Origin of the sequence: Sphingobium sp. AP49 (genome assembly GCF_000281715.2) — a bacterium.
Classification (GTDB): Bacteria; Pseudomonadota; Alphaproteobacteria; order Sphingomonadales; family Sphingomonadaceae; genus Sphingobium.
In genome coordinates, this window is sequence record NZ_CP124576.1 from 3363313 (window position 1) to 3475034 (window position 111722).

Below are 111722 nucleotides of genomic sequence, written 5' to 3' on the forward strand. Positions count from 1 at the left end.
CCCCCTCTGTCACGGAACCTGAGAGCTTTGACCAGCGGCTTGGGGCCGGCTGGCTTACCCCTTCGGTGGGACGGCACGGGGCCATCCGCTTTCCAGAGTATCTACGCGCGATGCGGTCCTTTGGCCTGAGAGATTCCGGGGCGGTTGCTCCTTCGGCGACGGGCTCAAGCCTGAAAGGCGCCCATGCTCTCCCGCATCGTGCCCGCTGCCGAATCCTCGGCACCGGAGACGCCCCACGCATTTGCGCAAAGCGCGGGCGGCGTCAATCGGGCAAATGTCGCAGGGACGCAGGTTATGGCCGGATCAACCTTCCTCGCGCGCACGCCGCTGCGCCATCGCCAACGTCGCCGCCCGGCATTCCGATAGCGCCGCATCGGCCGCTTCGTCCGATAGGGTCAGCTCGGCAAAGCCCGCCTCTCCCTCGACCATCTCCAGGAAGCGGGTGACGCCGGCATAGTTGGAGTCCGCGACGGCGCGCTGGATGAGGTCGATCCGATCCGCCCAGGGCCGCGCGCCCTGTGCCCGCAACAGGCGGGAAAGATCATCAAGCTGGGCGGCAAAGGCCGCGATCTGGGGATGCAGTGTCATGGGCAGAGAGATAAAGCCCGCGCGACGACCGGACCAGCCGGCCGAATGCCAACGCAGCGTTTCCGTCGGGGTGGTTTCAGATGGATTGGTCCCCTTCTTATTCCGTCATGCCAGCGAAGGCTGGCATCCCACTATTTCTTGCCCCCTAACTCTCAAAGAAAAAGAGATCCCAGCCTACGCTGGGATGACGGATATGGGTGGGAAGCGGGCTGTCAGCTTTTAAAACGCTGATGCGTAAAGCTGCCATTGCCATGAACATCAGATTGTGGATGTTTGCTCCATGACTGCTGAATTCTGGATCGATGGAAGCACGGGCGAGATTCGCATCGGTGATCTTGCGTTATTGCAACCCAATCAGATGAAAGGTTCGATAGAGCCACTGGTAGCCGATTTGCTCGAAGGCTCGCGAGATTATGGCAATGGTTTTGAGTGGCTTTATCTTCGCGACCTGACGTTCGGCGGGCTGCCTGCGGGGCTTTCAATATGTTTCCATGACGGTCGCCTTGAGGAAGCATCATGGAGTGTCCGGCTACCAGATGCGCCAATGGAAGGTGGCTGGCCGACGCGGGAAGCCATCGATTGCGAGTTGTCGTTCGTTCACGAGACATTGGTTCGGGACATGAATATCCATGCGGGGCAGATGCCTTGGGGCGAGGTGTGGAGCAGCTTTGACGCCAAGGGCTTTATGGCAGCTAATGGGCTTCGCTACCGCGACGCGTAGCGTCCGTGAATGGTCGTCAGCGGCCAGAGCCCTGATCGCCCGTGCCCTTTCCTACTCCGGCTGTCTCTGATCTATCCTGCGCGATGGACCAGGCCCCTGCCCCTTTCTCCTTATCGCCCGCAAAGCTCCATCGGCGTCGCTTCGCTGTCGCCTGGCTGTCGCCTCATTGTCGCGTCGGTGTCGCGCGGGAGAGGCGTCATCCTCGCGTCGACATGACCCAGGTGGCGCGTCGCAGGCGCGTGGGCCGCGCAAACACGCCAGAATGCGCGTGCAACGACACTGTGAACTTTCAACTGTCGCGTCGAAGACGGCCGCTCGCGCCTAGACCAGTGCCCCGCAAATCTCGGCGTGGCGCTTTTCGGCATAGCGGTCGGTCATGCCGGCGATGAAGTCGGCGATGTGGCGGCTGCGGGTCGGTTCCTCCAGCGCGCATTCGTCGCGCCATTCGGGCGGCATCAGGGCGGGATCGGCCAGATAGGCGCGGAACAGGTCCATCACGATCACCCGTGCCCGGTCGGCCGCGGCGAGTTGCGAGGGGTGATGGTAGAGGGTCGCATACATGAAGCGCTTCAAGTCCCGCTCCTGCGCCGCCAGCTCCGGCGAGAAGGCGACCAGAGTCTGGCCAAGCGCGCGGACATCGGCGACCGTCTCCACCCCGGCGGCCGCGATATTGGCGCGGGTGGTGGTGAGCAGGTCATTGGCCATCACGCCAATCTGTTCGCGCACCAGTTCGCGCAGCAGCCGGTCGTGCGGCACATCGGGGTATCGCGCCGTCACCCGATCCCAGCAATGGCGCACCAGCGGCACGGTCAGCAGTTGCTCCAGGCTCAGCAGCCCGGCGCGCAGGCCATCGTCGATATCATGATTGTCATAGGCGATATCGTCGGACAGCGCCGCCAGCTGCGCCTCCAGCGAGGCGTGGCTGGCAAGGTCGAGCGGGAACATCGCGTCCAGCTCGCGCATCGCCCATCCGGGCTTCGTCACGGGGCCATTATGCTTGGCCAGCCCCTCCAGCATTTCCCAGCTGAGGTTCAGGCCACGAAAGCGCGGATAAGGCGAATCCAGCAGCATCAGCGTGCGCAGCGTGTGCGCATTATGATCGAAGCCGCCATGATCCTCCAGCGCCGCTTCCAGCGCATCCTCGCCGGCATGGCCGAAGGGCGGATGGCCGATATCATGGGCCAGGCACAGCGCCTCGGTCAGATCCTCGTTGAGGGCGAGCGTACGGGCAATGGCGCGGCCGATCTGCGCCACCTCCAGGCTGTGGGTCATGCGCACACGATAATGATCGCCGTCGGGCGACACGAACACCTGCGTCTTGTGCCGCAACCGGCGGAAGGAGATGGAGTGGATGATCCGGTCGCGATCGCGCTGAAATACGTCGCGCGGGCCACGCATCTCGCCGCCCGGCTCGGCATGGAGCCGGCCCCGGCTCTGGTCGGGTTGCGCGGCATAGGAAGCAGGCATCGTCATGCGAACCCTTTACTTGCTGCCCAGCCGCTCGACCACCTCGCCCGCGTCGCTCTGCCAGGCAAAGGCATCGGCGCCGGCCTTCTTGAGATCCGCCTCCACTGCCTTGGCACGGGTGAAGCTGGCAAACGGGCCGATCAGCAGGCGGGACGTCTGGCCCCAGCTGGCGCTCCAGCCATCCTGTGGCGCGACCGCGTCATATTTGCCCTGCAAGCGCTTGAAGGTGAAACCCAGCGCGCTCTTCTGGCCGGTGCCGATCTGCACCCAGTTGCGCGCGGGATTGGCGGCAAGCCGCTTCTTTTCTTCCGCTTCGGCCTTGGCCTTGGCATCGGCTTCCGCCTTGGCCTTGGCGACCGCCGCCTTCTTCGCCTTGTCAGCCTCCGCCTGGCGTGCGGCGCGGCGCGCCGCCTGCAACTTCTCGACCTCGGCCAGATCGACCGCGACGACGCTCGACTGGCGCTCGCTGTCGGGCACATCGATGGCGTGGATGATGTCGGCCAGGCTGCGGGTCGCCTCGGCGTTAGGCTGCGGCGCGCTGTCGGCGGCCTGCGGGGTAAATGCCGTCGCGACCGGGGGCTGCTGCGGCGACGTGGCCGCGGGCGAAGCAACCGGGGCAGCGGGCGGCGTCACGCCCGAAGCCTGGGCCAGTGCGCTGGCATTGAGCTGCGATGCTGTGCCGGGCTGGCCGGTGGTCGGGGCGGGTGCCGTCGAACGGGGTGCTGGCGCGCCGTCATCCAATGCGTCGAGGCCAGGCGCTGGCGGCCCCTGAACATCGCCCGCCGATGCACTGCGCACCGGAACCGCGGGCGGGCGAGCGTCGACCGACCCTTGCGGCAGCCGCTGCACCGTCTCGGTCGACCTTGCCGGCACCGGAGCAGGAGCCGGCGTCGATTGGGCGGTCCGCGCCTCGGCCGGGGCCGGAAGCGGCTGCTCCATGGTCGCGCGTGGCTGCGCCGTGCCGGTGCTCGGCTGCGGCGCACCATTTTGCGCGGCAGCAGCCTGCCGCTCGGCCGGAGACGCGATCGGTGCGCGGGCCAATGTCGCCCGGCTGGGCCGGGTATCGGACCGGCGTGCCCGGCGATCCGGCTTGCTCGGTGCGGCCGCGACCACGGCCGGCGCGGCCTCCCGCGACGCCAACTGGATGCCCGGGGCCGGTGGCGTCGGCACGATCGGCGTGATGCTGCTCGCAACCACCGTCGGGAAATGCCCGAAATGCACCGCCGCCGCCTTCTGCGCCGGGGTCAGATAAGGCATTTTCTGCATATAGGGCGTGATCGCGCTGGCCAACTGGGTCGGCATCGTCTGGTCAACGACCTTCTTCGCCTCGGCCTGGCGATTGTTCATCGCCAGGATGAAGGCATTATAGCGCCACGCCGCGCGGTCGCTCTTGTAGAGCAGCGGCTGCAATATCTTGTCGGCGGCCTCCACCTGTCCGGAAATACCGAGCGAAGCAGCATAGCGACGAGTCAATTCGGCATCGTCGGGCGCCGCCTTGAGCGCGGCCTGATAGTCGCGCTGCGCCCCGGCCTGGTCACCTGTCATGTCACGCGCCAGGCCGCGATCGTCAAGGATGCTCGCCTCCGGAAAGCCGAACCGCGTTGCCTGGTCAAACAGTCGGACCGCCTCGGCCGGATTCTGCATCTTCAGCATGACCCGGCCCAGACCCGCCTTGACCCGGCCATTATTGGGCTGGACCGCATCCGCACGGGCGAAGAAACCGGCCGCTGCGCGCGCGTCATCCAGCGACAGCGCCGCTTCGCCGGCGCCGATCAAAGCATTGATATCGCGCGGATTGGAGGCCAATCGGGACAAGTTGCTGTTGAGGTCCGCGGCGCCCGTGGGGCGGGCCAGTTGGCCCTGGTCAGATTGCGCCTGTGCGGTCGTCGCGAACAGCAGACCGCCGAGAATCCATAGATGAGAGCGTTTCACATCCGTCCCTTAGCGGATCGCGGCAGGAATGGGAAATTGCTGAAACGAAAAAGCGCGCCGGGTCGCCCGAAGCGACCGACAGCGCGCCTTTCTGCAGACGGCATCGGCAATTTGCCTGGGCCAAGGCCCAGGCACAAGCGCCGTTACTGGTTACTCTGGCGGTTGAGGAAGCGCGGGATATCGACCCCGGGCGTACCTTCGTCGGTGCCCGGTGCCTTTTCGCTGCCGCGGGTCAGACCGGCCATGCGCTCGAACAAGGTTCCCCCCGTGGCGACGCGCGGCGCGGGCTGGGCCGGGGCGGGTTCAGCCACCGTCGGTTCAGCAGCTTCGGCCCCCAGCAGCAGTTCGTCCTGCGACGGATCCTCGTCGGAGAAGACAGCAGCCGGCCGCGCCGGAGCGAAGGGCGCTGCGACAGAGGCAGGCGCAGCCGCAGGCGCCGCAAGCGGCGCCGGTGCAGGCGCTTCAGGCACGTCCAGTTCCAGCGCCTCGGGTTCAGAGGCCGGCGCCGGTGCCGGCGGCGCGACAGGTGCCGGTGCGGCCACGGGCGCAGAACGCTGCGCGGCCTGCGGCACCGAAACCGCCGGACGACTGGCAAAGCTGAACGGCTGGGTCAGCGGCGCGGCCTGGCTGCCGACATCATTGTCGATGCCGGTCGCGACCACGGACACGCGGATCTTGCCGTTGAGCTGGTCGTTGAAGGCCGAACCCCAGATGATGTTCGCGTCCGGATCGACCAGTTCGCGGATATGGTTGGCCGCCTCGTCGACTTCCATCAGGCGCATGTCCTCGCCACCGACGATCGACACGATCACGCCCTTGGCGCCGCGCATCGACACGCCGTCGAGCAGCGGGTTGGCGATCGCCTTTTCGGCGGCCTGGAGCGCACGGCCGTCGCCTTCGGCTTCGCCCGTGCCCATCATCGCCTTGCCCATCTCGCCCATCACCGAACGGACGTCGGCGAAGTCGAGGTTGATGAGGCCAGGCATGATCATCAGATCGGTGATCGAGCGCACGCCCTGCTGCAGCACCTCGTCCGCCATCTGGAACGCTTCCTTGAAGGTCGTGTTCGGGTTGGCGATCAGGAACAGATTCTGGTTCGGGATGACGATCAGCGTGTCGACATGCTTCTGCAGCTCGTCGATGCCGCTTTCCGCCGACTTCATGCGGCGATTGCCCTCGAAGGTGAAAGGCTTGGTCACGACGCCGACGGTCAGGATGCCCTTTTCGCGGGCCGCCTTGGCGATCACCGGCGCAGCGCCGGTGCCGGTACCGCCGCCCATGCCGGCGGTGATGAAGCACATATGGGCGCCTTCCAGCGCCTGCTCGACGGTGATGATCGTTTCTTCGGCAGCCGCGCGACCGATTTCGGGGCGCGAACCGGCGCCCAGCCCCTCGGTGATCTGCGGGCCAAGCTGGATGCGGCGTTCGGCCGGCGAGGCATTGAGCGCCTGCGCATCGGTGTTGGCGACGATGAAGTCGACGCCCTCGACGCTGGCCGCGATCATGTTCGCAATGGCGTTGCCGCCCGCACCGCCCACGCCGATTACCGCAATGCGTGGCTTCAATTCATCCACATGCGGCGGGCTGATCTCGATGCTCATATACTTTGCTCCCTCAGCTTCCTCGTCAGGAAGTGACAACCGTCATCAAATGTTAACACCAGAAAATAGAGTATTTCACCAGCTATTTTCGTTATCGTTCAAATTCACTCAGTAATTGGTCCGCATCGCTCGCATCATGCGCTGCCACCATTGCGGTGCCCCCAGACGATGCACGGTTTGCGGTGCGGGCGCCATCGCCCTTAGATCAACCGGGTTTGAAGCGCCGTAAAGCGCCAATCCCGCCAGCGTCGCGAAGGCCGGCCCACTATGCGCTTCGGGCATCGCTGACAAGCCGCGCGGCCGGCCGATGCGCACGGCACGCCCCAGCGCGCCCTGGGCATAGTCGGCAATCCCCTTCATTTCCGCCCCGCCACCGGTCAGCACCACCTGCCGCCCGGTGGGTGAATTAAAGCCCATGCCGGCCAGCGCCGCATTCACTTCGGTCATGATCTGGTTGAGCCGCTCGCAGATGACGCCGACCAGCGCCGCGCGCGTGATCTTGCCCCCTTCCGCGTTAGGGCCTGCGCTCTGTCCGGGAATGGCGACGTCGCCATGCGGCGTCGCAATCTCGATCATCTCGCGAAAGTCGCGGCGGTTCTGCATCGCCGAACCATAGAAGCATTTGATCCGTTCGGCCTGGCTACGACGAATGCCAAAGGCCGACGCGATGTCGTCGGTAATGTCCGACGCGCCGATCGGGATCGAATGCAGCCCTACCAACATGCCGCCGGCATAGAGCGAGACATTGGTCACGCCAGCGCCCAGCTCAACCAGCGCGACGCCCAGGTCACGTTCCTCTTCAGACAGGCAGGCGAGACCGGTTGCAATCGGCGAGGCGACGATCGAATTGACGTTGAGATAGGCACCGCGCACGCAAAGATCGAGATTGGCGAGCGGCGCCCCATCCGCCAGCACGACATGGATGTCGACGCCCAGCAGATCGGCATGCATGCCCAGCGGCTTCTTCACCGGTACCTTGCCGTTGATGGTGAAACAGGTCGGCTGGGCATGGAGCACGATGCGGCCGTCCGGATCAATTCCCTGCTGACCGGTGGTAAGGAGATCGTCGATATCGGCCTGCTCGACACGATAGCCGCCCATGTCGCGCTCGACGGTGACGACGTCGCTGACCAGGCTACCGCCCGAGAAGCTGACCCAGACATCCTCGATATTGGTGCCGGCAACGCGCTCGGCCTGTTCCACCGTCTCGCGCACGGCCAGTTCGGTGCGCTCCATGTCGGCGATGAAGCCGCGGCGCACGCCCCGGCTCTCGCGCTGGCCGGTACCCAGGATCGCCAGCTCACCCGTATCGGTGCGTCCCGCGATCAACGCGGACACTTTCCACGACCCGATATCGATCGCGGTGATGAGCTTTTCGACCTTGGGCTGTGCCATGACTTAGCCTTCCTCACCTTCGGCGGGTGCACTCGCGGTCTTTGCGGCCGTGGCGTCCGCGCCGGCCGGCTTGTCGCTGGCCTGCCCTTGTGGCAGGCGCAGTACGAAACGATCAGGATCGCGCATGTCGAACTTGACGATGCCACGGCCGAGCAGACGATTGACGCCGTCCATCCGCGCGAAGTTCACCAGCGCCGCCGCCGAGCTTTGCTCGCCTTCGGGCAGCGACAGCGTCTCCCCCGACTGAAAGCGCAAATCCCAGCGCCGGTTCCCGACCCAGGTCGCGCCGGCCAACATGGGCTTGAGCGCCGGCGCATTTTCCATCAACTTGTTGAGGCCCGCCGTCTGCAGATTGGCGCTGGGGCCAACGACGAGCGGCAAATCGGGCATGGCGCCGGCGGACACCGCCTGCAGCACGACCCCCTGCACATCGATCAGGTGCAACTGCCCCTCATGCTGCCAAACGGCGACGGGATCGCGCTCGACGATATCGACCACCAGCGTGTCGGGCAAACGACGCGAGATACGCGCATCCTTGACCCACCCCAGCTTCAGCATTTCCTGGCGGACCTTGGGCAGATCAAGCGAGAGCATCGAACGGTCGACCTGGCCGAGCGCGATATTATAGACCGGCATCTCGTCCATGCGCTCGACGCCGCGCACCTCGACCTTCTCGACCTCGAAGCCGGCCCGCGCGGCCAGGTTCGCCGCCTGCTGGCGGGCCATTTGCGGCAGGCCCAGAAAGATGGCGATCGCGATCAATATGCCGCCGAAGATCGCGAAGATCGCCCATGTCGCCATCTTCTGCAGCGTCGCATCGCTGACCGGCAGCATTTCAAGCAGTCGATCGAACCAGGATTGGCGCTTGAGCTGACGCCCCCGGCCCGCCCCGTTTTTGGCGCGCACCTTGCCCCGCGCGGTACTCAACCGCGCCGTGCCGCCGCGTCGGATCCGTGCCTCAGCCATCATTTGCCCCCTTCAACGCATCCTCGACGATGCGCTCCACCAATTCGGCATAATCGATGCCCAGCTTTTTCGCCTGTTCCGGCACCAGGCTCAAGGGGGTCATGCCCGGCTGGGTATTGACCTCCAGCAGGAACAGACCCTCGATACCCTGGCTGTCGTCCCAGCGGAAGTCGGAGCGCGACGCGCCCTTGCAGCCGAGCAGCTGGTGCGCCTGGAGCGCGATCGCCTTGCATGCCTGCGTGATCTCGTCCGGTATCTCCGCCGGGCAGACATGTTCGGTCATGCCGTCGGTATATTTGGCGTCGAAATCATAGAAGCCGCTCTTGGGGCGCAGCTCGGTGACGAGCAGCGCCTCATCGCCCAGCACGGCGGTGGTCAGCTCGCGCCCGCGAATATAGGGTTCGGCCAGAAGCTCGGGAAATTCCTGCCATGGGCCGACGCTGTCGCGCGCGATGGGATTGCCATAATTGCCCTCGGCCGTGACGATCGCCACGCCGACCGAGCTGCCCTCATTGACGGGCTTCAGAACATAGGGGCGCGGCAGCGGATCGCCGGCATACAGGCTCTCGCTCGTCACGATATGGCCGCCGGGCATGGGGATGCCGTGCGGCACCAGCGCCTGCTTGGTCAGCTGCTTGTCGATCGCGATGACCGATGTGGCAAGGCCGCTATGGGTGTAGGTGAGCCCCATCAGGTCCATCATGCCCTGCACCGTGCCATCCTCGCCCGGCACGCCATGCAGCGCGTTGAACACCACATCCGCCTTGGTCTCGGCCAGGCGCGCGGCGACGTCGCGATCCATGTCGATCCGCGTGACCCGATGCCCGCGCGATTCCAGTGCCTTGGCCACGCCCTCGCCGCTCGACAGCGACACCGGCCGCTCCGCCGACCAGCCGCCCATCAGAACGGCGACATGCCAGGGACCACGGCTCATGCGTAACACTCCAGATACATCGTCATGCCAGCGAAGGCTGGCATCTCACTGCCTTTGAACGCAGCGAAGGAAGAAAAGAGGGATCCCAGCCTTCGCTGGGATGACGGATTGGAAGCACAAATCACTTCGCCAACCCCACGCGCTGGATTTCCCATTCCAGCTCGACGCCGCTCTTTGCCTTGACGCGGCGGCGGACTTCCTCGCCCAGCGCTTCGATGTCGGCGCTGGTGGCGTCGCCGGTGTTGAGCAGGAAGTTGGTGTGCTTCTCGCTCACCTGCGCGCCGCCCAGCGCGAGGCCGCGACAGCCCGCTTCATCGACCAGCGCCCAGGCCTTGTGCCCGTCCGGGTTCTTGAAGGTCGATCCGCCGGTCTTGCTGCGCAGCGGCTGGCTTTCCTCGCGCGCGGTGGCGATGCGGTCCATTTCCGCCTGGATCGCGGCGGGTTCGCCGGGATGGCCCCGGAAAGTTGCGCTGACCACGACCGCGCCATCGGGCAGGGTCGAATGACGATAGGTATAGCCCAAATCGGCGTTGGACAGGGTGATCCGCTCGCCGGAGCGCAGCACGACATCGCACTCGACCAATATGTCGCACGTTTCGCGGCCATAGGCGCCGCCGTTCATCCGCACGAATCCACCGACAGTCCCGGGGATGGAGCGGAGAAATTCGAGACCGGCAATGCCGGCATCCCGCGCGGTCGAGGAGACGAGGATGCCCGACGCACCACCGCCGCAGACCAGGGTGGTGGCGTCCAGCGCCTCCACCTTGGCAAAGGGCTTGCCCAAGCGCACGACCACGCCCGGCACGCCACCATCGCGGACGATCAGGTTGGAGCCAAGGCCAAGCGCCATCACCGGCACTGCCGGATCTAGATCGCGCAGGAAATCGGACAGGTCGTCGGCGTCCTTGGGCTCGAACAGCCATTGCGCCGCCCCGCCCGCCTTGAACCAGACGAGCGGTGCCAGCGGCGCATCGGCCTTGAGCGCGCCGCGAACGGCCGGGAGAGAAACCATCACCGTCAACCGCGCACGCCCCAGAGATTCATCCAGCTCTTCATCGCCTTCATGCCCGCCTCGCCGGCCTGATGCGCAGCCATGCCGGTCTGCACCTGCTTCTGCGCCGCCTCGACCATGTCGCGCGCGACTTCCACGCCCTGCATCTGCATGTCGATCATGCGCTTCTGCATTTCCAGGCCGACATTGAAGAGCTCGAACATCAGGCGGTTTCCTTGACCTTGGCGGTGACCGCAGCGGACAGGCCCGCCGCCCATTTGGTGATGTCGCCGGCACCCAGGCAGATGATCATGTCGTCAGCCTGGACATCAGCAGCAATGACGCGGGCAAGATCGTCCGCATCGGCGACGGTGGCGGCATTGCGATGGCCGCGACGCTTGAGCCCGGCGACCAGCGCCGCGCTGTCGACATCCTCGATCGGCTGCTCGCCGGCGGTGTAGACCGGGGCGGCATAGACGATGTCGGCATCGTTGAAGGCCTGCTGGAAATCATCCATCAGGTCGCGCAGGCGGGTGAAGCGATGCGGCTGGACCACGGCGATCACCCGGCCCTTGGCGCCTTCACGCGCAGCGGCGAGCACCGCCTTGATCTCGACCGGATGGTGGCCATAATCGTCGATGACGGTGGCGACACCTGCGCCAGCCGGGATTTCGCCGACCTTGGTGAAGCGGCGCTTCACCCCGCCAAACTTGGCAAAGCCGGTCTGGATGGTTGCGTCATCGATGCCCATCTGCAACGCCACGCCGATCGCCGCCATGGCATTGAGCACATTGTGGCGGCCGGGCATCGGCAGTTCGATCCCCTCGATCCGGCGGGTCGCGCCGTCGCGCTCGCGGATCTGGACATCGAAACGATTGCCGCCGGGCACCGGCTGGACATTCTCGCCGCGAATATCGGCCTGGGCGGAAAAGCCATAGGTGACGATGCGGCGATCCTGCACGCGCGGCAAAATGGCCTGCACCTCGGGATGGTCGAGGCAGAGCATCGCCGCGCCATAGAAGGGCACATTCTCGACGAACTCGACGAAGGCGTCCTTCACCGCGTCGAAGCTGCCATAATGGTCGAGATGCTCGGGATCGATATTGGTCACGACCGCGATCGTGCCGTCAAGGCGCAGGAAGCTGCCGTCGCTCTCATCGGCTTCCACGACCATCCAGTCGCTGTTGCCCAGCCGCGCGTTGGAGCCATAGCTGTTGATGATGCCGCCGTTGATGACGGTCGGGTCGACCCCGCCCGCGTCCAGCAGCGCCGCGACCATCGAGGTGGTTGTGGTCTTGCCATGGGTGCCGGCGATGGCGACCGTGGACTTCAAGCGCATCAGTTCGGCCAGCATTTCGGCGCGGCGGATCACCGGCACGCGATTTTCCAGCGCCAGCTCGACTTCCGGATTGCCCCGCTTGATCGCGGTCGAGGTGACGACCACGGCGGCATCGCCCAGATTTTCGGCCTTGTGGCCGATCATCACCTTGATGCCCTTGGCGCGCAGCCCTTCGACGACATAGCCTTCGGCTACGTCGGACCCTTGAACCTTGTAACCCAGATTATGCATGACTTCGGCGATACCGGACATGCCGATGCCGCCAATGCCGATGAAATGGATCGTGCCGATGTCGGTGCCGACACCCTTCATGCGGGAACTCCCTGGAGATTGAGCGTGGTCGGCGTCGGGCCGACGCGAAGCGGGTCATTCATGATCGGCGCGGGGCCGATGCTTTCGAGCAGGTCTGCCATATCGCGCGCCGCATCCGGGCGGCCACAGGCACGGGCGCGCTTGGCGGCATTTTGCAGGGCGCCGGGTTCCAGCGCCATCTTCTGCATCTGCTTGGCCAGTTCCACGGCGGTGAAGCGCGACTGGGGAATGGTGCGGGCACCGCCAGCCTCGGTCATCTCGCGCGCATTGGCGGTCTGATGATCGTCCATGGCGCTGGGCAGCGGCACCAGTATGGCGGGGCGGCCAGCGCAGGTCAGCTCGGCCAGGGTCGATGCCCCTGCCCGCGCGATCATCAGGTGCGACCAGCCCAGCTTTTCGGGCACGTCGTTGAAATAGGTGGCGAGATCGGCCGGGATCTCCATCTCGGCATAGGTGGCGCGGACGCGCTCGATATCCTCGGCGCGGCACTGCTGCGTCACCTGCAGGCGGCGGCGCAGCGCGACCGGCAGCATCGACAGCCCCTCGGGCACGACGCTCGACAGGATGCTCGCCCCCTGGCTGCCGCCGATCACCAGCACGCGAAACACGCTCTCGTCGGTCAGCGGCGGGAATTCCTCGTCGCGCAGCGCCTTCACTTCCTCGCGCACCGGATTGCCGACCAGATGGACCTTGCCGGCATATTTGTCCTTGAGCCGCTCCACGATGGGATAGGCGGTGGCGATCGCGTCGACCCGGCCGGCCAGCAGGCGGTTGACCCGGCCCAGCACGGCGTTCTGCTCATGGATCGCGGTCGGGATGCCGTCAGCCAGTGCGCCCAGCAGCGCAGGCATGGCGGGATAGCCGCCAAAGCCCACGACCGCCGTCGGCTTGAACGTGGCATTCAGCCGCCGGGCCATCGCCCGCCCGGCCAGGATCGCCTTGATCGCGCCAGGCCAGGAGGCGGGATTCCTGGTCATCCGCCCGGCGGGCAGGACATGAACCTGCGCCTTGTCGAAAATGCCCGGTATCTTGGCACCGCGTTCATCGGTCACCAGGGCGACATGATGGCCGCGCGCCATCAGTTCCTCGGCGACGGCATGCGCCGGAATCATATGACCACCCGTCCCGCCGGCGGCGAGGACGAAGTGACGGGAAATGCTCATCGACCACTCCATTTGACGACCGTATGCCGACCCATGAAGGGATTGCGCCGCGTGAATGCGAGCAACAGGCCGACGCCGATACAAAGCGCCAGCATAGAGGAGCCACCGTAGCTGATAAAGGGCAGCGTCATGCCCTTCGACGGAAAAATCTGCGCATTGACGCCCATGTTGATAATCGCCTGCAACCCGAACTGGGTAGTGAGGCCGGCGGCGGCGAGGATCGTGAAATTATCCTCCTCGTCCAACAGCCGCAGCAGCACGCGCACGACGATGGCGAGATAGACACAGGCAATGGCGATGCAGGCAAGCAGGCCGAACTCCTCGCCGATCACCGAGAATATATAGTCGGTATGGGCTTCGGGCAGGCGGAACTTGTTCTGCCCCCCACCCGGCCCGACGCCGGTAAAGCCGCCATGGGTAATGGTGCGGAACGCCAGATCCGTCTGATCCGGGCCGGTGTCCACCTGGACGCCGATGCCGAGGAAGTCGTTGATGCGCTGGCGGCCATTTTCATAGAACATATAGACCGCGACCAGCCCGGCGAGACCAACCCCGCCCAGCATGGCGATCCAGCGCATCTCCAGCCCCGACAGCATCAGCAGGCAGCCCCAGCAGGCCAGGAAGATGACGGTCTGGCCAAAGTCCGGCTGCTTCATCAGGATCGCCGCGATCAGCAGCGTCATGGCCCCGGTCAACGGCATAACCGGCAAATTCTGGTCCTTGCTCCGCAGCGACAGCAGCCAGGCAAGGGTCACGACATAGACGGGCTTCAAAAATTCCGAGGGCTGGAACCGGAAGCCAGGCAGGTCGATCCAGCGTTTGGCACCATTGACCGTGCTGCCGAGCAAGGGGACGAACAACAGCATCAGAAAGAAGAAAACGGCCAGGAAAATGGCCAGCCGTCGAGCCTGCGGCCGGGGCAGCATGGAAATCATCAACATGATCGGCAAGCCGATGAAAACCCAGATCAGCTGACGATAGAAATAGATCAGCGGATTGACCGCAATAGTGGTGGTCGATCGGTCGATCGCGGCCACCGGCGACGCGGCGGCGACCGCGACCAGCCCGATCGCCATCAATGCGACGATCAGCGACAGCAATACGCGGTCGATTTCCCAGAACCAGATCGCCAGCGCGGTGCGCTCACGCGGCACGGTGCGGGTCTTGAACCCCTTCACCAGCTCGCCCGGCCTGAACATCCCTTTGGTCCCTTCCCTATCCATGCCGCTGCCCCCGATCCCGCTCTATTCCAGCGCGCTCACGGCGGCGGCGAACGCATCGCCGCGCGCCTCGAAATCGCGAAACTGGTCAAAACTGGCACAGGCCGGCGACAACAGCACGACATCGCCCGGCTGGGCGTTGCGCGCCGCACGCCGCACGGCGGCCGATAGCATCTCGCTATCATCCACAGCCATATGCGGGCGCAGCAGATCGGCGAACATGTGGCCCGCTTCGCCGATAGTATAGGCTTGGGCGACGTTGCCATAATAGGGCACGCATTCGTCCAGATTGTCGCTCTTAGCGACGCCGCCCAAAATCCAGTGGATGCGGGGCTTGCTATCCTTGGCCGGCCAGGCGCCCAGCGCCGGCGCGGTCGAGGCGGCATTGGTCGCCTTGCTGTCATTGACATAGAGGACGCCGTTCAGCGTCTTCACCGCCTGCATCCGGTGCGGGAGCGAGGCATAGCTGGCGAGCGCCGCCATGATCGTCGCATCGTCGATGTCCAGCGCCTGCGCCACGGCGATCGCAACAGCCGCATTCTGGGCATTGTGCGGCCCCTGCAGCGCCGGCCAGCCAAGCTGGGCGTCGGCATCTATGTCGGCGGCTTTCGCCGCGCTGAGTTGCGCGGGGACCGACGCGGCGATGCTGCGGCTCGGCTCATCCTCGGTCGCGATCACCGCCACATGGCCCGCCGACTGCATGGCGAACAGCCGCGCCTTGGATGCGACATAGCCTTCAAAGCCATTGTAGCGATCGAGATGGTCGGGCGTGATGTTGAGCAGCACGGCGACGTCGCAGTCGAGGCTGTGGGTCAGGTCGATCTGGTAGCTCGACAGTTCCAGCACATAAACGCCCATGCCATGCAGGTTCGGCTCCAGCGGCGGCTGGCTGAGGATAGGCAGGCCGATATTGCCGCCCATCACCGTGGGATAACCTGCCTGCTCGATGATATGGTGGATCAGCGCCGTGGTGGTCGACTTGCCGTTGGTGCCGGTGATGCCGACGACCTTGTGCGGCGGCAGCGTCGGCCGGGCCAGCGCGAACAGTTCGATATCGCCGATGATCGGCACGCCGGCGATCTTCGCGCGCATCGCGATCGGATGCTTGTTGAGCGGCACGCCCGGCGACACGACGATGCCGTCGAACCCGGCCAGGTCGATCTCCATCGGATCGCCGATTTCCAATTGGACATCGCCATCGATCTCGTTCGACAGCGCCTGCACAGCATCAGCCGCCGCTTCGCGCGCCTTTTCCTGACTGTCCCAGGCAATGACGCGCGCGCCGCTGGCAACCAGCGTCTCGACCGTCGCCAGGCCAGATCGCGCCAGTCCCAGTACGGCGTAGGTCTTCCCCGCAAAGGCCTGCGAAACGATCATGGCTTACCGCAGCTTCAGCGTGGCGAGGCCGGCCAGTGCCAGCACGAAGGCGATGATCCAGAAACGGATCACCACGGTCGGCTCGGCCCAGCCCAACTGCTCGAAATGATGGTGGATCGGCGCCATCTTGAACACCCGCTTGCCGGTCCGCTTGTAGAAGAAAACCTGGATGATGACGCTCATCGCCTCAACCACGAACAGGCCGCCGATGATACCCAGCACGATTTCGTGATGCGCCGTGACCGCGATCACGCCGATCGTACCGCCCAGCGCCAGGCTGCCGGTGTCGCCCATGAAGACGGCGGCCGGGGGCGCGTTGAACCACAGGAAGGCCAGCCCCGCCCCGATGATCGCGCCGCACAATATGGTGAGGTTGCCCGCGCCGGGCACATGGGGAATACCAAGATAGGTGGCAAAATCGGCGCGGCCGACCAGATAGACGATCGCCATGAAAGCCATGCAGGCGATGATGACGGGCATGGTGGCGAGGCCATCGAGCCCGTCGGTCAGGTTCACCGCATTGCCAAAGGCCACGATGACGAAGGCAGCGAACAGGAAGTAGAACGGCCCCAGCTCGATCGCCGGGCCATTGTAGAAGGGCACGTAGAGCGCGGTATTGCCGTGCTGGTTGACGATCATCCAGGCGGCAAAGCCGGCGATCAGGAACTCGAACAGCAGGCGCATCTTGGCCGAAAGCCCCTTGTGGCTGGCCTTGGTCACCTTGTCATAATCGTCGAGGAAGCCGATCGCGCCGAAACCCAGCGTCACGAACAGGCAGGCCCAGACATAGGTGGACGACAAGTCCATCCACAGCAGCACCGATGCGACCATGGAGGTCAGGATCATGAGCCCGCCCATGGTCGGCGTGCCGCGCTTGGCCAGATGGGTCTGTGGCCCGTCGCTGCGGATCGGTTGCCCCTTGCCCTGTCGGACGCGCAGCCAGCCGATGAACTTGGGGCCGATCACCAGGCCGATGATCAGCGCGGTCGCAATCGCTGCGCCGGCGCGGAAGGACAGATAGCGAATGAGGTTGAAAGCCCCCGCGAAATCCAGAGTCTGGGCAAGCCAGTAGAGCATCAGTCTTTATCTCCGTCGCGGGCGGCATCGCCAAGGGCGGCGACCAGGCGGGACAGCCCGATGCCATTGGATCCCTTGACCAGGATCGCGTCACCCGCGCGCATTTCCTTGTTGATCAGATCGGTGGCCGACGCGGCGTCCGGTACATGGTCAAAGGCGACGATGCCGGTCAGCGCATCGGCCAATGGCGCCATCTCCTCGCCGACCAAAATGGCATAGTCGACGCCATTTTCGCTCAGTGGGTGCGTCAGCGCGGCGTGCAGTTCCTGGCTGCGCTCGCCCAGTTCACGCATAGCGCCCAGAACCGCGATCCGGCGATCCGCTTGCTCGCGCCCCAACTGCTTGAGCGTGGCCGCCATACTCAGCGGATTGGCGTTGTAGCTCTCGTCGATCAACAATGCTTCGCCACCCGCAATTGGCAGGGTCCGTCGCGCGCCACGCCCCGGCAGCCCCGGCATTTCCGCCAGCGCAAGGCCCGCCGCCGCCAGATCACCGCCCAATGCCTCAACCGCTGCCAGTACCGCCAACGCATTGGACACCCAATGCTCGCCTGGCGCCGCGACGGTGAAGCAGAGTTCGGCCCCTGGCAGGCTGGCGGTGACCAGCGTGCCGCCGGCCGGCGCCGGCACGGTCTCGCGAACGCAAACATCGGCGTCAGGGCTGAAACCAAAGGTCAGGATGCGCGCGGCGTGCCGTTCCGCCTTGCCATAGAGGATCGCGACATGCGGGCTGTCATAGGGGATGATCGCAGTGCCCCCCGGTTCCAGCCCCTCGAAAATCTCGGCCTTGGCCTCCGCGATCTTCTCCTCGGTGCCAAAAAATTCGATATGCGCCGGCGCTATGGCGGTAACGATCGCGACATCTGGCCGCACCTGACGCGTCAGGGTCGCCAGTTCGCCTACATGGTTCATGCCCATCTCGAACACGCCATAGGCACTGTCACGGGGCATGCGCGCGAGGCTGAGCGGCACGCCGACATGGTTGTTGTAGCTCTTGACCGAGCGATGGACGCGATCGGGACAGGCACGATCGAGCGCCTGGAACAGAGCCTCCTTGGTTCCGGTCTTGCCGACCGAACCGGTGACGCCGATGATTTTGGCCGCGCTGCGCGCCCGCGACGCGCGTGCCAGCGCTTCCAGCGCTGCGGCACTGTCGTTCACCAGCACATGGGGATGATCGACCGGTTCGCTGACGATGGCACCGGCTGCCCCCTGGGCGAAGGCCTTGCCGACAAACTTGTGGCCATCGGTGGTTTCCCCCTTCATCGCCACGAACAGATCGCCGGCGCCTACCTCGCGACTGTCGAAGGCGACACCAGAAACGGCGAACGGCGCCGACGCGGCGCCGCCCGTGGCCTCAGCGATCTCGGCAGACGTCCATAGATCGCTCAACCCGCGCACTCCCGTGCCACGGTGACATCATCAAATGGCAGCACCCGGTCGCCGATTATCTGCCCCTGCTCATGCCCCTTGCCCGCCAGCAGGACGATATCGTCCGGCCCGGCCATGGCGATGGCAGCGGCAATTGCCGCTCGGCGCCCGCCAATTTCCTGCGCGCCGGGCGCGCCCGCCATCACGGCGGCACGGATCGCCGAGGGGTCTTCCGAACGGGGATTATCATCGGTGACGATCACATAATCGGACAGATCGGCGGCAACCTTGCCCATCTGCGGCCGCTTGCCCGCATCGCGATCCCCGCCCGCGCCGAACAGCGTGATCAGCTTGCCGCGCGTGTGCGGACGCAGCGCCTCGATCGCGGCGCGCAGGCCTTCGGGTGTATGGGCATAATCGACATAGACCGGGGCTCCGGCCCGGGCGATGACCGCCCGTTCCAGCCGGCCGCGCACGGGCTGCAACCGGCCCACCAGTTCCAATACCCTGGCGACATCACCGCCGGTGGCGATCACCAGCCCTGCGGCGGTCAGCACATTGGCCGCCTGATAGGCACCGATCAGCGGCAGGTTGATCTTGTAGAGCTTGCCACCCGCCTCGATCTCCAGCGTCTGGCCCAACTGGGTCGGGGTGCGGTTGGCAAGACGCAATGCCTGCCCCTGCACCCCGACGCTCAGCACACGAAGCCCCCGCTTCGTAGCCCGCTCGATCGCCTTGTCCGACCATTCATCATCCGCCCAGATGACGGCCGCGCCGCCATCGCCCACGACCTCGTCGAACAAGCGCATCTTGGCGTCGAAATAGTTGTCCATGTCGCCATGATAATCGAGATGATCGCGCGACAGGTTGGTGAAGGCGCCGGCCGCGACCGGCAGGCCTTCCGTGCGATACTGGTCCAGGCCATGGCTGGATGCCTCGAACGCGGCGTGGGTGATGCCCTCGCGCTTGAGGCCCGCCATGTTGGACAGGAAGGTGACGATATCCGGCGTGGTGAGCCCGGTCGATACCTGATCGACCGCAGTGGTCACCCCCAGCGTACCGATCGAAGCCGACTTGTGCCCCAGCATGCGCCAAAGCTGGCGCGCCAGCTCGACCGTGCTGGTCTTGCCGTTGGTGCCGGTCACAGCGACGGTCACATCGGGAAATGGTGCGAAGAAGCGGGCGGCCAGCTGCGCAAACAGGCGCCGGGGATTGGCATGGGCGATATGCACCGCGCCATCAACCTTCGCTTCCGGCCGCGCGACCACGGCAACCGCACCGGCCTTGATGGCATCGGCGATATAATCCTCGCCATTGACGCGCATCCCCTGGAAGGCGCCGAACACCGTACCCGGTGCGACCTTGCGATTGTCGATGGCAAAACCCGTCACGGACGAATCGAGGCCGGCATCGCTGCCGACCTCGACATCCAGCTCCTCGATTAGCGACCCGAGGCGCATCACTCATTCTCCTTGTCGCCGTGTAGCAGCGGCATCAAATCCGAAATATCCACGTCCCGCCGTTCGTCCGGCATCACGCCAAGCATCGGTCCGGTGCGCTCGATCACACGCTTGACCACCGGTGCCGCTGTCCAGGCCGCGGTGCGCAGGCCATATTGGCCCGTCGCCTCGTCCATGATCGCAACGACCACGTAGCGCGGATTGTCCATCGGGAAAGCGGAAGCGAAAGTCGTCACCAGCGAAGTCTTGTTGTAGCGCCCTTCCTGGGGCTTTTCAGCGGAACCCGTCTTGCCGCCCACCCGGAATCCCTTGGCGTCGGCGCTACGCCCTGTACCCGCCGACACGATCATCCGCAACAGCTGGCGCATCCGCGCGCTGGTCGCCGCCGTAAAGACGCGGCGGCCCTCGGGCACCTCATCGGGCTTCAACTTGCGAATGGTCGCGGGGCGCCACATGCCGCCATTGACCAGCGCGGCATAGGCCGTGGCCAGATGCAGCGGCGTGACCGCGATGCCATGGCCATAGGACGTGGTCATGCTGGTGATGCGCCCCCAGCTTGACGGCCAGATGCCCTTGGCGCGCTCGTTGAATTCGATCGGCGCCCGCTGGTCGAAATCCAGGTTCCGGAATAGCTTCTGCAGCGGTTCGGCGCCCATTTCATCCGCAATCCGCGCGGTACCGATGTTGGAACTGTGGACCAGAATTTCCGGCACGTTGATCCAGCGGCCAAGCGGATGATCGTCCTTGATGCGGAAGCCCGCAACGGCCAGCGGTGCGGTCGCATCATAGCGCTTGCTCATCGAGGTCACGACGCCGGCATCCATGGCCGCCGCGATCGACAGGGGCTTGAACGCCGATCCCAGTTCGTAACGGGCCTGCACCATATGATTGCACAAGGGCGACTCGCTACAGCGCTTTCCGGCGTAATTCTGCAGCTTATTGGGGTCGAACACCGGGATCGAGGCCATGGCGATCACCTCGCCGGTATTGGCGTCCAGGATGATGCCACCCGCCCCCTTGGCCCGGGTCTGCACCAACTGGGCATAGAGTTCGCTCTCCAGCGCGCCCTGGACGCGGCTGTCGATCGACATGGCAAAGGGACTGCCACGCCGCGCGGGATCGATCAGCCGGTCGTTGAACGCGGCCTCCACCCCCATGCCGCCGACCCCTTCCGCATTGGGGGCAAAGCCCAATATATGCGCGGCCAAGGTGCGCTGGGGATAGAGGCGCTCCTTCTCCCGCGGAAATTCGATACCGATTTCGCCCAGCGCGTTCACCGCCGCCACTTCTTCGGGCAATGCCCGGCGACGCAGATAGGCCCAGCCCCGGCCCGCCAGCTTCTTGCGAAAGACCGCTTCGGATTCGTCGGGAAAGATTTCGTGCAGCTTGCGCGCCAACTCGGACGGATCGCCGATCAGCTTGGACGGGCGTACCGCGATCGAATAGGCATCCATCGTGCGGGCCAGCGGCACGCCGTTGCGATCCACGATGTCCGCACGCGCCGGCAAAAAGGCGGACAAGGCGTCATCACCATGCGCCCCGTTGGCGAAAATGCCGACCCAGGTCAGGCGAAGAATCAGTACACCGGTGACCACGAGAAAGAGGATCAACAGCAACATCAGGCGATTATGCGCGATGGCCGTCAGATTGACCCGCTGCCGTCCTGCGCGCGCACCACCGGGCTGGACGATGATCGTGGCCATCAGCGTTCCTTCCTGCGTTCGCGCGCCGCCCGGGCACTCAAGTCACCCAGCGTATTGTCGTCCAGCAATTTCGCATCGAGCATCGCCATCCGCTCCGCCCGCCGGGCAACCGGGTTGGGCCGCGACACATCGGCATCCGCCTTGGCCCGCTGTTCGGTGGCGCCAGACGTCGGCTTGGCCAGCTTTTCGACATTATCAGCAGCATGCGCCTCGCGGATGACGGCAATATCGCTGCGAATCTGGCTCGCCGCCGGGCTTGCCGGCGCGGCCTGCGGTGCCGAAGGCAGGTCCGCCGGAGTCTCAACCATCGCGACCATCACCGGTGGCGCCACATAATCCGGCCCATTGGGCTGCACCCCATCGAGATGCGCCAGCGCCCGTTCGCCGGCCAGATACTGACCGGCGGTCGGCGTCGAATACATGAAATCATCCTGGTTCCACCGCTCCAGCTGACGCATGCTCGCACGCGCGCTGAATTCGGTCTCCAGATAACGGATATCGCCGCGCGCCCGCGCGATCTGCGCCCGCACCCGCATCACATCATTGCGTTCGGTCGCAACCTTGAGCGAAACCAGATAGGCCCCCAGTGCACCGAGAGCGACCAGCAACACCCAGATCAGGCTCTGCAACCTCTTGACCGCGATCATGGCCGGTCACTCCGATGGGTACTGCCGGAAGAAGGAGGCGCATCCGTACGAACTGCGCTGCGCAGGGTGGCAGAACGGGCGCGCGGGTTTCGCGCCAACTCATGCTCGCCCGCGCGAACCGCCTTTCCAGGCTTCTCGAACGTCGGCGCATCGGCGGATTTGCGTTCGGGCATATGACGCGACCCGCCGCCTTCGCCGCCACTGCGCTTGCGCAGGAATTGCTTGACGATGCGGTCCTCCAGGCTGTGGAAGGTGACGACCGCCAGCCGCCCGCCGGGCTCCAGCAGCGCTTCGGCCGCTTCCAGCCCACGCTCCAACTCTTCCAGCTCCCGATTCACATGAATGCGGATCGCCTGGAAGGTCCGGGTTGCCGGATCCTTCTTGTCATGCGGCTTATGCCCCAGCGCCCGCCGCACGACGGCGGCCAGCTGCCCCGTCCGCTCAAGCGGGCGGGCCTCGACGATCGCGCGCGCAACCCGGCGCGAACGCGGCTCCTCGCCATAACGATAGATGATGTTGGCAATTTCCTCTTCCGGGGCGGTGTTGAGGAAATCGGCCGCATTCATCCCGCCCTGGCTCATCGTCATGTCGAGCGGCCCGTCCGCCTGGAAGGAAAAGCCCCGTTCGGGCCGGTCGAGCTGCATCGATGACACCCCGATGTCGAGCGTGACGCCCGACACCACCGCGACGCCACGATCCGCCAGCAACGCTTCCATGGCAGAAAATTCACCGGGAATGAGAATGATGCCATTCGCCTCGGCCACCGCCTGTCCTTCGCGGATCGCGTCGGGATCACGATCAAAGGCGAAGACGCGTGCGCCTGCCCGCGCCATCGCGCTGGAATAGCCGCCTGCGCCAAAGGTGCCGTCGACATGAATTTCGCCCGGGGCAATGGCGAGGGCATCGAGCACTTCGGCGAGCAGGACAGGCAGATGGCGGTCGGATGCGAGCGCAGGGTCGGCAGCACGGGTCACTTGCCCCCCTCCGCTGCACGCTGGTCCAGCCAGCGCCGCACCTTGTTGCGGATCAATGCCGGACGATCAGGACTTTCAACCAATGCTTCAGGCTTCCAGATCTGGAAATAGCGGCCCACGCCGTAAAAAAATACGGCATCGGTGATGCCCGCCTCTTCCTTGATATCGGGGTGCAGGAAAAAGCGGCCACCTTCGTCGAAATTCACATCCTCGATCGTGCCGAGTCGGTTCTCGCGCTCCAGATCACCGTTGAAGGGCCGGTCAGCCACGCGCGCCAGCCGCTCCAGCTCCTCGACCTCCTCGAACAGGAACAGCTTGTGCGACAGGCCGAAGCCTGTAGCGCAGCCATTGTCCATATGCACCGAAAGGCACAGGCGATTTTCGCCACCGCTGGCCAGCTTGACCTGCCGGCGCATCTCCAGGGGCAGCACGAAACGGCCCTTGCCGTCCGCGACGCTGAACGCGTTGCCCGAATAGAGAATAACGTCCGACACGCTGGAAAATCGCCCCTTGTTTGCGGGGCGCAGGTCTCCCCCGCCGAAACCGCAAGAAGGCGATGCCAGCGCAGGACTCGAACCAAAGCCTGACTAACCCCAATGCTGATTACGTACCAAGCATGGGGCTTTCTGCAAAGGGAAATTTAGGGTCAGAATGGGAAATCCTGTTTGGAAATGGGATTAACCGTTTAACAGACCCTCCGCCAGCTTATTTTCACTTTTTGTTCCACCCACCTTCCGCCCGGATTTGCGCGAAAGGAGCATGAAACCCAGGATCGCCCAGCCCATCCCGACCAGCAGCGCGGATCGCAGCCCAAGACGGACATCGCCGACGTCACGCATCCAGCGCCGCCCCCCTGGCAGCTCTCCGCCCAACCATTCCACCAGCAGTGCGGGCGTGTCCGCGCTCCATGCCCGCGGTTCCAGTGGCCGGATCGGATCGGCCAGCCACAGCCGGTCGTCGATCAGGTCCGCATCCCCCAGAAAGATCGCTTCACCCCGGCCAATCCTCAGGCGCAGCGGCAAGGCCATCCCCCCGTCAGTCAACCGAGCACGATCCCGCATCGGCGCCATGCCCGACAAGGTGACAAGCCGACCATCAGGCAGAAAATGGCGGATTTCCGCCTCGACCACCGGCCGAGCTTCGACATTCCAATGGGCCAGCAACAGCCCCAGCGCTCCGCTGGACGGCGCACGACGCCGGTCGCCAAAGCCATAGCGGGACGGCCAGCGCAGTTGCGGATCGTCGAGCAGCACCAGCCGCCCCCCGCCCCGCACCCAGCGATCAAGCGCGACCAGCGCCTGCGGCGTCAATGCGCGCGGTTGCGCGACCAGAGCCAGCTGCGCGCCGGAAGCAACCAATGCACCGGGATCATCAAGCGGCTGCAACTCGAAGCGCGTCCGCAGCACCGTGACGATCGGCGCATCCCTTCGCTCGCGGAGACCGCCCTCCGCCCAGAAGAGCGGCAACGCGGAGATGACCGCAAGAGCGGGACGATGCGGCTGGGACAAAATGGGCTGAGCCGGGCCGCGCCACAGGATCAGCGCCGTGCCCCCCAGCAATGCCAGGCCAGCGCCCTTCATCTTCCAGCCCCGGGCACGAAGCAGCTTGCCGGCGACGGCAGCCATCAAGGCAATCAGCCCCAAGCCCGCTGCCGCAAGCGGGTCCGGTGCGCGTGCCGCAGCAATCCAGCAAAAGACCAGAACTGTCCCGGCCACCCCCAGCATCACCCAGAGGATTGCCAGCCACCCCCAGCGCGCCAGCGCGGCGCCGGCCGGTATCAGCATCAAGCCGGCAGCGATCGCCCAGTCCCACGGATCGACCTGTCCCGTATGCCAGGCGCGGACCAGCCCGACGGTCAACGCGATCAGCCCAGGCAACCACAGAGCCAGAAACAGTTGGACAGGCCGTCGCCAACGCATCACGACAACGCCTCAGAGATCGTTTGAGAAATCGCGAAAGAGCGATGCCTGATGCCGGGATGCACCGGATGGCGCATTCTCAAACAGACTCTCAGGGCGTCTGTGGCGCAGGTTCCCGATCCATCGGCTTCTTGAGATTGGGATCAGGCTGCAGATCGGGCACGATCGGCGCCTGTTCGGGCGCAGGCTGCACCCCCAGTTCTGCAAGCGGCTCCTTGGGCGCGGTGGCAGCGACAGCGGCATTGACATCGATCGTCGGCACGGCCGATGGCGCGGCGGCGATATCATCCACCCTCGCCTTGTCGATGACGATATTGGCCAACCCCACCAGCAGGATAACCCCCGCCAGTCCGGTCAGACCTATCTGGACGCGCTGCAACCCCTCCTGACGGCGGGAATGATCAGCCATGAACATGCTCTTTTTATCGTCGCCGCGACCCGTGTCGGCTGCAGTCAATTGTGCGCGAGCCAGGGGAACACCGTCAAGCCTTTCGATTCGAGCCACTGACGGTTATAGAGGGTGGACAGGTAACGGAAGCCGGTGTCGCACAGGATCGTGACGATCCGCTTGCCCGGTCCGAGCTGCTTTGCCAGCGCGACGGCACCCGCGACATTAATGCCTGACGAAAGGCCCAGGCACAGCCCTTCCTCGGCCAACAGGCGACGAACCCATTCCAGCCCCTCCTCGTCGGAAATGCGGAACTGGGCATCGATCGGCGCCCCTTCCAAATTTGCGGTGATGCGTCCCTGGCCGATACCCTCGGCCACCGAACTGCCTTCGGCCTTCAGTTCGCCATGGGCGTAATAATTGTAGAGCGCGGCGCCATGCGGGTCAGCCAGGCCGATCACGACCCCCTCGTCGTGCGCCTTGAGCCCCAGCCCTACGCCCGCGATCGTCCCACCAGTGCCGGCCGCACAGATAAATCCGTCGACCCGCCCCTCCATCTGAACCCAGATTTCCTCGGCGGTCCCGACGATGTGCGCCTTGCGGTTGGCGATATTGTCAAACTGATTGGCCCAGATCGCCCCGTCCGTCTCTTCCGCCAGCCGGCGCGACGTGTGGACGAAATGCCCCGGATTGGAATAGGGCGCGGCGGGCACCGTCACCAGTTCCGCACCCAGCGCGCGCAGCGTATCCATCTTCTCGCGGCTCTGGGTCTCGGGCATGACGATGATCGACTTATAACCCTTGGCATTGGCAACCAGCGCCAGACCGATACCGGTATTACCGGCCGTCCCCTCCACGATCGTGCCGCCGGGCTTGAGCAGCCCCCTTTCCTCGGCATCATTGACAATGAACAGCGCGGCCCGGTCCTTGACCGACGCGCCGGGATTGGCGAATTCGCATTTGGCGTAAATATCGCATCCGGTTGCGGCCGACGGTCCGGCAAGGCGCACCATCGGGGTGTTGCCGATCAGGGCGAGGCTATCATTCTGGAGCAGCATGCCCCCCGCATAGCGGAGCGCATGCGTCCTTGCCAAGCAAGGGAATGATGCCTGCGGAAAAGACCCCGTTTTTACCGCCTCCCCCATTAATCTCTGCCACGCGCGGCGTCCCGGCGTGGGACGGGGAGGAATCGATACAGGAAGTCGAAGGAAAAATCCGCTAAGGGGGGCCGCAAGCGCCCCTGCGGCGTGACGTGCGAGCGGGATGGACGATGCTGCGGCTGGAACAGAAGACGAAATGGATGCGACAGGCAGTCGTGGGCGCATTGGCGCTTGCGGCGCTGGTCGTGCCCCATTTCATCACCGCTGCCCCGCTGGACCTGCTGGATACCGATACCCACCGGCCCGACCCGGCCGAACTGCCCGGCGCGAACTTCCCCGGCTCCGCCTTCTTTTTCGCGCAGGGGGCTTTCGACCCGGTACCGGGCGCGCTCACGATCCAGAGCCCCCATGTCATGGGCTTGGCGGAAGTAACGGCAGCGCCCGCCGGCCTGTTTCGCGGCATCACCGCGCTCGATGGCTTTCGCGCGCTCAACTGCCTGACCTCGGCCATCTATTATGAGGCAGGCAATGAACCGGACGATGGGCAGCGCGCGGTGGCGCAGGTCGTCCTCAACCGGGTACGCAGCCCGCTATGGCCACAAAGCGTCTGTGGCGTCGTGTATCAGGGATCGGAGCGCACCGACTTCCATTGCCAGTTCACCTTCAGTTGCGACGGCGCCATGGCCCGCGTCCCCAATGCGACGGCATGGATGCGCGCACGGGGCGTGGCGCAACGGGCGCTGGCCGGCCAGGTCTACGCCCCCGTCGGCCTCGCCACCCATTACCATACGCTCGCGGTACGACCGACCTGGGCCGACAAGCTGCAACCGGTCGCCGTGATCGGCGCGCATATCTTCTATCGGAGCCTGGGCACCAACGGCACTTTGGCCGGCTTCACCATGCCTTATCCCGGCCGGGAAACGATTTCCGGCCCGGCACGACGCGCCTGGCCCGTCCAGCCGATCGCGCCGGTGGAAATGCTCGCCGCCGTGCCCGCCAGGCCCTATGCTGACCCGGCACGCCCGGCGCCCCCGACAGGCAATGCCCCGCTTGCCGTTCCAGACCCGCGCGAGGCCTTGCCGGAATCCACCATTCGCCCCGAATATCGCAACAGCGGTCGGCCGCTGACCTGAACCGCACCGTCTTTTTTCGCTCGTCACCGGCAATTATTTACGGTTAATTTTCCAGCAATCATCGAAGCCCTTGAAAATTCGGAAATTTAAAAATCTTCGAGGCTGCATGAATTCGGGAACCCATTGCCGCTCCTGTGGGTTCTGCTTTTCGGATAGCAAATCTTTTGCCCCCCGCTCTTGCTATCCAAAAAACATGGACCCGGAACGCTCCCCCCCCCCCCGACGCGTTCCGGGTCCAGACTTTTTGGGGCCATCTCCTCTCTGACATCGCAACATGCCAGGCGGAACGCTTTTTGCCGCAATGGGTTTTAGAACGGTCGCGGATATGGCGCCGCTCGCATGGTCGCCATCTTTCAAAAGGAGAGACCTGATGACGAAGAAGATTTTGACCGCTCTGCTGCTCACCGGATCGCTGATGGTCGCCGCCTGCAATACGGTCGAAGGCGCCGGCAAGGACGTCCAGAGCGCAGGCAAGGCCGTGGAAAACTCAGCCAACTAAGCGCCGCACCGAAATTTCAGGCTCGCCCCATTCGGGGCGGGCCTTCTTTTTTACGCGGAAACCTCTTCGGCCGCCGCTTCCGCAGCCGCCCGCTTCGCCTGGCTGCGATCGGTAAACCAGATGGCGACCAAGGTAATCTCGTAAAGCAGCAAAAGCGGGATCGCGAGCATCAACTGCGACACAACATCGGGCGGGGTCAGAACGGCCGCCAGGATGAAGGCGCCGACGATCATGTAGCGGCGCATCCCCTTCAATTGCTCGCGCGAGACGAAGCCCGCCCGATTGAGCAGCATCAGCAGCACCGGCAACAGGAAACAGATGCCGAACGCCAGGATGAACTGCATCACCAGGCCCAGATAGCTGTCCGCGCTCGGCAAGGCTTCGACCTGCAAGCCGCTGCCATTACCCTGATAGCCCAGGAAGAAATGGAAGGCGGTCGGCATCACCACGAAATAGGCAAGGCTCGCGCCCAGCGCGAACAGGAAGGGGGTTGCGATGATGAAGGGCAACAGCGCCTTCTTTTCCTTCGCATAAAGGCCCGGCGCGACGAACGCCCAGAGCTGGTTGGCGATGATCGGGAAGGACAGGCAGAATGCGCCGAACAGCGCGATCTTGATCTGCACGAAAAAGGCTTCGTACAGCTTGGTATAGACCAGCTTGCCGCCGCCATCCCCGAACGCTTCCTTGAGCGGATGCACCAGGATGGCGAAGAGCTGCTCTGAAAAATAGAAGCAGATCGCGCCGGTGACGAAAAGCGCATAGACGCATTTGAGCAAGCGGCTCCGCAACTCGATCAGATGGTCGAGCAAGGGTGCCTTGCTGTCGTCGATATCGCCGATCATGCCGTCGCATCCCCCTGCTTGGGCGCGACCGGCTCCTCGGCAACATAGGGCGGCTTGTCCGCCACCGGCGGCGGCGCGGCCTCCGCCACATAGGGCGGCGCATCGACAGCAGCCACAGGCGCCTCCGTCACATAAGGCGGCTTGTCTTCCTGGACGGCAGAGGGCGTATCGCTGGCCGGTGCATGCTCGATAACCGGGGTCTCGGGCGGATGCTCGGCCATGATGCGCTTATTCTGCTCGGCCCATTTCTTTTCCAGCTCCTCCAGCTCGACTTCGCGCACCATGGCGTCGATGCCGGTGCGGAAATGGCGCGCCATGCCCTGGGCCTTGCCGACAATCTGCCCCACTTTGTAGAGCGCGCGCGGAAGATCCTTGGGGCCGATCACGATCACCGCAATGATCACGATCACGAGGAATTCAGTCGAATCGATGCCAAACATGCGCGACTACCAGCCTGCGTTAGAGATCAGGCCTTGGTCTTTTCTTCGGTCGCACTCGGCGCGTCCTGTTCGGGCACGCGATGACCCTCGATCCGGGTCGCGGGCTTTGCCGGCGTCGCGTCGTCCTCGTCGTCGGCCATACCCTTCTTGAAGCTCTTGATGCCCTTGGCCACGTCACCCATCAGGCCGGAAATCCGACCGCCACCAAACAGCAGCATGACGACCAGGAGCACGATCACCCAGTGCATCAGCGAGAAAGAACCCATTTCACATACTCCCGAAAGGAGGCCTATCTAGGCCTCTTCCTCATCCTTTTCCACAACGGATTGGCCGCCCAGACCCTCCAGCGCCAAATCGATCGGATCGAGCAACCCTGCGGCGCGCAAATCGTCCAGACCCGGCAGGTCCCGGCGGCTGCTAAGGCCAAAATGTGACAGAAACTCTACGCTGGTCGCATAGATAAGCGGACGGCCGGGAACTTCACGCCGGCCAACCGGGCGGACCCAGCCAGCCTCCATCAGCACGTCCAGCGTGCCCTTGGCGACCTGTACGCCGCGAATCGCTTCAATCTCCGCGCGGCTGACCGGCTCATGATAGGCGATGATCGCCAGCGTCTCCATCGCCGCGCGCGACAATTTGCGCGTTTCGTCGCGTTCCCGGCGCAGGATATGGGCCAGATCGGCCGCCGTCTGGAAATGCCAGCGCCCACCCCGCTCGACCAGATTGACGCCGCGCCCGGCATAATCCTGCGCCAATTGGGCCAGAGTCGCAGGCAGGTCGCCACCGTCGCCGACATGGGGACGCAGCTCGGCAGGTGTCAGCGGCTCTTCCGCTGCGAACAACGCCGCCTCCACCGCGCGCGCGAAATCGTCCATCTCCCGGATCACAGCAACTGCTCCCATTGATCGCCCGACAGCGCTGCTCGCAGGTAGATCGGCTCGAATATCCCATCCTGCCTTATGTCCACCCGCCCCTGCTTGGCCAGTTCCAGCATCGCCACGAAGCTGCTGGCCAGCGCCGATTTGGCCATCGGTCCGTCACGATCATCGGGCAGGAAGGATTCCAGCGTGGTCCAGTCCAGCGCCGAGCCCACCAGCGCACTGACACGCTGGATCGCCTCGTCCAGGGTCATGACCGGCCGCACCGCGACCATATGCACGACCGGCTGGTTGCGCGCGCGAATCTGGCCATAGGCCTGGATCAGGTCATAGAGGCTGGCGCTCCATTTCGCCCGCCGCACCATATGCAGCCCTTCGGGGCGGGGGCGGACGAATACGTCGCGCCCGATTCGATCGCCGGCCATCAGCCGCGCCCCCGCCTCGCGCATGGCATGCAGCCGTTGCAGCCGCAATTGCAGGCGCAACGCCAGTTCCTCGGGGCTGGGTTCGGGCTGCGCTTCCTTGGGCAGCAGCATCGCCGACTTGAGATAGGCGAGCCACGCCGCCATCACCAGATAGTCGGCGGCCAGTTCCAGCTTCAGCTGCCGTGCCCCTTCGACATAGGCCAGATATTGCCCGACCAGCGCCAGGATGGAAATTTCGCGCAAATCCACCTTTTGGGTCCGCGCCAGCGCCAGCAGCAGGTCGAGCGGCCCTTCCCAGCCTTCAAAGCTGACCGTCAGCACCTCCGCGGGGGACGCGACCGGGGCGGTGAAGAGATCGTCCATCGCCCCCGCGCCGCGATCAGGCAGGAACCAGCGCCAGCAGCGCGTCCCGGGTCGCCATCAGATCCTCAAGCGACGGCAGGTCGGCCGCATGGGCGGATGCCATAGCCCGATCGAGCCGCGCGCGCGCCTCCGGGCTGATATCCGGCAACAGTTCGGCGATGCCTGTCATGTCGTCCATCCGGCCCCAGCAATTGAGCGCCAGGTCGCATCCGGCAGCGACCACCCCGGCCGCCAATTCGGGAATGGAGCCCTTGAGCGCCTTCATGTCGAGATCGTCCGACATCAGCAAACCGTCGAAGCCAATGCGTTGACGAATGACATCCTCGATCACCACGGGCGACAGGCTGGCCGGCCGTTCGGCATCCCAGGCGGTGTAGACGACATGGGCCGTCATCCCCATGGGCGCATCCTTGAGCGCGCGGAACGGCGCCAGATCGAGTTCCAGTTCCTCCGCACAAGCCTGCACGACGGGCAGTTCCAGATGGCTGTCGACCAGTGCGCGCCCATGACCCGGCATATGCTTGACGATGCCCACGACATTGCCGTCGGCCAGCCCCTCGATCACCGCGCGACCCAGCGCCGCGACCCGCATCGGCTCCGCGCCCAGGGTGCGATCGCCCATGATGTCGCTCGCTCCTTCCTGCCGCACGTCCAGCAATGGCAGCGCATCGACCGTGATGCCGACCTCCGCCAGCATCACCGCCAGCGCCCGCGCATTGGCCCGTGCCGCCGCAATCGCGCTCGACGGGGCGATGTCATAGAGCCGGTCGAACTGGGTGCCGGACGGAAAGCTCGGCCAGACCGGCGCCTGCATCCGCGCCACCCGTCCGCCTTCCTGATCGATCATGATCAGCAGATCGTCGCGTCCATGCAGCGCGCGCAGGTCATCGGTCAGCGCCCGCAATTGCCCGCGATCGGCAATATTGCGCTTGAAGAGGATATAGCCGGCCGGCTGCGCCTCGGCGAAGAAGGCGCGCTCGTCGGCGGTCAGGGTTTCGCCGGATAGGCCGAAGATGACGGGTTTCATAACGCCAATGCTAGTGCGTCAGGAACGGGCTGTCGACGCCCGTACCGGACGAAGATCAGTTGACGACCATGCAGCTTTCGCCGGCGACCTTCAGCTTGCCGCAGACGGTGCCGGCCTGGGCACCCGCGCTGGCGCGCAGACGATAGACGGTACCGCCGCCAACCTCGGCCGGCTCGACCGACATGGCAAGTGGCGCAAGATAGGCAAAGCGCTTCGACAGGCGGCTCCAGGCATCCTTCGCGCCACCCGCGCTGCCATAGGCACCCAGTTGGATCATGCCGCCGGCCGCTGCCTTTGGCGCTGCCGCTTGCGGCGCCGCCTTCGTCTCGTCCTCGACCTTGGCGGTTACGCTCTGGGCAGGCTTCACCGCCACTGCCGGTTTCGTGCCCGTGGGGGCTGGCGCGCTGGCAGTGATCGGCGCTTCCGGCACGCGGCTGGGATCGATCTGCCCGTCGCGCACGACGCCCTCGCTGGCGGCGAAACTGGCGTCGCCTTCACCCTCAAACTTCTTGGCGTCCGCCTCCTTGGCCGCAATCTTGTAGTCGCCGACCGGCGCGGCGATCAGCTTGCCCTCCCCCGCGCCGCCGCCATTACGGTTCTGCAGCCACCATACGCCGGCAACCACGGCGCCGATCAGCAGCAGCCCAACCAGGATCAGACCCAGCAGGCGCAGCGGCGATATCCGCTCCTCGTCATCCTCGTCGATCGCGGGTTCCAGCCAGGGCAGCCGATCCTCATCGTCGAGGGCCAGGCGCCCGCGTGCATAATCACCCATTGTCGAACTCCGTCCGGCTCACTGCATCTCGGTCAGCGCGGCCACGCCCATCAGGGCAAGGCCGTTACGGATGATCTGCCCGATTCCGCGGCTCAAGAAAAGCCGGGCCGATGTGATGGCAGGATCGTCCGCCAGGATGACGCGCGCGCGCGGATCGTCATTGCCCATATTCCACCAGCCATGGAATGCGGATGCCAAGTCATTGAGATAAAAGGCGACACGGTGCGGCTCTCGGGTCAGGGCGGCCCCTTCCACCACACGTGGGAACTGCGCAGCAAGCTTGACCAGGTTCAGTTCGGCCGTCCCAAGCAGGGACAGGTCGGGCACAGGCAGGTCTATCCCGGCCTCCTCCGCCCGCCGGCCGAGCGAGGAAATCCGTGCATGGGCATATTGCACATAGAAGACCGGATTGTCCTTGGACGCTTCCACCACCTTGGCGAAATCGAAGTCCATCTGGGCATCGGCCTTGCGCGTCAGCATGGTGAAGCGGACGACATCCTTGCCCACTTCGCGCACGACATCGGCCAGGGTGACGAAATTGCCGGCGCGCTTCGACATCTTCACCGGCTCGCCATCGCGCAGCAGGCGGACCATCTGGATGAGCTTCACGTCGAACCGCGCCTTGCCCTCGGTCAGGGCGGCGACGGCGGCCTGGATGCGCTTCACCGTGCCGGCATGGTCGGCGCCCCAGATGTCGATCAACTGGTCGGCGGTCTGTGCCTTCTGGAAATGATAGGCCATGTCGGCGCCGAAATAGGTCCAGCTGCCGTTCGACTTCTTGATCGGCCGGTCCTGGTCGTCACCGAACCTGGTCGAACGGAACAGCGGCAGTTCCACCGGCTCCCAATCGTCGGGCAGTTCGCCCTTGGGCGCTTCCAGCACGCCGTCATAGACCAGGTCATGCGCGCGCAGCCAGGCTTCGGCCTCGGCCGGCTTGCCTGCGGCCTGCAATTCGGCCTCCGACGAGAAGATGTCGTGGTGGATACCCAGCAGCGCCAGATCGCTGCGGATCATGTCCATCATCTTCGCCACGGCAAAGGTGCGGAACAGCACCAGCCATTCGCCTTCGGGCGCGCCGACGAACTTGTCGCCATATTCGGCGGCCAGCGCCTGCCCCACCGGCACCAGATAATCGCCCGGATACAGCCCCTCGGGGATCGCGCCGACATCTTCGCCCAGCACCTCGCGGTAGCGCAGATGCGCCGAGCGGGCGAGCACGTCGACCTGGCCGCCGGCATCATTGATATAATATTCGCGGATCACCTTGTGCCCGGCATATTCCAGCAGCGTGGCGAGCGCGTCGCCGACCACCGCGCCGCGGCAATGGCCCATATGCATCGGGCCGGTGGGATTGGCCGAGACATATTCGACGTTCACGGTCACGCCCGCGCCGATGTCGGACCGGCCATAATCGTCCGCCTCGACATGCAGCGCCGCCAGTTCCGCACGCCATGTCGCGTCGGTCAGGGCCAGGTTGATGAAGCCCGGGCCGGCGATGCTGGCGCTTTCGACCTCGCCCAGCGCCTGCAGCTTGGCCACGATCGCTTCGGCCAGCGTGCGCGGATTGGTACCGGCGGGCTTGGCCAGCACCATCGCGGCGTTGGTGGCAAGGTCACCATGGCTGGGGTCGCGCGGCGGCTCCACCGTCACCGGCTTGCGGTTGAGGCCGGCGGGCAACGTGCCTTCGGCCTCCAGCGCGTCAAGCACGGCATCGAGATGGGCGGTGAAACGGGTGTAAAGGGACATCAAACTATCCTGCGTCACAAAATCCGTTCGTCCTGAGTAGCCCCTTCGACTGCCTGCCAAGGCAGGCGCTCAGGACAAGCATTGAGCGCAGTCGAAATGGCGTATCGAAGGATGTATGTGACACAAGATGCTTCGATATGGGCCTTCGACTTCGCTCAGTCCCTACTCAGCACGAACGGAGAAAAATCTAAGCGGAAACGACCTTAACGGGTCGCATTATATTTGAGCTGGTCCTGGGTCAGGTTGAACCCCACGAGCAACTCGAAGCTGGTTCGCTGCAATGCCGCCTTGACATCGGGCTGGGCGAAGGGATCGATCGCCGCATCCGCATCGCCGGCCTTGCGCTTCTGCGTGATCTTCTGCTGGATTTCGGGTGGCAACGTAGCCGATGCCTTGTCGACATAGGAACCGGCCGTCGCCGTCGCGCTGGCGCGGGTCTCGCCCGCCGCGAAATTCAGCGTGACCTGACCGATGCGCTTGGCGACCACGGCGCTGCCCCCACGCACGATCGCGGAGAAATAAGGCAATGTCACCTGGCGCGCCGTGCTCGCATCGATGCGGCGCGCGTTCACGACGAAGGTTGCCTGGGTATAAAGCTGTGCGCCATCACTGCAGGTCGACCGCAGGTCGGTGATGTTCGCCACCACGTCGATCGCCGACGCATCGCGGCTCTGCGCCGGGCTGAACAGCGTCACATCGCCCGTATAGGTCGGGATCGCCGCCACCGGACAGGCCGAACGCACGGTCACGATACCGCCGGTCGGGTCGATTTCCCCGCGCCGCGAACAGCCGGCGAGGGCAAGGGCAAGCATTCCGGTCAACGCAATTCGGGACAATGTCACAGGCAGCAATTCCTCAGCATGACGCCCTGGCCACAGGCGTCCGGCTTCCTTATCCATCACCCGCCGCCCGCGCAACACAAAGCAGGCGGATTTCCGTTGGCTCTTCCTTCGCGCGCGACATTCGCCTAAGCCGCGCCCATGACGCAGCCCCCCGCCCCTCGCCCGCCGCTGAAGCTTCTGATCGCCGCGCCGCGCGGCTTTTGTGCCGGTGTCGACCGCGCCATCATCATCGTCGAGCGCGCGATCGAGAAATATGGCGCGCCGGTCTATGTCCGTCATGAAATCGTCCACAACAAGTTCGTGGTCGACACCTTGAAGGCGAAGGGCGCGATCTTCGTCGAGGAACTGGACCAGGTACCCGATGGCGTGCCGGTGGTCTTTTCCGCGCACGGCGTGCCCAAGGCGGTGCCGGCCAAGGCGGAGGAGCGCGGCCTCGACTATCTCGACGCCACCTGCCCGCTGGTCAGCAAGGTGCATCGCCAGGCCGAACGCATGGTGACGGCCGGCCGCCATATCCTGTTCATCGGCCACAAGGGCCATCCCGAGGTGATCGGCACCTTCGGCCAGGTGCCCGACGGCACGATGACGCTGATCGAGACGGTCGAGGATGCCGAGGCGCTGGCGCCCGCCGACGCCGACAATCTGGCCTTCCTGACCCAGACCACCCTGTCGGTCGACGATACCGCCGCGATTGTCGCCACGCTGGAGCGCCGCTTCCCGTCGATCATCGCGCCCAAGGGCGAGGATATCTGCTACGCGACGTCGAACCGTCAGACTGCGGTCAAGGCGATCGCCACCCGGTGCGACGCCGTCTATGTGATCGGCGCGCCCAACAGTTCCAATTCGCTGCGCCTGGTCGAAGTCGCCGAGCGCGAAGGCACCCCCGCCCGCCTGATCCAGCGCGCCGACGAGATCGACTTCGCCTGGCTGGAGGGCGTGACGACGCTCGGCCTCACCGCTGGCGCTTCCGCCCCTGAAGTGCTGGTGCGCGAAGTTGTCGACCGGATTGCCGAACGCTTTGCGGTGACCGAGGAACAGGTGGAAACGGCGCAGGAGACCATCTCCTTCAAGCTGCCGCGCGGGCTGGAGGCGGCATAAGCGTCATGGCCGTCTATACCCATGTTCCCGCCGAAGAGATCGACATCTTCCTCACCCGCTATGACGCCGGCCGACTGGTGTCCGCCAAGGGCATCGCCGAAGGGGTGGAAAACAGCAATTACCTGCTGGAAACCACTGGCCATGACGGAAACGGCCATCGCTATATCCTAACCCTCTATGAAAAGCGGGTGGATGAGGCGGACCTGCCCTTCTTCATGGATCTGCTCGACCATCTGGGCGCACGCGGCTGCCTCGTCCCGCGCTTCATCGCCGACCAGAACGGCACGCGCCTGCAACAACTGGGCGGCCGCCCTGCCTGCCTGATCGAGTTCCTGACCGGCATTTCCGTGACCGAGCCGACCCCGGCCCAGGCGCGCGCCTGCGGCATGGCGCTGGGCGAATTGCACATGGCGGCACAGGGCTTTGCCGGCGAACGGCGCAATGCGCTCGACAAGGATGGCTGGCACGGGCTGGCGGCCAAATGCGGCGATGATTTCGACCAGATCGCACCGGGTCTGGGCACCCGCGTGGCAGAGGAACTGGCCTTTCTCGACGCCCACTGGCCCGCTGACCTTCCCCGTTCGGTGATCCATGCCGACCTGTTCCCCGACAATGTGCTGATGCTGGGAGATCGGGTCACGGGCCTGATCGACTTCTATTTCAGCTGCACCGACATCCGTGCCTATGATCTGGCCGTCACCCACAGCGCCTGGTGCTTCAGCAATGATGGCAGTCGATGGTTCGGCGACCGTGCCGCCGCCCTCGGCGCAGGCTATGCCCAGGCACACGGCCTTACCGATGCGGAAAGGGCGGCCTTCCCCATCCTGTGTCGTGGCGCTGCACTGCGCTTCATGCTGACCCGTGCCTATGACTGGATCAACACCCCGGCGGATGCGCTGGTGACGCGCAAGGATCCGCTTGCCTATCTGCGGCGGCTGGATTTCTATGCGAAGGCTGATCCGGCGGAGTTGCTCGGCGCATGAGCGATCTGCCGCAAGTCCAGATCTTCACCGACGGCGCGTGCAAGGGCAATCCCGGCCCGGGCGGCTGGGGCGCTGTGCTGCGCTTTGGCGACAGAGAGAAGGAAATCTCTGGCGGCGAGGCCCAGACCACCAACAACCGCATGGAAATGATGGCGGCGGTCGAGGCGCTCAACACACTCAAGAAGCCGTGCAAGGTGACCGTCTATACCGACAGCAAATATGTGATGGACGGCATCACCAAATGGATATTCGGCTGGCAGAAGCGCGGCTGGAAGACTGCCGACAACAAGCCGGTCAAGAATGTCGAGATCTGGCAGGCGCTGGTGCAAGCCGCGGCCCGCCACGACATGAGCTGGCAATGGGTCAAGGGCCATGCCGGCCATCCCGAAAATGAACGCGCCGACCAACTGGCCTGCGCGGCAGCCGAAAGCTTTCGGCGCGGCATCTAGGAAATAGCAACCCGGCCTTTCCATGTAATGCGAAATCCCGAATCAGCTTGTCGCGCAATCGGTGCAAATCTTCATGCCCCCCATAAAGTCGCATTTCTAACAATTTCAAATTCGCCTTTATGAACAATCCCTTCGCTTTAAATGCACCCCTATCATTTTCTCTCGGCTCGACCCGGCACAGATGCTAGAATGGTCGGTGGACGATAGCATCGCATCTAGCGCGAGCATGTCCTTTCAGGGGCGCCAAGACAGATCGAACGGCCAGACATGCGCCATCTCGCAATGGCTCATGCGACCGGGTGCCGCCCCGCGCGAAGGCAACAGGGCGGTTCGTCGATGGATTGGGGAGCCACGCCATGGAGTTCAGCCGACGCCAGAACAAGACCGACATGGACGAGGCCGCCGCCGCGCCCGAATTGCGGGCCGACGCCCCGGCCCCGTTTCACACGTCCGGCAAGGCCATTATCGTCTTTTCCGACGGTACCGGTAATAGCAGCGGCAAGCTGTTCAAGACCAATGTCTTCCGCCTCTATCAGGCGCTCGACCTTGGCCTCGATCCTGCCGGCCAACGGACGCAGATCGCTTATTATGACAATGGTGTCGGCACCTCGTCGGTCAAGCTGATCGCTATATTGGGCGGGATATTCGGCTTTGGCCTGCGCCGGAATCTGCTCCATCTCTACCGTTTCATCTGCCGCAACTATAATGACGGCGACAAGATTTACGCCTTCGGCTTCAGTCGCGGCGCCTTCACCGTGCGCCTGCTCGCCAGCCTCGTCTGCGAACAGGGCATCGTGCCATATGAAGATGAGCGGGAACTCAACTATAACAGCGCCGACGCGCTCTACCGCTTTCTGGACAAGAACAGGCCGGACATCTTCACCGGCTGGTGGCAATTATGTCGCGGCCTCCGCCTGCTGGTCCGAAAAGGATGGCGGATGCTGGTCCGTCGACCGATGAACGTGCCCAGCACGGCGCGCCCGGGAATCGAGTTTCTGGGCGTGTGGGACACGGTCGCCGCCTATGGGGGGCCGATCAGCGAAATCACGCGTGGCATCGACAAATATGTCTGGCCGCTGACGATGACCGATTATGAACTTAACCCCAAGGTCCGCACGGCGCGCCACGCGCTGGCCCTGGACGACGAGCGCGACTCCTTCTGGCCGCTGCTCTGGGACGAGGTCAATGAGGACCGGCGAGCCAATGCCCCCGACGCCGACGATGCGATGCGGCTGCATTTCCGAACCCGCCTCAAGCAGGTCTGGTTCAGCGGCATGCATTCTGATGTCGGCGGCGGCTATCCTGACGAAAGCCTGAGCTATGTCTCGCTGGTCTGGATGATGGACGAGATTGGCGACCGGTTGCGCTTTGTTGCGGACGAAGCCCGCCGCATTCGCCAATTCGCCAATCCGTTCGGCCCGATGCACGATTCGCGGCAGGGACTGGGCGTCTATTATCGCTATCAGCCGCGCAAGATATCCGCGCTGCTGCACCGCAGCGTCGACGATGTGCTGCAATTTGCCAACACCAGCATTTTGCGCGACCCGACCATTGGCGAGAAGCGACACCGCCCTCAGGGCCTTTTGCTGTCCTGCAAGGTCCATGAAAGCGTTCTTGAACGGATCGGCAATGGCACCGATAATTATGCACCGATCGTGCTGCCGCGCGATTTCGACGTTGTGCGTGCAGCCGGTCCCACCGGCCCGGTCGAAGCCCAGAGTGGTGCCCCTGCCATCTCGCTCGACCAGGCCATCGCCAATCTACGGTCGCCCGGCGTGGCGCAGGCCCGGGCCGAACGGCAGGAAAATGCCTGGGACGATGTCTGGCGCCGCCGGGCCGGCTATTTCGCGGTACTGGGGCTCAGCATGCTGCTCATCGCCGCGCCGCTCTATATGCACCGCTTCGCGATCAAACCGGACACCGATGCGCGCTGGGTGGTGGATACCCTCTTCGCCTGGATCGGCAATTTCGTGCCCGGCTTCGCCAGTCCCTGGTATGGCGCCTTTCGCGAACTCTATCCGCTGTTTCTCGTGGTGGGCCTGCTGATCCTGCTGATCCAGTTCTTCATGACCGCGCAATCGCACAAATTGTCGGATCGGCTCAGGATCGCCTGGTGGGAAGCCTTTCAGGGGCAGGGCGGCACGCCACAGCCCACCAGATTGCGGTCAATCCGCAACAGCCGCATCTATCAACGCGCCCTGCAATGCCTGAAATGGCAGATCATGCCCTTCCTGTTCGGTGTCGGCATATTGGCACTCTTCCTCTATATCCCCGCCATCATCTGGTCCCAGGTCTCGCTCAGCTTCCGCGAGCGTAGCGACCAGCTATGCGCCAGCACCAGCACCCTCCCCGCACCACTGCAGGGCGCACATTATATCCAGCAGGTGTCCGCCGACCAAAAATGCTGGCCGTCCGGGATCAGCGTGACCCGCGATCATCGCTACCGCGTCACCATCAAGCCCCTGGGCAGAAATGGTCCCGGCTGGCAGGATGGAAGCCATCCGGTCCCCCTGCAGGGCCAGTCCAGTTTCGATTTCCCGCTCCAGATCCAGCCGTTAATGGTCGCAGGCACGCCCTTCCGCCGGGTCTATCCGGCGCGCTGGCTCGAACCGTTGGTGGAAGTCCGCATGATGCCACAGGCCAAGAAGGGCGAGGATGCACGCGCACGCATCACGATCGAACGCATGGCCTCGCTGGTTCCGGCCAAGAACGTCCCCGCCCCCTTCTACGCGGGCGAATTTACCGCGCCGATGGATGGCGAACTGATGCTGTTCCTCAACGACGCCGTACTACCTGTCGGCTCGTCCGATTTCTTTTATAATGGATCCGACATCTCGCGAAATGCGGGTACAGCCCGCATCTGCATAGAAGACACCGACACGCATTTCACCCAGCGCACAGCCGGGTGCGGCATCGACAATTGGGTACCTGACTGAAGAAAGGCGGCGATCTCAGTCCGCTTCTTCGACTGGTGCGCCAGGCCCGTTTTTCAGAACGGATTCGATCGCGTTCTTGGCACCAGCCTTGGAACTGTAGCCTTCGGTCCAGAAAATAACTTCGCTGTTATATTTGAACTTGGCGACGAACTCGCCTGCCTTGTTCTTCTCGATCACGAACTTGTGCGCCACGTTCTATCTCCTGGCCTGCTGCGTTACCGAAACCGATCGGCAGCATAGGTAGTGGCATCTATGCTGGCAACCGCTTCCGGCCGTGCATTACCCGTCAGCAGGCTCGCGCCCAGCAGGGCCGCCGCCGGCGCCGTCTGAATGCCAAAGCCGCCCTGCCCGGCGAACCAGAAAAAGCCGTCATGCCCTGGATCAAATCCATAAACAGGGGCGCGGTCAGGTGCGAAGCTGCGCAGCCCGGCCCATCGGCGCTCGACCGCCGCAATCGGCCAGTCGACCGCTGCCTCGAAACGCGCAATGGCCTGCGCGACCGCCAATTCCTCGGGGGCCGCGTCGCAGGGTGGCGACGCCACCTCGTCATGCGGGGTCAGCCATATCCGGTCGGGACCGTCGGGCTTGAAATAAAAGCGACCCTGCAAGTCCATGACCAGCGGCAATTCGCCCCCGGGCATGGCCGGTACGCGCAGCTGGGCGACCGTACGGCGATAGGGGGTGATGCCGATCGGCGTCACGCCGCAGGCGCGCGCCACATCATCGGCCCAGGCGCCCGCCGCATTGACCAGGATGGCGCAGTCTATCGCGCCATCCTGCGTCTCGATCCGCCAGCCGCCGTCGGTCGCCCTTGCCCGCTCCAGCCGCGTGCCCAGCCTGATCGTGCCACCCAGGTTCCGGAACCGGCGCAGAAAGGCCTGGTGCAGCGCTGCCACATCAATGTCGCGGCAACTCGGTTCCAATATCCCCAATGTCCAGTCGGGCCGCAACCCAGGCACCAGCGCCGCCGGATCAACCGGCTGCAAATCGACCCTGCCAGCGAAATCCGCCAACAGCGCATCGTGCAACGTCCGATCCTCGGCCCGGCCGATATGCAGCGTGCGACGCGGTGACAGGAAAGGTCGATCGCTGAACTCGCCATCCGGCGTCGCCAACAATGGCCCCGACGCCGTCGTCAGCGGCTGGACCAAAGGCCCGCCATAGGTCTCTTCCCAGAAAGCGACGGAGCGGCCGGTGGCGTGATAACCGGCACGCTCCTCCATTTCCAGGATCAGCACGCGCGCCTGCCCGGCCAACGCCGCGCCCAGGCTGGCGCCGGCCATGCCGCCACCCACAATGACGATATCGGGTCCGTTCAACAGGCAACCTCGTCCAGAAAGGCATCGATCCGCGCCAGCGCATCGAGGCGGACCGGGTCAAGTTCGCGCAGGATTTCATGCGCGGCCTCGCGCCCATAGACGTGCAAGCGCGCATCGGGCAAGCGTGCGGCAATCCGGCGAATGGCCGGCGTGGCGACCAGTTGATCGACCCGCGTCGCCAGCAGCAGCATCGGTACGCTGATTCGCTCAGGTCCCGTTCCCGACTCGAGCGCCCGAGTCGATTCGAGCGCCTGCCGCACCCAGTTCCAGCTCGGCGGCCCCAGCGCGATACTCCGATCATGATCCCGCCACCAGATTTCGTCGGCATAACGATCGGGGTCATGCGTCAGGCGTTTCTGCCGCAACCGGCGCTGCCGTTCGCTCTCCTCCTTCTGCGTCCAGGCACGTTCTCGGCCCTTGCCGATAGCGCACATGGCGTCGGCGATTGCGACCGCCAGCCAGCGCGGCAAGGGCGCCGTATGCAGGCCCAGCATGGGCGCGACCGCCACGGCAGCATCGGGGCAAACAGCATCTTCGGCCAGGGCGCGGATCAGCATATGGCCGCCCATACTATGCCCCAGCATGACCGATGGGCCTTGCCCTTCGCGATGCCAATCTTTTGAAAAATCCTGTAAATCTGAGATCCACCGGCCAAAATCATCGATATGGCCGCACAGCGGATCATCGGTCAGCCGGCCCGACCCACCCTGGCCGCGCCAGTCGAAACTGGTTACCGCCCAGCCGCGCATCGCCCAGTGATGGATCACCTCCAGATATTTCTCGATCATGTCGCCGCGTCCGCCCAGAATGAGCATCCGGCCGCGGCGCCCCGAACCCAGCCGATAGCGGCGGACAGGCCAGCCATCGGGGGCATGCCAATAGTCCAGTTGCCCGCCTGTCGGCCAGGCACGGCGGTCGAAGGTCGCGGGAGCGAAGACGGGCGAATCCATGGGGCATGGTTACGGTTTGGTAAGCCATGCGGTCTAGACCCTGTACCCCATGTTGGGGGAATATTTCAGGCTGGCGCTGCTATGCGCCCTGGGCGTGCTGCTGATCGCTGCCGCGGTCACCGACTTGCGTGCGCGGCTGATCTCCAACCGCCTCAACCTAGCGGTCGCCGCACTGGCGCCGCTCTGGTGGCTGGCCTGCGGCCTGCCATTCTGGCCGGGCATGGCGGTGCAACTGCTGGTCGGCGGACTGGTCTTCGGGCTGTTCGCCCTGCTGTTCGCCATGGGCATGATGGGCGGTGGCGACGTCAAACTGCTTGGCGCGCTGGCGCTGTGGTTTCCCTGGCAGGCCGTGCTGACACTGATTGTACTGATGGCAGTCCTGGGCGGCGTCGTGACGATCGCCACGGTCGTCCATCATCGCATCGCCAAAAAGCCCGGCCAGCCTGAAATTCCTTACGGTGTAGCCATATCGCTGGCGGCTCTGTGGTTGCTTGGCGAACGATATCTTAACCAATTTGCGTGATGAGTGGGGCCTGGGGGCAGTGCACCCATTTGAGGGAGGCGAATTTCGTCATGGACGCTAAGAAGATCGTGCTGCTGGTGGGGGCGCTTATCATAGCGGTCACTACAGCTTTGCTTGCGCGCAGCATGCTGAGTTCATCCAGCGCGCCACAGGTCAATGCGGCAGCCATGCCGGAAGCAGACCAGCCGCATGTGCTGGTCGCCACCAAGGCGCTGCCGGTCGGCACGATCCTGGACCCGGAAAGCTTCCGCTTCCAGCCCTGGCCCAAGGATCTGATCGAGGCCGCCTATTATCTCAAGGGCGAGGCCGATCCGACCAAGCTGGCGGGCAGCGTGGTGCGCAATCCGATCACGGCGGGCCAGCCGCTCACCCAGGGGGCGATCATCCGCCCCGGTGATCGCGGCTTCCTGGCGGCGGCTCTCGGTCCGGGCATGCGCGCCGTGACGGTGCCCGTCTCTGCCCAGAATTCGGTCGCCGGATTTGTCTTTCCTGGTGATCGCATCGACCTGGTGCTGACCCAGACGGTCGCCGGCGGCGGCGATGGCGCCCCGCTCCGCGTCTCGGAAACGATCCTGCGCAACCTGCGCGTGCTCGCCACCGACCAGCGCACCGACGCCCTGGGGCCAGACGGCAAGCCCGTCGTCCAGACCTATTCCAACGTCACGCTCGAAGTGACGCCCAAGATCGCGGAAAAGATCGCCGTATCGCAAACCATCGGCTCGCTCTCGCTCTCGCTGCGCTCGATCGCCGACACCGCGTCGGATCTGGATGCTGCGATCGCCGGGACCGACGTCGACCTGCCCGACGGCGCCAGCCCGGGTAGCGAGAAGTCGATCATTGCCAAGATCGCGGCCCGCCCGGTCGATCGCGGCTCCACCTATTCCACCGGTGCCGATGTGTCGCGCTACCAGCGCAGCAGCGTCCCGGCCAAGCCCGACGCCGGCATGGCCGTCGCGGGGGCCAATGGCGCACCGGTCGGCACGGCCGTCTTCAAGGGGCCGACCATCCGCATCGCACGCGGTACCAATGTGACCGAAGTTCCGGTCGGGGGGAAGTGAGATGAACGCAATCAACCTGCTCGCTCGGCGCGCGGCGGTCCGTCCGCTGGCCGCCCCGGCTATCGCGCTCGGCCTGGCGCTGGCGATGGTCGCGACGCCCACCACGGCGCTCAACGCCGCTCCGTCCTCGGCACAGGACAATGCGATCCTGATGTCGGTCGGCGGCAGCAAGGTGGTCAACTTGTCCGCCAAGATGTCGGATGTAGTGATTGCCAATCCCGATGTGGTGGACGTGCACGTCCGTTCGCAGAACCAGCTCTATCTGATCGCCAAGAAGCCCGGTGAAACCACCGTCTTCGTCACCGCGACCAACGGCAAGGTGCTGTTTTCGGGCACGGTCCGGGTCGGCAACAACCTGACCAGCATCGACGACATGCTGCAGCTGGCGATGCCGGGCGCGAACATCGCGGTCAACAAGATGAACGGCATGGTCCTGCTGACCGGCACGATCAAGGCGCCCGAAGATGCGGCCGAAGCCGAACGCCTGACCCAGGCCTTCGTCGGCAAGGACGTCACCGTGGTCAGCCGCCTGCTGATGGCGACGCCGCTGCAGGTGATGCTCCAGGTCAAGATCGCCGAAGTCACCAAGGATATCGGCCACAAGATCGGCACCAGCTTCACCAGCGTCGACAGCAGTGGCGGCAAGGTTCTGGGCAGCATCGGTGGCGGCACGCGCGATTTCGCCACCTTCGATTCGAGCACCAACACCTGGGAATTCACCAACCCCACCGATGGCTCCTATAGCCTGGGTGGCGTCGCCCATCTGCTGGGCATGGATATTGCCGGGGCGCTCGACCTTGCGGAATCCAGCGGCCTCGCCACCACTTTGGCGCAGCCGAACCTGACTGCATTGTCGGGTGAAACGGCCAGCTTCCTGGCGGGTGGCGAATATCCCTATACCGTCAACAACGGCCCTTCGTCGGGCAACAGCATCCAGTTCAAGCAATATGGCGTGCAACTGGCCTTCACGCCGACGGTGCTCGCCGATGGCCGCATCTCGCTGCGCGTCCGCCCGACGGTGTCCAGCCTCGACTTCTCGGTCGATGCCAGCGTGCCCGCACTCAAGAGCCGGACGGCGGAAACCACGGTCGAACTAGGTTCAGGCCAGGCCTTCATGATCGCCGGCCTGCTCAACAATGAAACCGGCAACAACATCAACAAGGTGCCGGGGCTGGGCAATGTGCCGATCCTGGGCAGCCTGTTCAAGTCGCGCAGCTTCCAGCGTAACGAGACCGAACTGGTGATTGTGGTCACGCCCTATCTGGTCAAGCCGATGAACGCATCGGATGTGCATCTGCCGACCGACGGCTTCCGTGCCGCCAATGTCGGTCAGGGCCTGTTCCTGGAACAGGGCAATGACGGCATCAGTGGCGCCCAGCCGCACATGCCGACCCGCGCGCCGACGGCACCCGTTCCGCCCACGCCCGGACCGCAGGCATCCGCTGCCCTGCCCGCCGTGGCCTCTCGCGACGAGGGCAAGCCCGCCGGCAAGTCCGGTGGCGCGACCCCCGGCTTCAGCTTCTGACGGAAGGACGAAAGACATGACGCCCAAGTCCCGCAAGACCCTCGTCCGCCTCGGCACCCTCGCCCTGCTGGCGCTGCCACTCGCGGCCTGCTCCACCGACGATGCCAATCGCAGCGTGGAATCGGTCCACCAGCCGGTGGTCAGCTATGCCTCCTACACCTTCGACGTGCAGGCGGGCGGCAATGGCCGCCTCGCCGCTTCGGAGGCGGGACGGCTCAACGACTGGTTTGCCTCGATCAACCTTGGCTATGGCGATCAGGTCGCGATCGTGACCGACGCGGGCTATTATAGTCCGTCACTGGGTGACGATATCGCCAACGTCGTTGCACGTCGCGGCCTGCTGATGAGCGAAGACAGTTCCGCCGCCGCTGGCGCTGCACCGGAAGGCAGCGTGCGCCTGGTCGTGCGTCGCGCGACGGCCAGCGTGCCGGGCTGCCCCGATTGGTCCATGAAGGCCGAAAGCAGCCTCGACCTGGCGACATCCTCGAACTTCGGCTGCGGCGTCAACAGCAACCTTGCCGCCATGGTCGCCAATCCGGAAGACCTGGTCCGCGGCCAGACCACCGATAGCGAATTGCGGACCGCCACATCGAACCGCGCGATCACCACATATCGCGAGAAGGCCCCGACCGGTTCGGGTGAACTCAAGCAGATGTCGGCAGGAGGCCAGTAAGATGAACGCACCCTGGAAACATGGCTCGGTCGGCCAGCGTGATCCGTTCCACGCCTTCGTCTGCGACGATCACAGCTTCGACCTGCTGCGCGCGGTCGCATCGGAAATGGGCTGGGCACCGGAAAAGGTGAACAAGGGCGGCATGCGCAATGCGGTGCAGAGCCTGTCGATCACGGCCAGCCCGCAGATCTTGTTCGTCGACATGTCGGAAAGCGGCGATCCGCTGAACGACATCAACAGCCTGGCCGAAGTCTGCGAACCCGGCACCGTCGTCATCGCGGCAGGCCAGGTCAATGATGTGCGCCTGTACCGCGACCTGGTCGCCAGCGGCATCCAGGATTATCTGCTCAAGCCCTTTGGCGCCGACCAGTTGCGCGACGCGCTGGCCCAGGCCCAGGCGGTATTCCATGCACCGCGCGACGCCGGACCGGATCGCCCGCACATGACGGCGGCGATCATCGGCACGCGCGGCGGCGTGGGCGCCTCCAGCATGGCGACCTCGCTCGCCTGGATGCTCAGCGAGAAGAAGAAGCGCCCGACCGCGCTGCTCGATCTCGATGTTCATTTCGGCACCAATGCGCTGGCGATGGATCTGGAACCGGGCCGTGGCCTGACTGACGCGATCGAGAACCCCAGCCGCATCGACGGCCTGTTCATCGAACGCGCCATGGTCCGGGCCAGCGAGATGCTGGCCATCCTGTCGGCCGAAGCGCCGATCAGCCAGCCGATGATGACCGACGGTGGCGCCTTCTACCAACTGCTGGAGGAATTTCGGCAGGCCTTCGAGTGCAGCGTCATCGACCTGCCGCGCAACATGCTGATCCAGCATCCGCACCTGATGAGCGACGTGAATGTCGCGGTCGTGGTGACCGAGCTGACCCTGGCTGCGGCGCGGGATTCGATCCGTATCCTGTCCTGGCTCAAGAGCAATGCGCCCCAGACCCGCGTGCTGGTGGTCGCCAACCGGGTTCACCCCGGCGCGCCCGAGATCAGCCGCAAGGATTTCGAGCAGTCGATCGAGCGCAAGGTCGACGTCATCATTCCGTTCGACCTGCGCATCGGCGCACAGGCTGCCAAGCTGGGCAAGACGCTCGCCGAGACCGCCAAGGGCAGCAAGGTCGGCGCGGCCTGCGCCGCCATGCTGGAAGAGGTGCTGGGCCTTGCGGGCGACGATGCAGCCGCAGATGGCGGCAAGGCGCAGCCCAAGAAGGGGGATTCGCTGCTCGGCAAGATCGGCGACCTCAAAAATATGATGCCTTCGCGCCGCAAGGACAAGGCAACGGCGCTGGAAGGCTGACGAACAGGGATGCCTGCCGCGCTAGGGCGGCAGGCATCTGCGATGCACATAGGCACTGGGAACAGGCGAGCAATGGACGGCAATTTCTTCCTGATTATGGTGCTGGTCGCGACCCTTCTGGGTCTCGCCGCCGTGGCGTTCGCCGGCCCCTCGCCCGATAAGGCGCGCAAGCGCCGCATCGCGCTCATCCGTGGGCGCCACAGCGATTCCACCGAGGCCATCCTGGAAGCCCGGATGCGCAAGGCGATCTCCAATCGCGCGACCGGTACCGAAATGAAGATGCTGGTGTCGCTGGTTCCCAATCCGGAGAACCTGACCAAGCGCATCCGCATGACCGGCAAGAAATGGACGCTCAGCCAGTATATGACGTCCTGCGCCGTCATCTTCCTGCTGCTCAGCGCCCTGCTGATGATGCGCGGTTTCCCCGCCCCGCTCGCCGTGATGGTCGGCCTGGCGGCGGGCCTTGGCTTGCCACATTGGTGGATCGGCCGACTGATCGCCAAGCGCATCAACCAGTTCAACGCGAAATTCCCCGACGCCCTCGAACTCCTGACCCGCGGCCTGCGTTCGGGCCTGCCGGTGGGCGAGACGCTGGGCATCGTATCGAGCGAAATTCCCGGCCCCGTGGGCGAGGAGTTCAAGCTCATCACCGAACGGATCAAGATCGGCAAGACCATGGACCAGGCGCTGCAGGAGACCGCAGACCGGCTCGGTACGCCTGAATTCCAGTTCTTCGTCATCACGCTGGCGATCCAGCGCGAAACGGGTGGCAATCTCGCCGAAACGCTGCAAAACCTGGCCACCGTGTTGCGCCAGCGCGCCCAGATGAAGCTCAAGATCCGCGCCATGTCGTCGGAATCCAAGGCGTCGGCCTATATCATCGGCGTCCTGCCTTTCCTCGTCTTCGGCATGATCTGCTACATCAACTTCAACTATATGAGCCCCTTCTTCACGCCCGATCCAGCCGGCGTGTTCGGCCTCAGCACGATGCAGGTCATCGGCATCGGCGGCATGTGCTGGATGGGTATCGGCGCCTTCATCATGGCGCAGATGATCAACTTTGAAATCTGATGGGGAACGGATAGACCATGGACGCCCCTACCCCCACCGGCACCCTGTTCGGCATGACCGCGACCGATTTCGGTACGCTGCTGGCCGCACTGGCGACGCTCGCCACCCTCTACGCGCTCTATGCGGTGATGACCGTGCGCGACCCGATGGCCAAGCGGGTCAAGGCGCTTAACGAACGGCGTGAACAGCTCAAGGCGGGCATCACCGCCTCGACCGCCAAGCGCCGTGCCAAGCTGGTGCGCAAGAACCAGACGACCGACAATATGCGGTCCTTCCTGTCCAGCCTGAAGGTGCTGCAGGACGACCAGCTCAAGGACGCGCAGATCCGCCTGGCCCAGGCGGGCATCCGCTCCAAGGACTGGGCCGTCGCGGTCATTTTCGGCCGCATGATCCTGCCGATCGTGATCGGCGGCACTGCCGCGATCCTGCTTTATGCCGTGGGCATCTATCCCGAATGGGGCGGCGCCAAGCGCTTCATGGCGTTCGCCGGTGCGCTGCTGCTCGCCTACAAGGCGCCCGACATCTTCATCGACAACAAGATTTCCAAGCGCTCCGCCGCGATCCGCAAGGGCCTGCCCGATGCGCTCGATCTTCTGGTCATCTGCGCCGAGGCCGGCCTCACCGTCGATACCGCCTTCAGTCGCGTGTCGCGCGAACTGGGCAAGGCCTATCCCGAACTGGGCGACGAGTTTCAGTTGACCGCGATCGAACTCAGCTTCCTCACCGAGCGGCGCATGGCGTTCGAGAATCTCGCGACGCGCGTGAAGCTGGATGCGGTCAAGGGCGTGGTCACGACCATGATCCAGACCGAGAAATACGGCACCCCTCTGGCATCGGCGCTGCGCGTCCTGTCGGCCGAATTCCGTCACGAGCGCATGATGCGCGCGGAAGAAAAGGCCGCACGCCTGCCCGCGATCATGACCGTGCCGTTGATTCTGTTCATCCTGCCGACCCTGTTCGTCGTCATTCTGGGTCCGGCCGCTTGCTCGATCAGCAAGGCCTTCTAAAAAATTTACAGGGAAGGAAGGGGCGCTGCCGTAGCGTCCCTTCCTTCCGTTTCCGTAAACTGCGGGCAAGCCGCTAGCGCCCCGCGCTTTTCCCCCTTATTCTTACCCTCAACCTGAAAAGGAGAGGATCGCATCATGACCATTCGCATCGCGGCAGGCGCCGCTCTTGCAACCCTGGCCGCGCTGGCGGCCGTCACCCCGGCGCAGGCGGCCCAGCCGATCACTGGCCGTTGGGCCACGGTCGATGGCAAGGCCCTCGTCCAGATTGCGCCTTGCGGAAAAAGCATCTGCGGCAAGATCGAAAAGATCGTAAAGCCGACCCCCGGTCGCCCTCAGACCGATATCAAGAACCCCGATCCGGCGCTGCGTTCCAAGCCGCTGGTCGGCCTGGCCCTGTTGTCGGGCTTCAGCGACGCCGGCGATATCTGGAAGGGCACGATCTACGACCCGGAAAGCGGCAAGAGCTATACCTCGAAGGTCAGCCGCAATGGTGATGGCACGCTCAAGGTTCAGGGCTGCATCGCCTTCTTCTGCAAGACCCAGACCTGGACCCCGGTCCGCTAGGCAAACGCATCAGCGTCGGGCAGGCCATGCGCAATGCAGGACCTGCCCGACGACCTGCGACTAGAAGCTCGCCTTCAACCCGTCGATCACGAACTGCGCGGCCAGCGCCGCCAGCAAGACGCCAAGCAGGCGGGTAATCACCGCCTCGATCTTGGCACCCAGAATGGCCATCAGCGGCCCGGCCGCCAGCAGCGCCCCCAGCATCAGCACCAAAGTCACCGCCACCGCCACCAGCACGACCAGCCGGTCGACCATGCCGTCGGCACGCGACATCAGCAGCATGACGGTCGCGATCGAACCCGGCCCGGCGATCATCGGCATCGCCATCGGGAAGACGGAGACATCCTCCACCTCCGGCGTCTCGGCGATCTTCTGCGCGCGATCCTCGCGCCGCTGGGTACGCTTCTCGAACACCATGTCCATCGCGATCATGAACAGCATGATGCCGCCGGCGATGCGGAAACTGTCCAGTTCGATGCCGAGCACGCCCAGCAGTTGCTTGCCCCACAGCGCGAACACCAGCAGGATGGCGGCAGCAATGCCGACCGCGCGGATCGCCATCGACCGGCGCTGGGCGATCGTCGCCCCGGTGGTCAGGCTGGCATAGATGGGCGCGCAACCCGGCGGATCGATCACCACGAACAGCGTGACGAAAGCGGATATGAACAATTCGATCATGACGGCGCCCCCACCTTGTCGTCGATCACCACATCATAGCCGGTCCCGTTCCACATGCGGACGGTGACCCGACGGCTGCCATCGGTCGCGACATCGGCGGACCAGATCAGGCTGTCATCCTGCGGCACCGGTGGCGCCTCCCCCTTCGCCGGCGGCGGACCTTCGGGCCGCGCACCGCGCTTGCAGGTCGCGACCTTCCCGGTCAGAAATTCCGGCACTGCCCGCTCGGTTGCCAGACGATCGCCATGATCGAGGATCCACTGCCAGCGGCCCTTCTTGTCGCGCCGCCACAGAGTGGTGAAATAGCCGACCGATCCATCCGGCCGCTTCCAGTTGCCGGTGCTGGCGGCGAGCAAGCCGTCGCAAGCGACATAGACGATCGATGGCGTCCAACTGACCGAGGCCGGCGGGTCCGCCTGCTTCTTCAGCCAGTCCTTCGCCACCACCCGTTGCGGCACGAACATCACCGCATCGTCCGCCGCGGTCTCGCGAAAGGCGGTCCATTGCCCCTTTTGCTGGGCAAGCCGGTTGAAGGCGATTTCGGCCGCGATCACCGAACTGGGATCGGGCTGGTAACGCATCGGCGGCTTGGCCGCGACCAGCATCACCAGGCTGAGGGCAAGGAGCGCTGCGCGTGCCTTCACAGCCCCTCCGGCTTTGCCAGGCCCGCGCGGGCATGGGCGGCGACCAGCGTGTTGCGCAGCAGTACCGCGATCGTCATCGGCCCGACGCCGCCGGGCACCGGCGTGATGGCACGGACATGCGACAGCGCTTCGGCAGTGGCGACGTCGCCGACGATCCGGCCCTTGCCATCTTCGGTATCGACCACGCGATTGATGCCGACGTCGATCACCGTCGCGCCTGGCTTGATCCATTCGCCCTTCACCATTTCGGCGCGGCCGACGGCGGCGACGACGATATCGGCGCGGTGGACGATGCTGGCGATGTCGCGGGTGCGGCTATGGGCGATGGTGACGGTGCAGTTTTCCGCCAGCAGCAGCGCCGCCATCGGCTTGCCGACGATGTTGGAACGACCGACCACAACCGCTTCCATGCCCGACAAATCGCCCAGCTCGTCCTTCAGCAGCATGATGCAGCCCAGCGGCGTACAGGGCACCAGCGCCTCCTGCCCGGTGGCGAGGCGCCCGGCATTGACGACATGGAAGCCGTCGACATCCTTGGCCGGGTCGATCGCGGCGATCACCGCCGCCTCGTCGATATGCTTGGGCAACGGCAACTGCACCAGGATGCCGTCGACGCGGTCATCATGGTTCAGTTCCTCGATCAGGTCGAGCAGGTCATCCTCGCCAATGCTGTCGGGGCGCTTGAACTCCATGCTCTCCATGCCGGCTGCGACCGTCATCTTGCCCTTGTTGCGGACATAGACGCTGCTCGCCGGGTCCTCCCCCACCAGCACCACGGCCAGCCCCGGCTTGCGGCCGGTCTGTTCCACGAAGGCGGTGACGCGATCGGCCACCTTGTCGCGGAGCGTGGCGGCAAAGGCCTTGCCGTCGATGATCTTGCCGATGGTCATGTCGTTTCAACCCATTTCGTGATGATGGCGGCCAGCCGGTCCAACGCCTGCGCCCCGCCCTGTATCCGTAACCGCTTTAGCCGGTTGGTATCGCCCGATTCCAGCAAAATCGCGCCCCTGGGCCAATCGAGCCGCTTGGCCAGCAACGCGATCAGCGCCGCATTGGCCTTTCCTTTTTCCGGCACCGCGCGCACGCGGGCGGACAGCCAGTGCGCGCCCTTCTCGTCGGTCCAGCATCCACCGACATCCTCGCGCGCGGCGCCGGGCGTCAGGCGAACCGCCAGAATGAGGTCATCCCCGTCCCGGCGCCAGCCGATCACATCAGGCTGGAAAAGAGCGGCGGCAGGATCGCCTGGCGAATGATGAGGATGCCCAGCAAGACGACCATCGGCGACAGGTCGAGTGCGCCGAGGTCCGGCATGATCCGCCGGATCGGATTATAGATGGGGGCCGTCATCCGATCGAGCGCGACCATCACGGTGCGCACGAAATCGCTGCCTGTGTTGACGACATTGAAGGCGATCAGCCAGCTCATGACGGCCTGGATGATGATGATCCACCACAGCACGTCGAGCAGGATGACGATGATCTGATAGAGGGCGTAGGCCATGGGATCTCCGTTCAAGCTTGGCGCCGCTCTAGCCGAGGCGAGGGGCCGGCCACAAGCCGCGACCGCCGCTTATTCCACCAAAGACCGACAGGCTTCGGCGGGAAGGGGTGGCGGGCATGGTTTGCGGCGCTATAGCGGGACCATGAATTTTCGTGATGCCATCCCCGCCGATGCTCCGCTGATTGCCGCGATCCATGTGGAAAGCTGGCGCATCGCCTATGCCCATATCATGGACCCGGCCTATCTGGCGGGCGGAATCGAGGCCGAGCGGCTCGCCACCTGGACGCAGCGGCTTGACCATCCGACACCCGGTCAGCGCATCATCATTGCCGAGCAGGACGGGCGACCGATGGGCTTCACCTGCATCATCGGCGGCGCCGACGAACGCTGGGGCACGCTGGTCGACAATCTCCACGCCCTGCCAGCAGCACGCGGCACGGGGCTTGGCACCGCCCTGCTGGCACGCGGCGCGCAATGGGCGATCGACGGCTGGCCACAGACCGGCCTGTTCCTCTGGTGCTACAGCGACAACCAGGCCGCACGCGGCTTCTATGCTGCGCGCGGCGGGGTCGAGGTCGAGGATTGGGACAAGCCCGGCCCGGACGGCCGGACCCTGCCGGAAAAGCGCATATATTGGGCTGATCCGGCGATCCTGCTCCGGTAAATTCGTGCTTATTTGCGGATCAGCGTGCCCGCACCGCGATCGGTGAAGATTTCCAGCAGCATCGCGTGTGGCACCCGGCCGTCGAGGATGACGGCCGCATCGACGCCGCTTTCGACCGCCTTCACGCAGGTTTCCAGCTTCGGAATCATGCCGCCGGTGATCGTACCATCGACCTGCAGCGCATGGATCGCAGCGGGATCAAGGTCGGTCAGCAATTCCTTGTCCTTGTTGAGCACACCCGGCACGTCGGTCAGCAGGAAGAAACGCGACGCCTGAAGCTCGGCCGCGATCGCGCCGGCCATGGTGTCGGCATTGACATTATAGGTATGCCCATCGGCGCCGATGCCGACGGGCGCGACCACCGGGATGATGCCGTCCTGCGTCAGCGTGTCGAGGATGCGCCGGTCGACCGAGACCGGATCGCCGACGAAGCCCAGGTCGACATGGCGCTCGATGCCCGAATTGGGATCCGGCGCGCGGCTGTGGCCAACCTTCTCGCACAGCACCAGCCCGCCGTCCTTGCCCGAAATGCCGACCGCCCGGCCGCCTGCGCCGCTGATCCAGCCGACGATTTCCTTGTTGATCGACCCCGCCAGCACCATTTCGGCGATCTGCGCGGTTTCCTTGTCGGTGACGCGCAGGCCGTTCACGAAATGCGATTCGACGCCCAGCTTCTTGAGCATCGCGCCGATCTGCGGCCCGCCGCCATGGACGACGACGACATTGATGCCGACCGCCTTCATCAGCACGACATCCTCGGCGAAATCGCGTGCCGCCTCCGGATCGCCCATGGCGTGGCCGCCATATTTCACGACGAAGGTCTTGCCCGCATAGCGCTGCATATAGGGCAGCGCCTCGACAAGGGTTTCGGCCTTCGCGAGGAGCGCGGGATCGGGGGCGTAGTTGCTGGTCATGCGCGCGCGCATAAGACCATATGCGCGCTACGGCAAGTTATCGATCGAGGCGACGGCCCAATGCGACCGCTGCGGAGATCAGTGGCGGCACCAGGATGATCGACAGCAGCACCTTGGTAATCATCTGCCCGACCATCAGGTCCATGATCGGCCGCTCGCCATAGAAGGAGATGGTGATGAACAGCAGCGTATCGACGATCTGCGATACGACGCTGGCGACCATGCCGCGCAGCCAGACCAGACGGCCCTCGCCGCCAGCCAACCGCGAGAAGATGAAGACGTTGAGCGTCTGCGACGTACCATAGGAGATCAGGCCGGCCAGCATCATCCGCGATCCCTGGCCCACGACGATCGGGAAGGCATCGACGGCGGGCGGATACATGCCCGGATCATGCGGTAGGGCGATGACGATATGGATCAGCGCCGCCGACACCAGCAGTGGCACGAAGCCCAGGCGCACCAGCGCGGTCGCGGTCTTCTGTCCATGAAGTTCCGATACGGCGCTGGAAATGATGACCAGCAGCAGGAAGGCAAAAATGCCCGCCTCCACCGCCAGCGGCCCCAGGGCGACCTGTTTCACGCCCAATACGCCGGCCATGCAGACCATGCCGCCATAGAGGATGGAAAAGACGAAGAGGGAGCGGGTCAGCGGCGCGGTCGATGAAGTCATCGACAGCCCTTACCGGGATTTGTCACGCGGGGGAAGATGGTGACGAACCTGCGCGGTGCGATCGGCCGTCGGCCCAACTCTGTCCTGCAGGCCGCCGCCCTTGCCACCCCCCGGCAGCGGCGTTTCCTATGCGCTCAGGATGAACTCCACCCCGGCCATCGCGTGGATTTCGGTGCAGTCATAGATCGGCAGGACGTTCGCCTTCACGTCGACGATCATTTCCAGTTCGGTGCAGGCCAGCACCACCGCCTGAACATCCTCCTTGGCGATGTCGGTCAGTTCCGACTTCATGAAGCGTTCGGAATCGCGGTTGATCTTGCCCACGGTCAGTTCGTCATAGACGATCCGGTCGATCCGCTCGGCCAGCGCAATATCGGCCGGCAGCAGCGACACGCCGTGCGACACCAGCCGCTGGCGATAATATTTCTCGGTCATCACGTTGCGCGTGCCGATCAGCGCGGCGCGGTCGATATGATCGGCCTTCATCCGCGTGCCGACGACATCGGCGATATGGACGATGGGAATGGCGACGCTCGCCTGGATCCGGTCATAGATGCGGTGCATGCTATTGGCACAGATCAGCAGCGCTTCTGCCCCGCCCTGCTCCAGCCGCTGGGCCGCGCCGATCAGATGACCGGACGCACAATCCCAATCTTCCTGCGTGACGCAGCCGGATACCTGCGCAAAATCCAGGCTTTCGATCAGCAGCGGCGCGCTGTGCTGGCCACCCTTGGCCCGGTGGATCGCCTGGTTGATAATCTCATAATAGCGGGCGGTGGACGTCCAGCTGAGACCACCAATCAGACCGAGTTTGCGCATGTCGCTCCCAATATGGGGGCGCCTGTCCGGCCCCGTGCGGGCCGGGCATGTCAGTGCCCCGTCCCTTCTTTTACGGAAGATGCGCACTTCGACAAGCCGGGACGATCCACCCGCCCCGTCGACGGGGCGATCCGACGCGGGTGGATCGGCTTGCTCAGTGGGCCAGCGCCTTGACGATCTCCTCGACCATCTTCTTCGCGTCGGCCAGCAGCATCATGGTATTGTCCATGTAGAAGACCTCATTGTCGACGCCGGCATAGCCCGCCCCGCCCATGGAGCGCTTCACGAACAGCACCGACTTGGCGTTGGCGACGTCCAGGATCGGCATGCCATAGATGGGCGACGTCTTGTCGGTCTTGGCCGCCGGATTGGTCACGTCGTTGGCGCCGATGACGAAGGCGACGTCGGCCTGCCCGAACTCGCTGTTGATGTCCTCCAGCTCGAACACCTCGTCATAGGGGACGTTCGCCTCGGCCAGCAGCACGTTCATATGGCCGGGCATGCGCCCTGCGACCGGGTGGATCGCATATTTGACGTTGACGCCTTCCTTCTTGAGCAGGTCGGCCATCTCGCGCAACGCATGCTGCGCCTGGCTGACCGCCATGCCATAGCCCGGCACGATGATGACACTGTCCGCCTGGCTCATCAGGAAGGCCGCATCCTCGGCGCTGCCGCGCTTATAGGGGCGGTCGACCGCCGCCGCACCGCCGCCCGACGGGCCGGCTTCCGCACCAAAGCCGCCGGCGATCACGCTGATGAAGCTGCGGTTCATCGCCTTGCACATGATGTAGGACAGGATCGCACCGGACGAACCCACCAGCGCGCCGGTAATGATCATCGCGCTGTTGCCCAGGGTGAACCCCATCGCCGCCGCGGCCCAGCCCGAATAGCTGTTCAGCATCGACACCACGACCGGCATGTCCGCGCCGCCGATCGGAATGATCAGCAGGAAGCCGATGGCGAAGCTCAGCGCCGTCACGGTCCAGAACACCCATGGACTCTGGTCGGTCACGAAATAGGCGATCAGGCCCAGGATCGCGGCCAGCGTGGCGAGGTTGATGACATGGCGGCCCGGCAGCATGATCGGCTTGCCCGACATGTTGCCGTTGAGCTTGAGGAAGGCGATGACCGATCCGGAGAAGGTGATCGCGCCGATCGCGACGCCCAGCCCCATTTCGATCCGGCTGGCATTGTGGATTTCGCCGGTGACGGCATCCAGAATGCCGAAGGCACCGGGATTGAGATAGGCGGCCGCCCCTACCAGCACGGCGGCAAGACCCACCAGCGAGTGGAAGGCAGCGACCAGCTGCGGCATGTCGGTCATCGCGATCCGCCGCGCGATGATGAAGCCGATGCCGCCGCCAATGACGATCGCGCCCAAAATCTCGGGCAGGCTCAGCACATCATGGGTATAAAGGGTGGTGGCGACCGCAATCGCCATGCCGACCATGCCCATGCGGTTGCCCCGCCGGCTGGTCGACGGGCTCGACAGGCCGCGCAGCGCCAGGATGAAGAGGACGCCGGAAACCAGATAAGCCAGGCTGATGCCCCAGGGGATCTGTGCGATCTCGTGCATCATTTGCGCTCCTTCTTCTTGTACATCGCCAGCATGCGTTCGGTGACCGCGAAGCCGCCGAAGATGTTGACCGATGCAAAGACGACCGCGAGCAGGCCGAGACATTTGGCCGCTAGGCTGCCGGCCTCCGCCGACGCGACCAGCGCGCCGACGATGATGACCGACGAAATGGCGTTGGTAACCGCCATCAGCGGCGTATGCAGCGCCGGGGTCACCGACCAGACGACATAATAGCCGACAAAGCATGCCAGCACGAAAATCGACAGGATGGAAATAAAGTCCATCATTCCTACTCCCTGTTCGCCCCGGAGCATCGCTCGCGCGGCGTGTGCGCCATTCGCGCCCGGTCTTTCAGCCAGGCGCGCAGCGATATGCGTTCAGCCCAGCAGCCGTTCGTTGACGACCTTGCCCCCCTGGGTCAGGCGGATGGCGCTTCCGATTTCCTCGTCCAGCACCGGCGCATTCTTCTCCTTGTCCCAGAAGGCGGACAGGAAATTATAGAGATTGCGCGAGAACAAGGCAGAGGTGTCGGCCGCGATGCGCGAAGGCACGTTGCGATGGCCCACGATCTTGACGCCGTGGCGCTCGACCACTTCGCCCGCGACCGCGCCCTCGACATTGCCGCCCTGTTCGACCGCCAGGTCGACGATCACGCTGCCCGGCTTCATCGATGCGATCTGCGCGTCGCTGATCAGGCGCGGCGCGGGCCGGCCGGGGATCAGCGCCGTGGTGATGACGATGTCCTGCTTGGCGATGTGCGACGAGACCAGCTCGGCCTGAGCCGCCTTATATTCGTCCGACATTTCCGTGGCATAGCCACCGGTCCCTTCGCCCTCGATGCCGGCCACCTTCTCCACGAAGATCGCCTTGGCGCCGAGCGATTCGATCTGCTCCTTGGTCGCGGCGCGTACGTCGGTGGCGCTGACCTGCGCGCCCAGGCGCCGCGCCGTGGCGATCGCCTGAAGCCCGGCGACGCCCACGCCCATGACGAAGCATTTGGCAGCCGACACAGTGCCCGCCGCCGTCATCATCATCGGGAAGGCGCGGTCATATTCGGCAGCCGCATCCAGCACCGCCTTGTAGCCCGACAGGTTCGACTGGGACGAAAGAATGTCCATCGACTGGGCGCGGGTGATGCGCGGCATGAATTCCATCGCCAGCGCCTCATAGCCGCCCGCCGCATAGGCATCGACCCGTGCCCGCTCGCCGAACGGGTTTAGCCCCGCGACGATCCAGGCACCGGCAGCCGCACCGCCCAGGCTTTCTGGGTCCGGCCCCTGAACGCCCAGCAGGATATCGGCGCCGGCCAGCGTCGCGGCACGATCGCCAACGCTGGCACCGGCGGCGGCATAGGCATCGTCGGCAATCGATGCCGCCAAGCCCGCGCCGCCCTCAACCGCAACGGTCGCGCCCAGCGCAATGAATTTTTTCACCGTCTCGGGCGTACCGGCCACGCGCCGTTCGCCCGCCGCCTGTTCCTTCAATATCGCAATTTTCATTATATCGGCATCCCCTCCTATGGCTTTGGTCTGGCTCAGCTGGAGATCAGCAGCACGACGATCGCGGCGAGGATCACACAGGCGATGGTGCCCCATTTCACCAGACCGACAAACCCTTCATAGGTCTGGGTCGCGCTCTTCATATTTCCGTCCGAAGCCATATCCATTCCCCTAGTTCTTACATCGTTGTGCAACCTCTTATCCTGTCCCCCCACCCCCCTCAAGCCGTAGGGTCACAAGAAAATCTTTAGAGGTTAAGGGCGCCTTTACCCCCTGCGGTTACCGTGATGGTCCAGTTACACAAGAGGGGTCCAGATGGCGCGCGACGGCGTTCCGATGCTGATGTTGATCGATGACGAGCCTGCGCAGCGACGCCTGGTGGCGGCGCTTGCGGCGCGTGCGGGCTGGCGTACCCTGTTCGCCAATGATGGAGAAACCGCGCTCGCGATGCTGGGCACGCAGGACGGCATGCTGCTCGATGCGGTATTGCTGGACCAGTGGAGCCCGGAATTCGACCCGGCCGATCTGATCCGCGATATCCATTCCCAACGCCCCACCCTTCCCATCCTGGTTCTGACCGCGCATAATAATGTCGCGGTGGCCGTCGATGCGATGCGGGCCGGCGCCACCGACTATTTGTCCAAGCCGATCGCACCCGAGCGACTGCTCGCCGCGCTCAATGCAACGGTGGAGGGCAGCGGACATGGCGAGTTGCGCCCCCTCACGGAAAAGATCACCGCCCCCCTCGCCTTCGAGGATGTGGTCGGTTCCGCTCCCCAATTCCGTGCCGCGCTCGCGGTTGCCGCCAAAGCCGCCCGTGCCCGCGTCCCCGTGCTGATCGAAGGCGAAAGCGGCGTAGGCAAGGATGTGATCGCGCGCGCGATCCACACCGCCTCTCCCCGCCACAAGCAGGCAATGGTGACGGTCAATTGCGGCGCGATCCCCGCCAATCTGGTCGAATCCGAACTGTTCGGTCATGAACGGGGCGCCTTCACCGGTGCATTCGACCGGCATATCGGCAAGTTCATGAGCGCCGACATGGGCACCATTTTCCTGGATGAGATCAGCGAAATGCCGCTCGATGCCCAGGTAAAACTGCTGCGTGTGCTACAGGATGGCGAGGTTCAACCGATCGGTGCGCGCCGTCCCGTTCATGTCGACGTCCGCGTCATCGCCGCGACCAACAAGAAATTGTCGGAGGAAATCGAGGCCGGGCGTTTCCGCGAGGATCTCTATTATCGCCTCAATGTCGTCCAGTTGACCGTGCCGCCGCTGCGGGAACGCATGGGCGACATTCCGGCGCTCTGCCGCCATCTCCTGGCACGGATCGCCGCCCAGCCGGGGCTGCGCGGCCTCGGCCTTACCGACGATGCGCTGGCCCTGCTGATGCAGCATGACTGGCCGGGCAACGTGCGCCAGTTGCAAAATGCCCTGTTCCGCGCTGCGGTACTGTGTGACGGCGATGCCCTGACACCGCATGATTTCCCTCAGATTGCCGCGCACCTGACCCGGCGCACCCAATCCGGCGCTACCGCGCTGCGACCGCGCCTGGCGACCATCTCCCATCGGGACGGTGCAGGCATCACCCTGTTCGAGGGCGACGGCCATGTCCGCCAGCTCGCCGAGATCGAGGCCGATGTGATTCGCCTGGCCATCGGCCATTATCGCGGACGCATGACCGAAGTCGCGCGGCGGCTGGGGATCGGCCGCTCGACCCTGTATCGCAAGCTGGCCGAACTGGGTATCGACAGCGCGGCCTGAGGCGAAGCGTGGCGACCCGAAGCCCGGTGCCGGGGCATATTGTCGCGGCACGCCGCTACGACGTTGAATTATCGCCGCGCCTATGCTTTGGAACAGGCATGAGAACGTCCCTTCCACTCGCCTGCTCCGCTCTTTTTCTGCTGGCCGCCTGCGGCCGCGCCGAACCTGTCGCGGACATGCCGACCCAGGAGGAGCTGGCCGCCGCCGCCAATGCCGCTGCTGCCAATGCGCTCGCCAATTCGGAAAAGGCGGATGAAGCCGATACGCGCAACTATGTGAATATCGAACATGGTTTTTCCGTCACCATGCCCGAAGGCTGGGTGAAGGATGACACGGCCAGCACCGCCGACGGCGCGGTCTATCAGGACCCCGGCGCGGGTGCGGATGTGCGCGTCTTCTGGCAGAAGAACGACCAGGACCAGACGCTGCAGCAGATCGTGGAAGCCCTTTCCAACGGATCGGAAGGCGTGGATGGCGATTTCATCGGCGACAATGAATATCGTGGCACCGCCAATGACGGCGAAGGCAATAATGTGGCGGTGCGCCTGTTCCGGCAAGCCGATGGGACGATCGTTACCGCCACCTTCGTCTATCCCGAAATGCTGAGCGAACAATATCAGCCGATCGCGTCAAAGGTGCTTGAAAGCCTGCGCGTCTTTGCGCCCAAGGCGCAGACGCCGGATGGGAAGGCTGCGGCCGTCACGCCGTTGCCGGCCGGCAACGCGGCGAACTGATACGCGCTTCTGCCCAACCGCGTTCCTGATGGCCCATGCCGGCTGCGACATGGACATGCCCGGGATGATCGCCGCGTGCCCCTGATCCAGCCTTTCGCCCCCGCCGATCAGGGGGATATTCTCGCGCTCATTCTTGGCATCCAGCGCAACGAATATGGCATCGCCATCACCGCTGCGGATCAGCCCGATCTGACCAGCATCAAAGATTTCTACCTCCCCGGCGCGGGCGGCTTCTGGGTCGCGCGCGATGGCAGTCAACTTGTCGGCACCATCGCACTCAAGGATATCGGCAGTGGTGCGGGCGCATTGCGCAAGATGTTCGTGGCGCCCAGCCATCGGGGCCGTGCAGCCGGCGTTGCCCAGGCGCTGCTCGACCAGCTACTGGATACGGCCCGCAATCGCGGCCTGGCGCATATCTATCTCGGCACCACCGCGCGCTTCCTGGCGGCGCACCGCTTCTATGAGAAGAACGGCTTCGCACTCGTCGCCGTGGACGATCTGCCGGACACTTTTCCCCGCATGGCGGTGGACAGCCGCTTCTACCGGCGCTCAATCAGTCAACCGGGAAGCTGACGGCTCAAGGATTTTCGGTACCGCTGCCCTTGGGCGAAGGCACCGCGTCCTTGGTCGTCATCGCGACTGCCGGCGGCCCCTTCTGGATCGCGGCGGACAGTTGCGCCACCTCGGGACAAGCGCCCTTGCACAGGCTCTGCGCCTGGGCCAGATTTTCCTTGGCCTTGGCGATCGCGCCCTTCTCGACCATCGCCTCGCCCTGCCCGGCAATCGCCGCCACATCCGTGGGGTCGAGCAGCAACGCTTCCTTGTACAGGCGGATCGCCTTGCCCTGCAGCCCCTGCGCGCGCGCGACCTCGGCCAGTTCGATATAGGCCGCACGGTTGCGCGGATCGACCGCCAGCGCGCTCTCCAGCGCGTCGGTGGCGCCGGTCAGGTTGCCCGCCTTGCGCGCCGCCTCGCCCGCCTTCTGCCATTCGATCGATCGTGGTTCGATCTGGGTATCGGGGCGCTGGGTCAAGCCCACGCTGGAAACGGTGGTCAGAACGACGGCAAGGGCAATCGAGGCCGGGGTGAAACGCATCAATATCTCCAGCCATGTTTCAGGCGCTGATTCCGGGCAAGTGTCGCTATTTTGCTGGCGCTTGTCCATGCTCTGTTTCAGCCGCCCCTGCGCAGCCGGGCAAAGTAGAAGCCATCGGTGCCGTCATGGCCCGGCGTCAGCAGCAGGCCATGGCCATGGGCGCGGCCCATCTCCACCTCGATCGGCTCGGCACTCCAACCGGCCTGGCGCGTCAAGAACGCATCCACCTGACCCCGCCCCTCTCTATCGGTCAATGCGCAGGTAGCATAGACCAGCAGGCCGCCCGGCGCCAGCAAGGGCGCGGCGAAATCCAGGATACGCGCCTGTTCCGATACCAGCCGGTCGAGCCGCGCCTGGGTCAGGCGCCAGCGCGCCTCGGGATTGCGGCGCCAGGTGCCCGTGCCCGAACAGGGCGCATCGACCAGCACGATGTCCGCCTGCCCCGCCAACGGTGCCAGCGCGCGCGCCTCATGCCCCTGGTCCAGCAACAGCGTCTCGATGCAGGTGACGCCGGCCCGCTCGGCGCGCGGCGCCAGCCGGTCAATCCGGTTGCGGATCGTGTCGGCGGCGATCAGCCGGCCCTTGCCGCCCATCGCCGCAGCCAGCGCCAGCGTCTTGCCGCCCGCGCCCGCGCACAGGTCGACCACCGTCTGCCCGGTCTGCGCCCCACATGCTGCCGAGATGAGCTGGCTACCGGCATCCTGCACCTCGACCGCACCGCGCTTCCACGCATCGCTCTGTTCGACCGGATAGCCCTCTGGCAGGCGCAGCGCATCGGGGATGCCGGCAATCGGCGTCGCATCCGGCAGTTCCGGCGCAACTTCAGCAGGCGTCGCTTTCAGTCGATTGACGCGCAGGTCCACCGGCGCGCGACCCAGCAACGCGTCCTGCTCCACCGGCGCGGCCAGCAAGGGCTGCAGCCAGCCCGGCACCGCCCCGGCCACCGCCCCGGCCTCGCCCGGCTCGATCGGCAGCGGCGCATGGGCCGATCCGTCGAACAACAGGGCCAGCTCCGGCTGCGCCTCGACCAGGCCGATCATCGCCGCGCGGCCGGTCTCGGGCCGGTCGGCGACGCGGCGGATCGCGTCATAGACATGGTCGCGCACCGCGCGGCGGTCGCGCGACCCGGCATAGCGCCGTTCCTTGAAATAGCGCGCGATCAGCGTGTCCGCCGCCGGCCCGCCATCACGGGCGGCGGCGATGATCGCGTCCAGCAGGTCGATCGCCGCCTGCACCCGGGCCGCAGGCGTCATCCCGCCTGCTCCTCAGCGCGTCGGATAGTTGGGGGCCTCACGCGTGATCGTCACGTCGTGGACATGGCTTTCCGACAGGCCGGCATTGGTGATCTGGACGAAGCGGGCGCGCTCCTGCAGATCCTTGATCGTGCGGCTGCCGGTATAGCCCATCGCCGCCTTCACGCCGCCGACCAGCTGGTGGATGACATCCTTGGCCGGCCCCTTGAACGGCACCTGGCCTTCAATGCCCTCGGGCACCAGCTTCATCTGGTCCTTGATGTCGGCCTGGAAATAGCGGTCGGCGCTGCCGCGCGCCATCGCGCCGACGCTGCCCATGCCACGATAGCTCTTATAGGCCCGGCCCTGATAGAGGAAGGTTTCGCCCGGCGCTTCGGCCGTGCCCGCCAGCAGCGACCCAACCATGACGCAGCCCGCGCCGGCGGCCAGCGCCTTCGCCACGTCGCCCGACGTGCGCAGACCGCCATCGGCGATCACCGGCACGCCATGCTTGTGCGCTTCATTGGCCGAATCCATGACCGCGGTCAGCTGCGGCACGCCCACACCCGCGACGACGCGGGTGGTGCAGATCGAACCGGGGCCGATGCCGACCTTCACGCAGTCCGCGCCGGCGTCGATCAGCGCCTTGGTCGCTTCGGCGGTGGCGACGTTGCCGGCCACGACCTGGACATGGTTGGACAATTTCTTGACCGCTTCCACCGCGACGGCAACCTGCTTGCTGTGGCCATGGGCAGTGTCGATGACGATCAGGTCGCATTCCGCATCGATCAGCGCCTTGCTGCGTTCCAGGCCCTTCTCACCCACGGTCGATGCGGCGGCGACGCGCAACCGGCCCGACGCATCCTTGGTCGCCTGCGGATAGGTAACGGCCTTTTCGATATCCTTGACGGTGATCAGGCCGACGCAATGATAGGCGTCGTCCACCACCAGCAGCTTCTCGATCCGGCGCTGGTGCAGCAGCCGCTGCGCCTCGTCCTGGCCGACCCCGACCTTCACGGTGGCCAGATTGTCCTTGGTCATCAGCTCACTGACCGGCTGGCTCGGATTTTCGGCAAAGCGGGTATCGCGATGGGTCAGGATGCCGACCAGCTTGCCATTGGCCTCGACGACGGGAATCCCGCTGATCTTGTGGCGCTGCATCAGCATCTGCGCATCGGCCAGCGTCGCGGTCGGCAGGATGGTGATCGGGTTGACGACCATGCCGCTCTCGAACCGCTTCACCGCGCGGACCGCATCGGCCTGTTCCTCGACGGTCAGGTTGCGGTGCAGCACGCCGATGCCGCCCAACTGCGCCATCACGATCGCCATGTCGGCCTCGGTCACCGTATCCATCGCCGACGACAGGATCGGGATATTGAGCTTGATCGCCCTGGTCACATGGGTCGACGTATCCGCCTGGCTCGGCAGCACATCGGATTCGGCGGGCTGCAACAGCACGTCGTCAAAGGTGAGGCCAAGGCGGATGTCCATGGAAAAAGCCACTTTCTGCTGTGCGGGTCGGGCTGAGGAAACCTGACCGCTGGGGGATTTGTGGCGGCCCATGTAACCATTAACCTGCAAAACGGCCAGACCCCTGGGGGATTTTATTGCGAGGCATGGGGGCCGATGCACCGATGGACGATCCATCCGGTCAGCCGAATGCGCGATTGGGATGAGATGCCCCGATGAAGTCGCTTCCTCGGCGGGGGATGGCAATCATCCTTTCAGGCCGTCCCCAAGCCGCAACGTCATGCCACTTGTCACAGTCCCAACCCCCTGTCGGATGCCGGCTCTCAACAAATTTGCGTAAGTTCTTCGCCCGCGTCCGCCATGTCGCCACATTTGGAAGGCGGAGCGATCTGCTCCGCCCCTGGCGCGGCTGGCGCCAGCACCGCGTCGATGGCCGCATATCGCTCAATCGTATCCCAGACCTCATATTGGGGTTGCCGGTCTGAACTGACAGGCTCGGAAACGAGTGGCGATACAGGACGATATTTCATATCGAGTGCCATAGATCGACAATACGGCCGGTCGATGACAATAAGCTATCTCGACGCATAATCAGGTTGAACGGAGTTCCATTCCCGCTCCCCCTCCTCCGCTCCACCCTGGATGATGGCGCAGCACTTGCCGTCCTCACGTCGGGCCAATCTTGGCCTGACCCATGCAAAACCTTCAACTGACATCATAGGCCCAGAAAAAAGGGGCGTGGCCCTCATATGGCCACGCCCCTTTTATTTCAGTCTCCGGCGCCCTCAGGCTCCGGCTGGGCTCGGATCGCCGAACGGCCCCTTGCGCTTGCGCGTCCTGGGGATCGACGAACCCGCCGCAGGGATCACCGAAGGCTTGATCGTCGTGCCGTCGTCGCGGGTGATCTCGCCCTTTTCCAGCAGCGCCTTGATCTCCTCGCCGGAGAGCGTCTCATATTCCAGCATCGCGTTGGCCAGCAGGTGCAACTGATCCTCATGGCCCTTGAGCAGTTCCTGCGCACGGGCATAGCCCTGCTCCACCAGACCACGAATTTCCTTGTCGATCAGCTTCGCCGTCTCGTCCGACATATGGACGCGCTGGCTCTGCGAATAGCCCAGGAATGTCTCGCCCTGCTGCTCTTCATATTGCAGCGGACCAAGCTTGTCGGACATGCCCCATTGGGTGACCATGTCGCGCGCCAGCTTGGTGGCGTACTGGATATCGCCCGATGCGCCCGAGGACACCTTGTCATAGCCGAAGATGATTTCCTCGGCGACGCGGCCGCCCATGGCCACGGCCATGTTCGCGTGCATCTTGTCACGATGATAGCTGTAGCTGTCCCGCTCCGGCAGGCGCATCACCATGCCCAGCGCACGACCGCGCGGGATGATGGTCGCCTTGTGGATAGGGTCGGACGCCGGCTCATGGACCGCGACGATGGCATGACCCGCCTCATGATAGGCGGTCATCTTCTTCTCGTCGTCGGTCATGACCATGGAGCGGCGCTCGCTGCCCATCATGACCTTGTCCTTGGCCGCCTCGAACTCGTCCATGGCGACCAGACGCTTGCCGCGACGGGCTGCCATCAGGGCGGCTTCATTGACCAGATTGGCAAGGTCCGCGCCCGAGAAGCCCGGCGTGCCACGCGCAATGGTGCGCGGGTTGACGTCAGGCGCCAGCGGCACCTTCTTCATGTGCACGGCCAAAATCTTCTCGCGGCCCTCGATGTCGGGACGGGGCACCACGACCTGGCGGTCAAAGCGACCCGGACGCAGCAGCGCAGGGTCCAGCACGTCGGGGCGGTTGGTCGCCGCGACGATGATGATGCCCTCATTGGCCTCGAAGCCATCCATCTCGACCAGCAGCTGGTTCAGCGTCTGCTCGCGCTCGTCATTGCCATTGCCCAGGCCCGCGCCACGATGGCGGCCGACCGCGTCGATTTCGTCGATGAAGACGATGCAGGGCGCATTCTTCTTGGCCTGCTCGAACATGTCGCGCACGCGACTGGCGCCGACGCCGACGAACATTTCGACAAAGTCCGAACCCGAAATGGTGAAGAAGGGCACGCCCGCCTCGCCCGCGATCGCGCGGGCCAGCAGCGTCTTGCCGGTGCCGGGCGAACCGACCAGCAGCGCGCCCTTGGGGATCTTGCCACCCAGACGCGCAAACTTGCTCGGATCCTTCAGGAATTCGACGATTTCCTGCAATTCCTCGCGCGCTTCGTCGATGCCGGCGACGTCATCGAAGGTGACCTTGCCATGCTTTTCGGTCAGCAGCTTGGCCTTCGACTTGCCAAAGCCCATCGCGCCGCCCGCGCCGCCGCCCTTCTGCATCTGGCGCAGCACGAAAAAGGCGATGCCCAGGATCAGCAGGAACGGAAGCGACTGGAACAGCAGATATTGCCAGAAGCTGGGCTGCTGTTCGGCCTGGCCCGAATATTTGACGTTATAATCGTCCAGCAGGTCGGTCAGCTTGGGATCATTGACCGGGACGGTGCTGAAACCCTGGCCACTCGACAGGGTGCCGGTGATCCGGTCGGGCGCGATCGCCACGTCCTTGACCTGGCCTTCCTGCACCTTGGCGCGGAATTCCGAATAGGCGATGGCGCTGCCGGCATTGGCAGCCGGGCGATCGAACATCGAGACGAACAGAAGCAGGGCGATGATGACGCCTGCCCAAATCATCGCACTCTTGATCCAGGGATTGCCCTGCGGGTCTTTCTCGTCGTTCATCCTCACTCACTTTCACCTGGCAAGATAGGGCGTACCAAAGAAAGCGCAAGCTGGGCAACGGCGCTTCCTGCCGGAATCCGGGCGATCAGTTGCCCGTCAGTTGGAAAAGCGCGACATAGACAAGGACGATCGCCAGACCGGCGGACAGGCCACAGAGCAGATAGCCCATATAGAGAAGCAGGGGCGGATGCGGCTTGTTGAGCTTTCGGTTCCGCTTGGCCGCCGAGAGGATCACGCTGGCCAGCAAGCCATAGGTCAGCGCCGCAAATTCCATCATTCCAAACTCATCCCGCTATTGGTCACATTACTGTGGTTAACGGGCCATGGGTTAAGAACCGGTCAGCACGCCGCCCAAAAGCGACCGACCGTTGGCGTCCTGCGCTGGACGGTGGAACTTTTCCGAATGTTCAGCGTCGCGGTGGTGCGGGCGACAATGTCCATGCCGCGCCACCACGCAGCAGCCAGTCGCCCAGACTCGCCTGCCGCCCGGCCCGCGCGGCGGCAATCGCCCGGTCCAGCGCCTCGCCGCGCGGCAAGACGATCCCCGGCTCGGCCGAACAGAGCATCGCGATCAGCAGCCGCCGCAGCAGTTCGCGCGGCAGGTCGGTGCGATCCAGCACCCAGGCATCGGTCGATGGATGGATATGCGCTGCCGCCAGCCCCGCCACGGTCCATTGCAGCGCCACCTCGGCCTCCGACAGCGCAGCCGCACTGCGCGCGGCCGCCTCCGCATCGATCCAGTCGACCCCATCCAGGCGCCGGCGCAGCGCAGCACGGTCGAACTTCGGATCGGCATTGGACGGGTCGAGCACATAGGGCAGCCCGGCCTGGTCGGCATGGGCCTGCAACGCCACCTTGCGCACTGCCAGCAATGGCCGCAACACCCGGCCAGTTCGCCCCCGCACGCCCGCCAGGCCACCGACACCCGATCCCCGGTTGAGCCGCATGAGAAGGGTTTCCAGCTGATCGTCCGCATGATGGGCGGTCAATATCCAGTCCAGCCCGGCGCCGGCCCGCCATGCCTCCAGCTGGGCATAACGCTGCCGCCGCGCCCAATCCTGGACATTGCCGGAAACGGGGGCCTCTGGTGCCAGCGTGGCGTGGGGAATGCGCCGCTCCGCGCACCAGCGCGCCACCATCGCCGCTTCGGCGGCCGATTCGGCGCGCAACCCGTGATCCAGCGTGGCTGCAGCGATCCGGCCGGGCCAGGCCTGTACAGCCAGGTCCAGCAGCGCCATGCTATCCGGCCCGCCCGATACCGCAATGCCGAACCGGGCCGTCTCCTCCCCATCCACCAGTGCGCGCACGGCCAGCCGCAGCGCATCAGGGCGATGGGACGGTGCCAGCTCCGGCACGGCTATCGGCTCAGACGCTGCACTTGGCCTTGGTCCGGCCCTTGTCCATCATGCCGCGCAGGCCGCTCGACAGCGTCGCACCATAAACCTGCTCCAGTTCCGCATAGACCTTGCAGGCATCAGCCGGCTTCTTGAGCTGGATCAGCGCCTCACCCAGATAGGCCAGACTATCAGCCGCACGCTCGCCACGCGGGCGTTTCTGGTAATTTTCATAGAAGGCGACCGAAGCGAGCGCCGGCTTGCCATCGTCCAGATAGGCACGGCCCAGCAGGTTGGCCGCGCGGCTGCCGACCGAACTATCGCCATATTTATCGACCGTCGCCTTCAGCTGCGCCTGCGCCTCGGGATAGAATTTCGCATCCCACAAGCGGAAGCCATAGCTGTAGGCGTCGGCAGCGGCATCGCCGCTGTCCGGCTTCTCGATCGCTGCGACGGCGGTCTTACGGGCCTCGCTCGCGCCCGCCGTTGCCGGCGCGGCGGCGGGCGCCGGCTTGGCCGCTGCAGGCTTGCTCACGGCCGGCTTGGATGGCGCCGGCACATCAACGCCACCGGCCACCGGGACGGTGGGCCGAACGGCGGGTGGATCGGCCTGCAACCGCGCCTCGTTTTCGGCCTTATATTTGGTAAACGCCTCTTCCAGCTGCTTGAGCTTATAGCTGTTTTCCTCGACCTGCCCGGTAATCGAGGCAAGTTGGGATTCCAGCGCCCCCACCCGTGCAGTCAGATCGGCGACCGGGGTCGAGGCGGGCGTACCCGGCGCTACGACCGGCGCGGTCGGGCGCGTGATTTCGGCTTCCACCGGCGTTCCGGCCGGGAAGACCTTGCGCTGCACCGCGCGCATTTCCTTTTCCAGCCGGTCGACGCGCACATCGACGCTCGGATTTTGCTGTGCGGCGGCCGATGGCGCCAGCCCCAACAGCGCAGGCGCAACCAGCGCCAGAGCGGTGGTCGCGAAAAAAGCGTAACGCATGATGATCCCCGACTAAATCTCTCCGCCTTTAACCATAGGCGGGCGCGCCACGCAACAAAGCGCCGCGTGTCCCTGCCGTCCGGACAAGGGACAGGGTCAGTTTCCGGCGCTGGGCGCCGGCGTCTCTGGTGCTGGCGCGGGCGTAGCCGACGCAGGCACGGGCGCCTGGATCGACGGCGTGCCGACGGGTGCCGATGTCCGCGCAGGCGTTCGGGCCGGCACAGCCGCAGGGACCTGGCCAGCCGCTGCCGGTGCGGCGCGCGCCAACAGTGCCTCGGCATTCACCGGAACATCTGCGATCGTTCGGTCTGCGGCTCCCAGCGGCGCTATCGCCTTGCCACCGACCGTAACGGTCAGCGCTTGCGGGCGACCGGTCAGGATCATCGGCCCCTTGGCATCGGCCGGCAGGGTGAAGCTTTCCCCCTTCTTCATCGTGCCGTCTTTCAACCGCTCGCCCGCCTCGTCATAGATGCGCAGCCACACATCGTCGACCGCCGTGAACACCACCGGCCCGGTAACGGGGGCGGCAACCGGGGCGCCAGCCGCCGGCTGCTGCGACTGTGCGGGCCGCTGCTCCTGCTGCTCGGCGATTTCTTCGCCGGTCGGCGGGGTCAACAACTGGGTGCGCCAGATGGTGAAGCCGGCGATCACGACGATGGCGATCACCGCAGCCGTCCAGGCCAGGGTACGCGAAGGCACGCGCGCAGGATCAGCAGGCTCAAACGCCTCATAACGGGTCGCGCCCATGTCCGTATTATGCACGGCACTCCGTACGTCGGCGGCGATCGCCACTTCGTCCAGGTCCACGGCCCGCGCATAGGCCCGCGCAAAGCCGACCGCATAGGGGATGCCCGGCAGCGCCGCATAATCGTCCCGCTCGATCGCCTCCAGCTGGCGCTGCGCGATCCGCGTGCGGGTGGCGATATCCTGCACCGACAGGCCCTGGGCCTCGCGTGCGGCGCGCAACTTCGCGCCGGGGGTGCTGGGCTGCGCTTCCGGCGCGCTTTCCGCGCCGGTTTCGAGTTCGGGTTCGTCTGCCATGCTGCTCCGCGACCTTGGTTGGCGGCCTTGTCTCATTGCGGGACGGCGCTTGTCAACGCCGGGCCGGTCTCTTTTCAGGTGAGTTCGATGCCCCGTTGTTCGGCCCATGCCGTCAACTGCACGCGGATATCGCTCGCGCCGCTATCCAGCATATCACGCATCAACGCCTGCAATTCGCCGACATCGACGGCACGGATCATCGCCTTGACGGGACCGACCGAAGCCGGCGTGATCGACAGGCGCCGCACGCCAAGGCCGATCAGCGCCATCGCCTCCAGCGTGCGCCCCCCCATCTCGCCGCACACGCCGACCGGCACCTTATAGGCTGCGCAGGTTCGCACCACCCGGTCCAGGAACCGCAGGATGGCGATGCTCAGCCAGTCATAGCGTTCTGCCAGCCTGGGATGCGCGCGGTCGGCCGCGAACAGGAACTGGGTCAGGTCGTTGGTCCCGATCGACAGGAAATCGAGCTGCGGCAGCAACAGATCGAGAACTTCGGCCAGTGCCGGCACCTCCAGCATCGCGCCATAGCGCACCGCCTGCGGCAGCTTCTTCTTCTGCGACACCAGCCATTGGCGCTGATGCTCGACCAGCGCGCGGGCCTGTTCATATTCCCACGGCTCGGACACCATCGGGAACATGATGTTCAGCACCTTGCCTGCACTCGCCTCCAGCAGCGCCCGCGCCTGCGCCTTCATCAGCGCGTCCCGGTCCAGCGCCAGGCGGATCGCGCGCCAGCCCATCGCCGGATTATCCTCCTGCTCGTCATCCTCCCGCTGCATATAGGGCAGCGCCTTGTCGCCGCCGATGTCCACGGTGCGGAAAATGACGGGCCGGTCGCCGGCGGCATCCAGCACTTCCTTGTAGAGCCGCTGCTGCTTCTCGCGCTGGGGCAGGGTCGCCGACACCAGAAACTGGAATTCGGTGCGGAACAGGCCGATCCCATCGGCGCCGACAACATCCAGCGCCTGCGCATCCTCGCGCAGGCCGGCATTGACCATCAGCTCGATCCGCGCCCCGTCCAGCGTCACCGACGGCAGGTCGCGCATCGCGGCAAACTCCGCACGGCGCTTCTGCGTCACATGCAGCTTGTTCTCGAACGCCTCTTCCATGTCGGATGTCGGGCGGATCAGCAATGCGTTGCTGCCGACGTCCATCAGGATCAGATCGCCCTCGTTCACGCGGTGGCGGATATCGCGCACACGCCCCAGCACCGGCACCCCCATGGCGCGGGCGACGATCGTGACATGCGCGGTCAGCGACCCTTCCTCCAGAATGACGCCCTTCAGCCGCCGCCGGTCATATTCCAACAATTCGGCCGGCCCCAGGTTGCGCGCGATCAGGATGGCATCCTGGCGCAGCCCCATCTGCGCTGCGGTGCCCAACTGGCCGGACACGATTCGCAGCAGCCGGTTGGCCATGTCTTCCAGATCGTGCATCCGATCGCTCAACAGCGGATCATCGATCTGGCGCATCCGCATCCGGGTACGCTGCTGCACCCGTTCTATTGCGGCCTCGGCGGTCAGGCCGCTGTCGATCGCCTCGTTGATGCGGCGGATCCAGCCCTCGTCATAGGCAAACATCTTGTAGGTTTCGAGCACCTCCTGATGCTCGCCCTCGGTGCCGAACTCGACCGCACCGGTCATCCGGTCGATCTGCTCGCGCATCTTGGCAAAGGCAGAGATGACGCGCTGGCGCTCCGCCTCGGTATCCTCGGCCACGGTATGCTCGATATGGACGCGCGGCTGGTGAAAGACGACATGGCCACGCGCCATGCCCATCACCAGTTGCAGCCCGGTCATGATGTTGGACCCGGTTTCCTGCACGCGGTTATCGGTCGATCCGTCGTCGGCCAGTTCGGCATTGGCGATCAGTTCGGACAGCACCATCGCGACCGTCTGCAGCGCCTCGATCTCGACCTCTTCATATTTGCGCGGCTCGACATGCTGGACGCACAGCACCCCCAGCGCGTTCTCGCGCCGCACGATCGGCACGCCGGCAAAGCTGTGAAACAGTTCCTCGCCGGTTTCGGGGCGATAGGAAAAATCGGGATGGGCCGCCGCTTCGTCCAGGTTCAGCGTCTCGACATTGGTGGCGATCAGCCCGACCAGCCCCTCGCCCTTTGCCATCCGCGTGACATGTACCGCCTCCTGCTTCAAGCCGCGCGTCGCGAACAGTTCCAGCACGCCTTCGCGCACCAGATAGATGGAACAGACCTCGCTCGACAGCGACTCGCCGATGATCTCGACCACCTTGTTCAGCTTGGCCTGGGCGCTGGTTCGCGCTGCCATCACTTCCTGCAGGCGGACGAGTATCTGGCGGGCGGCGGCGGCGGGGGTGCTGGACATGATAAAGCGCTAACAGATGGAGCGCTTTCATTCCAAGTGCTTTCCGCGCGACATGATCGGAACGCGAGCGGAAAAGCACGATTATTGCGCATCGCTGATAACCCGCGCCATCTTCCTCATTTGCGTGGCGGAAACAATCTGTACATTCGTCATACAAGCAAAGGCTGCATTCAAGCATGTCAGGGAGATTAGGGACCATGGAAACGACCACGCCTACGGAGTTTGAACAGGACCTGCTCGATCGCGGTTATTCGCGCCGTCAGCTGGCGAAGGTAACCGCCTTGCTCGGCGCCGGCGCCGTCGCGATGCGCACCGTGGGTGCCGCCGCGCAGCAGGCGGCCAAGCCGGTGGCCGGCGCCGTCCGCATCGGCGCCAACGAATGCTGGACCGGCCCTTTCCCGATCGCCCAGGAAGCCGCGTTCAAGCTGGTGCGCGAAGGCAATCGCTACGAACCCGACGATGAACATGCCAAGCTGTTCGCCGCCGTCGCCCAGGTGGAGGGCATTCCCGCCGACCGCATCGTCGCCTGGCCCGGCTCGTCCGATCCGCTGAGCCGCGTCGCCGTCGCCTTCGCCTCGCCGACCAAGAGCATCGTCACCGCCGACCCGACCTATGAAGCGATCTGGCGCACCGGCGACTGGCTCGGCGCCAAGGTCATCAAGGTGCCGCTGACCAAGGACAACGCCCATGACGTGAAGGCGATGCTGGCGGCCGATCCCAATGCCGGCGTCTATTATATCTGCTCGCCCAACAACCCGACCGGCACGATCACGCCGATCGCCGACATCGAATGGCTGGCCGCCAACAAGCCCAAGGATTCGGTGCTGGTGGTCGACGAGGCCTATATCCACTGGACCGACACGCCGCGCGCCGCCAAGCTCGCCGCGACCCGCGACGACGTGCTGGTGCTGCGCACCTTCTCGAAGCTGTTCGGCATGGCCGGCATGCGCCTGGGCCTCACCTTCGCCGCGCCCTCGCTGATGGAAAAGATGATGCGCTATGACGGTGGCCAGGTCACCGGCATGCTGCCGATGACCGCCGTCGCCTGCGGCACGGTCTCGGTCGCCCAGGCCGACCTCATCAAGCAGCGCCAGGCGGAAATGGCCGCCAATCGCGACAAGGCGATCGCCCATCTGACCAAGAAGGGGATCAAGGTCCTGCCCGGCAGCAAGGCCAACATGTTCATGGTCGACTGGGGCAAGCCCGCCAAGCAGATGCAGGCCGCTATCCTGGCCCAGAATGTCCAGATCGGCCGCAACTGGCCGATCTGGCCCAATGTTTCGCGCGTTTCGGTCGGCTCGGCCGAGGAAATGGACGCATTCTGCAAGGCTGTGGACGCGGTCTGGAAGGCCTGATCCAAGCTTCCGCTACGAAAAGGGGCTGCGGGGCGCAAAATAAAGCGCGCCGCAGCCCCTTTTGCATTGCGGATATTGTTCCCGACTTCGTTTCTCCAGACGAAATCCAAGGCATTTCGCAGGAAAACAAGGGGACAATCGGCATGACCATGATGTTGGACAAGGAAGCGCGGGAAGACCTGATCGAGCGCGGCTATTCGCGCCGCCAGCTTGCCAAGGTTGCCGCCCTGATCGGCGCCGGCGCCGCGATGCACGAAATGCTGGCCGCGCCCGCCTTCGCGCAGCAGCAGGCCGCCCGCGGCGTCAAGGGCGCGGTGCGCATCGGCTCGAACGAATGCTGGACCGGCCCCTTCCCCTCGGGCGTCGACGCCATTGCCAAGGCCGGCGCCGTCGGCAACTGGTATGATCCCGACAATTATCGCGGCGACCTGGTCTCGACCATCGCCAAGGTGGAGGGCATTCCCGAAGCTCAAGTGATGCTGTGGCCCGGTTCGGGTGGCCCGCTGGTCTCGACCGTCGCCGCCTATTGCTCGCCGACCAAGGGCCTGGTCACCGCCGACCCGACCTTCGAATCCGCCTGGCGCACCGCCGACTATCTGAAGGCACCGATCGCCAAGGCGCCCCAGGCCATCGGCAAGGGCCATGACGTGAAGGCCATGCTGGCCGCCAATCCGAACGCCGGCCTCTATTATATCTGCACGCCCAACAACCCGACCGGCACGATCACGCCGATCGCCGACATCAAGTGGCTGCTCGACAACAAGCCGGCTGACGCCATGCTGTTGGTCGACGAAGCCTATCTCCACTTCTCCGAGGCTCCCAGCGCCGCCTCGCTGATCGGCAACCGCAAGGACATCATCGTCATGCGGACCTTCTCGAAGCTGTTCGGCATGGCGGGCATCCGCCTCGGCCTCACCTTCGCCGATCCCGAAGTACAGAAGCGCCTGATGCTGTTCGGCCCGTCGGCCGGCGGCCTGTCGATCACTGCCATGGCCTGCGGCAACGCGGTCTATCCCGAAGCCGCGCTCATCAAGGCGCGCCGCGACGAGATGATCGCCGCCCGCGACCAGACCATCGCCTGGCTCACCAAGAAGGGCATCGAAGTCCAGCCCGGCAGCCAGGCCAACATGTTCATGGTCAACTGGAACAAGCCGGCCAAGGAAATGCAGGCGGCGCTGATGGCCGCGCCCGAAAAGGTGCAGATCGGCCGTAACTGGTCGATCTGGCCCAACGTCTCGCGCGTCACCGTCGGCTCGGCCGCCGACATGACCAAATTCTGTGCGGCTGTGGACAAGGTCTACAAGGCGTAAGCCTGTTCACGGCACCCCATAGCAAAGCCGTCACGAAGGAGGGGCGTCCGGACAACCGGGCGCCCCTTTCGCATCAATAAGCGTTGCTCTCGTCACTGGATGCCTCTGCCGGTAGCGCGCCATAGCCATTGTTCGCGGCCTTCTGCTCGCCCAGTCGGTTCAGCGCGACGGCGATGCCGGCACGGATACGCTGGATGCGGTCATTGATGATGGCATCGTCATCCGACACCAGCCGTCCTGCCGCCCGAACGCTGTCATCCGCCGATACCTCGCGGAAATAATAATCCGGCGGAAATCCGTGCCGGGAAGCGGCCTCCTCGATCAGCGCCGCCGCACGGTCGAAACCGATGCAGCGATCAAAATCGCCCACCATATGCGATGTGGCAAGGCGATTGTGGCAATCGCGACTATGGTCGGCTGCACCGGACATGCCCGTCTCGGAATAGATGCGGTCAAATTCGCTCACCGCCATCTGCAGATCGGCATCGTCCAGCGGAGGGATGGCCAGTTGGGCAGGCACTTCGCCCGCAACCGGGGTTTCAACCGGCACGCCAAAATCGGCCATGTCGTTGATCGGTTCCACCGCATTATAGGATGCTCCCGCATCGGGCTGGCGCGAGCGCTCCATCGCCCCGATGGCGATCACGACGCCTACACCGATGCCGATGATATAGAAGGCGGCCTTCAGCCCGCGACGCCAGGCTGGCCTGCCGCTGCGCACCGCCTGCTGTTCGGGCTCGATCCGGGCGCGACGCGCCTGCGCGCCGCCTCGCATCGGCGGTGCGTCGAGATCGAACACTTCCTCATATTCGCCCTCGATGATGCCGTCATCGACGGACGTGGACCGACGCTTGTGCATTTTACCCCAGGGCAGGATCGCGAGCAGCGATCCAATCACCACCGCCGCGATCGCAGGCAGCAGGAAGGCCAGGCCAGGCGCGACAAACAACAGGGCGAAGAACCAGTGCCACCCCCAGACATTTTTGGCGCACAGGAAAGCGGCGATCGTCAGGGGCAGGGTAAAGCGGAAATAGAGGCACAGGGCGATGACGAACAACGCTCCCAGAACACCCAAATAGGTTTCCAATCCCTGTAGGGATGCGACAATCTGCGCTACGGCATATAAGGCGATCAATATTGCCGGCATCACATCCCCGCCTCATAATCAGTCATGCGCGCGGACGACACACCGCACGAACTCAATATTTGGCGATAATCATGATTCCCCGAATTTATCTAGATCATGATGGAATTTAATCATCGGCTCTAGAATATCTTGCGCACCGACAGCATCAGCGTCCGCCCTTCGGGGTCGAGATAGGCGGGCTGATAGGCGACCGGCGTCGCGCCCGTGCCATCGGTCACGCTCTGCCGCCGGTTGAGCAGATTGCCGACGGTGAAGCTCACCCGCATGCCCCGCGCCCAGTCCTGCCCACGGAACCGGTTGGCTAGGTTCGCGAACAGCCGCAGGTCGAACGTCACCAGTTCGCCAAAGCGCAGGTCGCCGCCCGACGCCGTCTGGTCGCCGGTCACATGCGATGCGCTCTGCCAATTGCCGTCCAGCCGGATGCCGACGCCATTGTCGATCACGCCACTGCTCAGCTGCACCTTGTGGCGCGGCTGCGGACTGCCGCCCAGCGTGCCGCCGTTCAACAGGTCTACCCACGGCCCGCCTTCGCTCAGCAGCACCGCGTCGCGCAGCATGATGCTGTGATAGAGCGACAATTGCAGCCGCGCGCCATTGTCGCTGCCACCGCCGAACGGACCGCCACCGGGCGGACCAAAGCCGCCCCGTCCGCCCGGGCCACCGGGACCACCAGCCCCCATTCCAGGCGGCGGGCCATCGGGCGGTCCCATGCCATCGGGCGGAGGGCCGGGTGGCGGCCCAAAACCATCCGGTCCGCCAAAACCGCCGGGTGGCCCCATCGGCGTCGCGTCATCGGGACGATGACCATTGACCAAAATCTCGGCCTCGTCCGCCGCTGAACCATCTTCACCTACCGCGTCGGGCCGTCGCATCGCCTCCTCCGTTTCGGGCCTGTCGGTCTGCGTCCCTTCTGCCTGCGCCGCCGCGCGCCGCCATGGCGGTACAAAGCCGGCCGGCGGCTCGGGCCGCTTGGGCTTGCGCAATATCTGCGTGAAATTGAGGCCCCAGCGCAGCTGCTTCACCTCCTCGCGCGCGACATTGACGGAGCGCGTGTCGATCCGCGTCAGCATCCCTTCCTCGTCGCGGCTGTAGCGATCGGGGAAAGCAGCCTCCAATGCGGAGGACACGCCGGTCAGGCTGATGATCGCGTCGCGCGTCTCGCTGCTCACATAATTGGCCGACAGGGTCAGGTTGACCTTGGTGAGCGGCTTCACCGTCGCGCCCAGCTTGAACTGGTGGCGATTGTCGGCGGTCAGCGCCGGATTGCCGCCGGTCACCTGCGTCACCGTCACGCTCTCGCCCCGCACATAGTCATAGACGCGCACATTGCTGGTCGTGATCGTCGGGCTGTTGCGCTGGTCCAGCGTCGGCGCGGTCCGGTCATTATTGACCGCCGCGATGATGGTGATGCCGGTGCGGGGCGTCCAGCTCAGGCCATATCCCAGCGTGCCGAGCGTGCCATAGTCGGAAACCTGCGTCACCGATGCGTTCATATTGGCGGTCAGCGTCCCCAGCACCGGCAGGAAGCCATTGCGCCGGCTGGCGATCGGCAGGTCGAAACTGATCTGTGCGCCGCCATTGGTGCGGCTCGCGGTCCGCTGCGACATCACCCCATCCAGCGTGCTGGACGATCGCAGGCTGCTCGTGTCGCCGCTCAGGCGCAGGTTCATGCCGACATTGCCGGCCGGCAGCTTGAACAGCTTGCCATTGACCAGCAGGCTGGCGCTTCCCGTGTCCTGCAACGCCCGCGCCTTCTGCGTGCCCATGGCCCCGAGCAGGCTTGCCGGCAGCACGCCATCGGCATCCACATCGCCCGCGTCCAGCGCCGCCTGCACATCGTCCAGATCATAGCCGCGATCGCTATCGGTCCGGGTGTCGCTATGGCTGTAGCTGCCGATCACCGACATACGCCAGGTCTTGGACAGGTCGATGTTCAGGCTGACGCCGCTGCTCAGCGTCAGCGCGCGCGTGTCCTGATGCAGCGGATCGAGCGACAGGATGCGGTCGACCGTCTCGTCGCCATCGGTCAGGCTGCCGGTGGGCAGGCCATTGAGCGCCTTGCTGCTCTTGTAATCCGCCCGCCCGTTCCAGGACAGGTTCGCCGTCTCGCTCAACTGATGCGCGACCGTAGCGTTCAGCATATAGCTGCGGGTGGCGGGCGACAGCGTGCGATAGGCGCGGTCGTCGCTGACCCGCCCGGTCGGGTCGCCCGCCGCCGCCGGATCGACGATCACATCGCGTTCGCTTTCCAGCAGCGAGGCGGAGGATTTGGCCCGCGCCGTCACACTCACCCGGTCATTGTCGCGAATGCGGGTATAGCCGACATCGCCGGCCAGATTTTCGCCCTGCCCCGCCGTTGCCATCCCGCCGCCCAGATTGGCGACCTGCGATCGGAAGCGGCGATGCAGGATGATGTTCACCACCTTGCGCTGCGCGTCATAGCCATATTTGAGCGCGACCTCCTCGGGCAGGATGTCGAGCCGCAATATCGCCTCGGTCGGCAGGTCGCTGACCTCGTTGACGCCCGAAATCCGCTTGCCATTGACCAGCACCACCGGGCCGTCATCGCTGCGCCCCTGATTGCTGCTGGTCTGCGCCGCGATCTCGTCCAGCAATTCGCTGACCGTGCCGACGCCATAGGCATCGATGTCGGCACGGCCGAGCTGGTTCTGCGCCGGAATGTCGCCGATCACCGCGCCCGGCGGCGCCTGCCCGGTGACGACGATATCGTCGCTCGCCACGCTCTGCGCCGCAGCGGGCGTCGACAGGGCGAACGGGGACAGGGCGAACAGGCTGCATCCGGCGCGCAGCAGGGCGCTGCCCGCCCGACGGCAGGACAAGGATAGGCAAGGCATCGGCATCTATCCCGTCAGTTGCGCGGCGGCGGTCCGCCCGCGCCGCCCGGTCCATCCGGACCGCCGAGGCCACCGGGGCCTCCACCGGGACCACGCCGCGGCATCAGGCTGCGCATCTCCTCGGCCGACAGCACCCCGTCATGATCGGCGTCCGCCGCATCGAAGCGCGCATGTTCGAACGCCAGCACTTCCTCCAGCGAGGCGCCGGCGTCATAATTGCTGTTGGCCTGGGCGATCGCGCTGGCATTGAGCGGTTCGATCAGCCGGCCCAATATCGCATCCTCGGGGTCGTCGCCCAGCTTGGGCATGATCGCCTCGGCCACCGGTCCGCCCTGGTCGCCCATCGCGCCCGTCTCGGACAAAGCGACCGATCCCATGCTGCTCTGCCACGCCTGAAACTCGGCCAGGCTCAGCGCGCCATCATGATTGCCGTCGATCGCTTCGAACCGGCTGCGGATGATCTTCTCGCGCCGCGCCTGCACCACCAGCCGCAATTCGTCGATCGTCACGATGCCGTCGCGATTGCTGTCGGCTTCGGCAAACATGGCGGTCACGATCCTGTCGATCTGGCTGCGCTTGATCGGCTTCATCTCGCGCGGCTTTTGCGGCCGGCCTTCGCCGCCACCGGGAGGGCCGCCGCCGCCGGCGGGCCACCGCCCATGCCGCCTCCCATACCGCCGCCGCCCATGCCGCCACCCATGCCCCCCTGGGCCAGCAACGGCGCCGAACAGAGCAGCAGCGCCGCCCCGATCATCATCTTGCGCATCGCGCCTCGTCCTTCTTCATGAAAATGGGAACGGGGCGGTGCCGTCCCAGGCACCGCCCCGCATCGGTCGCGATCAGAGCGTGCAGCGCACCCGCTTGCCGCGATAGAGATAGCTGTCCAGCCTGGCGTCATAGCTCTTGTAGCGATTGCGGCAGGCCTTCTGGTGCGCCGCGCCGGTAAAACGGCCCTGGCTGGGCTGGGCCTTGATCGGCTGGGCCTTCGCCGGGGCAGGCTTCTTGGCCGGCGCCTTGCTGCTCGCCGGCTGGCTCGCGCCATGATGCGGCGCCTGCGCCATGGCCGGCGCGCCCAGCGTCGCCATCAGCGCGGCGGCGCCCAGGGTCAGGAGCGAAGGATAAGTCATGTCATGGCCTTTCATCTGGGTGGAAAATCTCCGCCCCGTCTGTGGCCACCCGATTTTGCCCCGTCATTTCACGAATATTTCAGAAGCCCGCGCCTTATTGCCCTCCTCTGTCAAAGACTTGGCCCGGCAAGCACGCGGCGCGCCGAGATCACAGCCGCCTTGCCAAATTCCCGATATGCGGTATCCAATCCCGCAAATTGAACTTGAACTGGGAGGATGGGATGCGGTTGAGGCAGGCAATGATCGGGCTGGCCTTTCCCCTGCTCGTCGCGGCGCAAGCGCCCACACCCGCCGCGTCCCCCGCCAGCTGGACCGACCCGACCACCGGCCACCGCATCGTCCGCGTCGATGACCGGCCCGGCAATTACGGCCTCTACTTCAACTACAACCCCTTCACCCCCGACGGAAAGCGCATGGTCTATCTGACGCCGGAGGGGATCCGCGTCGCCAACACCAGCGACTGGACCACCCGGCTGGTGCTGAAGGAAAAGGTCGACCGGCTGCTGTTCGTCGGCCACCGCGCCAATGTCGCTTATTATACCACCAACCCGACCGGCAGCAGCGAGGGCGAACCGTCCTTCATCGTCTGGTCGGTCGATCTCGACAGCGGTAAGCGCCGCCGTATCGCGGCAATGCCGGGCGGCCGCATCGAATCCATCAATGCGGACGACACGCTGCTCGCCGGCCATCGCGAACTCGCCCCGCCGCCGCCCGCCATCGCCGCCCAGGGCAAGCGCGATCCGAAAACCGGCTCGCCCAGCTATAGCGGCACCGACGATCAGGGCCGCCCCCTCTCCTTCGCCGCCGCCAAGGAAAAATGGATGGAGGCCCGGCTCGCCGCCGGCGTGCCGATGGAAATCTTCGCGATCGACATCGCCACCGGCCAGCAGCGCCGCATCACCGCGTCGAAGGACTGGCTCAACCATGTCCAATTCTCGCCGACCGATCCCGATCTGCTGATGTATTGCCATGAGGGTCCCTGGCAGCAGGTCGACCGCATCTGGACCATCCGCACCGACGGCAGCGCCAAAACCAAGGTGCATCAGCGCATCCTGCAGGGTGAGATTGCCGGCCATGAATATTGGGCGCCCGACGGCCGCACCATCTGGTATGACCTCATCATGCCACAGGGGATGCGCTGGCTTGCCGGCCATGACGTCGCCAATGGCGCGCGCCGCTGGTATGCGATCCGCCCCGGCCAGGGCTCCTATCATTTCGCCTCATCGCCCGACGGCCGCAGCTTCTCCGGCGACGGCGCCAATGACGGCAAATATATCAGCCTCTTCCACCCCCGCCCCGACGACAATCCCCGCGCCCGCAACACGCTGGCCGGCGACACGCTGATCGCCACCGGCACGCTGGAGACGGAACGGCTCGTCGATCTCGCAAGCCATGACTACACGCTCGAACCCAACCAGCATTTCACGCCGGACGGCAAATGGCTGGTCTATCGCAGCAATGTCGCAGGCAACCCCGCTATCTACGCCGTCGAAATCGCCAAACCCCGCTAGGCCGCGCGCGGACAAGCCCGGCGCCCGCCGAATGGCGAGGATGGGTGGGGTGCGCAATGCCCCTTATCCCATCATCCCAGCGAAGGCTGGCATCTCAGGCAGGCGCACGCGACATAAACGGATAGCGCAAGACGGCTGGCCTCTTTCTGCCACCGCCTGAGACCCGAGCCTTCGCTGGGGTGACGGAGTTGGAGTGGCTAAGCGCCAGATTGTTTTGGCAGTTCTTCATACCCCTTTCTCCGCGCTCTTCGCGGCTCCGCGTGATTCATTATTCGCGCGGAGCCGCGAAGAGCGCGGAGGAGAAAGAAGGAAGGGCGGGAATGGTGGGAAGCGGAATGACCGGATTGAAGCGGAAAATTGCGGTTAGCGGAACTCGCGCAACACCTGCTGTACAGCAAGTTCAATTGCCCTCAATGACTGTTTAAACATGGCAATTGCGTAGCAAACGAGCGCGACCATGAAGCCGAAACCGAGCCAGTCCCCTTCACCGAAAATCCAGTTACCCATCCATCCCCCAACGATGAGGAATAAGACCGTGCAATAGCGTGGCAGGGTAAACGGAAACGAATACATAATGCGCTCAGCAACCTGCCGTTCGTTGCCGATCTGGGCAGGGGAAAGCAACCCTGGCAGCATCCTGATCCCAAATGCCCCGTCGAACATTAGTAGCGTGCCTCCCAAGGCAAGGGTAAGCCCGTCTGCCGGGGAACAGCATCCCACGCCGCAGGAAACATCAGTAGGGCTGCGATGAACAGCATGAACCATATCGACTGAAAAACCCGCATTAGGTCACTCTTAATGGCGAGGTGAACGTCTACAAGTGGTCGCTTCGCGCCGGGCAGCTTTCCCGCCCAGGAGCGGACGGGCAGCTATCGGGGGAGCGAGGCGCCAGGCGCGCCGGTGAACGGCGATCGAGGGTGGTTAGCGGACTGGCGGCTATTGGAGCCACAGTGTAGAAATTTGCCGGAGGGGGATGTGTCCTCCCGACTCATGCTATGCAGCAACGATGAAGATACCAAACGTCTCCAGTGAAACCGTGATACGGCTGACGGCCATAGGGCTTCTGCTTCTACTTTTCGGACTGCCAACCGGTGTGTTCATTTGGATGACCGCTGTGCCGGGGCAATCGTATCTCGGTCCGTTGCCCCCTTTGACATTAGACCAGTCGCGCCTGACGGAGTCGTTGAAAGCAGATGTAGCAGCCATTGCTAGTAGGCCGCACAACCTGCAGTATCCAAGGGCATTGGAAGCTGCTGCTCGTCATCTAGAGCAAGAATTGGAGGCGGCTGACTATGACGTTCAGCGTCAATACTATGAGGCGAGTGGACGTCCGGTGCGGAATATCGAAGTGGTTCTCCAACCGATGTCGGAAACTGCCAGAACTTTGGTTATTGGAGCACATTATGACAGCGCAGGTGACGCGCCCGGTGCAAACGACAATGGTTCAGGTGCAGCGGCACTGCTAGCGCTCGCTAGGCGCATGACGGACCTGCGCGGTAGAACGCCAATCAAGATAAGGTTGGTGTTTTTTGTCAATGAAGAGCCGCCATTCTTCCAAACGTCGAAAATGGGGAGTGCTGTCTATGCAAAACAACTCCGCCAATCCGGTGAAGATGTCTTGGGCATGATATCATTGGAAACAATGGGCTACTACAGCGACCAACCCGGAAGCCAGCATTACCCATTCCCGCTTGGACTTCGCTATCCCGGCACAGGAAATTTCGTTGCGTTCGTTGGTATGCTTCCATCGCGGTCATTTGTCCGTCAAACCGTAGAAGCATTTCGAAAAGAAGCCCGCTTCCCAAGCATTGGGGGCGTCGCGCCGGGCGCACTTCAAGGCATCGGTTGGTCTGATCATTGGTCATTCGCTAATGAAGGCATTCCTGCGCTGATGGTTACAGACACTGCCCCATTCCGGTATCCCTATTATCACACCACACGGGACGCACCGGACAAGATCAATTACCAGCGACTGGCCCGCGTCGTGTCTGGACTAGAATCATTGATACGTCGCTGGCCCAGTTCACCATCGCAATAGAGCGTTGCAGCCGTTTTCGGTTTCAGGTCTGGAGGGTGAAGGCGCTTCGCATATTGAATAGATGGCGCGACGGCGAATGTCTGCAACTGGGGGTAAGCAGTATTCTTCGGAATGGCAAAAAATGGTCGCTTCGCGCCGGGCAGGTTTCCACCCAGGAGCAGACCGAGCGCTATCGGGACAGCAGGGCGCCAGGCGGCCTAGCGAACCGCGATCGGGGTGGGTTTCAGACAGTCCGGTTCTGTTCGATATACGCACAATAGCGGACCTAGCTTTGAGCGAACTAGCGTCTCATTTCTGATGCTTTTGTATATCGTCCATTTCAGTATCAGGCATTACGAAGAACGACAGATCAACGCACTCACCGTTGTCAAAATCTGCGTTGACCATTTCTGCCGCATCGCCTGAAAATGAAACCCCCGCATTGCGCGGGCGCTTGCCCTCAAAACGGCTCTCGTCATTTTCTAACGTCATTAACACGTGGCAATGATAGACGTCCTCAGCCGGAGAATCGATAAGCCAAGACAGTTGGTCGCGGAGGTCCATTAATGCCTGACGGTTGGCATAGACGTTCAGCCCATCTCGGGCGAAATTCAAGCAAATCCGAGATTTATTGTTTGCTTCAGGTCTCATTACGCATCCCACTCACGTTAATTCCGTGTTATTCGATTGTTTAGCGGGCTGATATTTACCGATCTACTAACGGTCTACCTCAGACGGGCAGCGTATTGTGGCATGACCGCTTCTGGGGATCGAAGAATGGAAACTGAACGACAATCTCTGGTCGTTAGCCGTCAAAACCCAATATCGTCATTGCGAGCGTAGCGAAGCAATCCACCGGCGCGAGATGGATTGCTTCGCTACGCTCGCAATGACGGGGGATGGCCGTTTGCAGACCGTCCGAATTTGCCCCAGCGGCGCAGAACCAAAGAATAGCGCCTGATTCACGCCACCGGCAAAATCGCGAAGTCACATCGAAGGGTAAACACACCCTTGAGCCCATTCCCTCATATTTCGGTAACAGCTTCCCCGTCAGGCTGCCGCCGCGGCGCGCCCGCATTCCTTCCTGCCGGACCCTTGCCATGCGCCGCCCCACCACCAGCTTTCTCGCCTCCAACTTCCTCGACAGCGCCTTCGGCCACGGCGCGGACGGCCGCCCGCTGTTCATGCCGTTCGGCCTGATCGGCGGCCAATATGCCATCCCCGACATGGCCACCGCGCAGCGCCTGCGCCGCGGCGTCGCGCGCCTGCTGCCGCTCGCCCTGCTGCCGATGCTCTGCCTGCTCGCGCTGTTCCTGCCACCTGTCCGCAACGCCTACGCCCTGCCGCTGCTCGGCGCGATGGCGGCCAGCTTCGCGCTGTTCAGCATCACCTTCTTCCTCTGGGTCCGCCACGCCACGCGCGGCCTGCAGCGCGTCGATCGCGCGCGACAAGGCATCCCCGCCCTGCTCGATCCCGACGAGGCGCTCGCCCGCCGCCTGCTCGACCGCGTCCGTCCGCCGCGCACCCGATCGGCCGAAGAGACGCTGGGCCTGCTCGCCGGCTTTGCCTGCCAGATGCTGCTGCGCCATCGCGCCGAACAGGCGGGCACGCCGGCCCCGCTGATCGAGGTCGCGACCCATGACGGGCGACTGCGCTATTTCGGCGATGCCTTGAATGGCCTGCTTGCCGAATATCCCGGCTCGCTCTGGGCGGGCGTGGGCGATGGCAAGCCGCAACTGCTGCTCGGCCCGCTCTTCCGCGAGATGACCGATGCCTGTGTCGGCGATGATCCCGACTATGCGCAGATGATCGCGCTGCTCCAGCGCCACTGGACCGCGACCGCGCTCATCCTGCGCGGCCAGGGCGTCGTGATCGACCGCTGGCCCGATCTCTTCGCCCGCGCCCTCCAGCTTGCGGCGCAGGACAGCGACGACAGCTCGCTCAAGCCCGCCCTGCTCTTCATGCGCGCCGCCATCGCCATGTCGAAAATGGACCCGGCGGAAATATTGGTGCCCGACCAGCCCGCCGGCGATCCGCTCAGGCGCTCGCGGCCGACGTCTCGCACAACGCCTTGAACTGGGCCATCATCTCGTCCCAACCGGGATGGAAGCCCATTTCCTCATGCCGCGCTTTCGCCTCCGCGTCCCAATGGCGCGCGGTCGCGGTGAAGCGGGTGCCATCGCCCTCCGCCGTAAAGTCCCAGATCGCGGTCATGAACGGGCTCTGCGGCACCCAGCCGGCGGCATAGGCATCGGTCGTCACCACCCGCGCATTGGGCACCACCTCCAGAAATATGCCCTCCATCGGCCCGGTCTCCTCGCCATCCGGCCCGAACATCTGCACCGCGCTGCGGCCGCCGGGGCGCATATCCTCCTCGATCACCTCGGCGCGCCAGGGCTTGGGGCAGAACCATTCGTCCTTCAGGTCGGTCCACACCTTCCAGCAAATCTCGCGCGGCGCCTCGATCAGGCAGGTGACCGACAATATATGCTCCGCCCCGCTCATGCCGCCTCTCCCAGGAACGCCGCATGCATCGCGGCCGTGTCCAGCTTCTGCATCGTCATCATCACCTGCATCATGCGCGCAATGCCGGTGCGGTCGCCGGTGTGATAATTGTCCATGATCTGGCGCGTCACCAATTGCCAGGAGAGGCCATATTTGTCGGTCACCCAGCCGCACGGGCCGGCCTTGCCGCCGTCACCGGTCAGCCGGTCGAAATAGCCATCCAGCTCGGCCTGGTCCGCGCACGCCACCGACAGCGATATCGCCTCGTCAAAGCTGAATTGCGGCCCGCCGTTCAGCGCCTGATAGCTTTGCCCGAACAGGCTGAACTCGACCAGCAGCACGCTCCCCCCCGGCAGCGGCGAAGGCGACGGGTTTTCCTCGGGATAATAGCTCACATGGTCGACCGACCCGCCGAACAGCGACGCATAATAATGCGCCGCCTCCTCGGCCCGGCCGTCGAACCACAGGCAGGGGGAAATCTTGTCCATCACCCTTCTCCCTTGCTGCCGACCAGCGCGAACATCGCCCCCTGCGGATCGGCCGCCTGGATGATCCAGGCGCCGCCCGGCACCTCCATCGGTCCCTGCATCACGCTGCCTCCCCCGGCCGTCACCCGCGCGACCGCCGCATCGATGTCGCCGACGGTGAAGTAGAACAGCCAGAGCGGCACCGGCACTGGTTCGGGACGCGGCATGATGCCGCCGGTCATGCCGTCAAAGTCCGTCGAACCGGTCTGCGAGACAAGCTGATAGCTACCCATCGCGCCCATATCCATGGCCTCGCCCTTCGACCAGCCGAACTGGCCGGTGTAGAAGGCCAGATCCTTGTCGAAATCGCCGGCATATAGCTCGTGCCAGCCGACATGACCCAGCGCCGTGAGTGGCGGCGCGTCCATCCCGTCGGGGCTCGATCCCTTGAGCAGCATGAAGATCGCGCCGCCCGGATCGGCCATCACAGCAAAGCGGCCAACGCCCGGAATATCCTCGGGCGGCCGCTTCACGCTGCCGCCGGCATCGGTCAGTCTTGTGGCATCGGCGTCGACATCGGCCGACCCGACATAGCCGCCCCACCAGGGCGTCATGCCGCAATCCTTCGCCTCGGCGGGGATCGCCATCACCCCGCCCAGCGGCCCGGCGCTGCCGCTGACGACATGATAGTCGCCATCCGGGCCAAAGGGCTGCGAAGTCCAGCCAACGACATCGCCATAGAAGGCCAGCGCCGCCTGGGGATCGCTGGTCATCAGTTCATACCAGAAGAATTTGCCGCTAAAGTCGGTCATCCTCTTTCTCCCGAAACTATCACCGTTCGTGCTGAGTAGGGACTGAGCGAAGTCGAAGTCCCGTATCGAAGCATCTTTCGCCCCCTTCGATACGCCCCTTCGCATGGCTCAGGGGCTACTCAGGGCGAACGGATGCAGAGATCTCAACCCTTTTCGTCGACCAGCACCTCGAACCCGCCATAGATCAGCCGCGCGCCGATGAAGGGCATGTCCTCGCCCTCCTTGGGCTGCATGCGCTCGTCCTTCATCACCTTCTCGGCGCCGGCATCGCGGGTCGCCTTGTCGGGCCATTCGATCCAGGAGAAGACGACTTCCTCCGCCTCTTCGGCGATCACGGCGGTGCGGAAATCATTGACCTTGCCGGGCTTGATGTCGTTGCCCCAGCATTCGACCACGCGCAGCGCGCCATATTCGATGAAGATCGGCGCGGCAAAGGCCGCGATCTCCCGATAGCGTTCCTTGTTGCCCTTGGGCACCGGGATCACGAACCCGTCCATATAGCTCATCGTCTCTCTCCTTGTGCAAGGTCGTCGACATCAGGCGTCGGCAGTCTCTCCCTGGTTCGCGGCCATGGCGGCGGCGACATCCATCCACATCACTTCCCAGATATGGCCGTCCAGATCGGCAAAGTTGCGGCCATACATGAAGCCATGATCCTGCTTCGGGTTCGGCTCGGTCCCGCCCGCCGCCAGCGCCCTGTCCACCGTCGCGTCCACCGCGTCCCGGCTCGTCTCGCTCAAACACAGCAGCACCTGCGCGGTTTCATGGGCATTGGGGATCTTGCGCGGGGTAAAGCCGGCGAACCGTTCATGGGTCAGCAGCATCGCGTGGATCGTCTCGGAAAAACTGATCATCTGCGCGCTGTCATCGGCGAAATCATTGTTCCGCGTGGCGCCGACCGCTTCATAGAAGGCGATCGCGGCGGGCAGATCGGTGACGGGCAGGTTGACGAAGATCATCTTCGGCGCGGGCACATCGGCCATCGTCTCTCTCCTCATGCTTTCCCGGCGGCTCGCACCTTTGTCTGAGTCGCCGACTTGAACTTTGTGCGCCCGAAGATTATATTATGCAACAGACAAGTTAGAAAAGATAACCAATGAGTCCCAACCCGCGCAAACGCGCCTATCAGGATGGCTGTGCCACCGCCCATGCGCTCGATCTGATCGGCGATCGCTGGGCGATGCCGATCATGCGGGAATTGCTGCTCGGTCCCAAGCGCTTCACCGACCTGCGCGCCAGCCTGCCCGGAATCAGCGCCAATGTGCTGACCCAGCGGCTGGAGGAACTGGAAGCGGCCAGCATCCTGGTCCGCCGTCGCCTGCCCCCGCCCGCCGCCAGCCAGATTTACGAACTGACCCAATGGGGCCGCGAGTCGGAAATCTTGTTCATGGTTCTGGGCCGCTGGGCCTGCCGATCGCCGACGATGCAGCCGGGCATGCCGATGAGCCAGGTATCGGTGGTGATGTCGATGCGCACGATGATCGATCGCGCCGCGATCGGCGATCTGGATGCGACGATCGGCTTCCGCTTCGGTGAGGAGGAATTTCGCGCCACGCTGCACGATGGCGATTTCACCATCGATCGGGGCGCAGCGGCCGGCGCCGACCTGATCTTCACCGGCGACCAGAATGCGCTCGCCGCCATCGTCTATGGCGGCCAGTCCTTCGCCGCGATGGCCCCGGCCTTACTGGTGGAGGGCGACCGGGCGCTGGCGGAGCGGTTCGTCCGCCTCTTCCCCCTGCCGCCCAAGGCGCCCTCAACCGTCAGCTAGGCGACGCCAGCTTCATCATGACAAGGCCCGACAGGATCAGCGCCGCCGCCGCCAGCCGCGCCGGGCTGATCGCTTCGCCCAGGAAGGCGACGCCGACGGCAAAGGCCCCCAGCGCCCCGATCCCGGTCCAGATCATATAGGCGGTGCCCAGCGGCAGGGTGCGCATCGAAAAGGACAACAGCCCGAAACTGGCGATCATCGCGCCAAGGGTGATGAGGCTCGGCACCAGCCGGGTGAAGCCCTGCGACTGCTTCATCGCAAAGGCCCAGACGATTTCGAGCAATCCGGCAAAAAACAGGGCAATCCAGGCCATGATGGCGCTCCTTCACAGGGGCGCCGGGCCGTCCCGGACTTGAAACCCGCATGCGGGGGAGGACGTGGCCTCGCTTGACGAAGCTCAGATAGTCCTCTCCCCTGCAGGAGGCAAGGTCCAGGGCCTCAATGCGCCCCGTTCAGCATCCCGAACACCTGGTCGAACTCGCCGCGCTTGGTCGCCTCGCTCAGGAACTTCACCCGCTCGACATGGATTTCCGCTGGGGTCGGCTCCTGCCGCAGCAGGCCCATCGTCTCGCTGATGAAATCGGCGAGCGGCATCATTTGCGGATTTTCGGCATGGCCGGGCATCAGGTCGGTCTGCACGCCCGGCGGCACGATCTCCACCACCTCGACGCCCGTGTCCTTGAGCTGCTCGCGCATCGCCAGCGACCAGCCATGGATCGCCGCCTTGGTCGCGCTGTAGGTCGGCGTCGCCGCCAGCGGGACGAAGGCCAGGCCCGACGACACGGTCAGGATCGTCGCGCTCTTCTGCGCCAGCAGATGCGGCAACAGGGCATGGGTCAGGCGGATCGGGCCGAGCAGATTGGTGGCGACCGTCGCTTCGGCGATGGCGAGGTCGATCCTGTCCTCCGCCACCATGATGCCGGCATTCAGCAGCACCGCGTCGAGCGCCGGGAAATCGGCGACCAGCTTGTCCGCAAAGGCCGCGATCGCTGCCGGATCTTCCATGTCGATCACCATCGACGCCATGCCGGGGTGGGCTGCGACCACCTCGTCGAGCGCCGCCTGCCGCCGTCCGCCGATGATGACCTGGTTGCCCGCCGCGTGATATTCATGCGCCAGCGCCGCGCCGATGCCCGAACCGCCGCCGGTGATGAGGATGGTGTTGCCGGAATTTTTCATGGGAAAGCTCCTTTGACCGAAGCATCGCGCGTAAAAGTGGGAACCAGTTTTACGCGGAGCGATGCGTTACAAAAAACTGGAGCGTGCTCCAGTGGCTTGCCCATCAATTTAGGCCTATACTCTCTTTTGGAAAGAAGGCACCGAAAAGTGCCATAGGCACCCAAAGGTAAGAAATGGCCAATCCGCTGGAATCCCGCTTCGCCACGGCCGAAATAGCCGCCGCCGAGCAGTATCTCGACCATGATCCGCCGACCGAACTCGATCCGCGGGTGGAGCGACTCGTCAACGAATTGATCGGCCGGGTCGCCGACAAATGGACGATGCTGATCCTGGAACTGCTGGAGGAGCGCGGCACGCTGCGCTTTACCGAGATCGGCCGTGCGGTCGAGGGGATCAGCCAGAAGATGCTGACCCAGACGCTCCGCCAGATGGAGCGCGACGGCCTGCTCACCCGCACCGTCCATCCGGTCGTGCCGCCGCGCGTCGACTATGCCCTCACCCCGCTCGGCAACAGCCTCAGCGCCGCCTTCTGCGGCGTCTGGGTCTGGGCCGAACGCAATCTCGCCACGGTCGAGGACGCCCGCGCCCGCTTCGACGCGCGCGCCTGACTACGACCTCAAGGCTCCTGCGGCGCTGGCACTGGCTGTAGCGGCAATTTGGGCGCCTCAGCCTGCGGCTGGGTCGGCACGACGGGCGGCGGCGCAGCCGGGGCAACCGGCGCAGGCGCCCCTTCATATTGCGGTGCCGGCGCGCCCTCATATTGCGGCGTCAGGGTCGGCACGACGGCCGGCGCGCCCTCGGCGGCAGCGTCGCCTGGCGGTGGCGGTGGCGGGGTCGCATCGCTCACAACCTGGCCCACGCTCGGCGCAAAGTTCTGGGGTGGCGCGTCGCCCGGCGGGATCGGGGGTGGCGGCAGCGGCGTGGGCGACACCACCAGCGTCACTGTCCCGCCAAAGCGCGACTGCCACTCGGCCAGCCGCCGCAGATAGTCGGCATAGGCCTCGTAGAAATCCTGGAACGGCTTTTCCAGCTCGGTCAGCGCCTGCGGCGCAGCAGGCAGCAACTGCCCCGGCGGCAGGGCCAGCAGCCGCGCGCCGACCGCGATCGCCACCGGGCAAAAGCTCTTCGTGACCGGCGGCAGGGCGAAGAAATTGTAGACGACGGTGTTCAGCCGTTCGCGCTGGGCGATACTGGTTCGGCCATAGGCATAACCATAATTGCGCTCCACCGCCGCATTGGCCTCCGCCAGTTCGGCGCGATGCACCGCCAGCAGCTGATTATATTGCTGCCGCGCCCGCGCATCGGTGCAGTTGAGAGCGGCGACGTTCAGCGCCATACGCACATGCCAAAGCGCGGTATTGTTGGTGACGCCGCGATTGGGGGTCAGATATTTGCCGTCATCCCCCTTGTCCGGAATGCTCATCTCCTCGACCGCGTTCATCGGCGGGCGGGGCATCACCGTTTCCACGACTGGCGGCGGCGGCGTGGGTGGCGCCTTCTGCTCCGGCGCCGCACAGGCCGCCACTGCCAATATGGCCGCCAGCGACAGGCGCGAAAGCAAAGGGCGAGGGAAGGACATTCAAGTCTCCGAAGGTCTGGGCCGACATCAATGCCGGGCATTTCCACCGGAGGAAACATGCTTAATGCACAGCCGATCACGCTCCTGCGCACGGCTCGTCGCGACATACCCGCCCGGCTGCTGTTAAAGTCCCGCTATCCCAATTGGTTGCAATGCAGCAAGCACTTGGGACGCAGAAAGGGCGGGGGGATCAAATATTTTCAGTCGGCGCGCGCCAGAAGCCGCGACAACGCGCCCTTGGGCGCGATCACATCGTCGTCGGCCATCATGTCCGCGCTGTTGAGACTGACTTTGAGTGCTACCGGCACCGGCGCGCCAGCCGGCGCCATCGTCAACGTCCGGTTCGCGCGCCAGCTGGCGAGCCGCGTTTGATAGGCGGCATAGGCCTCGTAGAAATCGGTGAAGGGCTGTTCCAGCATGGCAAGGCCCGTCGGCGCATAGGCGATCAACTGGTCCGCAGGCAGGCTGTTGACGGCCGCGCCCACGCGCACCGCCTGCGCGCAAAAGGCCGCCTGCGCCGGCGGCAGGGCAAAGAAATTATAGACGATGGTGTTGAGCCGCTCGCGCTGCGGGATCGCCGCGCCGCCGAACTTGGCCTTATATTCGCCCTCGACCTGCATATTGGCCTTGGCCAGCATCGCCTTATGGCGGGCGAGAAACTGATTATATTGCAGCCGCGCCGCGTCCGCATTCCCCTGGCAGGACAGCGCCGCCACATTCAGCGCCATGCGGACATGCCACAGCGTCGCAGGCGCGCTGAGATTGCGGTTGGGCGTCGCGCGCAAGCCATCGGCGCCGATCGGGGGATCTGCATATTGGCCGTCGCGCCCAGTGGTGGCAGCGGCTGTGGCATCGCCTGGACCGGCATCGGCGCGGGCGGCGCGACCGCCACCTCCTTGTGACCGGCACAGCCCGCCAACAGGGCCATGCCCCCCAGCGGGCACAGCAGCACAGGACGAAGGGACGCACGCATGGATAGTCTCCGGCAACTCTTGTGCCGGGAACCATGCCCGATATTGGTTAAGAGCCGATAAAGCCTGTTTTCAGCTCACCGCATCGCAGCGGTTCAGGCCGCGCGGCGCTCCAGCGCAGTTGCGGCCTGCGCCATCAGCTCGGCGATGATGTCGGCGACCGGCTCTTCCTTGGTCACCATGCCGACCGACTGGCCCGCCATCAGCGACCCGCCCTCGACATCACCGTCGATCACGGCACGGCGCAGCGCACCGGCCCAGAAATGCTCGATCTGCAACTGCGCTTCCATCATGTCGACGGCCCCCTGATCCAGCAGATTGGCGACCTCGCGCTGCTTGGCGGTGAAATTCTCCATCCCTGCATTTTTGAGCGACCGGACCGGGATCACCGGCAGGCGCGGGTCGATCTGCACGCTGGCGATCGCGTCGCGCGCCGACGCACGGAAGAAGGCCTTCTTGAATGCGGGATGGGCGATGCTCTCGCTCGCGCAGGCAAAGCGCGTGCCCAGCTGCACGCCGGCCGCGCCCATTTCCAGATAGGCGGCGATCGCCTCGCCCCGGCCGATGCCGCCGGCGACGAACACCGGCACCTGCTCCGCCATTTCGGGCAGGATTTCCTGCGCCAGCACGCTGGTCGCCACCGGGCCGATATGGCCGCCCGCTTCCATCCCCTCGACCACCAGCGCGTCGACGCCCGATCGCACCAGCTTCTTCGCCAGCGCCAGCGCCGGGGCGAAACAGATCAGCTTGGCCCCATTGGCCTTGATCGCCTCGATGCTGCCCTTGGGCGGCAGGCCGCCGGCCAGCACGACATGCGACACGTCATGCCTGGCGCACACTTCGATCAGGTCGAACAGTTGCGGGTGCATGGTGATCAGGTTCACGCCGAACGGCTTGTCGGTCAGCGCCTTGGTCGCCGCAATCTCCGCGTCCAGCAATTCGGGCGTCATCGCGCCACAGGCGATCACGCCGAAACCGCCGGCGTTCGAGATCGCCGAAACCAGATGCCGCTCGCTGACCCAGCTCATCGCCCCGCACAGGATCGCACTCTCGCAGCCGAGAAATTCGGTGCCGCGGGCCATCAGGGAAGCGAGTTTGGCAGTGGTCATGTCGTCAAGCCTTCAAGATACAAAAAGCCCCTCCCCGTCGGGAGGGGTTGGGGCGGGAGCATGTCGAAGCAGGCCCCCTCACCCTTCCTCATCCCTCCCCTGACCGGGGAGAGGCAAAAAATCAAGCCGCCGGGGCGTCCAGGCCATAGGCGGTGTGCAGCACGCGCACCGCCAGTTCGGTCTCGTCCTCGTCGATCAGCACCGAAACCTTGATCTCGCTGGTGGAGATCGCCTCGATGTTGATGCCGCGTTCGGCCAGCGTCTTGAACATGGTGGCGGCGACGCCGGCATGGCTGCGCATGCCCACGCCCACGACGCTGATCTTGGCCACTTCGGTGTCGGTGATGATCCGGCGGAAGCCGATCGCGTCCTTGTTGGCTTCCAGGATGTCGACGCTGCGGGCGAGGTCCGCGCGCGGGACGGTGAAGGTGACGTCCGTCTCCTCATTGTCCTTGCTGTCATTCTGGATGATCATGTCGACGTTGATCGCCGCATCGGCCAGCGGGGTGAAGATGCTGGCCACCGCGCCCGGCTTGTCGGGCACGCGGGTGACGATGATCTTCGCCTCATTCTTGTCATGGGCGATGCCGGTGATGAGCTGACGTTCCATCTTGGTTTCCTTGAGCTTGGCTTCCAGTTCCTCGTCGCTCACGATCAGCGTGCCGGGAGGTCGTCCTGGGTGGGATCATCGAAGGAGGAAAGCACCTGCACGACCACGCCTTCCTTCATGGCGAGGCCGACCGAGCGGGTCTGCAGCACCTTGGCGCCGACCGAGGCCAGTTCCAGCATTTCCTCATAGGTGACGAGGTCCAGCTTGCGGGCGCGCGCCACGATGCGCGGGTCGGTGGTGTAGACGCCGTCGACGTCGGTATAGATGTCGCAGCGATCGGCCTTGACGGCCGCGGCCACCGCGACCGCCGACGTGTCCGAACCGCCACGGCCCAGCGTCGACACCCGGCCATCGTCCATCATGCCCTGGAAACCGGGGATGACGGCGACCTGGCCGGACTGCATCGCCGCGATCAGCGCATCGGTCTCGATCGTGCTGATGCGTGCCTTGGCATGGGCCTCGATCGTGCGGATCGGCAATTGCCAGCCCAGCCAGCTGCGCGCGTCCACGCCGATCGCCTTCAGCGTCATCGCCAGCAGGCCGCTGGTGACCTGCTCGCCCGCGGCCACGACGACATCATATTCGGCGGGGTCGTAAAGCGCCGAAGCTTCCTTGCAGAAGCCGACCAGGCGATCGGTCTCGCCGGCCATGGCCGATACCACGACCGCGACTTCATGGCCCTGGTCGACGACATGTTTGACGCGCGCGGCCACGTTGCGAATTCGCTCCATCCCCGCCATGGAGGTGCCGCCGAATTTCATCACGATGCGCGCCATTTGCTTGTCGAACCTATCCTTTAAGCGTTTTCAAAGCAGGTGGAACAGCTGCTGACTTCAGAAAACGCGACCAACAAAAGATCTGGAGCAGCCGAACCGATGCAATCGGATCGGACACTGCTCCAATTGTGAAACAAAATGTCCCAAAGGGGCAAAACGGCTGCCCTATTAGCAGCCGCGACGGATATGGCAAGCAGTCCTGCCCCACCGTCTGCCGCGGCAGCGGTCCATTTCCAGCACCATGCCCCGCCTTCAAAGACATAGCCATGACAGCATGGCAGATTGGCCTTCTCGCCGCCCGCTGCTAGAACCGCCGCACGGGTGCTTCGCCACCCAGCAAGACCCAAGGTGCATGATGACTGAGACGACCGCGACGATCGACCCGAAGGAAGCCGCCCATTTCGGCACCATGGCCGCCGACTGGTGGGATCCCAAGGGGTCGAGCGCGATGCTGCACAAGCTGAACCCGGTCCGCCTCGCCTATATCCGCGCCGCGATCGACCGGCATTGGGACAGCGACGATCATGGCTTCCGTCCGCTCAGCGGCAAGCGCGCGCTCGATGTCGGCTGCGGCGCCGGCCTGCTGGCCGAACCGCTTGCCCGCCTCGGCGCCAGCGTCACCGGCCTCGACGCCGCGCCGGAAAATATCGCCGTTGCCAGCGCCCATGCCCGGGGCCAGGGGCTCGCCATCAACTATCGCGCCACCCCGGTGGAGCAGATCAGCGACGGCGACTATGATCTCGTCACCTCGATGGAGGTGATCGAACATGTCGCCGATCCCGCCGCCTTCGTCCGCGCCCTCGCAGCCAAGCTTGCGCCCGATGGCCTCATGATCCTGTCCACCCCCAACCGCACCCCCATGTCGCGCCTCGCCATGATCACCATCGGCGAAAGCATCGGCGGCATTCCCAAGGGCACGCATGACTGGGCCAAGTTCATCACCCCGAAGAACTCACCGCCCTGCTCGACGACGCGGGCCTGGAAGTCACCGACAGCAGCGGCCTCGCCTTCGATCCGGCACGTGGCTTCACTTTGTCGGCCAACAAAGCGATCAACTATCTGCTGACGGCGCGCCACAGGGTGTGAGTCGATCATTGCGGCATGCGCGCCCGGCCGACGTCCTGCGCGACAGGCAAGAATAGCGCCGGTTTTTCCGTAGCTTTTCGATCGCCCCTGACAGCATGCGCCAGAGGTCGCTGACAACAAGCACGGTTCCCACGACAAGCCATTGTAACTTAATTTTAAATTCCATTCATTTCAGGAATTTAAATGGCAAATAAATTTACCAAATTGTCATTATGAAATTCATCTGGTAAAATAGCCGGTGCGGACATAGCCGGGTCGCCATCCGCATCGTTCGACCGCCTGCGGACCGACCGACTGACAGTGTCCCCGCCCCGGCCGATCATCCGCGTTCAGGAGATCGAACCATGAAACTGCTTTTCTGCACCCTGCTTGCCGTGCCGCTGCTGCTGCTCCCGGTGCCTGCCCTTGCGCAATCCTCGCCATCCATCGACGTCATCGCCCCACCATCGTCCCGCCGACGCTCGACGGCTGGGCTGAACATACCGGCGCCCTGCTGTCCCAGCGCCTGCGCTATCCGATCATCCTTGCAGGACCGGACGAAGGCATCGTCCAGGTCAAGTTCGTCTGCAGCGACAATGGCACCGCCGCCGATGTCGCCCTGCTCAACTCGTCCGGCTCGCGCCAGCTCGACAATGCCGCGATGCGCGCGGTCCGCAACATCCCCAGCCTTCACCCGCTTCCCGCCGGTATTGGCATGGGGCAACGCTATGTCGCCACCATCCTCTTTGCCACATCACAATCCAGCCATGATCGGCAGGTCCGCGACCTGCAACGCAAGGCGCTCGACAATGATAGCCGCTTTGCCCGCCGGGCCGGCAGCGCGACCATTGCCCTGCTCGACACACCGGCCATGGCACGCGCCGCGAACTGATCCGGCGACGACAGGCGGGCGTGCGCCATTGCGCGCGCCTGTCGCATGCCCCTGCTATAATGCGGTATAAAGGCAGACCGCGCCCAGGATGATGCCGGGCACATTGGCCACGATGATCGGCCAGTCCTTTTCCTTGTGCAGCCAGCCATAGGCCGCCCACAGGCAGGTATTGAGCACCGTCGCCAGCGGCTGGATCACCGATCCCTTGTCGCCCGCCAGGTTCATCCGGATCTGGTCGAGATAGGCGCCATACATGAGGATGCAGGTGATGGTGGCAAACCAGCCGACCACCCGCAGCGTCCGTTCGTCCAGATGCCCTGCCATGCCCTTCTCCATCCCGATCGTCGGCGGGATGATGGCCGTCCCGATGGCAAAGGCAAGACCGCAATTGTCGCAGCTCTTACCGGCTTTTCCCCTGACCCTGGCGCGTCTATGATCGATACGAAGGGGAAGACATGATGCCCACCGAACCCAGGATCGACGCCTATATCGCCCGCCAGGCCGATTTCGCCCGTCCGATCCTCCTCCACATCCGCGCACTCATGCACGCCGCATCGCCCGACATCGGCGAAGCCCTCAAATGGAGCATGCCCTTCTTCACCTACCGGGATCAGAATCTCGCCAACATGGCTGCCTTCAAGGGCCATGCCGCCTTCGGTTTCTGGCATGACAAGGTAGGGCGTGCGGGCGCCAGCGACGACGCCATGGGCCAGTTCGGCCGCCTCACCGCCCTTTCAGACCTGCCGCCGGACGACGAAATCGCCGCGCTGATCAGCCAGGCGATTGCGCTGATCGACGCCGGCGACCGCCCCCGCACCGGGCCAAAGGCGCCCAAATCACCTTTGCCCGTTCCTCCCGCCTTCGCCACTGCGCTCGCCGCCAATCCGGCCGCCGCTACCGTCTGGGCCGCTTTCCCGCCCGGCAAGATCCGCGACTATTGCGAATGGATCATCGATGCGAAGACCGACGCCACCCGCGACAAGCGCATCGCGCAGGCTGTCGCCTGGATTGCCGAAGGCAAGGGCCGCAACTGGAAATATGAAACGCGCTGACCCGCATCCGGCCGGATCAGGCTGGCTTGCTCAGCATCTTGGTCGCGCTGGTCTTGATGAAATCGGAAATCGGACCCGACATCATCTTCAGGAACATCGGGATCGACACGGTGCCACGGACTCGATCCGCCTCCACCACCAGCCGCACCGGTATGGTCTGCGCCATCGCGCTGATCTCCATCTCCAGCACATCGTCGGATGGCCATGTCGCGCTCAGCGTGCCGCCGCCCGGGATATGCTGCTCCAGCTTCGGCAGCCCCTGCTCGATCCGCCGCTTCGCTTCGGCCTGGCCCAGGTCATGGGGAATGTCGATATCCATCGGGTGTCCTTCTCATTGCCGGTGAATCGACCGATCTCGGCCGGCTCAAGCCATGACCGGTAGAGGCTCGCCCCCTTGTCTGCCAAGCGGGAATGCGCGGCCATCCTCGCTTCAATCCTGGCCTTCTCCCTGATCGCCCTGATCGGCGTCGCCAATCTCCTGGCGCCGTTCGATCGTCGCGATCGCCCTGGCCCGCGCAGGATCGAACACCGCGAAGCCCGCGTCCAGTCCCGCCCCCAGGCCCGACCGCCTCTTGCCCCGGCCCAGCCCTTTCATCCGCACGATGATATAGGGCAACGCCGTCGCCAGCAGCATGATGGCGAACGCGAGCAGCCAGTCCGTCATCCCTGCCCGTCCAGTTCGGCCATGATCCCGCGCAGGATCGTGGCCGACCTACGCAGCGCATCCGCCTCCCGCGCGTCCAGTTCGGGGGCCAGCACCCGCGCCACGCCCAACGCCCCGATCACACAGGGCAGGCTCAGATAGACGCCCGCCACCCCGCACGCGCCCTGCGCCAGCGTCGACACCGGCAGCACCACCTGCTCGTCGCGCCGTACCGCCTCGCACAGCCGCACGATCGCGGTCGCCACGCCATAGGATGTGTGGCCCTTGCCATGGGCGATGGCATAGCCGGCGCGCATCGTCTCCCGCGCCAGTTCCGCCCGATCGAGCATCGCACCATCACGCAACTGGTCCAGCGCCACCCCACCGATCCGCACCCCCGAAAAGACCGCCACCTCGCTATCGCCATGCTCGCCCAGCACCATGCCCTCGACCGACACCGGCGCCACGCCCAGCCGGTCGGCCAGCCGCCGGCGAAAGCGCGCACTGTCCAGCAGCGTCCCGGTCCCGATCACCTGTCCCGTCGGCAGGCCCGACGCGCGCTGCGCCACCTGCGCCATCGCATCGACCGGGTTGGACGCGACGATCATCACCCCGGCAAAGCCCGCTTCCGCCACCCGCCGCGCACAGTCCGCCACGATGGCGGCGCTGCGCCCGGCGACCGACAGCCGGCTTTCCTCGCCCTGCGGGCTCGCCCCCGCCGTGATCACGACGATCGCCGCATCGCCCGCTTCGGCATAGTCGCCGTGCCGGACATGGGCCGGCCGCGCCAGCGCATTGGCGTCGGCAATGTCCAGCGCCTCCGCCTGCGCCCGCGCACTGTCCGCATCAATCAGCACGATGTCCGTAAACAGCCCGCGCAGCATCAGCGCATAGGCGGCCGTGGCACCGACATGGCCGGCCCCGATGATCGCAACCTTGTCGAACCGAACCGCCATGCCCTCGTCGCCTTTCGCTATTGCCCGACCGCCTCGGCCCGCGCCACCAGCGCCCGCGCCTCGTCGACATGCATCGCCTCGATCATCCGCCCCTCGAAGCGCTCGGCCCCGCCGGTCGCCGCCTCGATCAGCCGGCGCGCGTCCGCCACCGCCTGCACGTCCGGGCCGAACGCCTGGTTCGCCACCGGCACCTGCCCGGGATGGATCAGCGTTTTGCCGTCAAAGCCAAAGCCATGGCCCTCGGCGCATTCCGCCTCCAGCCCCGCCTCGTCGTCCAGCCGGTTGAACACACCGTCGAACACCGCGATCCCCGCCGCCCGCGCCGCCAGCACCACGCTCTGCAGCACATGGGCCAGCCCCGCCCGCCCGGCCGACGGCGGAATGCCAAGATCCTTGCGCAGGTCATTGGTGCCCACGAACAAAGCGGCACAGCCTTCGCCCGCTGCGATTCCCGGCGCGGCCAGCACGCCCTTGGCGCTCTCGATCATCGCGATCACCGGCTTCTGCGCGACCGAATAGACGTCCTTGACCTGCTTGGCATTCTCGACCTTGGGCAGCACCACATAGTCGGCCGCGGTGCGCTTCAATGCCACCATCTCGGCCCCATGCGACGGCATCCCCTCGACATTGATCCGCACCGCCATCAGCTTGGCCCCAAAGCCCTCGCCCACGGCCTCGACCGCCGCGTCGAGCGCCGCCGCCTTGTCCGCGTCGGGCACCGCATCCTCCAGGTCGAGGATCACCATGTCGCACGCCAGCGTGCGCGCCTTGGCCACCGCGCGCGGATTGGACGCGGGCAGGAACAGCAGGGATCGAGCGTGGCGCAACTGCATCTTATGTCTCTCCATCACTTTGCCTTTTCCCGTTAACGAATAGCCGCCATAGTGATCCCCTTCTCTGGGGAGGACATATGGTGACGACCTTCGCACTCACGGTCACGTTTCTGGTGCTCTTCTACCTGGCGGTCAGCGTCAAGGTGGTGCGGCAGGGCTATCAATATACTATCGAGCGTTTCGGCCGCTTTACCGAGGTGGCGAAGCCCGGCCTCAATTTCTACCCCGCCTTCTTCTACGCCGTCGGCCGCAAGATCAACATGATGGAACAGGTCGTCGACATTCCGGGGCAGGAAATCATCACCAAGGACAATGCCATGGTGTCGGTCGACGGCGTGGTCTTCTTCCAGGTGCTCGACGCCGCCAAGGCCGCCTATGAAGTGTCCGAACTCTATGTCGCCATCATGCAGCTCGCCACCACCAATCTGCGCACCGTGATGGGCTCGATGGACCTCGACGAAACCCTGTCGAAGCGCGACGAGATCAACGCCCGCCTGCTCTCCGTGGTGGATCACGCCACCAACGCCTGGGGCATCAAGATCACCCGCGTCGAGCTGAAGGACATCCGCCCGCCCGCCGATATCGTCAACGCCATGGGCCGGCAGATGAAGGCGGAGCGCGAGAAGCGCGCCAACATCCTCGATGCCGAAGGCGCCCGCGCGGCCGAGATCCTGCGCGCCGAGGGCGAGAAACAGGGCCAGATCCTGCAGGCCGAGGGCCGGCGCGAAGCCGCCTTTCGCGATGCCGAGGCGCGCGAACGCGAAGCCGAAGCGGAGGCCAAGGCGACGCAGATGGTGTCGGACGCGATTTCGGCCGGCAATCCGCAGGCACTCAATTACTTCATCGCCCAGAAATATACCGAGGCGGTCAGCCAGTTCGCCACCTCGCCCAATGCCAAGACCATCCTCTTCCCGGTCGAGGCGACCCAGCTCATCGGCACGCTCGGCGGCATCGGCCAGCTCGCCAAGGAAGCGCTGGCCGACACCCCCACCCCGCCAGCGCCCGCCCCAACGCCGCGCCGGGGGCCGTTCGGCCAGACCCAGGGCTGAGGCGCGTGGCGATGCGCGGTCATCGGGCAGCACTGCCAGGCCAAGCCGGCTGGGCCGCCGCGCACCCCATCGCCATCCCGCACACCCAAAACGCCCCCACCATCCCGAAGCGCCCACCACATCCGTTCGCTTCGAGCGAAGTCGAGAAGCCCACAGCGCTACGCCCGCCCCAAACACCGTTCGGGCTGAGCGAAGTCGAAGCCTCCCCTGAGCGAAGTCGAAGGGGGCGCCTTTCTTCCAAAGGAAAAGGGCGTCGACCAACTCAGCCCGAACGAGGCGTGTTTGGCCCCACCCACCCCTGTCATGCCAGCGCAGGCTGGCATCCCTCTGCCTTCCATCCCCACCCCAGCAACCATAAGACCACCCCATGAACGACTGGCTCACCCTGCTCCAGGATCATTGGGCCTGGCTGGTCTTCGCCGCGCTGCTGGCCATTGCGGAGGTGCTGATCCCCGGCGTCTTCCTGATCTGGATCGCGATCGCCGCCGCCATCACCGGCCTCGCCGCGCTGGCGCTGCCGATCGGCATACCGCTGCAACTGCTGATCTTCGCCGCGCTCTCGGTCGCCTCGGTCTGGGCCGGGCGGCGCTGGTATGTGGACAATCCGGTGCCCTCGACCGACCCCAATCTCAACGACCGCACCGCCCGCCTGATCGGCGAACTGGTGACAGTCGTAGAGCCGATCCGCGGCGGCGAAGGCCGGGTCAAGGTCGGCGACAGCGTCTGGACCGCCCGCGGCCCGGACAGCGAAGCGGGCACAAGGGTCCGCGTGACAGGTGCGGAAGGCGCGGTGCTGTGGGTGGAGGGCACCTGACCTCACGCCAGCCCCACCGAACCGCCGTCATCCCGGACTTGATCCGGGATCCATTGATAACTCGTGATATTCAATCGATTGGCAATACACCATTTTAGATTGCCGCGAGAGTTGCCAACAGTGGCCCACTCCATACCTTGCATTCCCCGTTTACGGCGATAGCATCTCAAAATGAACGTTGCCGCTGCTCATGTTTCCGCTCCAGCACTCAAGGAGCAATTGCCCGCTAAACTTAACGTCACAGCATCGCCTCAAGCAGGCCCGCAAGATGCCATCATAATTAATGTACCCAGCGCTAACCTCGCGACCACGGACAAGGGATGGGACGATGCCACAGCAACAATCGCGATTGCATGGGCATGGCCATTTGCGCTGATCATAGTTCTTCTCATTTTCCGGCAGCCGATCACGCGCTTTATCGACCGGCTTCGTTCATTCAAGGGCGCGGGTATGGAAGCAACGACTGAAGCAATGATACATGAGGAATTGCCGACCAGAGCACCACCTGTTGGTACATCAAAGGTCGAGCCGGGACTTCACCCATCGAGACGATAGTGCTCGCATGGGTCGCCCTTGAGAAGGCAGCGCGTGACGCTGTAATCCGGGCTAAGCTTCGCGGAGTGATGGGCACCGGCCGCGCGGCCTATTCAACCGTTATCAGGAATGTCGATGCACTTGATCACGAAGGCTTAATAGCGCCGGAGGTACGGCCGCTCGTGGTTGACCTCGCCAAAATTCGCAATCAAGCGATACATCGGCCCGAGGAACCGATCAGCCAAGAGGCCTTGGAAAAATTCTATGCCAATACGGAATTCGCCACGGACCAACTCAACTCCATAAATCCAAAAACCAATAGATAGTTCAAGTATAATATTATCATCAAACAGAAAACATTGAAAATTTTTTCAAAATCACCTTTTTTATTTTAATTATGAATAATTGCCAAAAATCACGTAAAATCACTTATATTCATTCAAAATATATAAATACGTTAAATTTATTAATTAAATTTATTCCGGCTTTAAGCCAAAACTAGCACATCATGGCCCTTTGTAAGTCACAGGCCGACAAAGCAACAAGCGGTCCGCCCTGTCCTACACCTCCCGCCCCATGATAGCCTCGCCGGCATGACCGACATGCCCCTTCTCCATTTCACCTCCGTCCCGATGCTGCGCCGGCGCGCGTCGGGCTGGTCGCCGGCCGCGCAGCGGGCCTTTATGCTGGCGCGCTGCGGCGTGGTGGCGCTCCCACTTCGCAAAAATTCTCCTATTGCGAAGTCGTCACTGCCATTCGCCAACCGCAGAAATGCGTCATGCAGAACGGTGTGAACTTTGCAGCCTTCGCATCGCGCCCCGCGCGCGCTCCGTCGCGCCCACCCCAATTCCCTCCCACCGCAAATTACCTGTCGAAATCCGCCGACAATATGCGACATGAAGGGCAAGACTGCCTGATGGAGACGATTGCCCCATGACGACCTCCCGCCGCGATTTCCTCGTCGCCGGCTCCTCCGCCCTCGCCCTGTCCGCGCTCCCCGCCCGCGCTCTCGCCCAGGCGACCAGCGCAGACGCCCGCGCCGAAACCCTGCTCGCCGGCATGGCTGAGGCGATGCTGGCCGATGCGCCCGAAACCGCGAGCGGCCTTGGCCTCGACACCGGCGCCCGCGCTCCGCTCAAAGCGCGCCTCGGCGACAAGAGCCCGGCCGGCCAGGCCCGGATCGCTGCCCATGTGAAGGATCGCCTGACCCAGCTGCGCGCCGTCGATCTCGACGCCCTGTCGCCCGCCACCCGCACCGATGTGGAGGTGGTGCGCGCCGCCCATGAACTGGCCGATGCCGGCTTCGCCTTCCCCTTCGGCGACATGGCGATGATGAACAGCAACTGGTCCTATCGCAACGCACCCTATGCCGTCGCCCAGAATACCGGCGCCTTCATCGAGACGCCCGATTTCCTCGACGCCAATCACGCCATCGCCACTCCGGCCGACGCCGACGCCTATCTCGAACGCCTCACCCAATATGCCGCCAATCTCGACGGCGAGACCGAGCGCCTGAAGCATGACGCCGGCATCGGCGTCGTCGCCCCCGCCTTCCTGCTCGACAAGACGCTGGGCCAGATGCAGGCGGTGCAGGGCCAGCCGATCGACCAGTGGGTGCCGGTCGCCTCGATCGCGCGCCGCACCCGCGACATGCAGGGCGATTATGCCGCCAAGGCAGCGCAGATCACCCGCACCGCCATCGCCCCCGCCCTCGCCCGCCAGGCCGCCGAACTCACTCGCCAGCGTGGCCTTGCCACCATGGATGCGGGCGTATGGAAACTGCCGCAGGGCGATGCCTATTATGGCTGGGCGCTGCAGGCCGGCACCACCACCACCATGTCGCCCGAGCAAGTCCATGCGCTGGGCCAGGAACAGCTCAAGGCCCTCCAGTCGGAAATGGACCGGCTGCTGAAATCCCTCGGCATGACCAAGGGGACCGTGGGCGAGCGGATGACCGCGATGGGCAAGGATCCGCGCTACATCTTCCCCAATGACGATAAGGGTCGCCAGCAGATCCTCTCCTATATCGACGGGCGCCTGGCCGATATCCGCACCCGCCTGCCCCGCGCCTTCGCGACCCTGGTGCCGGCCAAGCTCATCGTGAAGCGGGTGCCGGTGGAGATCGAGGCCGGGGCGCCGGGCGCCTATGCCGGCGCCGGCACGATCGACGGCAGCGTGCCGGGCAATTATTATATCAACCTGCGCGATACCAGCATCTGGCCGCGCTATGCGCTGCCGACGCTTTGCTATCATGAGGGGATTCCGGGCCATATCTGGCAGGGCGAATATACCTACAAGCTGCCGCTGATCCGCTCGCTGCTCGCCTTCAACGCCTATTCGGAGGGCTGGGCGCTCTATGCCGAGCAGCTGGGCGACGAGTTGGGCGCCTATGACGGCGATGTCGCCGGGCGGCTGGGCTATCTCCAGTCGATCGCCTATCGCTGCTGCCGCCTGGTGGTCGACACCGGCCTTCATGCCAAGCGCTGGACCCGCGAACAGGCCATCCACTGGTTCGCCACCACCAACGGTTCCACGGTCGAGGATGTCCAGGGCGAGGTCGACCGTTATTGCGCCTGGCCGGGCCAGGCCTGCGGCTACAAGGTCGGCCATGGCGAAATCGTCCGCCTGCGGGCACAAGCGCAACAGGCGCTGGGCGACAAGTTCGACTTCCGCCTGTTCAACGACGCCGTGGTCAAGGGCGGCGGCGTGCCGATGACCGTGCTGGCGAAAAATGTCGACGCCTATGTCGCCGGGCGGAAGGACGCGTAAGAAACCGTTCGTCCTGAGCGAAGTCGAAGGACGCGCCGAGCGGAGAGAGGTGCCTCACTGCGTTCGGCAGAAGGCTTCGACTTCGCTCAGCCCGAACGGATCATGCCCAAAGAAAAAGGGCCGGAGGATCGCTCCCCCGGCCCTTCCCTATTCTCGCTGCCGTAGCGCTTAGCCTACAAACGCGCGCTCGATCACGAACTGCCCCGGCGCCGCATTGGAGCCTTCGGTGAAGCCCTGTTCCTCGAAATAGGCGCCGAACTGCTTGATCATCTCCATGCTGCCGCACATCATGATCCGGTCGGTCTCGGGGTCAAACTTGGCCGCGCCCGAAATCCCCTCGAACAGCGCGCCACTCTCGACCAGCTTGTCGATGCGCGCGGTGTGGCCGTCGAACGGCTCGCGGGTCACGGTCGGCACATAATGGAACTGGTTGGGGGCCTGTTCCGACACCAGCGGGTCTTCGGCCCACTTGCCTTCCATCTCGTCGCGGAAGGCGAGGTCGCTCACCCGGCGCACCGAATGCACCACCACGACCTGCTCGTAAAACTCATACACGTCCGGGTCGCGCGGCAGGCTCAGGAACGGCGCCAGGCCGGTGCCGGTCGACAGCATGAACAGCCGCTTGCCCGGCAGCAGCGCGTCGGTCACCAGCGTGCCGGTCGGCTTGCGACCCAGATAAATCTGGTCGCCCGGCTCGATCTTCTGCAGCTTGCTGGTCAGCGGGCCGTCCTGCACCTTGATCGACAGGAACTCGATTTCCTCGTCCCAGGCGGGGCTGGCGATCGAGTAGGCGCGCAGCAGCGGCTTGCCGTTGTCGCCCTTCAGGCCGATCATGATGAACTCGCCCGAGCGGAAGCGGAAGCTGGCCGGGCGGCTGATGCGGAAGCTGAACAGATGCTCGTTCCAGTGCTTCACCGACAGCACGGTTTCCACGGAAAGCGCGCCGGTGGGTTCCAGAACCGGCTTTTCGATCGTCACGTCGGTCAAGACCTTATCCTTGCATTTCGTCGGCGCCGCCATGATCGGGCAGCGCTAGTTGCGGATCATTCGCAATAATGGTGTAGTCCGCAAATGGCCCCACCGCATCGCGAAGGCAAGGCCAAAAAAACTTGGGGGCGGCCAAGGGCGGGCTTTTGCCGCCCCGTAGCGTCCTCAGCCGAACAAGCCCTTGGCCAGGCCGCTCAGCTCATTGAGCGGATTGCCGTCGCCATCCCGGTCGAGGAAGCCGCCCAGCTGGCCCAAAATCGCCTCCGGCCCGCCAAACTGGCCCAGCAGCTGCTGCAGCGCGTCGGCCGACACGCCATGCTCGGCCGCCGTCTCGGCGAGCGCCGACACGCTGGTCTCCCCGCCGCCGATCCTGGCGCCGATCTCGTTCAGCAGGCCCTGCATCTGCTCCGGCTCCAGCCCGACCTTCTGCGCGATCGCTTCCAGCCCGCCCAGATTGCCCATCAGATTGTCGAACATGCCCATGCTAATCTCCGCTGCCATGATAGGCGGACAGCATAGCACTGCGGTGACCGCGCCAAAAGCAAAAGAGCCGGGGAATCTCTTCCCCGGCTCTCGCAGTTCCTTTTAAGGGCCCGATCAGGCCGCCGTCAGCGCCGCGCTGCGCACGCCATCATCGACATGCGCCTCGAACTGGGCGAAATTGTCGACAAAGGCCTTCACCAGCGTCGCCGCGGTGGCGTCATAGGCCTCCTTGTCCGCCCACATCGCGCGCGGATCGAGGATCTGGCTGTCGACGCCATTCACCGCCACCGGCACCTCGAACCCGAAATTGGGATCGGTGCGGAATTCGGCGCTGTTCAGGCTGCCGTCGAGCGCCGCGTTGAGCAGCGCGCGCGTCACCTTGATCGGCATGCGCTTGATCCCCGGCATGGTCGCCTTGCCACCGGCCCAGCCGGTATTGACCAGCCAGCAGGTGACGCCGCCCTTGTTGATCCGCTCTTTCAGCAGATTGCCATAGACGCTGGGGTGGCGCGGCATGAAGGGTGCGCCAAAGCAGGTCGAGAAGGTGGCGGTCGGCTCGGTCACGCCAATCTCGGTGCCCGCGACGCGCGCCGTGTAACCGGACAAGAAGTGATACATCGCCTGTTCCGGGGTCAGCCGCGCGATCGGCGGAAGGACGCCGTAAGCATCGGCCGTCAGGAAGATGATGTTCTTGGGCACCGGCCCCAGATTCTTCTCCGACGTGTTGGGGATGAAGTCGATCGGGTAGGAACCGCGGCTATTCTCGGCCAGCGAGTTGTCGTCCAGGTCGATCTCGCGGCTTTCCTCGTCGATCACGACATTTTCCAGCACCGTGCCGAAGCGCTTGGTGGTGGCGAAGATTTCCGGCTCGGCCTCGGCCGACAGGTTGATCATCTTGGCATAGCAGCCGCCCTCGAAATTGAAGACCGCCTGGTCCGACCAGCCATGCTCGTCATCACCGATCAGGGTACGGCTGGCGTCGGCCGACAATGTCGTCTTGCCGGTGCCGCTCAGGCCGAAGAAGACTGCGGTGTCGCCATTCGGGCCGATATTGGCCGAACAGTGCATCGGCATCACGCCCTTGGCCGGCAGCAGATAGTTGAGGATGCCGAACACCGACTTCTTCATTTCGCCGGCATAGCGGGTGCCACCGATCAGGATCAGCTTCTCGGTGAAGTTGACCGCGATCACCGTCTCGGTGCGACAGCCATGGCGGGCCGGGTCGGCGACGAAGGTCGGCAGGTCGATGATGGTATATTCGGGCGCGAAGTCGGCCAGCGCCTGCGCCTCGGGCCGCACCAGCAGGGTACGGATGAACAGATTGTGCCAGGCGAACTCGTTGATGACGCGCACATTGACCCGATATTCGGGCTGCGAGCCGCCATAAAGGTCGGCGACATAGAGCTTGTCCTTGCTCCCCAGCGCCTTGAAGAAATCCTCCTTCAGCGCGGCGAAATGCGCCGGCGTCATCGGCACATTGGTGCTGCCCCACCAGACCGTGTCCTGGGTCTCGGCATCCTGGACGATGAATTTGTCCTTGGCGCTGCGGCCGGTATGCTTGCCGGTCTTGACGACCAGCGGGCCGTCCTTGGCCAATATGCCTTCGCCATTGGCCAACGCGGCCTCGACCAGCGGCGCGGTGCCAAGGTTCCAATATTCGGTGGCATGGGTGGAGATGCCCTGGTCGACCAGGGTGATTGAGGATTTGGCCTGCACGCCTTAGCTCCTGATGTAAAATTTCCCGGCCGCTCTGTTGTTGTGCGGCCACCCATGG

At 64.6% G+C, this 111722-nt stretch carries 113 protein-coding genes, 3 pseudogenes and 1 riboswitch; of the genes and pseudogenes, 34 read left to right on the forward strand and 82 right to left on the reverse strand.

The features are described 5' to 3' along the window. Positions 1 to 103: 103 nt before the first annotated feature. A riboswitch (glycine riboswitch) is annotated at positions 104 to 204 on the reverse strand. A gap of 99 nt (positions 205 to 303) precedes the next feature. Beyond that, entirely contained in the window at positions 304 to 588 is a 285-nt protein-coding gene (locus tag PMI04_RS16030; RefSeq protein ID WP_007711627.1) for a hypothetical protein, read from the reverse strand. Between the two features lie 280 nt (positions 589 to 868). On the opposite strand from PMI04_RS16030, the gene PMI04_RS16035 reads away from it, so the two are divergent. Further along, the gene (locus PMI04_RS16035) at positions 869 to 1309 is read left to right on the forward strand and encodes a hypothetical protein (protein ID WP_007711631.1); all 441 of its coding nucleotides are present in this window, start codon (positions 869 to 871) and stop codon (positions 1307 to 1309) included. Positions 1310 to 1630: 321 nt separating this feature from the next. Here the strand turns inward: PMI04_RS16035 and PMI04_RS16040 are convergent, their stop codons facing one another. The 22 genes from PMI04_RS16040 to PMI04_RS16145 form a co-directional block, all read right to left on the reverse strand. Further along, on the reverse strand, positions 1631 to 2782 hold the full coding sequence (locus tag PMI04_RS16040) for a deoxyguanosinetriphosphate triphosphohydrolase (protein ID WP_007711632.1): 1152 nt from the start codon (positions 2780 to 2782) through the stop codon (positions 1631 to 1633). Positions 2783 to 2791: 9 nt separating this feature from the next. Further along, entirely contained in the window at positions 2792 to 4708 is a 1917-nt protein-coding gene (locus PMI04_RS16045; protein WP_007711633.1) for a tetratricopeptide repeat protein, read from the reverse strand. Between the two features lie 143 nt (positions 4709 to 4851). Further along, positions 4852 to 6309, reverse strand: a complete 1458-nt coding sequence (gene ftsZ / locus PMI04_RS16050) for a cell division protein FtsZ (protein ID WP_007711634.1) — start codon at positions 6307 to 6309, stop codon at positions 4852 to 4854. Positions 6310 to 6417: 108 nt separating this feature from the next. Then, a complete protein-coding gene (ftsA, locus tag PMI04_RS16055; RefSeq protein ID WP_007711635.1) occupies positions 6418 to 7704 on the reverse strand; it encodes a cell division protein FtsA in 1287 nt (428 codons plus the stop codon). Between the two features lie 3 nt (positions 7705 to 7707). Next, positions 7708 to 8670: a cell division protein FtsQ/DivIB gene (locus tag PMI04_RS16060; RefSeq protein WP_007711636.1), complete on the reverse strand. Its 963-nt coding sequence runs from the start codon at positions 8668 to 8670 to the stop codon at positions 7708 to 7710. Beyond that, on the reverse strand, positions 8663 to 9604 hold the full coding sequence (locus PMI04_RS16065) for a D-alanine--D-alanine ligase (protein ID WP_007711637.1): 942 nt from the start codon (positions 9602 to 9604) through the stop codon (positions 8663 to 8665). Before PMI04_RS16065 ends, PMI04_RS16060 begins: the two co-directional genes overlap by 8 nt. A 121-nt stretch (positions 9605 to 9725) precedes the next feature. Next, positions 9726 to 10616: a UDP-N-acetylmuramate dehydrogenase gene (gene murB, locus PMI04_RS16070; protein ID WP_007711638.1), complete on the reverse strand. Its 891-nt coding sequence runs from the start codon at positions 10614 to 10616 to the stop codon at positions 9726 to 9728. Positions 10617 to 10621: 5 nt separating this feature from the next. Then, positions 10622 to 10819: a hypothetical protein gene (locus PMI04_RS16075; protein WP_004207957.1), complete on the reverse strand. Its 198-nt coding sequence runs from the start codon at positions 10817 to 10819 to the stop codon at positions 10622 to 10624. Next, on the reverse strand, positions 10819 to 12246 hold the full coding sequence (gene murC, locus PMI04_RS16080; protein ID WP_007711639.1) for a UDP-N-acetylmuramate--L-alanine ligase: 1428 nt from the start codon (positions 12244 to 12246) through the stop codon (positions 10819 to 10821). The genes PMI04_RS16075 and murC overlap by 1 nt, the downstream gene beginning before the upstream one ends. Then, positions 12243 to 13409, reverse strand: coding sequence for an undecaprenyldiphospho-muramoylpentapeptide beta-N-acetylglucosaminyltransferase (gene murG, locus PMI04_RS16085; protein WP_007711641.1), 1167 nt, complete (start codon positions 13407 to 13409; stop codon positions 12243 to 12245). Before murG ends, murC begins: the two co-directional genes overlap by 4 nt. Then, complete coding sequence (locus tag PMI04_RS16090) at positions 13406 to 14608, reverse strand: putative peptidoglycan glycosyltransferase FtsW (RefSeq protein WP_007711647.1); 1203 nt, start codon at positions 14606 to 14608, stop codon at positions 13406 to 13408. Before PMI04_RS16090 ends, murG begins: the two co-directional genes overlap by 4 nt. Positions 14609 to 14653: 45 nt before the next feature. After that, on the reverse strand, positions 14654 to 16006 hold the full coding sequence (gene murD / locus PMI04_RS16095; RefSeq protein ID WP_007711648.1) for a UDP-N-acetylmuramoyl-L-alanine--D-glutamate ligase: 1353 nt from the start codon (positions 16004 to 16006) through the stop codon (positions 14654 to 14656). 3 nt (positions 16007 to 16009) lie between these two features. Then, positions 16010 to 17083 (reverse strand): phospho-N-acetylmuramoyl-pentapeptide-transferase, encoded by a 1074-nt coding sequence (gene mraY / locus PMI04_RS16100; protein ID WP_007711650.1) that lies wholly within the window; start codon positions 17081 to 17083, stop codon positions 16010 to 16012. After that, positions 17083 to 18474 (reverse strand): UDP-N-acetylmuramoyl-tripeptide--D-alanyl-D-alanine ligase, encoded by a 1392-nt coding sequence (murF, locus tag PMI04_RS16105; protein ID WP_007711652.1) that lies wholly within the window; start codon positions 18472 to 18474, stop codon positions 17083 to 17085. The genes mraY and murF overlap by 1 nt, the downstream gene beginning before the upstream one ends. Next, a complete protein-coding gene (locus tag PMI04_RS16110) occupies positions 18471 to 19913 on the reverse strand; it encodes a UDP-N-acetylmuramoyl-L-alanyl-D-glutamate--2,6-diaminopimelate ligase (RefSeq protein ID WP_007711663.1) in 1443 nt (480 codons plus the stop codon). Before PMI04_RS16110 ends, murF begins: the two co-directional genes overlap by 4 nt. Then, a complete protein-coding gene (locus PMI04_RS16115) occupies positions 19913 to 21616 on the reverse strand; it encodes a penicillin-binding protein 2 (RefSeq protein ID WP_007711666.1) in 1704 nt (567 codons plus the stop codon). Before PMI04_RS16115 ends, PMI04_RS16110 begins: the two co-directional genes overlap by 1 nt. Further along, complete coding sequence (locus tag PMI04_RS16120; RefSeq protein ID WP_007711669.1) at positions 21616 to 22263, reverse strand: LapA family protein; 648 nt, start codon at positions 22261 to 22263, stop codon at positions 21616 to 21618. Before PMI04_RS16120 ends, PMI04_RS16115 begins: the two co-directional genes overlap by 1 nt. Next, positions 22260 to 23237, reverse strand: a complete 978-nt coding sequence (gene rsmH, locus PMI04_RS16125) for a 16S rRNA (cytosine(1402)-N(4))-methyltransferase RsmH (protein WP_007711671.1) — start codon at positions 23235 to 23237, stop codon at positions 22260 to 22262. Before rsmH ends, PMI04_RS16120 begins: the two co-directional genes overlap by 4 nt. Then, positions 23234 to 23731, reverse strand: coding sequence for a division/cell wall cluster transcriptional repressor MraZ (locus PMI04_RS16130; protein WP_007711673.1), 498 nt, complete (start codon positions 23729 to 23731; stop codon positions 23234 to 23236). Before PMI04_RS16130 ends, rsmH begins: the two co-directional genes overlap by 4 nt. Positions 23732 to 23914: 183 nt before the next feature. Continuing rightward, positions 23915 to 25156, reverse strand: coding sequence for a DUF4350 domain-containing protein (locus PMI04_RS16135; RefSeq protein ID WP_007711675.1), 1242 nt, complete (start codon positions 25154 to 25156; stop codon positions 23915 to 23917). A 91-nt stretch (positions 25157 to 25247) separates the two neighbouring features. Beyond that, positions 25248 to 25565, reverse strand: a complete 318-nt coding sequence (locus PMI04_RS16140; protein WP_007711677.1) for a hypothetical protein — start codon at positions 25563 to 25565, stop codon at positions 25248 to 25250. A 44-nt stretch (positions 25566 to 25609) separates the two neighbouring features. After that, entirely contained in the window at positions 25610 to 26602 is a 993-nt protein-coding gene (locus PMI04_RS16145; protein ID WP_037486740.1) for a cysteine synthase A, read from the reverse strand. A 212-nt stretch (positions 26603 to 26814) separates the two neighbouring features. Between PMI04_RS16145 and PMI04_RS16150 the strand changes: the two genes are divergently transcribed. Together PMI04_RS16150 and PMI04_RS16155 are read left to right on the forward strand one after the other, a co-directional pair. Then, complete coding sequence (locus tag PMI04_RS16150; protein WP_007711681.1) at positions 26815 to 27777, forward strand: cell wall hydrolase; 963 nt, start codon at positions 26815 to 26817, stop codon at positions 27775 to 27777. 370 nt (positions 27778 to 28147) lie between these two features. Further along, positions 28148 to 28276 (forward strand): entericidin A/B family lipoprotein, encoded by a 129-nt coding sequence (locus PMI04_RS16155; protein ID WP_007711685.1) that lies wholly within the window; start codon positions 28148 to 28150, stop codon positions 28274 to 28276. Positions 28277 to 28326: 50 nt separating this feature from the next. On the opposite strand, the gene tatC is transcribed toward PMI04_RS16155, so the two are convergent. From tatC to PMI04_RS16200, 9 genes are all read right to left on the reverse strand, one after another. Further along, positions 28327 to 29118: a twin-arginine translocase subunit TatC gene (gene tatC, locus PMI04_RS16160; RefSeq protein WP_007711688.1), complete on the reverse strand. Its 792-nt coding sequence runs from the start codon at positions 29116 to 29118 to the stop codon at positions 28327 to 28329. Continuing rightward, positions 29115 to 29558, reverse strand: coding sequence for a hypothetical protein (locus PMI04_RS16165; protein ID WP_007711690.1), 444 nt, complete (start codon positions 29556 to 29558; stop codon positions 29115 to 29117). Before PMI04_RS16165 ends, tatC begins: the two co-directional genes overlap by 4 nt. A gap of 26 nt (positions 29559 to 29584) precedes the next feature. Further along, entirely contained in the window at positions 29585 to 29824 is a 240-nt protein-coding gene (locus tag PMI04_RS16170) for a twin-arginine translocase TatA/TatE family subunit (RefSeq protein ID WP_004207976.1), read from the reverse strand. Positions 29825 to 29851: 27 nt separating this feature from the next. Beyond that, the gene (gene scpB, locus PMI04_RS16175; RefSeq protein WP_007711694.1) at positions 29852 to 30445 is read right to left on the reverse strand and encodes an SMC-Scp complex subunit ScpB; all 594 of its coding nucleotides are present in this window, start codon (positions 30443 to 30445) and stop codon (positions 29852 to 29854) included. Then, on the reverse strand, positions 30442 to 31224 hold the full coding sequence (locus PMI04_RS16180; RefSeq protein WP_007711696.1) for a ScpA family protein: 783 nt from the start codon (positions 31222 to 31224) through the stop codon (positions 30442 to 30444). Before PMI04_RS16180 ends, scpB begins: the two co-directional genes overlap by 4 nt. A gap of 16 nt (positions 31225 to 31240) precedes the next feature. Then, complete coding sequence (nagZ, locus tag PMI04_RS16185) at positions 31241 to 32251, reverse strand: beta-N-acetylhexosaminidase (protein ID WP_007711698.1); 1011 nt, start codon at positions 32249 to 32251, stop codon at positions 31241 to 31243. A gap of 55 nt (positions 32252 to 32306) precedes the next feature. Beyond that, complete coding sequence (locus PMI04_RS16190) at positions 32307 to 33026, reverse strand: SPOR domain-containing protein (RefSeq protein WP_007711700.1); 720 nt, start codon at positions 33024 to 33026, stop codon at positions 32307 to 32309. Positions 33027 to 33044: 18 nt separating this feature from the next. Further along, entirely contained in the window at positions 33045 to 34772 is a 1728-nt protein-coding gene (gene argS / locus PMI04_RS16195; protein ID WP_007711702.1) for an arginine--tRNA ligase, read from the reverse strand. A gap of 203 nt (positions 34773 to 34975) precedes the next feature. Further along, positions 34976 to 35584, reverse strand: coding sequence for a hypothetical protein (locus PMI04_RS16200; protein ID WP_037486743.1), 609 nt, complete (start codon positions 35582 to 35584; stop codon positions 34976 to 34978). A gap of 168 nt (positions 35585 to 35752) precedes the next feature. Here PMI04_RS16200 and ispH point away from each other — a divergent pair, with 168 nt between their 5' ends. From ispH to PMI04_RS16220, 4 genes are all read left to right on the forward strand, one after another. After that, the gene (ispH, locus tag PMI04_RS16205; protein ID WP_007711709.1) at positions 35753 to 36712 is read left to right on the forward strand and encodes a 4-hydroxy-3-methylbut-2-enyl diphosphate reductase; all 960 of its coding nucleotides are present in this window, start codon (positions 35753 to 35755) and stop codon (positions 36710 to 36712) included. 5 nt (positions 36713 to 36717) lie between these two features. Next, positions 36718 to 37695 carry a homoserine kinase gene (gene thrB / locus PMI04_RS16210; RefSeq protein ID WP_007711711.1) on the forward strand — a complete coding sequence of 326 codons (978 nt, stop codon included), beginning with the start codon at positions 36718 to 36720 and terminating at the stop codon, positions 37693 to 37695. Further along, positions 37692 to 38144: a ribonuclease HI gene (gene rnhA, locus PMI04_RS16215; RefSeq protein WP_007711713.1), complete on the forward strand. Its 453-nt coding sequence runs from the start codon at positions 37692 to 37694 to the stop codon at positions 38142 to 38144. The genes thrB and rnhA overlap by 4 nt, the downstream gene beginning before the upstream one ends. Before the next feature lie 356 nt (positions 38145 to 38500). After that, positions 38501 to 41080, forward strand: coding sequence for a DUF2235 domain-containing protein (locus PMI04_RS16220; RefSeq protein WP_007711715.1), 2580 nt, complete (start codon positions 38501 to 38503; stop codon positions 41078 to 41080). A 15-nt stretch (positions 41081 to 41095) separates the two neighbouring features. Here the strand turns inward: PMI04_RS16220 and PMI04_RS16225 are convergent, their stop codons facing one another. The 3 genes from PMI04_RS16225 to PMI04_RS16235 are packed head-to-tail and all read right to left on the reverse strand — an operon-like array spanning position 41096 to position 43349. Beyond that, the gene (locus tag PMI04_RS16225; protein ID WP_007711717.1) at positions 41096 to 41272 is read right to left on the reverse strand and encodes a DUF1508 domain-containing protein; all 177 of its coding nucleotides are present in this window, start codon (positions 41270 to 41272) and stop codon (positions 41096 to 41098) included. 23 nt (positions 41273 to 41295) lie between these two features. Continuing rightward, on the reverse strand, positions 41296 to 42399 hold the full coding sequence (locus PMI04_RS16230) for an FAD-dependent oxidoreductase (RefSeq protein WP_007711718.1): 1104 nt from the start codon (positions 42397 to 42399) through the stop codon (positions 41296 to 41298). Further along, entirely contained in the window at positions 42396 to 43349 is a 954-nt protein-coding gene (locus tag PMI04_RS16235) for an alpha/beta hydrolase (RefSeq protein WP_007711719.1), read from the reverse strand. Before PMI04_RS16235 ends, PMI04_RS16230 begins: the two co-directional genes overlap by 4 nt. Before the next feature lie 49 nt (positions 43350 to 43398). Between PMI04_RS16235 and PMI04_RS16240 the strand changes: the two genes are divergently transcribed. The 8 genes from PMI04_RS16240 (at position 43399) to PMI04_RS16275 (ending at position 51067) form a co-directional block, all read left to right on the forward strand. Next, positions 43399 to 43872, forward strand: a complete 474-nt coding sequence (locus tag PMI04_RS16240; RefSeq protein WP_007711720.1) for a prepilin peptidase — start codon at positions 43399 to 43401, stop codon at positions 43870 to 43872. 50 nt (positions 43873 to 43922) lie between these two features. After that, the gene (gene cpaB, locus PMI04_RS16245; protein ID WP_037486746.1) at positions 43923 to 44930 is read left to right on the forward strand and encodes a Flp pilus assembly protein CpaB; all 1008 of its coding nucleotides are present in this window, start codon (positions 43923 to 43925) and stop codon (positions 44928 to 44930) included. Position 44931: 1 nt separating this feature from the next. Next, positions 44932 to 46455, forward strand: coding sequence for a type II and III secretion system protein family protein (locus tag PMI04_RS16250; RefSeq protein ID WP_007711722.1), 1524 nt, complete (start codon positions 44932 to 44934; stop codon positions 46453 to 46455). A gap of 16 nt (positions 46456 to 46471) precedes the next feature. Further along, on the forward strand, positions 46472 to 47128 hold the full coding sequence (locus tag PMI04_RS16255) for a CpaD family pilus assembly protein (protein WP_007711724.1): 657 nt from the start codon (positions 46472 to 46474) through the stop codon (positions 47126 to 47128). Between the two features lies 1 nt (position 47129). Next, complete coding sequence (locus PMI04_RS16260; RefSeq protein ID WP_007711727.1) at positions 47130 to 48425, forward strand: pilus assembly protein CpaE; 1296 nt, start codon at positions 47130 to 47132, stop codon at positions 48423 to 48425. A 72-nt stretch (positions 48426 to 48497) separates the two neighbouring features. Further along, entirely contained in the window at positions 48498 to 49496 is a 999-nt protein-coding gene (locus PMI04_RS16265; protein WP_007711728.1) for a type II secretion system F family protein, read from the forward strand. Between the two features lie 17 nt (positions 49497 to 49513). Continuing rightward, positions 49514 to 50503, forward strand: a complete 990-nt coding sequence (locus PMI04_RS16270) for a type II secretion system F family protein (RefSeq protein ID WP_007711730.1) — start codon at positions 49514 to 49516, stop codon at positions 50501 to 50503. Between the two features lie 135 nt (positions 50504 to 50638). Beyond that, positions 50639 to 51067: a DUF2147 domain-containing protein gene (locus PMI04_RS16275; protein ID WP_007711732.1), complete on the forward strand. Its 429-nt coding sequence runs from the start codon at positions 50639 to 50641 to the stop codon at positions 51065 to 51067. A gap of 60 nt (positions 51068 to 51127) precedes the next feature. Here PMI04_RS16275 and PMI04_RS16280 read toward each other — a convergent pair whose 3' ends face one another. The 5 genes from PMI04_RS16280 to PMI04_RS16300 are packed head-to-tail and all read right to left on the reverse strand — an operon-like array spanning position 51128 to position 53889. Further along, positions 51128 to 51745, reverse strand: coding sequence for a MarC family protein (locus tag PMI04_RS16280; RefSeq protein ID WP_007711735.1), 618 nt, complete (start codon positions 51743 to 51745; stop codon positions 51128 to 51130). After that, positions 51742 to 52389 (reverse strand): hypothetical protein, encoded by a 648-nt coding sequence (locus PMI04_RS16285; RefSeq protein ID WP_007711738.1) that lies wholly within the window; start codon positions 52387 to 52389, stop codon positions 51742 to 51744. Before PMI04_RS16285 ends, PMI04_RS16280 begins: the two co-directional genes overlap by 4 nt. Further along, positions 52386 to 53279 carry a bifunctional methylenetetrahydrofolate dehydrogenase/methenyltetrahydrofolate cyclohydrolase FolD gene (gene folD, locus PMI04_RS16290; protein ID WP_007711740.1) on the reverse strand — a complete coding sequence of 298 codons (894 nt, stop codon included), beginning with the start codon at positions 53277 to 53279 and terminating at the stop codon, positions 52386 to 52388. Before folD ends, PMI04_RS16285 begins: the two co-directional genes overlap by 4 nt. Continuing rightward, positions 53276 to 53599 (reverse strand): DUF167 family protein, encoded by a 324-nt coding sequence (locus PMI04_RS16295; RefSeq protein WP_007711743.1) that lies wholly within the window; start codon positions 53597 to 53599, stop codon positions 53276 to 53278. Before PMI04_RS16295 ends, folD begins: the two co-directional genes overlap by 4 nt. Further along, positions 53596 to 53889: a YggT family protein gene (locus tag PMI04_RS16300; protein ID WP_007711745.1), complete on the reverse strand. Its 294-nt coding sequence runs from the start codon at positions 53887 to 53889 to the stop codon at positions 53596 to 53598. The genes PMI04_RS16295 and PMI04_RS16300 overlap by 4 nt, the downstream gene beginning before the upstream one ends. Before the next feature lie 142 nt (positions 53890 to 54031). Here PMI04_RS16300 and PMI04_RS16305 point away from each other — a divergent pair, with 142 nt between their 5' ends. Beyond that, complete coding sequence (locus tag PMI04_RS16305) at positions 54032 to 54553, forward strand: GNAT family N-acetyltransferase (RefSeq protein ID WP_007711747.1); 522 nt, start codon at positions 54032 to 54034, stop codon at positions 54551 to 54553. Between the two features lie 8 nt (positions 54554 to 54561). Here PMI04_RS16305 and argB read toward each other — a convergent pair whose 3' ends face one another. The 7 genes from argB to PMI04_RS16340 form a co-directional block, all read right to left on the reverse strand. Beyond that, positions 54562 to 55479: an acetylglutamate kinase gene (gene argB / locus PMI04_RS16310; protein ID WP_037486747.1), complete on the reverse strand. Its 918-nt coding sequence runs from the start codon at positions 55477 to 55479 to the stop codon at positions 54562 to 54564. A gap of 25 nt (positions 55480 to 55504) precedes the next feature. Continuing rightward, positions 55505 to 56137, reverse strand: a complete 633-nt coding sequence (locus PMI04_RS16315; RefSeq protein ID WP_007711751.1) for a queuosine precursor transporter — start codon at positions 56135 to 56137, stop codon at positions 55505 to 55507. 126 nt (positions 56138 to 56263) lie between these two features. Continuing rightward, positions 56264 to 56956 carry an amino acid racemase gene (locus tag PMI04_RS16320; protein WP_007711753.1) on the reverse strand — a complete coding sequence of 231 codons (693 nt, stop codon included), beginning with the start codon at positions 56954 to 56956 and terminating at the stop codon, positions 56264 to 56266. A gap of 154 nt (positions 56957 to 57110) precedes the next feature. Next, positions 57111 to 58532: an NAD(P)(+) transhydrogenase (Re/Si-specific) subunit beta gene (locus PMI04_RS16325; RefSeq protein WP_037486748.1), complete on the reverse strand. Its 1422-nt coding sequence runs from the start codon at positions 58530 to 58532 to the stop codon at positions 57111 to 57113. Beyond that, the gene (locus PMI04_RS16330; RefSeq protein WP_007711758.1) at positions 58532 to 58816 is read right to left on the reverse strand and encodes an NAD(P) transhydrogenase subunit alpha; all 285 of its coding nucleotides are present in this window, start codon (positions 58814 to 58816) and stop codon (positions 58532 to 58534) included. Before PMI04_RS16330 ends, PMI04_RS16325 begins: the two co-directional genes overlap by 1 nt. Before the next feature lie 93 nt (positions 58817 to 58909). Beyond that, positions 58910 to 60031 (reverse strand): NAD(P) transhydrogenase subunit alpha, encoded by a 1122-nt coding sequence (locus PMI04_RS16335; RefSeq protein ID WP_007711759.1) that lies wholly within the window; start codon positions 60029 to 60031, stop codon positions 58910 to 58912. 35 nt (positions 60032 to 60066) lie between these two features. Next, the gene (locus tag PMI04_RS16340) at positions 60067 to 60192 is read right to left on the reverse strand and encodes an aa3-type cytochrome c oxidase subunit IV (protein WP_037486753.1); all 126 of its coding nucleotides are present in this window, start codon (positions 60190 to 60192) and stop codon (positions 60067 to 60069) included. 154 nt (positions 60193 to 60346) lie between these two features. Between PMI04_RS16340 and PMI04_RS16345 the strand changes: the two genes are divergently transcribed. From PMI04_RS16345 to PMI04_RS16355, 3 genes are all read left to right on the forward strand, one after another. Continuing rightward, positions 60347 to 61792: a sigma-54 dependent transcriptional regulator gene (locus PMI04_RS16345; protein ID WP_007711764.1), complete on the forward strand. Its 1446-nt coding sequence runs from the start codon at positions 60347 to 60349 to the stop codon at positions 61790 to 61792. 98 nt (positions 61793 to 61890) lie between these two features. After that, positions 61891 to 62526, forward strand: coding sequence for a hypothetical protein (locus PMI04_RS16350; protein ID WP_007711765.1), 636 nt, complete (start codon positions 61891 to 61893; stop codon positions 62524 to 62526). A gap of 75 nt (positions 62527 to 62601) precedes the next feature. Continuing rightward, positions 62602 to 63099, forward strand: coding sequence for a GNAT family N-acetyltransferase (locus tag PMI04_RS16355; RefSeq protein WP_007711766.1), 498 nt, complete (start codon positions 62602 to 62604; stop codon positions 63097 to 63099). A 4-nt stretch (positions 63100 to 63103) separates the two neighbouring features. Here PMI04_RS16355 and PMI04_RS16360 read toward each other — a convergent pair whose 3' ends face one another. The 9 genes from PMI04_RS16360 to ptsP form a co-directional block, all read right to left on the reverse strand. Beyond that, positions 63104 to 63622, reverse strand: a complete 519-nt coding sequence (locus PMI04_RS16360; protein ID WP_007711767.1) for a tetratricopeptide repeat protein — start codon at positions 63620 to 63622, stop codon at positions 63104 to 63106. Positions 63623 to 63699: 77 nt separating this feature from the next. Beyond that, positions 63700 to 64875, reverse strand: a complete 1176-nt coding sequence (locus tag PMI04_RS16365; protein WP_007711768.1) for an RsmB/NOP family class I SAM-dependent RNA methyltransferase — start codon at positions 64873 to 64875, stop codon at positions 63700 to 63702. 12 nt (positions 64876 to 64887) lie between these two features. After that, positions 64888 to 66345, reverse strand: coding sequence for an IMP dehydrogenase (gene guaB, locus PMI04_RS16370; protein WP_007711769.1), 1458 nt, complete (start codon positions 66343 to 66345; stop codon positions 64888 to 64890). 764 nt (positions 66346 to 67109) lie between these two features. Next, the gene (gene ftsH, locus PMI04_RS16375; RefSeq protein WP_007711770.1) at positions 67110 to 69056 is read right to left on the reverse strand and encodes an ATP-dependent zinc metalloprotease FtsH; all 1947 of its coding nucleotides are present in this window, start codon (positions 69054 to 69056) and stop codon (positions 67110 to 67112) included. Between the two features lie 85 nt (positions 69057 to 69141). Beyond that, entirely contained in the window at positions 69142 to 69333 is a 192-nt protein-coding gene (locus PMI04_RS16380) for a hypothetical protein (protein ID WP_007711771.1), read from the reverse strand. A gap of 130 nt (positions 69334 to 69463) precedes the next feature. After that, the gene (tilS, locus tag PMI04_RS16385; protein ID WP_007711772.1) at positions 69464 to 70411 is read right to left on the reverse strand and encodes a tRNA lysidine(34) synthetase TilS; all 948 of its coding nucleotides are present in this window, start codon (positions 70409 to 70411) and stop codon (positions 69464 to 69466) included. 10 nt (positions 70412 to 70421) lie between these two features. Beyond that, positions 70422 to 71381: a hypothetical protein gene (locus tag PMI04_RS16390; RefSeq protein WP_007711773.1), complete on the reverse strand. Its 960-nt coding sequence runs from the start codon at positions 71379 to 71381 to the stop codon at positions 70422 to 70424. A 96-nt stretch (positions 71382 to 71477) separates the two neighbouring features. Next, positions 71478 to 72422 (reverse strand): helix-turn-helix domain-containing protein, encoded by a 945-nt coding sequence (locus PMI04_RS16395; protein ID WP_007711774.1) that lies wholly within the window; start codon positions 72420 to 72422, stop codon positions 71478 to 71480. 74 nt (positions 72423 to 72496) lie between these two features. After that, positions 72497 to 74770 carry a phosphoenolpyruvate--protein phosphotransferase gene (gene ptsP, locus PMI04_RS16400; RefSeq protein WP_007711775.1) on the reverse strand — a complete coding sequence of 758 codons (2274 nt, stop codon included), beginning with the start codon at positions 74768 to 74770 and terminating at the stop codon, positions 72497 to 72499. Positions 74771 to 74967: 197 nt separating this feature from the next. Here ptsP and PMI04_RS16405 point away from each other — a divergent pair, with 197 nt between their 5' ends. Then, positions 74968 to 76125, forward strand: a complete 1158-nt coding sequence (locus PMI04_RS16405) for a pyridoxal phosphate-dependent aminotransferase (protein ID WP_007711776.1) — start codon at positions 74968 to 74970, stop codon at positions 76123 to 76125. Between the two features lie 143 nt (positions 76126 to 76268). After that, entirely contained in the window at positions 76269 to 77435 is a 1167-nt protein-coding gene (locus tag PMI04_RS16410) for a pyridoxal phosphate-dependent aminotransferase (RefSeq protein ID WP_007711778.1), read from the forward strand. 73 nt (positions 77436 to 77508) lie between these two features. On the opposite strand, the gene PMI04_RS16415 is transcribed toward PMI04_RS16410, so the two are convergent. The 5 genes from PMI04_RS16415 to PMI04_RS16435 form a co-directional block, all read right to left on the reverse strand. Next, positions 77509 to 78510: a hypothetical protein gene (locus tag PMI04_RS16415; RefSeq protein ID WP_157178153.1), complete on the reverse strand. Its 1002-nt coding sequence runs from the start codon at positions 78508 to 78510 to the stop codon at positions 77509 to 77511. Positions 78511 to 78701: 191 nt separating this feature from the next. Continuing rightward, complete coding sequence (locus tag PMI04_RS16420; protein ID WP_007711792.1) at positions 78702 to 81437, reverse strand: hypothetical protein; 2736 nt, start codon at positions 81435 to 81437, stop codon at positions 78702 to 78704. Positions 81438 to 81451: 14 nt separating this feature from the next. Next, on the reverse strand, positions 81452 to 82027 hold the full coding sequence (locus PMI04_RS16425; protein ID WP_283184800.1) for a calcium-binding protein: 576 nt from the start codon (positions 82025 to 82027) through the stop codon (positions 81452 to 81454). After that, on the reverse strand, positions 82024 to 82203 hold the full coding sequence (locus PMI04_RS16430) for a hypothetical protein (RefSeq protein ID WP_283184801.1): 180 nt from the start codon (positions 82201 to 82203) through the stop codon (positions 82024 to 82026). The genes PMI04_RS16425 and PMI04_RS16430 overlap by 4 nt, the downstream gene beginning before the upstream one ends. Positions 82204 to 82276: 73 nt before the next feature. Then, positions 82277 to 82564 (reverse strand): hypothetical protein, encoded by a 288-nt coding sequence (locus tag PMI04_RS16435; RefSeq protein WP_007711799.1) that lies wholly within the window; start codon positions 82562 to 82564, stop codon positions 82277 to 82279. 239 nt (positions 82565 to 82803) lie between these two features. On the opposite strand from PMI04_RS16435, the gene PMI04_RS16440 reads away from it, so the two are divergent. Continuing rightward, a complete protein-coding gene (locus PMI04_RS16440) occupies positions 82804 to 84075 on the forward strand; it encodes an oligogalacturonate lyase family protein (protein ID WP_007711802.1) in 1272 nt (423 codons plus the stop codon). A gap of 363 nt (positions 84076 to 84438) precedes the next feature. On the opposite strand, the gene PMI04_RS16445 is transcribed toward PMI04_RS16440, so the two are convergent. Then, positions 84439 to 84738, reverse strand: coding sequence for a hypothetical protein (locus tag PMI04_RS16445; RefSeq protein ID WP_007715256.1), 300 nt, complete (start codon positions 84736 to 84738; stop codon positions 84439 to 84441). 343 nt (positions 84739 to 85081) lie between these two features. Between PMI04_RS16445 and PMI04_RS16450 the strand changes: the two genes are divergently transcribed. Further along, complete coding sequence (locus PMI04_RS16450; protein ID WP_081491057.1) at positions 85082 to 86113, forward strand: M28 family peptidase; 1032 nt, start codon at positions 85082 to 85084, stop codon at positions 86111 to 86113. A gap of 288 nt (positions 86114 to 86401) precedes the next feature. Here the strand turns inward: PMI04_RS16450 and PMI04_RS16455 are convergent, their stop codons facing one another. After that, positions 86402 to 86743: a hypothetical protein gene (locus tag PMI04_RS16455; RefSeq protein ID WP_283184788.1), complete on the reverse strand. Its 342-nt coding sequence runs from the start codon at positions 86741 to 86743 to the stop codon at positions 86402 to 86404. A gap of 449 nt (positions 86744 to 87192) precedes the next feature. Between PMI04_RS16455 and PMI04_RS16460 the strand changes: the two genes are divergently transcribed. Beyond that, a complete protein-coding gene (locus PMI04_RS16460; protein WP_007714390.1) occupies positions 87193 to 88167 on the forward strand; it encodes a hypothetical protein in 975 nt (324 codons plus the stop codon). Here PMI04_RS16460 and PMI04_RS16465 read toward each other — a convergent pair. The 5 genes from PMI04_RS16465 to PMI04_RS16485 all read right to left on the reverse strand — a co-directional run bounded on the left by PMI04_RS16465 (position 88130) and on the right by PMI04_RS16485 (position 90859). After that, a complete protein-coding gene (locus tag PMI04_RS16465) occupies positions 88130 to 88597 on the reverse strand; it encodes an SRPBCC domain-containing protein (RefSeq protein WP_007714388.1) in 468 nt (155 codons plus the stop codon). The genes PMI04_RS16460 and PMI04_RS16465 overlap by 38 nt on opposite strands. Beyond that, entirely contained in the window at positions 88594 to 89085 is a 492-nt protein-coding gene (locus tag PMI04_RS16470; RefSeq protein WP_007714385.1) for a VOC family protein, read from the reverse strand. Before PMI04_RS16470 ends, PMI04_RS16465 begins: the two co-directional genes overlap by 4 nt. After that, complete coding sequence (locus tag PMI04_RS16475; protein ID WP_007714383.1) at positions 89085 to 89876, reverse strand: VOC family protein; 792 nt, start codon at positions 89874 to 89876, stop codon at positions 89085 to 89087. The genes PMI04_RS16470 and PMI04_RS16475 overlap by 1 nt, the downstream gene beginning before the upstream one ends. A gap of 143 nt (positions 89877 to 90019) precedes the next feature. Continuing rightward, a complete protein-coding gene (locus tag PMI04_RS16480) occupies positions 90020 to 90382 on the reverse strand; it encodes a DUF1428 domain-containing protein (RefSeq protein ID WP_007714381.1) in 363 nt (120 codons plus the stop codon). Positions 90383 to 90412: 30 nt separating this feature from the next. Continuing rightward, entirely contained in the window at positions 90413 to 90859 is a 447-nt protein-coding gene (locus tag PMI04_RS16485) for a VOC family protein (RefSeq protein ID WP_007714379.1), read from the reverse strand. A gap of 113 nt (positions 90860 to 90972) precedes the next feature. Here PMI04_RS16485 and PMI04_RS16490 point away from each other — a divergent pair, with 113 nt between their 5' ends. After that, a complete protein-coding gene (locus PMI04_RS16490; protein WP_007714364.1) occupies positions 90973 to 91647 on the forward strand; it encodes a helix-turn-helix domain-containing protein in 675 nt (224 codons plus the stop codon). On the opposite strand, the gene PMI04_RS16495 is transcribed toward PMI04_RS16490, so the two are convergent. After that, on the reverse strand, positions 91640 to 91960 hold the full coding sequence (locus PMI04_RS16495; RefSeq protein WP_007714362.1) for an SMR family transporter: 321 nt from the start codon (positions 91958 to 91960) through the stop codon (positions 91640 to 91642). The genes PMI04_RS16490 and PMI04_RS16495 overlap by 8 nt on opposite strands. 125 nt (positions 91961 to 92085) lie before the next feature. Further along, positions 92086 to 92826: an SDR family oxidoreductase gene (locus tag PMI04_RS16500; RefSeq protein ID WP_007714360.1), complete on the reverse strand. Its 741-nt coding sequence runs from the start codon at positions 92824 to 92826 to the stop codon at positions 92086 to 92088. Between the two features lie 173 nt (positions 92827 to 92999). On the opposite strand from PMI04_RS16500, the gene PMI04_RS16505 reads away from it, so the two are divergent. Beyond that, entirely contained in the window at positions 93000 to 93434 is a 435-nt protein-coding gene (locus PMI04_RS16505) for a helix-turn-helix domain-containing protein (RefSeq protein ID WP_007714359.1), read from the forward strand. Between the two features lie 8 nt (positions 93435 to 93442). Here the strand turns inward: PMI04_RS16505 and PMI04_RS16510 are convergent, their stop codons facing one another. The 4 genes and pseudogenes from PMI04_RS16510 to PMI04_RS16525 form a co-directional block, all read right to left on the reverse strand. After that, complete coding sequence (locus PMI04_RS16510) at positions 93443 to 94405, reverse strand: hypothetical protein (RefSeq protein WP_007714356.1); 963 nt, start codon at positions 94403 to 94405, stop codon at positions 93443 to 93445. 200 nt (positions 94406 to 94605) lie between these two features. Then, positions 94606 to 95190 carry a hypothetical protein gene (locus tag PMI04_RS16515; RefSeq protein ID WP_283184802.1) on the reverse strand — a complete coding sequence of 195 codons (585 nt, stop codon included), beginning with the start codon at positions 95188 to 95190 and terminating at the stop codon, positions 94606 to 94608. A 281-nt stretch (positions 95191 to 95471) separates the two neighbouring features. Continuing rightward, complete coding sequence (locus PMI04_RS16520; protein WP_007714350.1) at positions 95472 to 96485, reverse strand: nitronate monooxygenase; 1014 nt, start codon at positions 96483 to 96485, stop codon at positions 95472 to 95474. 121 nt (positions 96486 to 96606) lie between these two features. Continuing rightward, a pseudogene (locus PMI04_RS16525) lies at positions 96607 to 97871 on the reverse strand (aspartate kinase). Positions 97872 to 98223: 352 nt separating this feature from the next. On the opposite strand from PMI04_RS16525, the pseudogene ubiG reads away from it, so the two are divergent. From ubiG to PMI04_RS16540, 3 genes and pseudogenes are all read left to right on the forward strand, one after another. Beyond that, positions 98224 to 98957, forward strand: a pseudogene (ubiG, locus tag PMI04_RS16530) (bifunctional 2-polyprenyl-6-hydroxyphenol methylase/3-demethylubiquinol 3-O-methyltransferase UbiG). A gap of 544 nt (positions 98958 to 99501) precedes the next feature. After that, a pseudogene (locus PMI04_RS16535) lies at positions 99502 to 99627 on the forward strand (TonB family protein); the annotation flags it as partial. Between the two features lie 24 nt (positions 99628 to 99651). Beyond that, positions 99652 to 99828: a hypothetical protein gene (locus tag PMI04_RS16540; protein WP_283184803.1), complete on the forward strand. Its 177-nt coding sequence runs from the start codon at positions 99652 to 99654 to the stop codon at positions 99826 to 99828. Between the two features lie 54 nt (positions 99829 to 99882). On the opposite strand, the gene PMI04_RS16545 is transcribed toward PMI04_RS16540, so the two are convergent. Further along, positions 99883 to 100152, reverse strand: a complete 270-nt coding sequence (locus tag PMI04_RS16545; protein ID WP_007714344.1) for a SemiSWEET family transporter — start codon at positions 100150 to 100152, stop codon at positions 99883 to 99885. Between the two features lie 134 nt (positions 100153 to 100286). Here PMI04_RS16545 and PMI04_RS16550 point away from each other — a divergent pair, with 134 nt between their 5' ends. Further along, entirely contained in the window at positions 100287 to 100880 is a 594-nt protein-coding gene (locus tag PMI04_RS16550; RefSeq protein WP_037487283.1) for a YdeI/OmpD-associated family protein, read from the forward strand. A 16-nt stretch (positions 100881 to 100896) separates the two neighbouring features. Here PMI04_RS16550 and PMI04_RS16555 read toward each other — a convergent pair whose 3' ends face one another. From PMI04_RS16555 to PMI04_RS16570, 4 genes are all read right to left on the reverse strand, one after another. After that, complete coding sequence (locus PMI04_RS16555) at positions 100897 to 101199, reverse strand: polyhydroxyalkanoic acid system family protein (RefSeq protein WP_007714338.1); 303 nt, start codon at positions 101197 to 101199, stop codon at positions 100897 to 100899. A gap of 111 nt (positions 101200 to 101310) precedes the next feature. Continuing rightward, on the reverse strand, positions 101311 to 101544 hold the full coding sequence (locus PMI04_RS16560) for a hypothetical protein (RefSeq protein ID WP_007714335.1): 234 nt from the start codon (positions 101542 to 101544) through the stop codon (positions 101311 to 101313). Continuing rightward, entirely contained in the window at positions 101541 to 102479 is a 939-nt protein-coding gene (locus PMI04_RS16565) for an L-lactate dehydrogenase (protein WP_007714332.1), read from the reverse strand. The genes PMI04_RS16560 and PMI04_RS16565 overlap by 4 nt, the downstream gene beginning before the upstream one ends. 17 nt (positions 102480 to 102496) lie before the next feature. Next, on the reverse strand, positions 102497 to 103312 hold the full coding sequence (locus PMI04_RS16570; protein ID WP_007714330.1) for a CoA ester lyase: 816 nt from the start codon (positions 103310 to 103312) through the stop codon (positions 102497 to 102499). Positions 103313 to 103389: 77 nt separating this feature from the next. Here PMI04_RS16570 and PMI04_RS16575 point away from each other — a divergent pair, with 77 nt between their 5' ends. The 4 genes from PMI04_RS16575 (at position 103390) to PMI04_RS16590 (ending at position 108478) form a co-directional block, all read left to right on the forward strand. Then, on the forward strand, positions 103390 to 104361 hold the full coding sequence (locus tag PMI04_RS16575) for an SPFH domain-containing protein (RefSeq protein WP_007714328.1): 972 nt from the start codon (positions 103390 to 103392) through the stop codon (positions 104359 to 104361). A gap of 367 nt (positions 104362 to 104728) precedes the next feature. Continuing rightward, entirely contained in the window at positions 104729 to 105175 is a 447-nt protein-coding gene (locus PMI04_RS16580) for an NfeD family protein (RefSeq protein WP_007714326.1), read from the forward strand. A gap of 171 nt (positions 105176 to 105346) precedes the next feature. Beyond that, a complete protein-coding gene (locus PMI04_RS16585; protein WP_283184804.1) occupies positions 105347 to 105730 on the forward strand; it encodes a hypothetical protein in 384 nt (127 codons plus the stop codon). 912 nt (positions 105731 to 106642) lie between these two features. Next, entirely contained in the window at positions 106643 to 108478 is a 1836-nt protein-coding gene (locus PMI04_RS16590; RefSeq protein WP_007714321.1) for a DUF885 family protein, read from the forward strand. A gap of 168 nt (positions 108479 to 108646) precedes the next feature. Here the strand turns inward: PMI04_RS16590 and PMI04_RS16595 are convergent, their stop codons facing one another. From PMI04_RS16595 to PMI04_RS16605, 3 genes are all read right to left on the reverse strand, one after another. Then, a complete protein-coding gene (locus tag PMI04_RS16595) occupies positions 108647 to 109498 on the reverse strand; it encodes a ferredoxin--NADP reductase (RefSeq protein ID WP_007714319.1) in 852 nt (283 codons plus the stop codon). 132 nt (positions 109499 to 109630) lie between these two features. After that, entirely contained in the window at positions 109631 to 109948 is a 318-nt protein-coding gene (locus PMI04_RS16600; protein WP_007714317.1) for a hypothetical protein, read from the reverse strand. A gap of 114 nt (positions 109949 to 110062) precedes the next feature. Then, positions 110063 to 111664, reverse strand: coding sequence for a phosphoenolpyruvate carboxykinase (locus PMI04_RS16605; protein WP_007714316.1), 1602 nt, complete (start codon positions 111662 to 111664; stop codon positions 110063 to 110065). Positions 111665 to 111722 lie beyond the last annotated feature (58 nt).

Bases quoted from the DNA above. Each gene is read 5' to 3' on its own strand.
- PMI04_RS16030 (WP_007711627.1), bottom strand. From the start codon at position 588: ATGACACTGCATCCCCAGATCGCGGCCTTTGCCGCCCAGCTTGATGAT.
- PMI04_RS16035 (WP_007711631.1), top strand. From the start codon at position 869: ATGACTGCTGAATTCTGGATCGATGGAAGCACGGGCGAGATTCGCATC.
- PMI04_RS16040 (WP_007711632.1), bottom strand. From the start codon at position 2,782: ATGACGATGCCTGCTTCCTATGCCGCGCAACCCGACCAGAGCCGGGGC.
- ftsZ (WP_007711634.1), bottom strand. From the start codon at position 6,309: ATGAGCATCGAGATCAGCCCGCCGCATGTGGATGAATTGAAGCCACGC.
- ftsA (WP_007711635.1), bottom strand. From the start codon at position 7,704: ATGGCACAGCCCAAGGTCGAAAAGCTCATCACCGCGATCGATATCGGG.
- PMI04_RS16060 (WP_007711636.1), bottom strand. From the start codon at position 8,670: ATGGCTGAGGCACGGATCCGACGCGGCGGCACGGCGCGGTTGAGTACC.
- PMI04_RS16065 (WP_007711637.1), bottom strand. From the start codon at position 9,604: ATGAGCCGTGGTCCCTGGCATGTCGCCGTTCTGATGGGCGGCTGGTCG.
- murB (WP_007711638.1), bottom strand. From the start codon at position 10,616: ATGGTTTCTCTCCCGGCCGTTCGCGGCGCGCTCAAGGCCGATGCGCCG.
- PMI04_RS16075 (WP_004207957.1), bottom strand. From the start codon at position 10,819: ATGTTCGAGCTCTTCAATGTCGGCCTGGAAATGCAGAAGCGCATGATC.
- murC (WP_007711639.1), bottom strand. From the start codon at position 12,246: ATGAAGGGTGTCGGCACCGACATCGGCACGATCCATTTCATCGGCATT.
- murG (WP_007711641.1), bottom strand. From the start codon at position 13,409: ATGAGCATTTCCCGTCACTTCGTCCTCGCCGCCGGCGGGACGGGTGGT.
- PMI04_RS16090 (WP_007711647.1), bottom strand. From the start codon at position 14,608: ATGTTCAGGCCGGGCGAGCTGGTGAAGGGGTTCAAGACCCGCACCGTG.
- murD (WP_007711648.1), bottom strand. From the start codon at position 16,006: ATGATCGTTTCGCAGGCCTTTGCGGGGAAGACCTACGCCGTACTGGGA.
- mraY (WP_007711650.1), bottom strand. From the start codon at position 17,083: ATGCTCTACTGGCTTGCCCAGACTCTGGATTTCGCGGGGGCTTTCAAC.
- PMI04_RS16110 (WP_007711663.1), bottom strand. From the start codon at position 19,913: ATGCGCCTCGGGTCGCTAATCGAGGAGCTGGATGTCGAGGTCGGCAGC.
- PMI04_RS16115 (WP_007711666.1), bottom strand. From the start codon at position 21,616: ATGGCCACGATCATCGTCCAGCCCGGTGGTGCGCGCGCAGGACGGCAG.
- PMI04_RS16120 (WP_007711669.1), bottom strand. From the start codon at position 22,263: ATGATCGCGGTCAAGAGGTTGCAGAGCCTGATCTGGGTGTTGCTGGTC.
- PMI04_RS16135 (WP_007711675.1), bottom strand. From the start codon at position 25,156: ATGCGTTGGCGACGGCCTGTCCAACTGTTTCTGGCTCTGTGGTTGCCT.
- PMI04_RS16140 (WP_007711677.1), bottom strand. From the start codon at position 25,565: ATGGCTGATCATTCCCGCCGTCAGGAGGGGTTGCAGCGCGTCCAGATA.
- PMI04_RS16145 (WP_037486740.1), bottom strand. From the start codon at position 26,602: ATGCTGCTCCAGAATGATAGCCTCGCCCTGATCGGCAACACCCCGATG.
- PMI04_RS16150 (WP_007711681.1), top strand. From the start codon at position 26,815: ATGCTGCGGCTGGAACAGAAGACGAAATGGATGCGACAGGCAGTCGTG.
- PMI04_RS16155 (WP_007711685.1), top strand. From the start codon at position 28,148: ATGACGAAGAAGATTTTGACCGCTCTGCTGCTCACCGGATCGCTGATG.
- tatC (WP_007711688.1), bottom strand. From the start codon at position 29,118: ATGATCGGCGATATCGACGACAGCAAGGCACCCTTGCTCGACCATCTG.
- PMI04_RS16165 (WP_007711690.1), bottom strand. From the start codon at position 29,558: ATGTTTGGCATCGATTCGACTGAATTCCTCGTGATCGTGATCATTGCG.
- PMI04_RS16170 (WP_004207976.1), bottom strand. From the start codon at position 29,824: ATGGGTTCTTTCTCGCTGATGCACTGGGTGATCGTGCTCCTGGTCGTC.
- PMI04_RS16180 (WP_007711696.1), bottom strand. From the start codon at position 31,224: ATGGACGATCTCTTCACCGCCCCGGTCGCGTCCCCCGCGGAGGTGCTG.
- nagZ (WP_007711698.1), bottom strand. From the start codon at position 32,251: ATGAAACCCGTCATCTTCGGCCTATCCGGCGAAACCCTGACCGCCGAC.
- PMI04_RS16190 (WP_007711700.1), bottom strand. From the start codon at position 33,026: ATGGGTGATTATGCACGCGGGCGCCTGGCCCTCGACGATGAGGATCGG.
- argS (WP_007711702.1), bottom strand. From the start codon at position 34,772: ATGTCCCTTTACACCCGTTTCACCGCCCATCTCGATGCCGTGCTTGAC.
- PMI04_RS16200 (WP_037486743.1), bottom strand. From the start codon at position 35,584: ATGCTTGCCCTTGCCCTCGCCGGCTGTTCGCGGCGCGGGGAAATCGAC.
- ispH (WP_007711709.1), top strand. From the start codon at position 35,753: ATGACGCAGCCCCCCGCCCCTCGCCCGCCGCTGAAGCTTCTGATCGCC.
- thrB (WP_007711711.1), top strand. From the start codon at position 36,718: ATGGCCGTCTATACCCATGTTCCCGCCGAAGAGATCGACATCTTCCTC.
- rnhA (WP_007711713.1), top strand. From the start codon at position 37,692: ATGAGCGATCTGCCGCAAGTCCAGATCTTCACCGACGGCGCGTGCAAG.
- PMI04_RS16220 (WP_007711715.1), top strand. From the start codon at position 38,501: ATGGAGTTCAGCCGACGCCAGAACAAGACCGACATGGACGAGGCCGCC.
- PMI04_RS16235 (WP_007711719.1), bottom strand. From the start codon at position 43,349: ATGGATTCGCCCGTCTTCGCTCCCGCGACCTTCGACCGCCGTGCCTGG.
- PMI04_RS16240 (WP_007711720.1), top strand. From the start codon at position 43,399: ATGTTGGGGGAATATTTCAGGCTGGCGCTGCTATGCGCCCTGGGCGTG.
- cpaB (WP_037486746.1), top strand. From the start codon at position 43,923: ATGGACGCTAAGAAGATCGTGCTGCTGGTGGGGGCGCTTATCATAGCG.
- PMI04_RS16250 (WP_007711722.1), top strand. From the start codon at position 44,932: ATGAACGCAATCAACCTGCTCGCTCGGCGCGCGGCGGTCCGTCCGCTG.
- PMI04_RS16255 (WP_007711724.1), top strand. From the start codon at position 46,472: ATGACGCCCAAGTCCCGCAAGACCCTCGTCCGCCTCGGCACCCTCGCC.
- PMI04_RS16260 (WP_007711727.1), top strand. From the start codon at position 47,130: ATGAACGCACCCTGGAAACATGGCTCGGTCGGCCAGCGTGATCCGTTC.
- PMI04_RS16265 (WP_007711728.1), top strand. From the start codon at position 48,498: ATGGACGGCAATTTCTTCCTGATTATGGTGCTGGTCGCGACCCTTCTG.
- PMI04_RS16270 (WP_007711730.1), top strand. From the start codon at position 49,514: ATGGACGCCCCTACCCCCACCGGCACCCTGTTCGGCATGACCGCGACC.
- PMI04_RS16275 (WP_007711732.1), top strand. From the start codon at position 50,639: ATGACCATTCGCATCGCGGCAGGCGCCGCTCTTGCAACCCTGGCCGCG.
- PMI04_RS16280 (WP_007711735.1), bottom strand. From the start codon at position 51,745: ATGATCGAATTGTTCATATCCGCTTTCGTCACGCTGTTCGTGGTGATC.
- folD (WP_007711740.1), bottom strand. From the start codon at position 53,279: ATGACCATCGGCAAGATCATCGACGGCAAGGCCTTTGCCGCCACGCTC.
- PMI04_RS16300 (WP_007711745.1), bottom strand. From the start codon at position 53,889: ATGGCCTACGCCCTCTATCAGATCATCGTCATCCTGCTCGACGTGCTG.
- PMI04_RS16305 (WP_007711747.1), top strand. From the start codon at position 54,032: ATGAATTTTCGTGATGCCATCCCCGCCGATGCTCCGCTGATTGCCGCG.
- argB (WP_037486747.1), bottom strand. From the start codon at position 55,479: ATGCGCGCGCGCATGACCAGCAACTACGCCCCCGATCCCGCGCTCCTC.
- PMI04_RS16315 (WP_007711751.1), bottom strand. From the start codon at position 56,137: ATGACTTCATCGACCGCGCCGCTGACCCGCTCCCTCTTCGTCTTTTCC.
- PMI04_RS16320 (WP_007711753.1), bottom strand. From the start codon at position 56,956: ATGCGCAAACTCGGTCTGATTGGTGGTCTCAGCTGGACGTCCACCGCC.
- PMI04_RS16325 (WP_037486748.1), bottom strand. From the start codon at position 58,532: ATGCACGAGATCGCACAGATCCCCTGGGGCATCAGCCTGGCTTATCTG.
- PMI04_RS16330 (WP_007711758.1), bottom strand. From the start codon at position 58,816: ATGGACTTTATTTCCATCCTGTCGATTTTCGTGCTGGCATGCTTTGTC.
- PMI04_RS16335 (WP_007711759.1), bottom strand. From the start codon at position 60,031: ATGAAAATTGCGATATTGAAGGAACAGGCGGCGGGCGAACGGCGCGTG.
- PMI04_RS16340 (WP_037486753.1), bottom strand. From the start codon at position 60,192: ATGGCTTCGGACGGAAATATGAAGAGCGCGACCCAGACCTATGAAGGG.
- PMI04_RS16345 (WP_007711764.1), top strand. From the start codon at position 60,347: ATGGCGCGCGACGGCGTTCCGATGCTGATGTTGATCGATGACGAGCCT.
- PMI04_RS16350 (WP_007711765.1), top strand. From the start codon at position 61,891: ATGAGAACGTCCCTTCCACTCGCCTGCTCCGCTCTTTTTCTGCTGGCC.
- PMI04_RS16360 (WP_007711767.1), bottom strand. From the start codon at position 63,622: ATGCGTTTCACCCCGGCCTCGATTGCCCTTGCCGTCGTTCTGACCACC.
- PMI04_RS16365 (WP_007711768.1), bottom strand. From the start codon at position 64,875: ATGACGCCTGCGGCCCGGGTGCAGGCGGCGATCGACCTGCTGGACGCG.
- guaB (WP_007711769.1), bottom strand. From the start codon at position 66,345: ATGGACATCCGCCTTGGCCTCACCTTTGACGACGTGCTGTTGCAGCCC.
- ftsH (WP_007711770.1), bottom strand. From the start codon at position 69,056: ATGAACGACGAGAAAGACCCGCAGGGCAATCCCTGGATCAAGAGTGCG.
- PMI04_RS16380 (WP_007711771.1), bottom strand. From the start codon at position 69,333: ATGATGGAATTTGCGGCGCTGACCTATGGCTTGCTGGCCAGCGTGATC.
- PMI04_RS16390 (WP_007711773.1), bottom strand. From the start codon at position 71,381: ATGCGTTACGCTTTTTTCGCGACCACCGCTCTGGCGCTGGTTGCGCCT.
- PMI04_RS16395 (WP_007711774.1), bottom strand. From the start codon at position 72,422: ATGGCAGACGAACCCGAACTCGAAACCGGCGCGGAAAGCGCGCCGGAA.
- ptsP (WP_007711775.1), bottom strand. From the start codon at position 74,770: ATGTCCAGCACCCCCGCCGCCGCCGCCCGCCAGATACTCGTCCGCCTG.
- PMI04_RS16405 (WP_007711776.1), top strand. From the start codon at position 74,968: ATGGAAACGACCACGCCTACGGAGTTTGAACAGGACCTGCTCGATCGC.
- PMI04_RS16410 (WP_007711778.1), top strand. From the start codon at position 76,269: ATGACCATGATGTTGGACAAGGAAGCGCGGGAAGACCTGATCGAGCGC.
- PMI04_RS16420 (WP_007711792.1), bottom strand. From the start codon at position 81,437: ATGCCTTGCCTATCCTTGTCCTGCCGTCGGGCGGGCAGCGCCCTGCTG.
- PMI04_RS16425 (WP_283184800.1), bottom strand. From the start codon at position 82,027: ATGAAGCCGATCAAGCGCAGCCAGATCGACAGGATCGTGACCGCCATG.
- PMI04_RS16430 (WP_283184801.1), bottom strand. From the start codon at position 82,203: ATGCGCAAGATGATGATCGGGGCGGCGCTGCTGCTCTGTTCGGCGCCG.
- PMI04_RS16435 (WP_007711799.1), bottom strand. From the start codon at position 82,564: ATGACTTATCCTTCGCTCCTGACCCTGGGCGCCGCCGCGCTGATGGCG.
- PMI04_RS16440 (WP_007711802.1), top strand. From the start codon at position 82,804: ATGATCGGGCTGGCCTTTCCCCTGCTCGTCGCGGCGCAAGCGCCCACA.
- PMI04_RS16445 (WP_007715256.1), bottom strand. From the start codon at position 84,738: ATGTTCGACGGGGCATTTGGGATCAGGATGCTGCCAGGGTTGCTTTCC.
- PMI04_RS16450 (WP_081491057.1), top strand. From the start codon at position 85,082: ATGAAGATACCAAACGTCTCCAGTGAAACCGTGATACGGCTGACGGCC.
- PMI04_RS16455 (WP_283184788.1), bottom strand. From the start codon at position 86,743: ATGAGACCTGAAGCAAACAATAAATCTCGGATTTGCTTGAATTTCGCC.
- PMI04_RS16460 (WP_007714390.1), top strand. From the start codon at position 87,193: ATGCGCCGCCCCACCACCAGCTTTCTCGCCTCCAACTTCCTCGACAGC.
- PMI04_RS16465 (WP_007714388.1), bottom strand. From the start codon at position 88,597: ATGAGCGGGGCGGAGCATATATTGTCGGTCACCTGCCTGATCGAGGCG.
- PMI04_RS16470 (WP_007714385.1), bottom strand. From the start codon at position 89,085: ATGGACAAGATTTCCCCCTGCCTGTGGTTCGACGGCCGGGCCGAGGAG.
- PMI04_RS16475 (WP_007714383.1), bottom strand. From the start codon at position 89,876: ATGACCGACTTTAGCGGCAAATTCTTCTGGTATGAACTGATGACCAGC.
- PMI04_RS16480 (WP_007714381.1), bottom strand. From the start codon at position 90,382: ATGAGCTATATGGACGGGTTCGTGATCCCGGTGCCCAAGGGCAACAAG.
- PMI04_RS16485 (WP_007714379.1), bottom strand. From the start codon at position 90,859: ATGGCCGATGTGCCCGCGCCGAAGATGATCTTCGTCAACCTGCCCGTC.
- PMI04_RS16490 (WP_007714364.1), top strand. From the start codon at position 90,973: ATGAGTCCCAACCCGCGCAAACGCGCCTATCAGGATGGCTGTGCCACC.
- PMI04_RS16495 (WP_007714362.1), bottom strand. From the start codon at position 91,960: ATGGCCTGGATTGCCCTGTTTTTTGCCGGATTGCTCGAAATCGTCTGG.
- PMI04_RS16500 (WP_007714360.1), bottom strand. From the start codon at position 92,826: ATGAAAAATTCCGGCAACACCATCCTCATCACCGGCGGCGGTTCGGGC.
- PMI04_RS16505 (WP_007714359.1), top strand. From the start codon at position 93,000: ATGGCCAATCCGCTGGAATCCCGCTTCGCCACGGCCGAAATAGCCGCC.
- PMI04_RS16510 (WP_007714356.1), bottom strand. From the start codon at position 94,405: ATGTCCTTCCCTCGCCCTTTGCTTTCGCGCCTGTCGCTGGCGGCCATA.
- PMI04_RS16520 (WP_007714350.1), bottom strand. From the start codon at position 96,485: ATGACCACTGCCAAACTCGCTTCCCTGATGGCCCGCGGCACCGAATTT.
- PMI04_RS16540 (WP_283184803.1), top strand. From the start codon at position 99,652: ATGGGGCAACGCTATGTCGCCACCATCCTCTTTGCCACATCACAATCC.
- PMI04_RS16545 (WP_007714344.1), bottom strand. From the start codon at position 100,152: ATGGCAGGGCATCTGGACGAACGGACGCTGCGGGTGGTCGGCTGGTTT.
- PMI04_RS16550 (WP_037487283.1), top strand. From the start codon at position 100,287: ATGCCCACCGAACCCAGGATCGACGCCTATATCGCCCGCCAGGCCGAT.
- PMI04_RS16555 (WP_007714338.1), bottom strand. From the start codon at position 101,199: ATGGATATCGACATTCCCCATGACCTGGGCCAGGCCGAAGCGAAGCGG.
- PMI04_RS16560 (WP_007714335.1), bottom strand. From the start codon at position 101,544: ATGACGGACTGGCTGCTCGCGTTCGCCATCATGCTGCTGGCGACGGCG.
- PMI04_RS16565 (WP_007714332.1), bottom strand. From the start codon at position 102,479: ATGGCGGTTCGGTTCGACAAGGTTGCGATCATCGGGGCCGGCCATGTC.
- PMI04_RS16570 (WP_007714330.1), bottom strand. From the start codon at position 103,312: ATGCAGTTGCGCCACGCTCGATCCCTGCTGTTCCTGCCCGCGTCCAAT.
- PMI04_RS16575 (WP_007714328.1), top strand. From the start codon at position 103,390: ATGGTGACGACCTTCGCACTCACGGTCACGTTTCTGGTGCTCTTCTAC.
- PMI04_RS16580 (WP_007714326.1), top strand. From the start codon at position 104,729: ATGAACGACTGGCTCACCCTGCTCCAGGATCATTGGGCCTGGCTGGTC.
- PMI04_RS16585 (WP_283184804.1), top strand. From the start codon at position 105,347: ATGAACGTTGCCGCTGCTCATGTTTCCGCTCCAGCACTCAAGGAGCAA.
- PMI04_RS16590 (WP_007714321.1), top strand. From the start codon at position 106,643: ATGACGACCTCCCGCCGCGATTTCCTCGTCGCCGGCTCCTCCGCCCTC.
- PMI04_RS16595 (WP_007714319.1), bottom strand. From the start codon at position 109,498: ATGGCGGCGCCGACGAAATGCAAGGATAAGGTCTTGACCGACGTGACG.
- PMI04_RS16600 (WP_007714317.1), bottom strand. From the start codon at position 109,948: ATGGGCATGTTCGACAATCTGATGGGCAATCTGGGCGGGCTGGAAGCG.